The sequence below is a fragment of the Ruminococcus flavefaciens genome, assembly GCF_900143025.1.
Lineage (GTDB): Bacteria > Bacillota > Clostridia > Oscillospirales > Ruminococcaceae > Ruminococcus > Ruminococcus flavefaciens_I.
In genome coordinates, this window is the sequence record NZ_FRCT01000009.1 from 1 (window position 1) to 115,343 (window position 115,343).

101 protein-coding genes and 4 tRNA genes (1 of these 105 running past the window's edge) are annotated in these 115,343 nt (G+C 43.2%); 33 read left to right on the plus strand and 72 right to left on the minus strand.

All coding sequences use genetic code 11. The features are described 5' to 3' along the window. From BUB28_RS10175 to rsgA, 3 genes are all read left to right on the plus strand, one after another. Positions 1-609 (plus strand): phosphatase PAP2 family protein (locus BUB28_RS10175; RefSeq protein WP_242939937.1); only part of this gene is annotated, 609 nt, incomplete at its 5' end. A 17-nt stretch (positions 610-626) separates the two neighbouring features. After that, on the plus strand, positions 627-1,244 hold the full coding sequence (locus tag BUB28_RS10180) for a helix-turn-helix domain-containing protein (protein ID WP_072948255.1): 618 nt from the start codon (positions 627-629) through the stop codon (positions 1,242-1,244). Positions 1,245-1,261: 17 nt separating this feature from the next. Next, a complete protein-coding gene (gene rsgA, locus BUB28_RS10185; protein WP_072951175.1) occupies positions 1,262-2,299 on the plus strand; it encodes a ribosome small subunit-dependent GTPase A in 1,038 nt (345 codons plus the stop codon). 290 nt (positions 2,300-2,589) lie between these two features. Here rsgA and BUB28_RS10190 read toward each other — a convergent pair whose 3' ends face one another. The 4 genes from BUB28_RS10190 to BUB28_RS10205 all read right to left on the minus strand — a co-directional run bounded on the left by BUB28_RS10190 (position 2,590) and on the right by BUB28_RS10205 (position 7,401). Then, complete coding sequence (locus tag BUB28_RS10190) at positions 2,590-3,675, minus strand: site-specific integrase (RefSeq protein WP_175547840.1); 1,086 nt, start codon at positions 3,673-3,675, stop codon at positions 2,590-2,592. Between the two features lie 85 nt (positions 3,676-3,760). Next, positions 3,761-3,988, minus strand: coding sequence for a hypothetical protein (locus tag BUB28_RS10195; protein ID WP_072951179.1), 228 nt, complete (start codon positions 3,986-3,988; stop codon positions 3,761-3,763). Positions 3,989-4,012: 24 nt separating this feature from the next. After that, entirely contained in the window at positions 4,013-4,360 is a 348-nt protein-coding gene (locus BUB28_RS10200) for a hypothetical protein (RefSeq protein WP_072951180.1), read from the minus strand. Between the two features lie 65 nt (positions 4,361-4,425). Then, positions 4,426-7,401, minus strand: coding sequence for a type IV secretory system conjugative DNA transfer family protein (locus BUB28_RS10205; protein ID WP_175547841.1), 2,976 nt, complete (start codon positions 7,399-7,401; stop codon positions 4,426-4,428). Positions 7,402-7,734: 333 nt separating this feature from the next. On the opposite strand from BUB28_RS10205, the gene BUB28_RS10210 reads away from it, so the two are divergent. The 5 genes from BUB28_RS10210 to BUB28_RS10230 all read left to right on the plus strand — a co-directional run bounded on the left by BUB28_RS10210 (position 7,735) and on the right by BUB28_RS10230 (position 13,066). Continuing rightward, positions 7,735-9,378: a hypothetical protein gene (locus tag BUB28_RS10210; RefSeq protein ID WP_072951183.1), complete on the plus strand. Its 1,644-nt coding sequence runs from the start codon at positions 7,735-7,737 to the stop codon at positions 9,376-9,378. Between the two features lie 570 nt (positions 9,379-9,948). Next, positions 9,949-10,875, plus strand: a complete 927-nt coding sequence (locus BUB28_RS10215) for a DUF1848 domain-containing protein (RefSeq protein WP_072951185.1) — start codon at positions 9,949-9,951, stop codon at positions 10,873-10,875. 303 nt (positions 10,876-11,178) lie between these two features. Next, positions 11,179-11,463 carry a hypothetical protein gene (locus BUB28_RS16785; protein WP_072951187.1) on the plus strand — a complete coding sequence of 95 codons (285 nt, stop codon included), beginning with the start codon at positions 11,179-11,181 and terminating at the stop codon, positions 11,461-11,463. Continuing rightward, positions 11,433-12,056, plus strand: coding sequence for a relaxase/mobilization nuclease domain-containing protein (locus tag BUB28_RS10225; protein WP_072951188.1), 624 nt, complete (start codon positions 11,433-11,435; stop codon positions 12,054-12,056). The genes BUB28_RS16785 and BUB28_RS10225 overlap by 31 nt, the downstream gene beginning before the upstream one ends. A 233-nt stretch (positions 12,057-12,289) precedes the next feature. Then, positions 12,290-13,066: a PhzF family phenazine biosynthesis protein gene (locus BUB28_RS10230; protein ID WP_072951190.1), complete on the plus strand. Its 777-nt coding sequence runs from the start codon at positions 12,290-12,292 to the stop codon at positions 13,064-13,066. Between the two features lie 199 nt (positions 13,067-13,265). Here BUB28_RS10230 and BUB28_RS10235 read toward each other — a convergent pair whose 3' ends face one another. Continuing rightward, a complete protein-coding gene (locus BUB28_RS10235; RefSeq protein WP_072951191.1) occupies positions 13,266-15,434 on the minus strand; it encodes a glycoside hydrolase family 11 protein in 2,169 nt (722 codons plus the stop codon). 257 nt (positions 15,435-15,691) lie between these two features. Between BUB28_RS10235 and BUB28_RS10240 the strand changes: the two genes are divergently transcribed. Continuing rightward, entirely contained in the window at positions 15,692-15,946 is a 255-nt protein-coding gene (locus BUB28_RS10240; RefSeq protein WP_207647104.1) for a hypothetical protein, read from the plus strand. Positions 15,947-16,107: 161 nt separating this feature from the next. Here BUB28_RS10240 and BUB28_RS10245 read toward each other — a convergent pair whose 3' ends face one another. From BUB28_RS10245 to BUB28_RS10270, 6 genes are read right to left on the minus strand one after another with little or no spacing between them, the layout of a single operon-like run. After that, a complete protein-coding gene (locus BUB28_RS10245) occupies positions 16,108-17,313 on the minus strand; it encodes a hypothetical protein (protein WP_072951193.1) in 1,206 nt (401 codons plus the stop codon). Positions 17,314-17,335: 22 nt separating this feature from the next. Next, entirely contained in the window at positions 17,336-17,842 is a 507-nt protein-coding gene (locus BUB28_RS10250; RefSeq protein ID WP_072951195.1) for a hypothetical protein, read from the minus strand. Continuing rightward, on the minus strand, positions 17,839-18,099 hold the full coding sequence (locus BUB28_RS10255; protein WP_072951196.1) for an ECs_2282 family putative zinc-binding protein: 261 nt from the start codon (positions 18,097-18,099) through the stop codon (positions 17,839-17,841). The genes BUB28_RS10250 and BUB28_RS10255 overlap by 4 nt, the downstream gene beginning before the upstream one ends. An 11-nt stretch (positions 18,100-18,110) precedes the next feature. Next, on the minus strand, positions 18,111-19,568 hold the full coding sequence (locus tag BUB28_RS10260; RefSeq protein ID WP_072951198.1) for a restriction endonuclease subunit S: 1,458 nt from the start codon (positions 19,566-19,568) through the stop codon (positions 18,111-18,113). Beyond that, complete coding sequence (locus BUB28_RS10265) at positions 19,565-20,980, minus strand: type I restriction-modification system subunit M (RefSeq protein WP_072951199.1); 1,416 nt, start codon at positions 20,978-20,980, stop codon at positions 19,565-19,567. The genes BUB28_RS10260 and BUB28_RS10265 overlap by 4 nt, the downstream gene beginning before the upstream one ends. 3 nt (positions 20,981-20,983) lie before the next feature. Beyond that, positions 20,984-23,737, minus strand: coding sequence for a DEAD/DEAH box helicase family protein (locus tag BUB28_RS10270; protein WP_072951201.1), 2,754 nt, complete (start codon positions 23,735-23,737; stop codon positions 20,984-20,986). 247 nt (positions 23,738-23,984) lie between these two features. Between BUB28_RS10270 and BUB28_RS10275 the strand changes: the two genes are divergently transcribed. Then, entirely contained in the window at positions 23,985-24,665 is a 681-nt protein-coding gene (locus BUB28_RS10275; RefSeq protein ID WP_242939983.1) for an SOS response-associated peptidase, read from the plus strand. 261 nt (positions 24,666-24,926) lie between these two features. On the opposite strand, the gene BUB28_RS10280 is transcribed toward BUB28_RS10275, so the two are convergent. The 4 genes from BUB28_RS10280 to BUB28_RS10295 all read right to left on the minus strand — a co-directional run bounded on the left by BUB28_RS10280 (position 24,927) and on the right by BUB28_RS10295 (position 28,415). Further along, entirely contained in the window at positions 24,927-25,463 is a 537-nt protein-coding gene (locus BUB28_RS10280; RefSeq protein WP_072951204.1) for a 3'-5' exonuclease, read from the minus strand. Positions 25,464-25,606: 143 nt separating this feature from the next. After that, positions 25,607-26,080 (minus strand): pyridoxamine 5'-phosphate oxidase family protein, encoded by a 474-nt coding sequence (locus BUB28_RS10285; protein ID WP_072951206.1) that lies wholly within the window; start codon positions 26,078-26,080, stop codon positions 25,607-25,609. Beyond that, on the minus strand, positions 26,077-27,705 hold the full coding sequence (hcp, locus tag BUB28_RS10290; RefSeq protein WP_072951208.1) for a hydroxylamine reductase: 1,629 nt from the start codon (positions 27,703-27,705) through the stop codon (positions 26,077-26,079). The genes BUB28_RS10285 and hcp overlap by 4 nt, the downstream gene beginning before the upstream one ends. A gap of 14 nt (positions 27,706-27,719) precedes the next feature. Next, positions 27,720-28,415 (minus strand): ATP-binding protein, encoded by a 696-nt coding sequence (locus BUB28_RS10295; protein ID WP_072951209.1) that lies wholly within the window; start codon positions 28,413-28,415, stop codon positions 27,720-27,722. Positions 28,416-28,501: 86 nt separating this feature from the next. Here BUB28_RS10295 and BUB28_RS10300 point away from each other — a divergent pair, with 86 nt between their 5' ends. Beyond that, entirely contained in the window at positions 28,502-29,146 is a 645-nt protein-coding gene (locus BUB28_RS10300) for a Crp/Fnr family transcriptional regulator (RefSeq protein ID WP_072951211.1), read from the plus strand. Between the two features lie 243 nt (positions 29,147-29,389). Here the strand turns inward: BUB28_RS10300 and BUB28_RS10305 are convergent, their stop codons facing one another. Continuing rightward, positions 29,390-29,926, minus strand: coding sequence for a VanZ family protein (locus BUB28_RS10305; RefSeq protein WP_037324656.1), 537 nt, complete (start codon positions 29,924-29,926; stop codon positions 29,390-29,392). A 372-nt stretch (positions 29,927-30,298) separates the two neighbouring features. Between BUB28_RS10305 and BUB28_RS10310 the strand changes: the two genes are divergently transcribed. The 9 genes from BUB28_RS10310 (at position 30,299) to BUB28_RS10345 (ending at position 37,682) form a co-directional block, all read left to right on the plus strand. Then, positions 30,299-30,583, plus strand: a complete 285-nt coding sequence (locus BUB28_RS10310) for a DUF960 domain-containing protein (RefSeq protein ID WP_072951213.1) — start codon at positions 30,299-30,301, stop codon at positions 30,581-30,583. Positions 30,584-30,636: 53 nt separating this feature from the next. Continuing rightward, positions 30,637-31,740 carry an amidoligase family protein gene (locus tag BUB28_RS10315; RefSeq protein ID WP_072951215.1) on the plus strand — a complete coding sequence of 368 codons (1,104 nt, stop codon included), beginning with the start codon at positions 30,637-30,639 and terminating at the stop codon, positions 31,738-31,740. Position 31,741: 1 nt separating this feature from the next. Continuing rightward, on the plus strand, positions 31,742-31,894 hold the full coding sequence (locus tag BUB28_RS17070) for a hypothetical protein (RefSeq protein WP_175547842.1): 153 nt from the start codon (positions 31,742-31,744) through the stop codon (positions 31,892-31,894). 1 nt (position 31,895) lies between these two features. Beyond that, the gene (locus BUB28_RS10320; protein ID WP_072951217.1) at positions 31,896-32,873 is read left to right on the plus strand and encodes a class II glutamine amidotransferase; all 978 of its coding nucleotides are present in this window, start codon (positions 31,896-31,898) and stop codon (positions 32,871-32,873) included. After that, the gene (locus BUB28_RS10325) at positions 32,873-33,445 is read left to right on the plus strand and encodes a recombinase family protein (protein ID WP_072951219.1); all 573 of its coding nucleotides are present in this window, start codon (positions 32,873-32,875) and stop codon (positions 33,443-33,445) included. The genes BUB28_RS10320 and BUB28_RS10325 overlap by 1 nt, the downstream gene beginning before the upstream one ends. Before the next feature lie 247 nt (positions 33,446-33,692). Beyond that, the gene (locus BUB28_RS10330) at positions 33,693-35,036 is read left to right on the plus strand and encodes a TrkH family potassium uptake protein (protein WP_072951221.1); all 1,344 of its coding nucleotides are present in this window, start codon (positions 33,693-33,695) and stop codon (positions 35,034-35,036) included. A gap of 12 nt (positions 35,037-35,048) precedes the next feature. Beyond that, positions 35,049-35,693, plus strand: coding sequence for a potassium channel family protein (locus tag BUB28_RS10335; protein ID WP_072951222.1), 645 nt, complete (start codon positions 35,049-35,051; stop codon positions 35,691-35,693). Between the two features lie 188 nt (positions 35,694-35,881). Then, complete coding sequence (locus BUB28_RS10340) at positions 35,882-37,006, plus strand: sensor histidine kinase (protein ID WP_072951374.1); 1,125 nt, start codon at positions 35,882-35,884, stop codon at positions 37,004-37,006. Beyond that, positions 36,999-37,682, plus strand: a complete 684-nt coding sequence (locus BUB28_RS10345; RefSeq protein WP_072951224.1) for a response regulator — start codon at positions 36,999-37,001, stop codon at positions 37,680-37,682. Before BUB28_RS10340 ends, BUB28_RS10345 begins: the two co-directional genes overlap by 8 nt. Positions 37,683-38,165: 483 nt before the next feature. Here the strand turns inward: BUB28_RS10345 and BUB28_RS10350 are convergent. Continuing rightward, positions 38,166-38,254, minus strand: a tRNA-Ser gene (locus BUB28_RS10350). A gap of 6 nt (positions 38,255-38,260) precedes the next feature. After that, positions 38,261-38,345, minus strand: a tRNA-Leu gene (locus tag BUB28_RS10355). A 245-nt stretch (positions 38,346-38,590) separates the two neighbouring features. Here BUB28_RS10355 and spo0A point away from each other — a divergent pair. Beyond that, a complete protein-coding gene (spo0A, locus tag BUB28_RS10360) occupies positions 38,591-39,346 on the plus strand; it encodes a sporulation transcription factor Spo0A (RefSeq protein WP_072951225.1) in 756 nt (251 codons plus the stop codon). 42 nt (positions 39,347-39,388) lie between these two features. Here the strand turns inward: spo0A and BUB28_RS10365 are convergent, their stop codons facing one another. From BUB28_RS10365 to BUB28_RS10385, 5 genes are all read right to left on the minus strand, one after another. After that, positions 39,389-40,015, minus strand: coding sequence for a hypothetical protein (locus BUB28_RS10365; RefSeq protein WP_072951227.1), 627 nt, complete (start codon positions 40,013-40,015; stop codon positions 39,389-39,391). Next, positions 39,966-41,219 (minus strand): ABC transporter permease, encoded by a 1,254-nt coding sequence (locus BUB28_RS10370; protein WP_072951228.1) that lies wholly within the window; start codon positions 41,217-41,219, stop codon positions 39,966-39,968. Before BUB28_RS10370 ends, BUB28_RS10365 begins: the two co-directional genes overlap by 50 nt. Further along, positions 41,219-42,115, minus strand: coding sequence for an ABC transporter ATP-binding protein (locus tag BUB28_RS10375; protein ID WP_072951230.1), 897 nt, complete (start codon positions 42,113-42,115; stop codon positions 41,219-41,221). The genes BUB28_RS10370 and BUB28_RS10375 overlap by 1 nt, the downstream gene beginning before the upstream one ends. Before the next feature lie 75 nt (positions 42,116-42,190). Next, complete coding sequence (locus BUB28_RS10380) at positions 42,191-43,348, minus strand: HAMP domain-containing sensor histidine kinase (RefSeq protein WP_072951232.1); 1,158 nt, start codon at positions 43,346-43,348, stop codon at positions 42,191-42,193. Further along, the gene (locus BUB28_RS10385) at positions 43,336-44,007 is read right to left on the minus strand and encodes a response regulator transcription factor (RefSeq protein ID WP_072951234.1); all 672 of its coding nucleotides are present in this window, start codon (positions 44,005-44,007) and stop codon (positions 43,336-43,338) included. The genes BUB28_RS10380 and BUB28_RS10385 overlap by 13 nt, the downstream gene beginning before the upstream one ends. 211 nt (positions 44,008-44,218) lie before the next feature. On the opposite strand from BUB28_RS10385, the gene BUB28_RS10390 reads away from it, so the two are divergent. The 4 genes from BUB28_RS10390 to BUB28_RS10405 all read left to right on the plus strand — a co-directional run bounded on the left by BUB28_RS10390 (position 44,219) and on the right by BUB28_RS10405 (position 49,982). After that, complete coding sequence (locus tag BUB28_RS10390) at positions 44,219-45,088, plus strand: BREX-1 system adenine-specific DNA-methyltransferase PglX (protein WP_072951235.1); 870 nt, start codon at positions 44,219-44,221, stop codon at positions 45,086-45,088. A 98-nt stretch (positions 45,089-45,186) separates the two neighbouring features. Continuing rightward, complete coding sequence (locus tag BUB28_RS10395) at positions 45,187-47,508, plus strand: ABC transporter ATP-binding protein (RefSeq protein ID WP_072951237.1); 2,322 nt, start codon at positions 45,187-45,189, stop codon at positions 47,506-47,508. Next, positions 47,501-49,354 carry an ABC transporter ATP-binding protein gene (locus tag BUB28_RS10400; protein WP_072951239.1) on the plus strand — a complete coding sequence of 618 codons (1,854 nt, stop codon included), beginning with the start codon at positions 47,501-47,503 and terminating at the stop codon, positions 49,352-49,354. Before BUB28_RS10395 ends, BUB28_RS10400 begins: the two co-directional genes overlap by 8 nt. Positions 49,355-49,436: 82 nt before the next feature. Continuing rightward, positions 49,437-49,982: a DUF3877 family protein gene (locus BUB28_RS10405; protein WP_072951240.1), complete on the plus strand. Its 546-nt coding sequence runs from the start codon at positions 49,437-49,439 to the stop codon at positions 49,980-49,982. A 225-nt stretch (positions 49,983-50,207) separates the two neighbouring features. Here the strand turns inward: BUB28_RS10405 and BUB28_RS10410 are convergent, their stop codons facing one another. Genes BUB28_RS10410 through BUB28_RS10430 form a run of 5 tightly spaced genes read right to left on the minus strand, consistent with a single transcriptional unit; the run spans position 50,208 to position 55,690 of the window. Then, positions 50,208-51,188, minus strand: coding sequence for an ion transporter (locus BUB28_RS10410; protein WP_072951242.1), 981 nt, complete (start codon positions 51,186-51,188; stop codon positions 50,208-50,210). After that, positions 51,181-52,605, minus strand: coding sequence for a deoxyguanosinetriphosphate triphosphohydrolase (locus BUB28_RS10415; protein ID WP_072951244.1), 1,425 nt, complete (start codon positions 52,603-52,605; stop codon positions 51,181-51,183). Before BUB28_RS10415 ends, BUB28_RS10410 begins: the two co-directional genes overlap by 8 nt. A 1-nt stretch (position 52,606) precedes the next feature. Then, positions 52,607-53,308 (minus strand): DNA/RNA nuclease SfsA, encoded by a 702-nt coding sequence (gene sfsA, locus BUB28_RS10420; protein ID WP_072951246.1) that lies wholly within the window; start codon positions 53,306-53,308, stop codon positions 52,607-52,609. Beyond that, on the minus strand, positions 53,289-54,923 hold the full coding sequence (locus BUB28_RS10425; RefSeq protein WP_072951248.1) for a hypothetical protein: 1,635 nt from the start codon (positions 54,921-54,923) through the stop codon (positions 53,289-53,291). The genes sfsA and BUB28_RS10425 overlap by 20 nt, the downstream gene beginning before the upstream one ends. Before the next feature lie 14 nt (positions 54,924-54,937). Beyond that, on the minus strand, positions 54,938-55,690 hold the full coding sequence (locus tag BUB28_RS10430; RefSeq protein ID WP_072951249.1) for a helix-turn-helix domain-containing protein: 753 nt from the start codon (positions 55,688-55,690) through the stop codon (positions 54,938-54,940). A gap of 178 nt (positions 55,691-55,868) precedes the next feature. Here BUB28_RS10430 and BUB28_RS10435 point away from each other — a divergent pair, with 178 nt between their 5' ends. Continuing rightward, positions 55,869-57,233, plus strand: coding sequence for an MATE family efflux transporter (locus BUB28_RS10435; RefSeq protein WP_072951250.1), 1,365 nt, complete (start codon positions 55,869-55,871; stop codon positions 57,231-57,233). 179 nt (positions 57,234-57,412) lie between these two features. Here the strand turns inward: BUB28_RS10435 and BUB28_RS10445 are convergent, their stop codons facing one another. Beyond that, a complete protein-coding gene (locus BUB28_RS10445) occupies positions 57,413-58,957 on the minus strand; it encodes a hypothetical protein (RefSeq protein WP_072951253.1) in 1,545 nt (514 codons plus the stop codon). Continuing rightward, positions 58,954-59,547 carry an RNA polymerase sigma factor gene (locus BUB28_RS10450; RefSeq protein ID WP_072951254.1) on the minus strand — a complete coding sequence of 198 codons (594 nt, stop codon included), beginning with the start codon at positions 59,545-59,547 and terminating at the stop codon, positions 58,954-58,956. The genes BUB28_RS10445 and BUB28_RS10450 overlap by 4 nt, the downstream gene beginning before the upstream one ends. Positions 59,548-59,919: 372 nt before the next feature. On the opposite strand from BUB28_RS10450, the gene BUB28_RS10460 reads away from it, so the two are divergent. Beyond that, positions 59,920-62,274: a heavy metal translocating P-type ATPase gene (locus tag BUB28_RS10460; RefSeq protein WP_081373482.1), complete on the plus strand. Its 2,355-nt coding sequence runs from the start codon at positions 59,920-59,922 to the stop codon at positions 62,272-62,274. A gap of 186 nt (positions 62,275-62,460) precedes the next feature. On the opposite strand, the gene BUB28_RS10465 is transcribed toward BUB28_RS10460, so the two are convergent. From BUB28_RS10465 to BUB28_RS10515, 11 genes are all read right to left on the minus strand, one after another. Beyond that, positions 62,461-63,417, minus strand: a complete 957-nt coding sequence (locus BUB28_RS10465) for a TIGR03943 family putative permease subunit (RefSeq protein WP_072951256.1) — start codon at positions 63,415-63,417, stop codon at positions 62,461-62,463. 23 nt (positions 63,418-63,440) lie between these two features. Next, positions 63,441-64,604, minus strand: a complete 1,164-nt coding sequence (locus tag BUB28_RS10470) for a CobW family GTP-binding protein (protein WP_072951258.1) — start codon at positions 64,602-64,604, stop codon at positions 63,441-63,443. Between the two features lie 242 nt (positions 64,605-64,846). Further along, a complete protein-coding gene (gene fusA, locus BUB28_RS10475) occupies positions 64,847-66,931 on the minus strand; it encodes an elongation factor G (RefSeq protein ID WP_072951260.1) in 2,085 nt (694 codons plus the stop codon). A 108-nt stretch (positions 66,932-67,039) separates the two neighbouring features. Continuing rightward, positions 67,040-68,587, minus strand: coding sequence for an oligosaccharide flippase family protein (locus BUB28_RS10480; RefSeq protein WP_072951262.1), 1,548 nt, complete (start codon positions 68,585-68,587; stop codon positions 67,040-67,042). 204 nt (positions 68,588-68,791) lie between these two features. Next, positions 68,792-69,553 carry a zinc ribbon domain-containing protein gene (locus BUB28_RS10485; protein WP_072951264.1) on the minus strand — a complete coding sequence of 254 codons (762 nt, stop codon included), beginning with the start codon at positions 69,551-69,553 and terminating at the stop codon, positions 68,792-68,794. 235 nt (positions 69,554-69,788) lie between these two features. Then, entirely contained in the window at positions 69,789-70,532 is a 744-nt protein-coding gene (locus tag BUB28_RS10490; protein ID WP_072951265.1) for a type 1 glutamine amidotransferase, read from the minus strand. After that, positions 70,529-71,866 carry a Mur ligase family protein gene (locus BUB28_RS10495; RefSeq protein ID WP_072951267.1) on the minus strand — a complete coding sequence of 446 codons (1,338 nt, stop codon included), beginning with the start codon at positions 71,864-71,866 and terminating at the stop codon, positions 70,529-70,531. Before BUB28_RS10495 ends, BUB28_RS10490 begins: the two co-directional genes overlap by 4 nt. A gap of 17 nt (positions 71,867-71,883) precedes the next feature. Then, the gene (locus tag BUB28_RS10500) at positions 71,884-77,658 is read right to left on the minus strand and encodes a DUF4011 domain-containing protein (protein WP_072951269.1); all 5,775 of its coding nucleotides are present in this window, start codon (positions 77,656-77,658) and stop codon (positions 71,884-71,886) included. 227 nt (positions 77,659-77,885) lie between these two features. Further along, positions 77,886-78,335: an IS200/IS605 family transposase gene (gene tnpA / locus BUB28_RS10505; protein WP_072951271.1), complete on the minus strand. Its 450-nt coding sequence runs from the start codon at positions 78,333-78,335 to the stop codon at positions 77,886-77,888. Between the two features lie 167 nt (positions 78,336-78,502). Continuing rightward, positions 78,503-79,378 (minus strand): hypothetical protein, encoded by an 876-nt coding sequence (locus BUB28_RS10510; RefSeq protein WP_072951273.1) that lies wholly within the window; start codon positions 79,376-79,378, stop codon positions 78,503-78,505. 18 nt (positions 79,379-79,396) lie between these two features. Next, positions 79,397-80,062, minus strand: coding sequence for an acyltransferase (locus tag BUB28_RS10515; RefSeq protein ID WP_072951275.1), 666 nt, complete (start codon positions 80,060-80,062; stop codon positions 79,397-79,399). 218 nt (positions 80,063-80,280) lie between these two features. Between BUB28_RS10515 and BUB28_RS10520 the strand changes: the two genes are divergently transcribed. Beyond that, a complete protein-coding gene (locus BUB28_RS10520; protein WP_072951277.1) occupies positions 80,281-81,171 on the plus strand; it encodes an SGNH/GDSL hydrolase family protein in 891 nt (296 codons plus the stop codon). A 74-nt stretch (positions 81,172-81,245) separates the two neighbouring features. On the opposite strand, the gene hisE is transcribed toward BUB28_RS10520, so the two are convergent. The 25 genes from hisE to pyrH form a co-directional block, all read right to left on the minus strand. Beyond that, positions 81,246-81,584 (minus strand): phosphoribosyl-ATP diphosphatase, encoded by a 339-nt coding sequence (hisE, locus tag BUB28_RS10525; protein ID WP_028516514.1) that lies wholly within the window; start codon positions 81,582-81,584, stop codon positions 81,246-81,248. Continuing rightward, a complete protein-coding gene (gene hisI / locus BUB28_RS10530) occupies positions 81,584-81,934 on the minus strand; it encodes a phosphoribosyl-AMP cyclohydrolase (protein ID WP_072951279.1) in 351 nt (116 codons plus the stop codon). The genes hisE and hisI overlap by 1 nt, the downstream gene beginning before the upstream one ends. A 2-nt stretch (positions 81,935-81,936) precedes the next feature. Further along, the gene (locus BUB28_RS10535; RefSeq protein WP_072951281.1) at positions 81,937-82,674 is read right to left on the minus strand and encodes an AAA family ATPase; all 738 of its coding nucleotides are present in this window, start codon (positions 82,672-82,674) and stop codon (positions 81,937-81,939) included. Then, complete coding sequence (hisF, locus tag BUB28_RS10540; protein WP_072951283.1) at positions 82,674-83,429, minus strand: imidazole glycerol phosphate synthase subunit HisF; 756 nt, start codon at positions 83,427-83,429, stop codon at positions 82,674-82,676. Before hisF ends, BUB28_RS10535 begins: the two co-directional genes overlap by 1 nt. 4 nt (positions 83,430-83,433) lie before the next feature. Continuing rightward, positions 83,434-84,006 carry a hypothetical protein gene (locus BUB28_RS10545; RefSeq protein ID WP_072951285.1) on the minus strand — a complete coding sequence of 191 codons (573 nt, stop codon included), beginning with the start codon at positions 84,004-84,006 and terminating at the stop codon, positions 83,434-83,436. Continuing rightward, the gene (hisA, locus tag BUB28_RS10550) at positions 83,999-84,724 is read right to left on the minus strand and encodes a 1-(5-phosphoribosyl)-5-[(5-phosphoribosylamino)methylideneamino]imidazole-4-carboxamide isomerase (protein WP_072951286.1); all 726 of its coding nucleotides are present in this window, start codon (positions 84,722-84,724) and stop codon (positions 83,999-84,001) included. Before hisA ends, BUB28_RS10545 begins: the two co-directional genes overlap by 8 nt. 21 nt (positions 84,725-84,745) lie before the next feature. After that, positions 84,746-85,120, minus strand: a complete 375-nt coding sequence (locus BUB28_RS10555) for a hypothetical protein (RefSeq protein WP_139277548.1) — start codon at positions 85,118-85,120, stop codon at positions 84,746-84,748. A gap of 53 nt (positions 85,121-85,173) precedes the next feature. Then, complete coding sequence (locus BUB28_RS10560; protein ID WP_072951289.1) at positions 85,174-85,863, minus strand: tyrosine-protein phosphatase; 690 nt, start codon at positions 85,861-85,863, stop codon at positions 85,174-85,176. Positions 85,864-85,875: 12 nt separating this feature from the next. Further along, the gene (locus BUB28_RS10565) at positions 85,876-86,655 is read right to left on the minus strand and encodes a P-loop NTPase family protein (RefSeq protein WP_072951291.1); all 780 of its coding nucleotides are present in this window, start codon (positions 86,653-86,655) and stop codon (positions 85,876-85,878) included. Next, positions 86,652-87,257, minus strand: coding sequence for an imidazole glycerol phosphate synthase subunit HisH (gene hisH, locus BUB28_RS10570; protein ID WP_072951294.1), 606 nt, complete (start codon positions 87,255-87,257; stop codon positions 86,652-86,654). The genes BUB28_RS10565 and hisH overlap by 4 nt, the downstream gene beginning before the upstream one ends. Next, entirely contained in the window at positions 87,257-87,838 is a 582-nt protein-coding gene (gene hisB / locus BUB28_RS10575; RefSeq protein WP_072951296.1) for an imidazoleglycerol-phosphate dehydratase HisB, read from the minus strand. The genes hisH and hisB overlap by 1 nt, the downstream gene beginning before the upstream one ends. A gap of 11 nt (positions 87,839-87,849) precedes the next feature. Next, positions 87,850-88,908: a pyridoxal phosphate-dependent aminotransferase gene (locus BUB28_RS10580; RefSeq protein WP_072951298.1), complete on the minus strand. Its 1,059-nt coding sequence runs from the start codon at positions 88,906-88,908 to the stop codon at positions 87,850-87,852. Positions 88,909-88,973: 65 nt separating this feature from the next. After that, positions 88,974-90,263 carry a histidinol dehydrogenase gene (hisD, locus tag BUB28_RS10585; protein WP_072951300.1) on the minus strand — a complete coding sequence of 430 codons (1,290 nt, stop codon included), beginning with the start codon at positions 90,261-90,263 and terminating at the stop codon, positions 88,974-88,976. Then, the gene (gene hisG / locus BUB28_RS10590; RefSeq protein ID WP_028515676.1) at positions 90,260-90,889 is read right to left on the minus strand and encodes an ATP phosphoribosyltransferase; all 630 of its coding nucleotides are present in this window, start codon (positions 90,887-90,889) and stop codon (positions 90,260-90,262) included. Before hisG ends, hisD begins: the two co-directional genes overlap by 4 nt. Continuing rightward, complete coding sequence (gene hisZ, locus BUB28_RS10595) at positions 90,886-92,082, minus strand: ATP phosphoribosyltransferase regulatory subunit (RefSeq protein WP_072951302.1); 1,197 nt, start codon at positions 92,080-92,082, stop codon at positions 90,886-90,888. The genes hisG and hisZ overlap by 4 nt, the downstream gene beginning before the upstream one ends. A 74-nt stretch (positions 92,083-92,156) precedes the next feature. Next, positions 92,157-96,482, minus strand: a complete 4,326-nt coding sequence (locus tag BUB28_RS10600) for a PolC-type DNA polymerase III (RefSeq protein ID WP_072951304.1) — start codon at positions 96,480-96,482, stop codon at positions 92,157-92,159. 63 nt (positions 96,483-96,545) lie between these two features. Then, complete coding sequence (locus BUB28_RS10605; RefSeq protein WP_028516498.1) at positions 96,546-96,833, minus strand: hypothetical protein; 288 nt, start codon at positions 96,831-96,833, stop codon at positions 96,546-96,548. Between the two features lie 37 nt (positions 96,834-96,870). Continuing rightward, complete coding sequence (gene ispG, locus BUB28_RS10610; protein ID WP_072951306.1) at positions 96,871-97,908, minus strand: flavodoxin-dependent (E)-4-hydroxy-3-methylbut-2-enyl-diphosphate synthase; 1,038 nt, start codon at positions 97,906-97,908, stop codon at positions 96,871-96,873. 21 nt (positions 97,909-97,929) lie between these two features. Next, positions 97,930-98,844, minus strand: coding sequence for a ribonuclease Z (locus BUB28_RS10615; RefSeq protein ID WP_072951307.1), 915 nt, complete (start codon positions 98,842-98,844; stop codon positions 97,930-97,932). After that, on the minus strand, positions 98,837-99,907 hold the full coding sequence (locus BUB28_RS10620; protein WP_072951309.1) for a M50 family metallopeptidase: 1,071 nt from the start codon (positions 99,905-99,907) through the stop codon (positions 98,837-98,839). Before BUB28_RS10620 ends, BUB28_RS10615 begins: the two co-directional genes overlap by 8 nt. Before the next feature lie 14 nt (positions 99,908-99,921). Then, positions 99,922-101,085, minus strand: coding sequence for a 1-deoxy-D-xylulose-5-phosphate reductoisomerase (locus BUB28_RS10625; protein WP_072951311.1), 1,164 nt, complete (start codon positions 101,083-101,085; stop codon positions 99,922-99,924). Positions 101,086-101,189: 104 nt separating this feature from the next. Further along, positions 101,190-102,080, minus strand: coding sequence for a phosphatidate cytidylyltransferase (locus tag BUB28_RS10630; RefSeq protein WP_072951312.1), 891 nt, complete (start codon positions 102,078-102,080; stop codon positions 101,190-101,192). Next, the gene (gene uppS / locus BUB28_RS10635) at positions 102,080-102,820 is read right to left on the minus strand and encodes a polyprenyl diphosphate synthase (protein WP_072951314.1); all 741 of its coding nucleotides are present in this window, start codon (positions 102,818-102,820) and stop codon (positions 102,080-102,082) included. The genes BUB28_RS10630 and uppS overlap by 1 nt, the downstream gene beginning before the upstream one ends. Before the next feature lie 10 nt (positions 102,821-102,830). Then, positions 102,831-103,385 carry a ribosome recycling factor gene (gene frr / locus BUB28_RS10640; protein ID WP_072951316.1) on the minus strand — a complete coding sequence of 185 codons (555 nt, stop codon included), beginning with the start codon at positions 103,383-103,385 and terminating at the stop codon, positions 102,831-102,833. A 36-nt stretch (positions 103,386-103,421) separates the two neighbouring features. Then, a complete protein-coding gene (gene pyrH, locus BUB28_RS10645; RefSeq protein WP_072951318.1) occupies positions 103,422-104,132 on the minus strand; it encodes a UMP kinase in 711 nt (236 codons plus the stop codon). Positions 104,133-104,410: 278 nt separating this feature from the next. On the opposite strand from pyrH, the gene BUB28_RS10650 reads away from it, so the two are divergent. The 3 genes from BUB28_RS10650 (at position 104,411) to BUB28_RS10660 (ending at position 105,818) form a co-directional block, all read left to right on the plus strand. Further along, positions 104,411-104,499, plus strand: a tRNA-Ser gene (locus BUB28_RS10650). Between the two features lie 35 nt (positions 104,500-104,534). Then, positions 104,535-104,624, plus strand: a tRNA-Ser gene (locus BUB28_RS10655). Positions 104,625-104,864: 240 nt separating this feature from the next. Then, the gene (locus BUB28_RS10660; protein WP_072951320.1) at positions 104,865-105,818 is read left to right on the plus strand and encodes a glycoside hydrolase family 5 protein; all 954 of its coding nucleotides are present in this window, start codon (positions 104,865-104,867) and stop codon (positions 105,816-105,818) included. A gap of 38 nt (positions 105,819-105,856) precedes the next feature. Here BUB28_RS10660 and BUB28_RS10665 read toward each other — a convergent pair whose 3' ends face one another. Both BUB28_RS10665 and BUB28_RS10670 read right to left on the minus strand, forming a co-directional pair. Then, a complete protein-coding gene (locus BUB28_RS10665; protein WP_072951322.1) occupies positions 105,857-107,818 on the minus strand; it encodes a hypothetical protein in 1,962 nt (653 codons plus the stop codon). Between the two features lie 11 nt (positions 107,819-107,829). Next, complete coding sequence (locus BUB28_RS10670) at positions 107,830-108,390, minus strand: RNA polymerase sigma factor (protein ID WP_072951323.1); 561 nt, start codon at positions 108,388-108,390, stop codon at positions 107,830-107,832. A 234-nt stretch (positions 108,391-108,624) separates the two neighbouring features. On the opposite strand from BUB28_RS10670, the gene BUB28_RS10675 reads away from it, so the two are divergent. Both BUB28_RS10675 and BUB28_RS10680 read left to right on the plus strand, forming a co-directional pair. Then, positions 108,625-109,260, plus strand: a complete 636-nt coding sequence (locus BUB28_RS10675) for a glycerol-3-phosphate acyltransferase (protein WP_072951325.1) — start codon at positions 108,625-108,627, stop codon at positions 109,258-109,260. Between the two features lie 71 nt (positions 109,261-109,331). Then, positions 109,332-110,693 (plus strand): MATE family efflux transporter, encoded by a 1,362-nt coding sequence (locus BUB28_RS10680; protein ID WP_072951327.1) that lies wholly within the window; start codon positions 109,332-109,334, stop codon positions 110,691-110,693. 72 nt (positions 110,694-110,765) lie between these two features. Here BUB28_RS10680 and BUB28_RS10685 read toward each other — a convergent pair whose 3' ends face one another. The 4 genes from BUB28_RS10685 to BUB28_RS10700 all read right to left on the minus strand — a co-directional run. Next, entirely contained in the window at positions 110,766-111,383 is a 618-nt protein-coding gene (locus BUB28_RS10685) for a rubrerythrin family protein (RefSeq protein WP_072951328.1), read from the minus strand. Positions 111,384-111,469: 86 nt separating this feature from the next. Then, complete coding sequence (locus tag BUB28_RS10690; RefSeq protein ID WP_072951330.1) at positions 111,470-111,691, minus strand: hypothetical protein; 222 nt, start codon at positions 111,689-111,691, stop codon at positions 111,470-111,472. A gap of 117 nt (positions 111,692-111,808) precedes the next feature. Next, positions 111,809-113,557 carry an NADH-dependent [FeFe] hydrogenase, group A6 gene (locus tag BUB28_RS10695; RefSeq protein ID WP_072951332.1) on the minus strand — a complete coding sequence of 583 codons (1,749 nt, stop codon included), beginning with the start codon at positions 113,555-113,557 and terminating at the stop codon, positions 111,809-111,811. A 14-nt stretch (positions 113,558-113,571) separates the two neighbouring features. After that, on the minus strand, positions 113,572-115,343 hold the 3' portion of the coding sequence (locus BUB28_RS10700) for an NADH-quinone oxidoreductase subunit NuoF (RefSeq protein WP_072951378.1). The gene runs 88 nt beyond the window's last position; 1,772 of the gene's 1,860 nt are visible here — the last part of the coding sequence; its start codon lies beyond the right edge, outside the window; it ends in the stop codon at positions 113,572-113,574.

The window sequence follows — 115,343 nt, forward strand, 5'->3', positions numbered from 1 at the left end:
ATACTGTTTGCAGTCTGGACTGTACTGATACAGACGGTTGATGTTCAGGCAGTGGGACAGAACGGAACCGACATCGGTTTTGCAGGTCTGAACGTGTGGTTCCATAAAATGACAGGCGTTCATATGTGGGTGTATACTGTCACCGACTGGCTTGGACTTGTGCCGATCTTTATCTGTATGATATTCGGAGTTGTCGGTCTTGTCCAGCTTATAAAGCGGAGAAGTCTTCTTAAAGTTGATAAGGATATTATCCTGCTTGGTATTTACTATATCCTTGTGATATTCGGTTATCTCATATTTGAGATGATACCTGTAAACTACCGACCGATACTTATAGAAGGACGTATGGAGGCTTCTTACCCGTCGTCAACAACGCTCCTTGTTATGAGCGTAATGCCTACGTTGGCTTTTCAGGTGCATCGCAGGATAAGGAATACTAAAGTCAGATACGGTATTTATGCGTTTACGGTCTTATTCACGGCGTTTATGGTGGTGGGACGAACTGTTGCAGGAGTACACTGGCTGACGGATATAGCAGGCTCTGTTTTGCTGAGCTTGGGACTTTATCTCATATATCAAGGTGCTGTCCGACTCACTGACAAAAAATAACTAACGGAGAAATGAAAATGGAATTTCACGAGAAATTGCAGGAATTAAGAAAGAAAAAAGGCTTAACTCAGGAGGAGCTTGCAATGGAGCTCTATGTTTCACGTACAGCTATATCGAAATGGGAATCGGGAAAGGGTTATCCGAATATTGATTCGCTGAAAGAGATATCAAAGTTCTTTTCTGTGACCATAGATGAGCTTCTGTCATCGGAGGAACTCCTTACCGCAGCAAAAGACGAGAACCGCTCAAATATCGGGAAAATGATAGATCTGCTGATAGGCATAGTAGATATAATGAGCATTATGCTTATTCTCCTGCCGCTTTATCCGAAAAAGACAGGAGAGACAGTCTCGGCAGTTGCCCTGTTTGATTACACGAATATTTCCTTCGGGATAAGCTGTGTCTGCTGGGGACTGTTTGCCGCTCTTATCATCATTGGTGCAGTGAAGCTGTTTATGAATTACAGAAACATAGAAAATGGTAGAAGTACTGTTACAGTGGCATCGCTTGTACTTAGCATTATCGCGGTTTTATTCCTGACCATGGCAAGAATACCCTATGCGGCAACAGTAGCGTTTCTGCTGCTTATAGTTAAGGGGATAATGCTTTTCAAAGTTCCGAAAAGCGAGCACTGAACAGATAGGAGATAAAAATGAAATTAGAGAGCTTACCGCCTGTATATGAGGCATACAGTGCAGAATATCCTGATCTTACAGTGTGCCGTATAGTTTTGCAGGAAAAAGAGCTTTACCATGTCATACATAAAGACGGGATGATGCAGGCACAGGTATCGGGCAAATTCAGATACGACGTCAAAACTGTATCTGATTTCCCTGCCGTAGGCGATTATGTTATGGCTGATATAACTGGCGGAGACAGAGCAGTGATACACAATGTTCTTCCGAGAACAAGCGTATTTATCCGTAAAGCTGCAGGAAAATCAAATACTGAACAGGTCGTTGCTGCAAATATAGATACAGTATTCCTGTGTATGTCCCTCAACAATGATTTCAATATCAGGCGTATCGAAAGATATCTGACTGCTGCATGGGACAGCGGTGCTGTTCCTGTTGTTCTTTTGACGAAAACTGACCTTTGTGATGAAGTCACCGCAAAGATTGCTCAGATAGAAAGTGTTGCAGTCGGAGTTGATATCATTACGACATCAGTCGCTGAACCTGACGGTTACAGTCAGATCACGCCGTATCTGAAAGCTGGAAAGACTCTTGCTTTTGTAGGCTCGTCAGGTGTAGGCAAATCGACGCTTATCAATCACCTTCTGGGAGATGACAGGCTTGATACGAATGGACTACGTAACGATGACAAGGGCAGACATACCACTACTCACCGTGAACTGATTATGCTTCCAGGCGGCGCTATGGTCATTGATACGCCCGGTATGCGTGAAATGGGAATGTGGGACAGCAGCGAAGGACTTTCGGCTGCATTTGAAGATATCGAGGAACTTTCAGCAAAGTGTCGCTTCAAGAACTGTACTCACAAATCTGAACCTGGATGTGCAGTACAGGCTGCTATCAAAAATGGTGAACTTTCAGAGGAGCGGCTGTCATCTTATGAAAAGCTGAAAATTGAAAATGCTTATTCTGAAGATGCTGAAGGATATCTGGCAGCAAAAGAGGAAAAATTCAAAAAGATAGCCAAGTACAATAAAGCTAACCATAAAAAGTAAGATGAACGCTATATAAGAACAACAGCTCCCATTACGGGAGCTGGCTTCATTTGTAACATTATATCGCCTTTTCTTCGTGTGAATTTCGTGTGAATTCGTGTGAATTATGCCTGTTTTTTCTTCACACGCAACTGCAAATTTTCATTTAAAACTGTTTTCTACAGGCTTCTTTAAAAGAGCGGACAGAGAGGGATTCGAAGCATCTGCATATCCGCATGATTTTCGCCTATATTTCGGGGAATTTTCATACACTGAAAGTAGCCGTGTGCCGCTTGTGTGCATTTGTAGTTTTATGCTGCGCCATCAGTTTTCTCAGTGCGTGTATCTCGTATCACGCCGTACATGAAGTCATCAAAGATTTTGAGGCTGTCTCTTACTCTCTGCTTCGGAGTTCTTATGTAGACAGCATCAAGAACCTTAGAATTAGCCCAGCCTCCAAGCTTCTCAAGTACTTCTTTTTGAACACCAAGCCCGTTCATTGTAGTTGCGAATTGTGCTCTCAAGTCATGGAAGGTCATCTTCATCCCATGTTTCTTCAACAGTCTATCATAACGAGCCTTGATATTACCATAGTTCTCATTAATGATAAAATCATCATCATTCTTGTGTGACACCTTTGAAATAAGATTGTAGATATAGTCCGGAAGCGGAACATCTCTTGTAGAAAGCTCAGTCTTGTTCCTGTTTTCTATGACATCATGTCCGTTGATACAAACTCTCGCACGTCTAACCCTTATGTATCTGCCGCCGTCGTCCTCATAGATGTCGCCGAACTGAAGACCACGAACTTCTGAGATACGCATTCCACCGCACCATACCGCAAGTAAACAAGGCAGTTCCACACTGGAACCTATTATTACTCTAAGTACCTTATCAAGATCAGGAAGCTCTGCCTTAACATTCTTTGGCGGGAATCTAAGTTTACGGGCAGAAGGCAGTTCAACTTCAAATATCGATGCAGCGCTTCTGATGAGGTCATAAGCTGACTTTATCGACTTATAACCAAGACCACGCTCAGCATCAATATTGACTGCTCTTTGTATATCTATTACCTTTAAATCTGTAATAAAGTATCCCTGTATTGACTGAAGTCTGTTCTTCGCTGCGACCTCATAACCGTAGAGTGTAGAAGCAGCGATTACATTACGTTTCGAGTCGATATATGCCTCCACTGCTTCCTTTACAGTTATCTTCGACGGATTAACATCAACATTGAGTCTTTTAAACTCTTCAGCAGCAATAATTACCTCAAGCTCCGTATCACCTACAATGGACTTCCTCATGGGTTTACCGTTCGCTTTTTTACCATAGGTAACCTGTTTACGGAACTTGCCATTAGACAATTGCTGTACCTTCATTGTTATATTCGATTTCATTTTCATCAGCCTTTCCATAGTTAGAAAGGCAGTATAATGATGTTATCATTATACCACCTTTCTCTGAAAATGTAAAGAGGGTTAATTACAAAGCCATGAGATCGTTTAGTTCCATGCCCGTTACGTACAGGAGATTATCAACCCTGCCGAGAGTAACGTTGGCAGCGGATTTGTCGTATTCATGAAGAGTGCGCTCCCCTACCTGCAAGTATGATGCGAGTTCTGCATCGCTAATATCCTTCAGGTTCTGCCAGTAGCGTATACGCGCCCATATGTGCTTATAAAGCGTGATTCTCTGTGCCTTCTTTGCCATTTTACTCACCTCCTCGTTAGTTTATTATCTTACACCAGCAGCTGCCATTATGCTATCTAAGGTACTGCCGGTGGCCGTTTGTGGGTATGTTGCCTGTGGATTAATATATGATTGGACGTTGCTTGGGTTAGATATGTAACTCAAATATTGGTTAAATGCATAAACTAACGGTTCCTCGCCATAAGTTGAGGCGAGGTTGTCGAGTTTTTCGAGGGTCAAGCCGTGCGCCGAAATATCGTACGATTTAAGCGTCCTGACGTTAACCTTCAAGCAGGCTGCAAGGGTTTCATCGGACATTCCAACTAACTTCTGCCATGCTCTAATTGCTAACCATAAATTCTTGGACAACGGTGGATGTTTGATATAGTTCATTATTCTTACCTCCATAATTATTATATATGAGAGCGGCGCTAGGCCGCCCCCCTTGTTTAATTATTTTAATCGTATGAATCCACACAAGGCGGGCGATATGTCATACCGACAATAGCGTTCCTAACAGGAATATTTTTGCCCATATGCTCGCTGTAGATTGAGCCCACAACGGCGCATTTTCCTTGCTCGAAAGACAGTAGCTCATCAACGCTTAAGTGTGTCGTTGTTGCCGCGTTTTTCACACATGAATCCATGGGCTGGAAGAATATCTTTGTACCGCAGTATTCCTCGATGCGGGGTAAGTTTCCTTTGCCAAGAACATATCTCTGGGTTGCAATATAGACAGAGATATTCAGTTTTCGACCCGTGCTGAGTATAACGTCAATTGGAGCTTCCTCAGCAATATTCATGCGCTGAACCTCATCGAGGATAAGGGTGACATTCTTGTCCCGGTGTTTATCCTTGAAAGCAAAGTATGAGTCGAGCACCATATCTAGCGGATTCGCATCTGGTTTAACAACTGCGTTTCCTGCTGAGAAAACAATTATTTTTCTTCGCATAGCAACGAGTTCCTCCCAATCGTAAGGCGTTCTAATATTCCTTGCAACTGAACTGAACATTGTCACGAGACGTTGTCTGACTTCGCCCTCCTTGCCAGTCTTTTTTAAACTAAGCTCGATTGCTCTTTTTATGTCATTATTTCCATCTTCATAACTGGAAATAATACTTTCAACTACTTTTTGAAGAACGCTAAACTGATTCGGTCCCGTTAAGTGGGCGCCTGACTTCAGCAAGCTTGAAAGTCGTTGAACCTTTTGCACATGACCCTCGCATCCACTAAAATCTAGCAGATCAATTGGCAATCCCATTGTACTAAGATCCCAGAAAATAATGTTGTCTATAATTTCTTGAGGCACCATATGTGCCGCCCACTCAAATCTGCAAAAGGCGTTCGTTTGATCATAGATGAATACAGTATCACCTGAATCAGCCCTAAGAATAGCTTGCATCATCAAAAAGTCACTTTTACCTAGGCCTGGAGATCCTGTAACAAGCACAAACGGGTTTATAGCGCTATATGATCCTATCAGTTGTCCAGCAAGCAAATCAAATTTTGTATGTTTAATTAACGGATTAAACTGCTTCGGACAATTCTTGTATTCGACAAAAGTATCCGCAATCAAAGTTTTCTCAACGACCTGTCTAGCCTCAACGCTAAACAGTTCTGGGGAAAGCGAGATAAATTCTCTCTTAATAGCACCGCCACCTTCACACTTTACAGTCAAAGTACGGGTATGTTCACCTGTCCGTGTAGGACAACTCAAACCTTTCGCCTCAAGAGCCTGACAGGACTTGTTAAAGCTGTCAGTACCCTTCATCTTTGAAGTTACTTTTTGCTCCAACAACTCACGTGTCCAGTTGTAAGTGCCATCAGCTGCAACGAATATCTTACTTTCGTTCCATGGTGGATACTGTCCATCCCCCCGTGACGGTGTAATCTCTCCGCTGCAGATACTCTCACTGCCTATTGCTCCGATTTCATTACATAAAGCTTCACTTGCAGAGCTTATTGTCGGAGCGTTGGATGTTAGCCACAGGAGCATATCATTGTATTCTGCATCAGTGACAATACCTAAGCGCTTCAACATCCAAGCTGTGGCAAGAGACATTTCTGCCGATTTTGAAGGATAGTCAATGTTTTTTTCTTTTCCGTATAGACGCAAATGCTTTAAAGTATCACCAACAAGTGAATTCGTAGCATATTGATTCGTATAGAAGAAGGATATCAACGAATAGTCAAACGCGCCTGAAGTCCTTTGAAGTTCCTTGTAATCGCCCCAGGTTATATTCTCATCCATCGTAAGATAGACCGCTGGAAAATCGCTCGGTATTCTTGCTGGAGTTTCCGTCAGAAGAATTATGTTCTTGCGTGTCGGATTCTCTATTCCGTTCTCTCCTTTAAGATCCAATAAGATGTCGGTGAACTGCTGAGAACAGGTACGCCTGCTTTCTACAGTGAGTGAAAATGTAAACACAGCTGTTACATCATTCGTCGCAGCCAGTTCTTTTTTTACATCAACATTCTTATCCATTAAAGATTTTACGATAGTCGACTCGTAGTTACTTCTCTTAGCAAGAGCGATGCATCCCAGTTTATCCTCTTCATGCCTATAAATAACAACAGAAATACGATCATCATTGAGGCCATAGTTCTTGAACCATGGTAGCAAAATGCTCTTTACACGTTCAACGATCATATACTTTGCCTTCCAACACTGAGGAAGAAAGGGTTTATAGTTATTCACGGCAAGTGTGAGATCAGGCTCGCCATGTATAAGAAAGTGATTTTTAACCTCATTCGGGAACAACGCCTCTGTTCCCGGATATACGTTAAATGACGATACATAAACAAATTTTCCATCACGCAACATATTACCACCTGCATGTTGAGGTATATCCAAGAACGAGATATCATCACAGTCACGGAGGGATGCGCGGAAAGCTGCTGCTACCCAATTCCTTTTTTCAGGGGCAGTATCTTCCAGTTGCAGTGCATTAATGATCCGAGTATCACTCAAGTTACCTCCTGCAAAAACAATCGGCTTATCCCTACCGCGTAGAAAGATAACCAAAGCATCACAGATACCAGGACCTGATGCATTAACAATCAAGCATGTAGCTACGTTTACCGAGGATATAAAGCGAGGACCTTTCGTATTATATGTTAACTCCCAATCCCCTCCGTAGGGGTTCTTTCTCAATTCTTTATCATAACTACGAGAATACTTACCTACATTCGGTATTACATAATCACGACCATCATATGTTTGGTCTACGAAAGAAACCGTATCATGTATTAACGGCTTAATACACCTAAGATTAGGCTTTACCTTCTTCTTGTTGTCCTCTTCCGCCTCACGCTGCAACTTGAGTTTGAGTTCTTCTTCCTGCTCGCATAATGCCTTTTTCTTGGCATCATCAACCTTTTCCAAAACTCCTTTTTCTATCTCGGCTTTAACATAGCGATTAAACTTTTCCATTACATCAAAATATGTAGGATTGCCATAACTATAAGCCTTCCACAATTCATCATCGAATGTACTAATTTTGACCAACTCCTTACAGAATATTTGATGTCGAGAGATCACACAGAAAATTGTGTACTATCAACACTTGCAAAATCCAGGGACATCCGCTATAATATCAATAGACATTAATCGGAATAGAACCTACAAGATCTGTACTCTGTCTGTATCCCGACATTTAGTGCTCATGCATTTACTTTGAGCCTATTCAATTATAGCAAATGCATCAGGTGAATTGTAGTAGAAAAATTTCGACATCTTATCGAAAAAATTTCGAAAGGAAATGCTATGAAGGAATTCAAAAGAAAGGCTACGATACAAAATCTAATTGAAGCTATTTTTGGCTTTAAATCGGTTAGTTATAATGATGAGACATACGAACGTGGAATTGATGGCGAAGTCATAATTGGGTCATCAGATACATTTGACAACTTTGGTTATACTTACCACTATCGGAACAAATTTGATATTTTATTTGATATTACATTCAACACTTCAGAATGGAAATTTTCACAGTCTAGTGCCAATGTCACAAATGATTTTACTAGGGACAATGCAATAGCTAACGCCATAAAATACTTTAAAGGATTTGACATTTGTGTGCCAGAATACTTTGAGAACGAATATGACAAACAATTGTTTTCTAAGTTAATCTATAAGCTGATATCCACTGAACTACTCCCAGTTATCTTCAACACTGATGAAAATAGGATGAAGTTGTCGAAAAAAGAGTTGGCAAATGAAGATATTACACCGGATTTCGTTATTGCAATGAACAACGTGAAAGCAGTCCTTGAGTCAAAGGACATAGAATCTATCATTTACAGGAATGCTAAAATGAGTGATATTGAAACCTTAAATGAAGATAAGAATAGCAATAACAAATCAGAAGACAGATACGTGATGTGCCTACACACTGAAGATATTGTTGATTTTGTAATCCATAAATGGGATCTAGCTCCGTATATCGAAGTCTTCTTTCAAAAGTCTTTGCCTCAATGTGAGAACAAGGGATATAACGCGTTTATTGAAGACTTAAAGCAAAAGGCTATCTTTTTACCCAAAGAAAAGGATGGTGCATTTGATTTTTCTTATGATTTTTCAATTAAGCCAACAACACCAGATAGTATGACTATTGCTCTACTTGGAAATCACAATGCCTTTAATTTTTTACCGAGATACTTCTACTATACTCTCAACCTTAATGAACACGGAGTCGACACGCTAAAAAGAGATATCGGTCAATGTCTTTCTCTTCCAAAAATTTTAGATACTGTTAAGAAAAATGCTTCTAAAGCTCTAGAATCGAAGTATCGAAAACAAATCAAAGAATACTATAAGAGCATTCTTCAAAATATTGTCAGCTATATTGATAAGCTAACTTCTGTTAATTACAATTGTCTCATGAGCAGAGAGGACTGTGGAGCTGACGATATAACAAAAGCGCTTGGAGCTATACATCTTGATGTAAACAGGCTTTATGATCTTCTTTCTGATAGAAAGAACGATGAATCACATGTCAAAGCATTGATACTATGGCTAATTAAGTACTCAACAAATTTGTTCTGTGATGCATTGTTCGGTATAATTGCACCAACAAGGATAGGTAATGCCGGAGAAGCACACAAACAAAAGTCAAAAATAATCGATAATCTAAAAGACTACTATAGTCAAAATGACATCTCTGAATTCGTAAAATCTATTGAAACCCAATATGATATCCTTATTCAAATCGAGGAGATGTATAATAGGTTTGACACTAAGCTTAAGGCCAAGATTGATGAGATTGATCACTATGTAAGCATTGGTGTTAAAACAGACTTTACCGAAACAAATAAGAAACTGCGAGAAGTGGAGTGTGATAAGGAAGTTTTCAAGAGACTATGTAACTGCCTTTATCAACTCACTTCTAAACTTCAGGAGAAAAAATAAGCCCCTACTTAATATCGACACTGCTTATTGAGTAATTGTGATAGACCTTGTAGCATAGTAAATTCATGTTCTTTTTCGTACAATTCTCAATCAACTTGATTGAGCACCTATCATGCCCGTTATTCAATCACCTACCACATCGATTACGGATTTCGTACATATGCACCATTAAAAAGTATCAAAAGCCCCCCTATTTCAATACTTTTGATTCTGGCTATCTTCCAAAATCCGTAATTGCTCTATATGCGTATTACATTTAACAATCATAACAACAAGAGTCCCCGCATATTGCGGGGACTTCGTTTGGGTAATTTCATGTCGTGAGGCAATGGCTCATTAAAAGCAGGCAACCTCCTTTGTCGTATAAATTGAAGCAACTATGGAACCGCCCTTACGGGCGGCAACCAATCACTTCTCAAGATGTTTCATGTAGCTTCTGTTTAAGATTTGTAGGAGTGTCTATTGAAAGAATATACCTTTTATGATATAATCGTTCTTATAGAGCGGCACGTCAAAATTTAACTAAAGGACGGCAAATATACATTTGATGCCAGAAGGTTAGGATGAATTATGATATTAAACACAGGAATGAGAACAGATATCCCTGCATTTTACTCTGAATGGTTTATGAACAGGATACGCGAAGGCTTTGTACTTGTACGAAATCCGTATCGTCAGGACTGGATAACCCGATATGAGCTTAATCCTGAGGTTGTGGACTGTATATCTTTCTGCACTAAGAATCCTGCTCCGATGCTTAAATACATTGACGAGCTTAAGTGCTTTAATCAATACTGGTTTGTGACTATAACTCCCTACGGAAAGGACATCGAGCCTAACGTTCCGCCTAAAGAAAAGGTCATGGAGGACTTTATAACATTGTCTAAGGCAGTCGGAACCAAATGCGTGGGCTGGAGGTATGATCCGATATTTGTTGACGGCGCATATACCATCGAGCGTCACATATCCAACTTTGAGGAGATGTGCAGATCTCTTTCTGGTTATACTACAGTATGCGTTATCAGCTTCATTGATCTCTACGAAAAGGTTCTCCGCAACTTTCCACAAGTCAGAACTGTGACTCCGCAGGAACGGGTAGCTATCGGTAAAGCTTTTGCTGAGATTGGGCAGCGTTACGGTATAACGATTAAAGCTTGTGCTGAGGGAAACGACCTTGCGCCATACGGTGTTGACTGTAACGGCTGCATGACTCAAGAGACATTTGAGACTGCTGTAGGTTGTTCGCTGAATATCCCCAAAAAGAAATCCATACGTTCGGAATGCAGCTGCATCCTTGGCACGGATATCGGAGTGTATGATACTTGTGCTCACTTCTGTCGCTACTGTTATGCCAATTCCAACAGAGAAAATGTCAGACGCAACATGGCTCTACACGATCCTGCTTCCCCATTTCTTGTTGGTAATCTCCAGTCAGGAGAAATAATTCATCAGGCGAAGCAAGTCAGTTGGATTGATAATCAGTTATCGTTTTTCTAAATATGCAAATATCCTCTCGATGATTCGGGAGGATATTTTTTTGTATTACAAACTTACTACTTAGTAAGAATGTATGACAAACGTGCTTATATACCTGTATTATTAGAATACTAGTATACTAGATAGAAATACTAGTATGTATTATCTAGTATATAGTAAAATGATTATAATGGGAAATGAAGAGGTATGGCATCATGTATCTAGTTATCATGAGCATGATCTCAATTCATCATATCATCATTCACATGTATACACACAATATGTCATCATTCTTGAATCTAAATTAACTGGAGGTTAAAACAAATGAACAAAGGTACAACCCCGAAAACGTTTAGAATTCCTAACAAAACAATTGCGGATATCGAGAAAACTGCAAAGGAAAACAATACCACATTCTCGAAAGAAGCAATTAGCAGGTTAAGCAACAAGGGGAAAGAAAACAAGAATATACCGGTAATTCTGGCAAAGACACAAACCATAATCAACTTATGCATGGAAGGCGTAAAAAAAGGAACCATAGAACCAATACAGAAAGCTCAGGAGGTCGAAAAAAAGTTATGGGCAAAGACTATGATATCCTCAAAGTAATCACTCACGCTGACGGTGGCGAGGAGTATTCAAAAAATGCAACCGAATATCCATCCAAAGGAGAAGACTGTGTCGGGTTGAGAGGATATGGCGTAGATCCAAACAATCCCGAAACAGCAAAGATGCAGTTCGATACCGTGGCTGAATATTTCGGTAACGAAGGAAAGAACGAGTATATTCAATTTGTGATGTCATATCTGAAGGAGACTGCTCCAGATGCTGAAACTTCTATGGAGATAACCGACCAGGTATTGGATCCGCTTAAAGAATCTCATCTGATCTTGATAGGAAATCACAAAAAGCCTCGTGAAAAATCTAATTTTCACGGACATGGTTTCGTTGGGACAACGGATATGGAAACTGGCAAGTTGCTTTATCCCAATAACAAACTGAACTTCACTATGGCTCAGAGAATGGCTGATATCATACAGAAGCCGGTTGAACTCGTAATCGAAAAGAAGAAGGTTCCTTCAACAATTAATGCTCAGAATATTGAGAACTCTGGAGCTGAAAGTGATCAGAATACAGTAACCAACGAAAATAACAAAGACTTCACTAGAGTCTTCTATCCTCACAATTACCCGAAATATTGAACATAAATCGTTTACATTCCCAATCATAACCCCTTTCCGACCTATTCCCTAAAAAGAACAGCTTTGCATATCATGCTTAACTCCCGGCCTTTGTGCCGGGAGAGCTGTTCTCTAACTATGCAATAATACAATCTGGAAACATGTACTTGACACTTCAGCTTCGATATGATATTATACTCGTAAGTAACTAACGTATAATTAACCAAATGAAGTTTACGAGACAGGAGGAGCGAATGAAACAATACATCGTAGACGCATTCACTGACAAGGTATTCTCTGGGAATCCTGCTGCTGTATGCGTTCTTGACAACTTTCCAAGTGAAGATATCATGCAAAGTATCGCTACTGAGAATAACCTATCCGAGACGGCGTTTGTTGTAAAAGAGAATGAACGCTATCATATACGCTGGTTTACTCCCAAAAGTGAAATTGATTTCTGTGGTCATGCTACTCTGGCAACAGCGTTTGTGCTCTTCAATTACTATGCTCCTGATACTGATACTCTCAACCTTTATGGTCAGATCGGTAAATTCATTGTTCATAGCAGAGATGATCTGATAAGGATGAAATTCCCTGCGTATAAGCTGGAACATATCGAGATAACTGACATGATGATCGAAGCTCTCGGAACTATTCCTCTGGCAGCATACAAAGACCGGGATATACTGTTCGTTCTGCGTGATGAAGATGAAGTTCGTGACTTGCAACCGGATATGGAACTTATCTCAAAACTGGACGGAGCGTGTGTTGCTGTTACTGCCAAAGGTCGAGACTATGACTGCGTTTCACGGGTATTTGCTCCAAGATACGGTATGAATGAGGATCCGGTTACTGGTTCAACACACTGTATGATTGCTCCCTATTGGAGCAGGAGGCTAAACAAACCGGACATAACTGCATTCCAAGCGTCTAAGCGTACCGGTATCCTTTACTGTGAATGCATTGGAGATAAGGTAATTATCTCCGGTAAAGCTATACTTTTCTCAATAAATGACATTGTTTCTTTGTGATATACCTGCGCCGCCTTCGGGCGGTGCTTCTGTTTTTATCGTTCTTTTATTCAAGTTAATGTATCTACCTGTTATGGGGAGACTGGCTGTTTGATACTATGAAAGAATACACTGTAACTGATGAAGATGATATATGTATCCTCAGTATAGATATAAAGAAATCCGCCCGTCATGGGCGGAATTTCACAATTTTTGTACGTTATTTTGCGAAGCTCAGCTCCTTGAAATCAGCATAGCCGTTTGAATTATATGACTCAACATACATTCCTATTTTCGTTACACAGGCGATTTCTTCGTTATATATTGAACATTTCTCAAGGAAATCACTTAGATTGTATTTGTTTTCAATACAATATGAATCGCTGTTTTTTATGGGATCGTCCTTGCGATAGAAGTATAAGTTGCTTATCTTTCCTGCTCTATACTCCTTGTTCATATAGTACTCAACGCCGTTTACAGTGACTGTTTCGTACTTTCCGCTGTCTATTGCTTCGCTGATGTAACTCTTAGCATAGCTGTTCCACTTAAAGCATTCGTGTATCTCAAAGCCTATCCATTGGTTATCTTCCCGGACAGATCCGCCGAGAAAAACATCTATATCATTCGTTGAGCTTATATCAGCATAATAATTAATATCGAAGTCCTTGCAGTAATTGGAAGCGTATTCATCATATTCAGTGTAACTTCCGCAGGTATAATCGGCTATTCTGTTCCATTCAGCTGTAAATGTGCCGTCCCTACGAACTATAGTGCTGACAGTATCATCGTTTTGTCTGAGGGCTGAAATCTCCAGCGTACGATCAATGTCTGTGTTGCGGAATATATTGTCGCCTGTCAGTAAAACTGCTTCATTCTCGGTAAGAGGTATCTCATCCGAGACTCCAAGGACATACTTTGTCAAAAGAACAAGATCACTTACGTTTGTCCTGAAATCGCCGTTTACATCGCCGCCGTCCTCTATAAGGCTATTACCTGTAGATGTCAGTAAAGCCTTGCGGCATATCACGAGATCGAAGCTGTTTATAGTACCGTCGTCGTTGAGGTCACCGCGTTTCTCAGCTTCAAACGTCTGTATTGACGTATCATCTGCAGAACCGGCAGAGCTTATGAAGAAATCGTCTATATAGAAATCAACGTTTGAATCAGCTTCGAATACAATACTGTATTTTCGGAAATTATCATGCTGGAAATCAAAGAACAGACCTCGTATGTTTGTCCATTGACCGGCTTTACATATCCTTTTTCCAATATGATACGTTTTGTTCTGCGGTAAAATCTCTTCATCATTGTATTCGTACAAATACACTTTAAAGGAAGTATCCTTATCTGCGTATATCCTCGCTCCTGTCTGGAAGCGGGCAGCATTACCGTCTGTGGATGTTGGAAGGTCATAAGGATCCAGTTCATAATAGAAAGCTGATGATCCTTTTTTGCCACAGCATATGTTCAATGACTGCTCACCGCTGAAGAAGGCATCTTTGGTGAGTTTGGCTGTACTTTCACTGTTGCAGCCAACTTTATCATTTTCTGTCTCAAAATCCAACATTATTATCTGTCCGTCATTGCCTACAGGAAGAGGATCATGCCGTTCATAGGTTTCATGGACCTTGTATTTTTCAAATAACTCCTCTGTAGCCATGTCCATATGTGTGTCCATTGAAATAAGTTTAGCGGAGCCGTTGGACTTATACGCATCAATTCCGAATTTTATATCATAAAGATATCCCAAATCAAGTCCTGCTGAAGCCCATGCTCTTAAATGCTCGTCCACATCTATAGTTCCCTCAAGATGGTTGGTAGTATTGAGTTCGAGTTGGTCTCTGCGTGCAACGCTCCAATACATAGGATAATTGTAGCCACTACCGTCAAAAGTCTGTCCAACGTGGATACTCCAGGAAAGATCGTAAGTAGTGTCGCCAATGATCACGCTGCCCAGTTTTTCAGCATTTTCTCCGGGCGGCTGCCATGATGCCCAGGCTTCAACAATATGAAATTTTGCCAATGCATTTGACATCCAGCCCTGAACCCCAACATATGCGATCCCGTCGGTATTTATATCAAGAGAGTAGTCGATAGAGTAATCCTTCACCTGATCAGCTTGTACCGTGTTTTTTTCAAAGCCCTTGCCCTTCAGTGCCGTTGAATTGTGTATGTCGTTCCAACTGAAAGAAAAGCCGTTGTTGTCTGTGTTTTCATATTCAACATCGCCCTCGTAAAAAGCATTCCAAATCTCGTAAACGTAGTCATCAATTATACCCTTTATCAGCTGATCAGCAGCATTTGCAGTGAACAAGTTAAAGGCTGACACAACACAAAAACATACGACTGCTGTGAGTACAGATAACATTTTTGTCAGTGTTTTTTTCATATGTTTTCCCCCCCTGAGATGTTATTTTATGCCATTATTATACAAGGCCGAGAGGCAGAAATCAAGTCGTTTATTGCCGAATATACAGCTGTTTTGAAATTGTTCCTGTTATAAGCTATAAAGAAATCCGCCCGTTAAAGGGCGGTGCTCCTTTTGTATGTTTGTCAAAACAAAATATTTACATTTTTGCATAGAAATTAGCCACTGCTATGTGGTATAATGCAATTAACGATTACAAAACAGGAAGGAGCGATTACATGCCGTTTCAAATCATCAGAAACGATATCACCAAGGTTGAGGCTGATATTATTGTCAATACAGCAAGCGAACCTCATGAGGTATCAGGAATGTTGCTTTATGCAAGAACAGATGAGAGTGTGCAACCCAACAACATTTATCAAATGAGCGGTAACAAGATAAGCGTGAGAACTTTAGACCTAAACTGCGATTTTGCTCAGATAGCAACACAGCTGAATCAAATAGTTGAAGAACACTTTGGAATTACTGTTTAAAATGCTTCTATATTCAATTAATAAGCCTCCCCATAATGGGGCGGCAACTGTTTGATGCTGTTTGCAGACAATGGAAATGCCAATATTCTGAAAGAAACTGCTACTGTGACTAATTGGTTGAGAAAAGCAAAAGGACGCGCTTCCCAGTGTGAAAACGTGTCCTATTTATCGTACGAATCTAATAAAGATACAAGGTCTTGATTAAGGATTTCGCTAATTTTCCATCTTTTATCAAATGCATCAAAAGCTTTTTCAATATAATCTACCGTAGGAGCTACCAAACATACTGGCTCATAACTCCAATTATCATCTTTGCATTTGCGCCAACTCACGATATATGAAAATAAAATCTCAAGTGTTCTCTCAACATCCAAATCCAATACCACAGGCTCTTTTTTCGCATAATAGTAATAGACCATTCTTAGTGCGCTGTATATGAACTTCAACTTGTATTCCGGACGCATTGTGCTCATTGTAGGAAATGCTTGAAAAGTTATTTCTTCACCATGTTCTTCATGCTTCATTTCCATGCTATAGTCATTAACAAAGGCCAAATCTTTGGGAAGATACAAATCGGCACCACAGTAATGGTATATAGGGATATGCTGCTTTTTAAGAGAACCACGAATATCTTTGGCATTGATAGTAACTGTTTGTGTACTGGTATCAAGCGTATCTCCAAATGTCAGAACATAATAGTCCACTCTTTTGTCTGCTTTTTCAAGGAGTTGAATGAACTCGTCAAGAACAAGTAATACAGGTGTATTTTCGTAATGCACCTTCCCATTGTGATGAAAGAAAAGGTTCTGAAATGCTGAATGCACTTCTATGAGAATAATAAGCCTATTATCAGCATTTCTCTTGTCAGCTTCAACCTTGATAGCTCTCTTATATTCGCCTATGCTTGCCATATGGGTATCTAAAGCAGATTTGAAGCTATAATAGAAAGTCTTGATGGTAGCATAAGCAGAATTATTGAAGTGGGCGCTTAATGTATCGCAAAGGCCGGTTATCGCTTCATCAGGAATATGCTCTGAGTTAAGCACCTTCTCTTGCCATTTATTAAAGTATGAGAGTGTGTTGCTCTGATGAATTCGTCCCATAGACTGATACTTTGTTTTCTTTTTACTCAGCTTTTCCTTGGAGAGGTGGTCAACCATGAAATGCTCGATACCTACTACTATACCTCTATCGTTCTTATTGGCAGGAGCTACATAGCGTATGAAGTCAGGACGTTCGTCGGATTTCCGTTCAACATCAGCGCCAGACATAAGCTCGCCGATACGTTTGCTGTCACCCTTTTGAGAGAGACAGTTTTCAATAGCGGTATTCAGGCATTTTAATTCTCTCTCTTTTTTTGTTACCATATTAAGGCCTCATAATCTATTCTCAATATTTTAAATCACCCATTTGTGATTTTTGATGCTTAACACCGTTGATATCTTCCCATTCAGTAATGATTTTGAACTTGGTTGTTGAGCCGTCATATGTCACTACAACAAGCTCATAATTTTTTCCTGGCTCTAATTCTTCAAATGGTTGCTTTTCTCTGTCCATTATGATGATTCCAACGTCACCTTCAAATCTTGCAGAGACATTGTGAACAGTAATGTTTCCAGAATTCCATACTTTCATACGATGTTTCCCTTTACCTATCGTAACAACCCTTGCTTCAACACAGGAAGAATTAGCTTCTTCCTTTTCTTTTTCCATTTTTTCTTGTTCATACTGCTTGAGCTTAAGCTCAATCTCGTTTATCTTATTCTGCAACTTATTTGCTTTAGAAGCCTTAAAATAGGCGATAATTGATATTGGTATTGTAAGTAGTGTAATTACTATTTCTATTACGTCTTTCCAGTTTTTCAAAAAGTCAACAATAGTATTTATTACATTCATATTCCGAGAGCCTTCTTTAGTTGTTCGTCAAAATCTTTCATTACTTCTTCAACCATTTCATCCTTAGCATTTTCAATTATTAAAGAATTAGCTTCAATTATCTCGTCCTTGGTATATATAGACTTACAGTCAGCACACTGCATTTTTGTTGTACCGGGTGCATTCAAAAGATCTTCAACTTCTTCTCCTACAGAACAGAACCCGTCATTACCACATAAAGGGCAAATAAGTTTAACGCTTCTATCGTAATCTTTCATAATAAACCTCCTTAAACCTTATCCAACGCCCCCAGTGCCTCCTCCAGCACATCAGCAATGCGTTTCTGCTCGGCGAGGGGTGGGAGTGGGACTACAAGTTCATGGACACGCTTAGAAGAAAAACCTTGTAAGCCTATTCCTCTGCCGTCAATCATTCCTTTATCCTTATATAGCCACATGAGATAGTAATAATATTTCTGACAAATATCAGGAATATAGCCACGCAGTCTATGCAGATGATTCTGTATTCTCATTTCAAAATCAAAGTTCCAAATAGCGGAACGCCCTATATCTCCGCCTTCGCATATAAGCAAATCACCCTTAGTAACTGTGCATTTTTCAATTTCACTTTCAGTGAAATGCATCTGCTTTAAGCTGTCAAGTTCAAACCTGTCCCAATAGACGTTTGATGTTGTTATGTATTCAAGCAACTGTTCGTCAGTATTAGCGGAATTAAGTGCTTTACCAGTATTATGCTGAAATATCTCACCAAGATGAACCCACATCCAATTCTCCGGTATCTCGAAAGGCACTTCCTCAGGTGAGACAGGCGGCAGGGGCTTTTCCTTTTTGAGCTTGCCTTCTTTTATGAGCTTTTGTTTCTCCGCCTGTATCTGCTGATAGAGTTCCTCGGCGGTACCGTCTGTGTCGAGCTGCTGCGTGAGCTTGCCCTGAATGCCTGCGGTAATGAGTTTGGCTTTGAGTATCTGCGAATCTGCGGAGTATTTCTCCTGTGCCTCGTCAATGGTATCGAGTAAACGGAATATCTCCTCAACTCGCTCAACTATACGCTTTTGCTCAGCGAGGGGTGGGAGGGGGACGATAAATGGTTCTATTTGCCGTAATACAATACGAGTTATTCCTGTTCCTGTCATCTGAGCACGTATTGTTTTATAAAACAATGATGAACGTAGTACGTATGCAATATACCACGGTTCAATTAATCTATGAACAGGCTTAATGAGTGCAACGCTTGATAATAGTGAAAACGGCTCATCAATATTGTTAACCGTAACAACACCTGTCGTTGCTCCATCTTTTATAAGAAGAACGTCATTTAATTCAGGATTACATCTCGCATAGATTTCATCATGTACCTCTTTTGTCACATAAGTAATATTTGATAAATCTACACCCTTGTCCTTTATATTCTTTGCGGTGACATACATATAGTCTCCGCTCTCAGTATTAATCGGAGAATGATGTGTGCCATCTGTAATTTTAAGGGATATTTCACTCATTCTCACACACATCCAATTATCCGGAATCTCGAAAGGCACTTCCTCAGGTGAGACAGGCGGCAGGGGCTTTTCTTTTTTTAACTTACCTTCTTTTATCCGCTTCTGCTTTTCAGCCTGTATCTGCTGATATAATTCCTCCGCAGTACCGTCGCTCGGAAGCTGCTCTGTCAGCTTTCCCTGTATGGCAAGGTCAAGGATACGGCTTCTCAGTGCTTTTGTATCTATCACAGGCTTATCCCTCCAAGTATCTCCTTCAGAGAAGCCAGAGCGTTATTGATAACGTCAGCCTGCGCCTGCATATCGCCGATTATCTCGTCAACAGAGCGCTCGTCCTCCTCGGTAAAGTCTATCCACTTGAAGTTCAGGTCCTCACGCTGACTTACTTCCTCAGCGCTGAAACATCTCCACCTGCCGTTGGGATTCTCCTCAGTGCAGGTAGTTTTTCTGTCCTGCATATGACCTGCACAGTAGCACTCCACAAATTCATCAAGGTGAGCCCTTGTCATAGGCTTTGTAGCCATAGTGTGCTTGACATCGGTGCGGTAGTCGTATACCCATATATCCTGCGTAGGCTTGCCCTTTTCAAAGAACAGCACGTTTGTCTTTACGCCGTTTGCGTAGAATATGCCTGTGGGAAGTCTCAGGATAGTATGCAGGTTGTAATTCTTCATCAGCTTGTCACGGACCTTCTTTGTAGCGCCTCCGTCCGTGAGAACGCTGTCAGGCAGAACAACGCCAACACGTCCGCCTGTCTTTACGATAGACATGATGTGCTGTAAGAAGTTTACCTGATTATCTGAAGTCTCTATGAATCCGCGTCCGTCGAAGTCAATGGCAACACTGCCCTGAGGACGGGTTCCGAAAGGCGGATTTGTGATGATAACGTCATAAAGCTTGTCCGATGTATCAAGCAGGGAGTCCTGATATACTATCGGACTTTTCTTTGTGCCTATATCGTGCAGATACAGGTTCATCGAAGCAAGTGTCACAACAAGAGAGGTATTATCCGCACCGAAAAGAGCGTCATTCTTGAGGAACTTCTGCTTTTCGGAGTCCTTGCTCTGCTTCTTCATATGGTCATAAGCAGCCAGTAGGAATCCGCCAGTACCGCAGCAGGGATCGGCAACTGTCTCGGTTATCTTAGGATCAACAACGTCCACGATAGCGGAGATAAGAGCTCTCGGCGTGAAATACTGACCTGCTCCGCTCTTCTTGTCCTGTCCGTTCTTTTCAAGTATACCCTCATAGATAGCGCCCTTGAAGTCGCCGTCCATAAGGTACCAGTTCTCCTCAGATACCATATCAAGCACCTTTTTGAGCATAACGGGACGGTCTATCTTGTTTGTAGCTCTTGTGAAGATAGTACCAATAAGACCTTTTTCGTCTGAAAGAGTTTTCAGTATTTCCTCATACTTCTTAACGAGGTCATCACCGTTCTCCTTGATAAGAGCCTTCCACTTGCAGTCCTCGGGAATAGAACTTCCGAGACCGAATTCTTCCTTTTCATCGTCCATTTTCAGAAACAGGATATATGTGAGCTGGGTTATGTAGTCGGTAAATCCGACACCTGCCGAGGACATAACGTTTGCAATGTCCCATACCTTTTTGAGCAGTGCCGATTCTGTTTTCTGGTTTGCCATATATTAAGCCGCCTTTAGTAATATTCTTGATAATGCCGTAATTTCCTCGCCGAACAGCTGAGGCTTTCCGAATACACGGATGCCCTGTCGCCAGAGGTCGGCGTCTATGTCATTGAGCTCTGCCGCAGTGATAGCACCGTCATTGACGATGAATTCAGCTATCTGCCGCATAACGTCAATCTGATCGGTAGTAAGATCACGCTGAGTCTGACCGCAGTACAGGTTGAATCGCTGCACAAAGCCGTTCATAAGGCTGGTCAGCTTGGGATTCTTCTTGTATGCGTAACGCACAAGCTGTATCAGGTTCGTGAGAGCCTTAGCATTAGCCCTGACATCAAGCTCATCAACACTTGACGGATCAAGCGTCCTGTAATACTTCCACAGCTGCGGAGCACTGAAATGACTGCTCTCAGACAGGAGCCTGTCACGCAAATCTGCAAGCATGGAATGTGTTATCAGTGTATCTTCCGAGTTATATATGATACGGAGAGCTTCAATGCTGTCCTTGTTGTCATTGATGTATTTCTCGAAGTTCTCAGTATAAGTCTTGGCAGTCTCCTTGGAGAAACCTGCACTTATGAGCGTATCGGGATCTTCGTCGGTAGTCAGTATGTAGCCCTGACGCAGTTCAAGCAGCTTCTTCCTTGCAGGGATATTGCTGATAAGCCTGTCTATAAGCGCCATACGGATATGGTTGTCATCGGAAGGACTATTGAACGGCGGAAGCTGTCCGCTGTCAAATGCCTCCTGTATTGATACAGCAAGATCTTTAGGTGAATAGCCGAAGTTGTCGATGAAGTATTGCAGGTGATGCCCGAAGTAGATGTTATTCTCATAGCGCCGATTTATCATAGCGCAGATGTTGCGAAGCGTGAGCAGGTTCTCATCACTCAGCTCGTTATGAGACAGCCTTTCGAGAAGCTGTTCCAGTGTGATTTTTCTGATAAAAGGACCGGGTCCGGGGCCTGGCCCCGGAATATTCTTATCATGTTCTGTTACGCCGATAGCATCGACGATGTAGTAGCATTCCTTCGTATCTGCGTTGGGAGTGACTTCACGCAGCTTATCATCTGTAATGACACGGCATCCGCGTCCCTTCATCTGCGTATACAGTACCTCAGACATAACGTCCTTCATGAACAGGACTACTTCAAGAGGCTTTACGTCTGTACCGGTAGCTACAAGAGTTACGGTAACAGCTATACGGAAATCCTTCTCATTCCGCAGGTCACGGATCAGACCGTTGGAATCTTCAGAGGAGTAAGTTATCTTCTGAACGAAATGCTCAGGTACTTCATTATTGGGAAATTCGCCCTTGAATACGTCCTTTACCGCTTCAACTATCTCTGTAGCATGGTTATCGTTCTTGGCGAAGATAAGCGTCTTGGGTACGTATTCCCAGGACTTTTCACGCTCAGGATAGAGGTCGGTGTAGATAGCATTTTTGAATGTTTCAAGGACTTGCCTGATCTGCTGACGGTTGGTGATAGACCTGTCCAGCAGATTGTTTTCATATTCTTTATTATTATCAACTTTATATGTTGTGTCAGCGCCTGTTTTTCGAGCTTTTTCAGTAACAGTTGTACCTTCTCCAAGAGAACCGCCATGTTCAGTTACCTCTGTCACTATGCGGTATACACGGGCAGGTACATTAACGCCGTCAACAACCGAGTGCTCGTATGTATAGTTCTCTACAATATTTTTATCAAAATATGCATATGCCTCTTCTGTTGGAGTTGCAGTAAGTCCAAGGATATTAGCACCCTTGAAATAGTCAAGGACAGCTCTCCATTTACCATATATTGAGCGATGACACTCGTCTACAATTATAAGCTGGAAATAGTCCGGAGGGATGGTAAGGTCATCGCCAAGCTGAATAACAGTATCGTCTTTCTTTTCAGCAGCCTCAGCGAGACGTTCATCCTCTGCATCTTCATCATCATCACTTACTGCCTGTCCGGTCATGATAGCGAACAGCTTCTGAATAGTAGAAATGACGATATCTCCCTTTATATCGCCCTCATGTCTGAGCCTTTTGATGTCGTAAAGAGCGTTCATCTCTTTTTTATTCTCAGTCATATTGAACTGACTGAACTCGCTCTCAGTCTGCCTTGCAAGATTATTTCTGTCTACAAGGAACAGTATGCGCTTTGTTGATGTATAGTTGAGCAGACGATAGCTTGCGAGACAGGCAAGGTAGGTCTTGCCACTGCCGGTTGCGAGCACTGCCAAATTCTTTTTCTTTCCAGTCTTTATGGACTTCTCAAAGTTGAGTTCTGCGTTATACTGGCAATCTCTGAGAGATTGTTTCTCCAGTTTAGGCAGAGCACCGTATTCAGAGGAGCGCTTTATAATGCGAAGCATTTCTTTGGGGGTGTGAATAGTATCGATCTCAGTGTATTCTTCCTCACCTGATAACAGATTCTTGAATAATATCTTCTCTCCGTTTGACATATATACAAGCGGAATGAAGTTATCTTCCCACAATCCATACCATGAAAGTGGCGTGCGAGCATAATTCTCAGCCTGAGATTCAACATCTTCTCCGAGGGGATTATCAGCTCTTTTAGCTTCCAGAACAGCTATTGCCTTGTTATCTATGAAAAGCAGATAGTCGCTCTCCTTATTGCCCTGAGTCAGGGCTTCTCTGATAGCAGAAGTTGTCTGCGGAACATACTCGTCCCTGTCAACGACATACCAGCCGGCTCTATTGAGCTTTTCATCGATTTTTACACGAGCTTTCTCTTCTGGGAGCATAGTCATACCACCTTTCGGAAGATAATATACCTATATACATTATATCAATAATTGCTCAATTAGTCAATCAGCAGACTAAAAAGTTTAAACAATCTTTACGAATTGAATATATGAAAGCCGGGGCATTAAGCCCCGACAGTTATTTGCTTTTTATGCAATTCATATCTTGACGAGACATGACATATGTGATATAATAAAATCAGAACATATATTCTGCTTGCAATGTCGGGAGGTGAGCTTCATGTGTATGTCTCTGAGAATAGAACCAAGAGAAATGGCGGAGGTTCTCATAAAGATAAGAAAAATGTCCTTTGCTCAGGAAATGTCGATAAAACTTGGTAAAAGCCTGATTATGTCAGGTGATTTATTCCCGTCAGATATAGCTCCGGTTCTTGCACCGAATAAGTATGGGAATATGGCTATATTTCCAATGGCATGGGGATTTACGTATAAAGCTACGCCTAAGCCTCTTGCCAACTGCCGCGTCGAGACCGCTGACAGTAAACCTTTGTGGCGGGATTCATGGTACAGGAGAAGGTGTGTTATTCCTGCATCATGGTATTATGAATGGGGATATCCAGTATATGAGGACGATTGCCGTAGCATGATCGAGCATCGCAATACTAAGAAGGTCAAATTCGCCATACAGACCGAGGGTTCAGACAGAACATATATAGCAGGACTTTATAGATATGAAGAGCATAGTGGTATGCAGACACCTATGTTTTCTATACTAACGCGAGAAGCAGCAGGTACTGTCAAAGATATTCATGATCGTATGCCACTTATACTGGATAAGGAAAACGTAAAGGAATGGATACGCCCTAACGGAGATCCCAGTACTATAGTTGAGAAGGCACTGTCCAATATGGTATTCGAGAGAGCAGTTGATTATCCTCGGTTTCCACCTGAGACCATTACAGCATGAGGAGTCGGCAATGCCGACTCCGTTTCATTTCAAAAGGGTGTCGTTCATATTTGCAATAGCGTGAGAACTGATTATAGATAATGGTGGGGCGTTTGCCCCCACCTAAACTATTATTATATCAAATCAGAACGCCAAACTTTCACTTCTGCTCAGAAAACCAAAATTTTATTATATCATAACAGATATTCAAAAATTCATTTCTGCATCGTTTCAAAAAGAAAAAGAGCCATTGCTATGTCAGCAACAGCTCTGTATACTTGTTTATGGTGACAGAACGAACTTCTTTACATACCCACTCACATCGACACCGCTTTCCATGTACCTGAGCAGAATCTCCGCACAAGCGTGAGCATCGCTGTCCGCCTTGTGATGGTCGAGGGCGATGCCGTAGTGATCGCACATCACATTGAGGTTATGCTTCATATCGGGAAGGATGCGCCTGCCGATCTGGACTGTACAAAGGTATTCCGCACTCGGTTTCCATGTAATACCGTAGTTCCGCAGGCAGGAGCGCAGGACACTCATATCAAAGACAGCGTTATGGGCAACGAGGATACCCTTGCTCATAATTGGCTCTATCTTCTTCCAAAGCTCCGCAAAGTTCGGAGCACCTTTGACCTTATCAGCATCTATACCCGTGAGCTGTGTATTGAAGCTATCGAAATGCGTTTCGGGATCAACAAGCGAAAAGTAGTTCGCAACGATCTTGTTATCCTTTATCGCTGTTATTCCTATCGCACTCATACGGTCGTTCGCATGATTAGGTGTTTCAACGTCAAACACGATATAGACTGCCATTTCACATCACTCCTCTTGCAGTGGCTCTCAGGATAATTATACCATACCACGGGCGAAAGGTCAATCGGCAGGAAAAGAAAAAGCCCTCATTGCTGAGAGCTTTTCTATCATCTACTTTGAACCCATTGGATTCAAAGTCAGAATTATTTTACAGGCTTTCTTTTACCTGTTATGCTTTCGACCTCAAGGGCATATACAAGCGTTCTCGGTATCGCCGCCGTGCTGAACGGCATATCTTTTCCGTCATGATAATGTGCCATGAGCAGTTTCAGCGCAGGCAGTTTTTCTTCTTCCGACAGGATACGGAAATGCCCTCTGCCGATCACACTTTCGTATGCCATCGTGCAGTAGCCCTTATCCTCAAAGTATTGCAGCTCATGCTTGCAGTCCATTTCAAATGATGCTCTATTATCCTTCCGGATAAGCCCGACCTTGTAGCCCTCCAAAGCACTATGAAAATAGAGCGTGATCTTATCTCCGTTCACCGCCATACCGAAATTCAGCGGCAGAATGTACGGAAAGCCGTCATCATTCAGAGCCAGTCTGCATACATCGCAGTTTTTCATGATCTCTATGATCTCGCTGAGATCGGTCACTTCACGGTCTTTTCTTCTCATAAGCCGAAAATCCTCATATCCTCGTCAACGGTTGTAATTCCTGCAATGCCGAAGCTGTCTACAAGAACCTTTGCCACATTCTGAGACAGGAACGCAGGCAGTGTCGGTCCAAGGTGAATATTCTTCACTCCGAGATACAGCAGCGCAAGGAGAACGATGACTGCTTTCTGCTCATACCAAGCGATATTATAAACAATAGGCAGATCATTTACATCATCAAGCCCGAATACCTCTTTCAGCTTCAGAGCAATCAACGCCAGAGAATAAGAATCATTACACTGTCCTGCATCGAGAACTCTCGGAATACCGCCGATGTCGCCTAAGTCGAGCTTGTTATACTTGTACTTCGCACAGCCTGCGGTGAGAATAACTGTATCTTTTGGCAGCTTCTCAGCAAATTCCTGATAGTAGCTTCTGGACTTCGCTCTGCCGTCACAGCCTGCCATGACTACGAATTTGCGGATAGCCCCCGATTTTACAGCTTCTACAACTGTATCGGCAAGTGCAAATACCTGTTCATGGGCAAAGCCGCCGATAATAGAGCCGGTTTCGATCTCGGTAGGCGGAGGACATTTCTTAGCCTGTTCGATGATTGGCGAGAAATCCTTTACTTCGCCGTAGGGTGCGTCAATATGCTTACAGCCCGGATATCCTGCGGCACCTGTTGTCCAAAGTCTGTCCTTGTAGCTGTCCTTCGGCGGAACGATGCAGTTTGTGGTCATCAGCACCGGACCGTTAAAGCTCTCAAATTCCTCTTTCTGCTTCCACCACGCATTGCCGTAGTTTCCTGCGAAATGCGGATACTTTTTGAAGAACGGATAATAATGCGCAGGTAGCATTTCCGAGTGAGTATAAACATCAACTCCCGTATCCTTTGTCTGCTCAAGGAGCATTTCAAGGTCTTTCAGATCGTGACCTGAGATCAGTATTGCAGGATTTTGGCGGACACCGATATCAACTGTCGTGATCTCAGGATTGCCGTATGATGTAGTATTTGCAGCATCAAGGTCAGCCATACCCTGAACGCCGTACTTGCCGACTTCCAGCGTGAGAGCCACAAGGTCATCGACCGACAGACTGTCATCAAGTGTTTTAGCAAGAGCCGACTGTAAGAAAGCATCAAGCTCCTCATCATCATTCAGCAGAGCGTTTGCGTGTTTTGTATATGCCGCAAGTCCTTTCAGACCGTAGGTTATCAGCTCACGCAGAGAGCGTATATCCTCATTCTCTGTTGCAAGTACGCCGACAGTCTTTGCTTTCTCGGCATAGTCCGAACCGTTCCAAAGAGCTGCTTCGGGGAGGGATTCTTTATTCTGCACCTGTCCGAGCAATTCTTCTTTGACTGCAAGTGTTTCAGTAACCTTAGTGGTAATGCTGTCAAGATCGAAATTGGCATTGGTGATCGTGATAAACAGGTTCACGCTGATAAGATGATTAACAGTCTTATCGACAGTCTTTCCCTCTGCACGGAGCTGAGTTGTCAACGCAGACAGCCCCTTTGTAACGTACACAAGCAAGTCCTGCATTGCTGCGACTTCAGGCTGTTTACCGCAGACACCGCAAGCGGTACAACCCTTACAGCCTGCTGTTTCCTGACACTGATAGCAAAACATTTTCTGTTCCATGATATATTCCTCCATTATTTTCTTATCTCAACAATACTGCCGTCCGGCGAAATGACTGCAACTTCAAGCGGAATATCCTTACCGCTTGCTTCTATCGCACGTTTTATCGCATACTCCATACCTCCACAGCATGGTACGGTCATTCTTGTGAGAGTGATGCTCTTTATATCGTTATTACGGAATATCTCTGTCAGCTTTTCGGAGTAATCAACAGCATCGAGCTTCGGACAGCCGATGAGCGTAATCTTCCCACGGATAAAATCATGGTGGAAGTTCCCGTAGGCGTAAGCTGTGCAATCGGCAGCGATAAGCAGATCAGCACCGTTGAAGTATGGTGCATTTGTAGGCAGGAGCTTTATCTGTATCGGGAATTGTCTCAGACAGCTTGGAACACTAACATTGCTGTCAGTTTCTTTCGGTGTGAAGCTCTGCAAAGCCGAGCCCGGACATGTGAAACCGCTGCAGGCAGACTTTTTCTGCTTGTTTTCTTTCACCGCCTTTTCATCATAAGCCGCCGCTTCACGCTCGGTAAAGTGAATAGCGTCCATAGGACAGGCTGGGAGACAGTCCCCGAAGCCGTCACAGAAATCGTCACGCATGAGCTTTGCCTTGCCGTTCACGATAGCAATCGCACCCTCATGACAAGCCTTTGCACACAGACCGCAGCCGTTGCATTTTTCTTCGTTTATCTCAATTATTTTCCGTATCATAGCCATACCTCCTTGACTTTCTGTATCCATTATAGTATAATCAAAGGAGAAAGTATGTTGTAATTACAACATTTTGGGAGAAAAATATGGATATTTCAGTTTTGCATAATTCGATACTGTTCAAGGGCTTTGATGATACCGAAATATCTGAGCTTCTGAAAGCCCTTAATGCAGCCGAAAAGAAATATAAGAAAGGTACGATGATCTTTTCTTCGGGAGAGATCACCGATAAACTATGCTTTGTGACCGCAGGCAGCGTTACCGTGGAGAGCAACGATATGTTGGGAAACCGCACGATTCTCAACCTTGTGGGCGAGGGGCAGTTCTTTGCGGAGAGCTATGCACTCCTGTCTGATGTGCCTATGCTGGTCGATGTCTGCGCCGCTGAGGATTGCACTGTTGTTTTTCTGAGCATGAAGTCGCTCGCTGACCTCAACGATACGATAAGGGCGAGACTTCTTGCAAATCTTCTCACTATCACCACAAGAAAAAATCTGCACCTATCGAGCCGGAGCTTTCATACTGCTCCGAGACAGGTGCGTGGACGTATTATGGCGTATCTTAATACCGTATCGGTTCAGAAGCATTCCCGTGAGTTTGATATACCCTTTGACCGTCAGCAGCTTGCGGACTACCTCAATGTGGAACGCTCTGTGCTATCAAATGAATTGAGCAAGATGCAGAGGGACGGACTGATACGATGCAGTAAGAACCATTTTGAGATCATATAACAGAAGCGCAGATGACCAATTTTAGCCATCTGCGCTTTTTTATGCTCCTGTTTTTTCAAAGCCTTTCAAGACCTGTTTATCCGAGAACGAGGACAGCTTCCCGTCCGACCATTCTATGAAAACATTGTACATTTCGTCTATGTAAATAATCGTTGCCGTAGAGCCGATCTCCGATGGAGTTCATTACAATGTAAGGTAAATAGAGGGCCGCCCTTCATCAGGGCGGCATTCAGATATTTTACACTAAGGCACATCATTACGACTTTTTCGTATAGCAAATAAAATACACGCTCCGATCAAAACACCGCTTGTATTTAGTATCACGTCATCAATATCTGTATGCCTTTCTGTACATAACAACTGGGAAAGCTCAATAAAGATAATAAAAAAAATACCGGCAAACACAGTTTTTTTGATACTATCAAGCTTTCTAAAACAGATAGGCCATACTATTCCTACTGGTATAAACATTGCTATGTTCCCTATAATATTGATAAGCCATCCATCATATCTGTCAAAGAGAAAAAAGAACGGGATTAAACTTATCATGTCAGACAATGTAGTTGAAAATTCAATCGTTAGAGTACCTATTTTCCCGTCAACAAAATGTAACGGGAAGTATACAAATCTTGCAATAACTACAAGGCATATGTATACAAGAAGCATCTGAAGTTCGCGTTTTACTGAAAACTTCTTGAATCTGATCGCAATTATGAATCGCACAAGTATCCAAATGAGAGTTATAAAAATAAACATCTGTAGATAGGAAATCTCGATCATAGTCACTACCGCATCCTTCCTTTAGCAGATAGCTGATAAATCCCATGTTTATCATATTAACCTGCTTACTATCCATATTATACACTGCACAGTAGCCCAAAGTCAAGGAAGCAAGTGTTTTCAAACATCTTTGGAATAACACTAGGTACTATAGGCAAATTAGCTCTCACAACAATCCCTTGATGCTCCACAAATTCCTATTATTTTGAAATCTGATATATATATAATTACTATAAGTAATTCATTTTTTTCAAAAAAGGCCTTTAGACGTATCTGAAGGCCTTTCCTCCTATTATTTTGATTTTTCATATATACATTATTACTATGAGTATGCTTGCGTGTACTCGCAATAATGCGAAAGGAGGATCAAAAATGTTTGACAACAGCCGATATCTCACCTGTGGTGTAGACAGCACTATCCCATTGGAACTGCAGTTGTTTCTATGGGAATGCGTAGAGCATATGCCTGCTCCGAAAGACTATCTACAGGTCTTTGAGCTTAGTCCAGCAGGTTCTATGCAGTCGATTGTCCATAGCTCGGAAGAGCCTGAATATCGCAAAGTGTATCTTATACCGTCAGATGCACCTATTACTGAAAAGCTGTATATCATTGATGACGGTGATCACAGTACCATGCTGCTTGCAAGTGAATATTAAAACTAATGCCGCTCCTTCGGGAGCGGCTTAACTATTTTACGGAGGTTTTATCAATGGAAGAAAACAAAGAAAATGTGCTATATTGCTCCCACTGTGGAGCAATCATAAGTGAAGACTATGAAACTGTCGACGGCGATATAGTATGTATAGACTGTGTTGAACAGCATACCACGACATGTGATCGCTGCGGTGCTATAATTTGGACCAGCGAAAGCTATGGCGATGATTATACCACTCTCTGCAGCCACTGCTATCACAATCACTATACCCGCTGTTCATGCTGTGACACTCTGCTCCACGAGGACGATGCATACCACCTCGACGGTTACGATTATTGCAGTGACTGCTACCACGATGAAGTTGACAAAAGCCGCTCTATCCATGACTATGGCTACAAACCTGAACCCATATTTTACGGTGACAACCAGCGCTACTTCGGCGTAGAACTGGAGATCGACGGAGCAGGTAAAGACAGTGATAACGCGGACGAGATACTTGCTATAGCTAATAAGGATGAAGAACATATCTACATCAAAGGCGATGGTTCACTTGATGACGGCATGGAGATAGTAACACACCCAATGAGCCTTGAGTACCATAAGAACTACTGCTGGGACGAGATTATGAAGAAGGCTATCTATTTAGGATATCGCTCACATCAGACTTCTACCTGCGGACTTCATGTTCATATAAACAGAAACTGCTTCGGAGAAAATCGTGATACACAGGACGAAGTTATCAGTCGTATACTATACTTCATTGAACACCATTGGAACGAGATGCTGAAGTTCAGTCGTCGAACTGAGTACAGTATGAACCGATGGGCTGCAAGATATGGCTTTGAAAAGACAGGGCGTGAGATACTGGATAAGGCTAAGAAAGGCAACCTGGGCAGATATGCCGCCGTCAATCTTATGAATTACATGACCATCGAATTCCGTCTGTTCAGAGGCACGCTTAAATACAATACCTTTATCGCTGCACTGGAGCTTGTTGACGCTATCTGCGACCTCGCTATTAATCTGACTGATGAAGGTATAGCAAAGATGTCTTGGTCCGAGTTTGTAGACACTATAAAAGAACCTGAACTTATCCAATACCTGAAGGAACGAAGATTGTATATCAACGAAGAAATCGAAACACAGGAGGATATGTAAAATGGGCTTATTATCAGATTTATTCGGTATGGATGAAGATACTGAGCAGGACATTAAAGATGTGCTAAAGACTGTTGGTGTTATCGCTACAATACTTTTCGCAGGCGGCGCTATTGATGGTATCAGCTGCGACAATGATAAGGAGGATAATTGATATGTGCGCACTATTTGGATGGCTCGATTATAAAGGAATTGTTCCGTATAGGGTACTCAAGAAGCTTACCCAGGCTCTGGCAAATGCTGCGGAAGAGAGAGGCACGGATGCAGCAGGTATAAGTTATATTCACGACGGTAAGGTCACTATATTCAAAAGACCTAAGCCAGCTCATAAGCTGCACTTCAACGCTCCAGCAGAAACAAAGGCAATTATGGGACATACGCGGTTAGCTACCCAGGGCGATAAGAAGCAGAATTACAACAATCATCCGTTCGCTGGTCATGCTGATAAGGAGTTTGCCTTTGCACATAATGGCGTACTCTGGAACGACAGAGATTTACGCAAGGACGGGGTAATCCCCAATACATATATCGATACCGACAGCTATATCGGCGTACAGCTGATAGAGAAACAGGGAAAGCTCGACTTTGACAGTCTTCAGTACATGGCGGAGACGGTCGAGGGGAACTTTACGTTCACCATACTCGATCAGACCAACAGCTTATATATTATAAAAGGCTCAAATCCGATGTACCTGCTTCATTTCGAGACAATAGGCTTATACGTATATGCCAGTACAGAGACAATCATGAAGAAGGCGTTGAAACAGCTGGGCTTACATAAGTTCGAGAGTAAACGTGTAGATACTGAGGAAGGTGATATTCTTCGTATCGACCGAAACGGAAAGATCACAAGGTCACAGTTTGAGCCTAAGATATATCGTTCGAAATACATGAGCTGGTATGATGATGACGTATCTTCTTATTATAATATGCACGAGGAAATACTGCTGGCATACTGCGGCTGCTATGGCGTAGATTCATCTGATGTGGAGCTTCTACTTGACTATGGTTATACCTGTGATGAAGTTGAGGAAATGCTTGTAGATCATAGCCTGCTCCGTGAAGCTCTTAAAGATGTTAAATACATTTTGGGTGAAGATGTGTACGAGAATTGCTATGGAGGAGCATTCTAATGTGTAAGATCGGATACATCCGTGTCTCAACCGAACATCAAGAGACAGCTAGGCAGGAAGCTCTAATGAAGCAATTTCAGGTCGAGCGTATCTTTGCTGAGAAGATGTCCGGTAAGAATGCTAACCGACCTGAGCTGAAAGCAATGCTCGAATACGTCCGTGAGGGAGACACGCTTTACATTGAGAGCATAAGCAGGCTCGGAAGATCCACAAGAGATCTGCTTAACATTATCGATGTGCTTCAGCAGAAAAAAGTAACAATCGTGAGCAGTAAAGAAAACATAGACACCAATACTCCGCAAGGAAGATTCGTTCTGTCTATATTTGCAGCACTCTCTGAGCTTGAACGAGAACAAACTTTACAGCGTCAGCGTGAAGGAATCGCTATTGCAAAATCTCAAGGAAAATACAAAGGAAGACAACCTTTACCTATCGACTGGATAAAGTTCGGTGAGCTGTACGAGCAGTGGAAGTCGGGCGCTATTACGGCAGTATGGTTTCAGAAAGAAATGGGCCTCCAAGCTAATACCTTCTATCGCAGGCTCAAAGAATACGAAAGAAAGTTTACATAAATGAGACGGAGCCGGTAATAACCGGCTCCAATCATCTTTCAATAAGGTGGCTGTTTTTATTGCAATATTTCAAAAGCCAATATACCACTTATGTGAAACATTTTTTTACTGTTTCAATAGACCACGGTCAAGCAGCACACATCAATATTGTGCCTTAACGAAATCTTAACACCGTAACCGTAATCTTAACAGCACCTTAACCGCTCATGTGATATAATAAAGCTATCATTTGGACGAGAGGTGTACGATGTTACATAAAAATAGAGTAAAAAACAGAAATCATATAACTTCATTTCAGGTCATCATTATCAGCTTTTTTTGCCTGATACTGGTAGGTACGCTGCTTCTGATGCTGCCGGTCTCATCAAGGCAGCGGTGTGTGACGAGATTTGATGATGCGATGTTCACCGCTGTTTCCGCAACCTGTGTGACAGGACTTGTTGTAAAAGATACTGCCACCTACTGGTCATTGTTCGGGCAGGCGGTCATTCTGATGCTGATACAGATCGGCGGCATGGGCGTTATCACCATAGGTTTAGCTATTATCAGAGCATCAGGCAGGAAGATAGGTCTATGGCAGCGCAGTACGATGCAGGAATCCATCTCAGCACCGCAGGTAGGCGGTATTGTGAAGCTGACAGGCTTTATACTCAAAACCTCGCTCATCATAGAGCTGATCGGTGCTGCTTTGCTCGCACCTGTTTTCTGCAATGATTTTGGTATTGCAAAGGGACTATGGTATTCTTTATTTCACAGCATATCCGCTTTTTGTAACGCAGGATTTGATCTGTTCGGAGTCAGGGAACCTTTCTCCTCTCTGACATCTTACCATAGCAATATCTATCTTAATATTATCATTATGCTGCTGATCATCACAGGCGGCATCGGCTTTCTCGTGTGGGGCGATATCGGAACACACAAGCACAGATTCAGGCGTTTTTCATTGCAAAGCAAGGTCGTACTGATGACATCTGCTGTCCTGATAATACTTCCTGCGCTGTATTTCTTCTTTTATGAATATGACCGTGAGAGTATCCACAACAGGACGATTCATGCCCTGTTTCAGTCTGTCACTACCCGAACTGCCGGCTTTAACACAACTGATCTCGCTGCTATGGACGAATCGGGTACAGCCATTATGATCATTCTTATGCTTATAGGCGGCTCACCGGGTTCCACCGCAGGCGGTATGAAAACAGCTACTATTGCAGTTCTGTTCCTTTCTGCGATCACAGTATTCAGCCGCAGAAATGATGTGCAGTGCTTCAAAAGAAGAATATCAGATGAAGCGGTCCGCAGTGCTGGTGCAATTCTTTTCATGTATCTTGTATTGTTCTTTACAAGCGGTATCATTATCAGCAGAGTAGAAGATATTCCGCTGCTGACCTGTCTGTTTGAAACAGGCTCAGCTGTCGGTACAGTAGGACTGACACTTGGCATTACAAGCGGTCTGTCTGGTGTATCCCGTGTGATACTGATGATACTGATGTTTTTCGGGAGAGTCGGCGGATTAACAATGATCTATGCGGCACTTCCTTCTGCCGAAAACAGAAATTCACGTCTGCCGCTTGAAAAAATAACAGTAGGATAAAGGAGAATGAATATGAAATCAGTTTTGATAATTGGAGTTGGACAATTCGGAACTCACATTGCAAAGCGCATGGAGGAACTGCGCTGCGAGGTAATGGCTGTTGATATCAATGAAGAATGTATTAACGAAATAATGCCGTATGTGACTGATGCAATGATCGGTGACGGTACTAACGAAGAATTCCTTCGTTCTTTGGGAATAGGAAATTTTGATGTATGTATCGTTGCACTTGGCGGTTTGTTCCAGACATCTCTCGAAACAACTTCTCTGCTCAAGGAACTCGGAGCAAAAAAGGTCATATCACGTGCAACCAATGATGTACAGATGAAGTTCCTGCTGAGGAACGGCGCAGATGAAGTAGTTTACCCCGAAAAACAGATGGCTCTGCGTGTTGCTACTAAATACGCCTCAGACAGCATCCTTGATTTCATTCAGCTGGATAATAATTACTCTATCTATGAACTCAAAATCCCAAGAAACTGGTACGGAGAAACACTTTCAGACATAGATATCCGCAAGAAATACAAGGTCAATATCCTGACAATCAAACGTGGCAACGATGTATTTATCCCATCTTCTGATACTGTTTTAGGTGAGGATGATATAGCATTTGTTATCGGTGAGATGCGTGATATACAGAAATGTTTCAGAATATAGGAGATGATAGTGTGAGAAGTATTCTGCTTGCACTTTCTGTCACTATATTTTTTCTGTATGGCTTTCGTGCCATGAAAAAAGCGGATATCCTGATGGCGGAAATACGAAAAAACAGAAGACATCATTATGATTAAACAACTTCTGTATCATGTTGACGAAGAAAACGGTTGTATGTTATAATGTTCAGGGTGATTGATTTGTCTGATAAAAAGAAAAAAAAGAACGCATACATTTCTGTACTGAAAGATTTCGGGATAAGTCTGATCATACTTGCAGCAGCAACTATAGCAGGATATTTATTCAAACTCGGAGGTCTGACAGACAGCAACATAATTATGCTGTATATCATAGCAGTTCTTGTGATATCTATCCTGACATCAAAGATATACTATTGCCTAGGTTCGTCTATTGTAGGAGTATTGGTATTCAATTACTTATTTACATATCCGGAATTTTCGTTCTCGGCTCATGATGCAGGATATCCGGTGACTTTTCTTACCATGTTCATAACAGCACTTATTGCAGGAACGCTTGCCAATAAGCTGAAACGCAATACTCTTATAGCCGAACAGAATGCCCGAGAAAAAGAAGAAGCAGCTTTACTTGCACAGAATGAACAGCTTAGAGCAAATATGCTCCGCACAATTTCCCATGACCTCAGAACACCGCTTACTTCCATATCGGGAAACGCAAGTACACTTATTTCCGGCGGAACTGCACTTGACGAAACAGCAAGACAGCAGATCTATACGGATATCTTTTCCGAGTCTATGTGGCTGATCGAAATGGTGGAAAACCTTTTATATGCCACACGAATAGAAGACGGACGAATGCAGCTCAATATCTCGGTAGAGATACTTGATGACATTGTGCAGGAGGCTGTCAGACACACCGAACGCACTCACCCAAAGAGAAATATCATCGTTGATATGTATGACGAGATAATCCCCGTCATGGCAGATGCAAACCTTATCGTACAGGTCATTGTCAATCTTATGGATAATGCAGTCAAGTACAGTGATGAGGATTCTGATGTTACTGTCAGTGTACACCTTGAAAATGAGTATGCTGTTATATCCGTTTCCGATCACGGCACAGGTATTTCCGATGAAGAAAAGGAAAAGGTTTTTGATATGTTCTACACGGGCGGCAGCCGTTCCTCAGACAGCAGAAGAAGTCTGGGACTGGGACTTGCACTGTGCAGGTCTATTATCACTTCACACAGCGGATCTGTCTATGTCAGTGACAACATACCAAACGGTACAATTGTAAGTTTTACTCTGCCTATAGGAGAGGTCGATCTGAATGAATGAATTTCTTGTTCTGGTAGTCGAAGACGACAAGCCCATCAGAAATCTGATAACCACAACCCTGAAAATGAATGACTATCGCTTTATCACCGCTGTCAAGGGAAATGAAGCTATTATGCTCAGTGCTTCTCACAAGCCTGATATCATCATACTTGACCTTGGACTGCCCGACATTGACGGCGTTGAGGTCATAGAGCATATACGCACTTGGAGCGATGTTCCTATCATCATAGTCAGTGCAAGGAGCGAGGACAGGGATAAGATAACAGCACTTGACAAAGGTGCAGATGATTACCTGACAAAACCTTTCTCTGTCGATGAGCTTCTCGCAAGGCTCAGGGTGATACAAAGGCGGCTTATGAAGTCCGAAAATATCTCGGTCACGGAGTTTGTCAACGGCAGATTGCGGATAGACTATGTTTCGGGCTGTGTTCACCTTGATGATGAAGAACTTCACCTGACACCGATAGAATACAGGCTGCTTTGCCTGCTTGCCAAGAATGTCGGCAAGGTGCTGACACATAAGTACATTATCCAAAGTTTATGGGGAACTCCTGCGGATAACAGCGAAGCCTCCCTGCGTGTATTTATGGCTACCCTGCGAAAAAAGCTGAGTGACAGCAGTCAGGCGCTGATACAAACACATATCGGTATTGGGTATCGTATGATGAAATTATAGCTTTAGGGAGCAGTACAAAGCAGACACTTTATTTGATGATATGTATTGCCTTCAATGGCTACAAAAACAATTGAACTTATTTTTTCTAAAGGAAATAAGGGCAACGCCTTCCACTCACGGAGGACATTGCCCTTTTCCTTATGCTGTGATTATATCAGTCCTGAATCTCCTGCATCATAGTTCCCTTTAGTGAAATGGCTGTTAATTCAATAAAGAAAATATCTGAATGTAATTATTGTCATAATCACTGCAGCGTTGATTAATGAATAAATTATATAGAATCAGCTCCCTCACGGGAGCTGGCTTCTTTTATTATCGTTATACTGCCTTTCAGTCGTGTGCATTCCGTGTGCATTTCGTGTGCATTACACCTGTTTTTTGTGCACACGGGGCTGCAAATTTTCATTTAAAACTGTTTTCTACAGGCATGAGAAAAGCCTGTATTTCGGTGTTTTCCTCGAAATACAGGCTTCTTTAAAAGAGCGGACAGAGAGGGATTCGAACCCTCGATACGCTATTAACGTATACACGAGTTCCAGTCGTGCGCCTTAGACCAGCTCAGCCATCTGTCCATACTATGGTGCGAGTAATGGGACTTGAACCCATACGTCTTTCGACACACGCCCCTCAAACGTGCCTGTCTGCCTATTCCAGCACACTCGCAAAGTACTTAAATATTATACAGCAAAAAAGGTCTGATGTCAATAGGCGTAAAAATATATTTTTATTATTACTATTATTAGCATATAATATAACAAATCAAGCATATACGACTGATAAACACATAAGCATCAAGAAAATCATAAAAAATCCTAAAATTCGACATTTTACGCTAAAAACACCTATTGAAATTTCTCTTTAACGGGTGTAGAATAATAAACATAGTAACAAAGAAAAGGAGTCCTAACATGGAAAATGAAAGAATCAAAGTATTGATCGGTGACGATTCAGCATCAAACGGAGTAAGAGTAGCAGCAAAGCTTAGGGAAAACGGCATAACAGCCTACACCCGAAGGAAAAATAGCAGAGCGATACTTGATTCAATTCTCAATGACAGACCGGATGTCGTTCTGGTGGATCTATCCTTACCGGACGCAGATGCCCTGATGGTTATGAAGCAAGTCAAGGAAGCCTTTGTCTCTCCTCCTGCATTCATAGTTGTATCTGATGTAAAGAACAATTTTATTGAACGTCAGGTAATGGAGAACGGTGCTTCATATTTCCTATCAACGCCATACGATCTTGAATCCATCAGCTATATCGTCAAATCGGTATGTCGAAGACCTATATCTGTAAATTGTGCTGACACTGAGATAATGGTAACAGATGTCATACAAAAGCTTGGTATTCCTGCGCATATAAAAGGTTATCACTACCTTCGCACAGCAATTCTGAGTGCAATTGAGGACCGGCATCTAATGGAATGTATAACCAAACAGCTTTATCCCTGCGTGGCAAAGAAATATGATACAACCTCGTCACGTGTGGAAAGAGCGATACGTCACGCCATTGAGATAGCATGGGACCGCGGAAACACCGAGATAATAAACAGCTTTTTCGGATACACTATAGACAGTTACCGCGGACGCCCGACAAACTCAGAATTTATCGCACTTGTTACTGACAAGATAAGACTGAAGCTAAAAAATGCATCAATAAACTAAACAGCTGTATAAGCAAAAAGCCCGTATCTCTACGGGCTTTTTTTATCTTTCCTTTATGAGCTTGCGCAATGGAAACACGACAATCATCATAACTGCCGAAAGAAGCAGGATAATCTTCTTTTCGTCAAAGCTGTTATACATCATTGAAAAAAGATAAATGTCACCGAGCTTTTTTCCGAGAGAGAAATTCATAACATAATATATAACAGAAGCCATATAGCCTATTATAACATTACCGCTCACTCCCGCAAATGCAAAGCCTACAGTTCCCAAAGCAACAGCCGACACCACTGAACCGAAAAAGTGCCTTAACGTTACCTGAGAATTGCAATGCTTCATACACAGCACATATACACCTATCATAACTATAATCATTATCAAAGAGCACATCAATCTCATAAAGCATACGATATTATGACTTATCTTTTTAGACCTGACAACATCATATATGCTTTCATTCTGTTCAGGAAGAAATACGGGAGTCATCAGGACTATGCCTATAAGCGGAACATAAGCTTCAAGCGGCTGAGCAGCAAGTCTGCTGTCAAGCTCCGATAAACTGAAAAAAATCGGTGAAGCAAGGAGAATTACAAGTGCAAGGAGATAATGCAGAAAAAAATTATGCTTTACGTCTGAATATACTATCCTTGCCAAACAGCCTGATACCATTGAAGTCCCCTCCCCTCTTCAGTTCATAGACCAGTACAGTAATCACAGCCGCTGCTATCGAAGCTGCCATATAAAATACACGGTTGAAAACAAACTTGTCCCAATTCATAAGAAATGCATCTCTGTAGTCTAATGAATTATGTCTGCATATGAATGTGAACCTGCTTATTTTCCCCACTAATCCGGCTGCTCCCGCTGTCATCAGCCCCATGAACCACCATATAAACTGAACAAGAATAGCCGCTCCTCCCGAAAACACCTCAGTGACAAGCATTCCTACAGCAGAAGCCGTCATTATATTTGGAAGAAGCCAGAATGAAGGCAATGTGAACATCGCGGACATATCCATATCCTTAGTTCCATACAAAGCGATGAGCTGTATAAATGCTGCTATCATACATATAAATACAGGTATGAACATCGTAGTTACAAGTGCTGCAAAGCGCGTAAAAACCATTCGGAACGATGATAACTTTCTCGAATAAACAAGCTCACTCATTCTGTGCCGCCTGTCCGCTGCCGCAAGTGCAGCTGCTACGAATACGGGCATTATAGCAAGTACAAAGCCTGCATAATCGCTGAACAATCTTGCATATGCTCCTGATATCCTGTCATCTTCAATCATCACGTTATATTTCTCGACTGCCTGCTCGTATGTCATAGGCATACGGGAGAAATTAAAGACCAGATCATCGGCAGCATAACTTGAACCTCCGCCAAGTATATCGTCAACATCAGCCATTATCTCAGTAAAGCGCTCGTATGTCATGGTATCACTTACAGGCATATCTTTAATTTCATACTCGCTGTAATCATGAGTCCCGTCAGTATAATTACAGATCTGAGTACTATTCTTTTTTTCTTCAATACCTTCGCGATCAAGACCTGTTATCTCGCAGACATACTTCTCTATCCTTGCCTGCTTCTTATCATTGAGGTGAACAGCTTTGTAGAAGCCGAAGGGATAGCAGACATATCTGTTTGCAAGAAAATCTCTTGTCAGAGCATCTCCTGCTTTTGACATAATAAGGTCATGATCCTCGACTATTGTTTCACCGTAATCATATTCTCCCTGAACAGGACGATATACCTTTTCAGCGCAGTCTGAGAAATACTGAGTTGTAAGCATCAGGAACACGATAATACAATATATAATATAAGTAAGAGAATGAAAAATCTTTCTGCACTCTTTGCGAAACAGCATCACTCCTCACCTCCAGAAACATCACAGCCTCTGCTGTGGAGACAATATACATATGCTCCTTCAAGATCAGGCTCGGTCAGAACAGTATTCGGCAGATCGGGTTCGGTATCCGAAACTATCCTCACAGTAACATAATCAGACTGTGCAAGCATACCTGTTACAATATATTCCTTTTTTATCTGCAGAAGAAATCGCTTCTCAACATTTGCCGTATAGATATGTCCCCTTGCATTTTCCAGTATTTCCTGCACCGTTCCCTTCCAGAGTATCCTGCCCGAATCCATTATAGCTATATTTTCGCAGGTAGCCTCAATATCCCCGACTATATGCGTCGAAAGTATAACGATACGCTCCTGAGCAACCTCACAGAGCAGATTTCTGAAACGTATACGTTCCTCGGGGTCAAGTCCTGCTGTAGGCTCGTCAACTATAAGCACCTTCGGGTCATGGATAAGAGCCTGTGCGATGCCGAGCCTACGCTTCATGCCGCCCGAAAGCTCCTTCACCTTCTTATGACGGTGTTCAACAAGGTTTACCCTGCGAAGAAGAGAAGTTACACGCTTTCGGCACTCCGCCTTTGGTATCCCCGAAAGATAGCCCAAATATTCAAGAGCCTCATCACACTTCATATTTGGATACATTGAAAAATCCTGCGGCAGATAGCCTGTAATGGCGCGTATTTCCTTTGCTCTTTCAACAGGTATCCCGCATATGGTGATATCTCCGCTTTTCTTTTTATGGAGCACAGCAAGCGTTTTCATAAGTGTGGTCTTTCCTGCACCGTTTCGTCCAAGGAGTCCGAACATACCCTTTTCAATAGTAAGATCAATGTCAAAAAGCGCTTGTTTTTTTCCGTAGAACTTATTGACATTTTTAATCACGATTTTTTCTTCCATTTTCTCGCCTCCAAAAATAATGACATGATAAGTTTTCCTATCATGTCATTATAATAATCTATGAATTTCAACTTTTTATCTACTTTCTGATTTTTTTACAGAAAATTCTGCTGTTACCTTTCCTCCGCCGTTTTCAGCATTTGAAATATAAAGCTCGCCGCCGCATTTTCTGCAAAGCAGCCGGCAGATGTACAGCCCAAGACCGAAATGCTCAGCTTCATTCTCGTTTTCATCACGATAGAACGGCTGCCAAGCCTTTCGCAAGGCTTCCTCGGAAAAGCCGTTTCCGTCATCGGTCACGGTTACTCTGAGACTGTCATCTTCAATTTCGGCAATGCATTTTACAACACTTTTTCTATAACGTTCCGCATTGGATACCATATTTTCAAAGACCTGCATTATAAGCTCCCTGTCATTACAGATAACAGCTCCCGAAGCTTCTTTTGCAGACATAGAGAAAAACTCATCTCCGCATACCAGCTTTCCTACCTCATCAAAACTGCCGCAAAGCTCCTCATATGCAACAGCCTCCTCCTCAGGGATAATATCCTCAAGCTTATGAACGGAACTCATCTTTTCGGTATAATGCTCCAGACGCTCCACCTGTATGCTCATTTTGCTCAGGATATCTGCCTGCTTTTCGGGACTTATCCTGCCGTCGAATTTTTTCACCAGCTCAGTATAGCCTTTAAGTACCGTAATAGGAGTGCGAAGATCATGTGAAAAGGCTGAATTCAGGCGTTTGCGCTCTTCAAGAGATTTCCAGAGCTCGTAATTGCTGGCATAAAGGTTTTTACGCATATTCTCAAAAGAAACGCAAAGCCTGCCTATTTCGTTTTTGCACTCAGTGCAGATCTCAAAATCCAGATCATCATGCAGTATCCTGTCAGATGCAGCCATTAGCGTATCTATAGGCTTTTTCACCTCTGCCGCATAGAATTTTTTGACTGTGAACCATATGCAAAATATAGACCAAAGCGAAACCGTGATGTACCTTCCGTAGCGCAGAACATCATATAACCACATATCATCAGGGATACTCTCCCATAACCGAATATCATCGAGGGAAAAGAAATCGGGTATCGGCAAAACAATATACCTCGATACATACCATTTCTGTAAATAATCAAACACACCGTATATCAGCCAGTTTCCTATTACGCAGACCACAAAGCATACAAAAAGATACTTCAAAAATGAACCCTTGATACCGTCTTTTTTTACTTTATCCATTTATATCCCATTCCCCATACAGTTCCTATATGCTTATCCTGTCCGTATTTACCGAGCTTTGCTCTTATACGCCTTATATGTTCGGCAATGACCGAGCTGTCACCCTCTGCATCATAGCCCCATATCTTCTCGTAGATACGCTCCTTGTCGAAAACCTGTCCTGTATTCAGTGAAAGCAGCTCTATTATACGGAATTCCTTGTTTGCAAGATCAATGATGTTTTCTCCTGCCGATACTGTTTTTTCGGTATAATCAATGACAAGATCACCGTAAAATCGCACATTCTTAGCAGCATTTGCACGTCTGTCCCTGCGTATATGAGCAGCTACACGAGCTCCCAGCTCATCAAGGGAGAAGGGCTTGATTATATAATCATCGCCTCCTGCCGCAAAACCTTTTATCTTGTCCTCGTCCTCCACCTTTGCAGTAAGGAAAAGAATAGGACAGCTTACGTGGTCTCTGATTTTCTCACATACCTCAAAGCCGTTTCCGTCAGGCATATTCACATCAAGAAGTATGATATCAGGAGTTTTCGACACCGCTTCAACTGCCTGCGCACCGCTATAGGCTGTATATACACAGTATCCCTCAAGCTCAAAATAATCCTTCAGTAAGCAGACAACGTCCTTTTCATCATCTGCGATAAGTATACTGTACATAAATCCCACTCCTTTCCTTATAATAATAAAAGCCAAAAATCAACTTTTTATCAACTGTTTAATTATAACTCCTATTACCTTTATTGTCAATTGCAAACATTTTGAACTTTATTTTGCAATATATTTTTTTACACCTGTTCACTCTGTAAACATTGATTTATTAGGGTCAGTATGTTATAATTATAACATACTAATTTCAGGAGAAATTACAATGTCAAAACTGATATCAGATAAATTCAAGGAATGGGAAAAGCTCTGCGACGAACGTTTCAACAGGCTGAAGGCAAATGAAGAAAAACTCAATAAATTCTTCATCTCAGCATACGGGCTTGAACAAGAACTTACTCCCGAGGTAAGCGATGAGGAAATAACTGTGCGTCGTGCAGACCTGCAAAGGGAGATAAAAAGTCTCATAAGCTACGCTGTAGGCTGTATCTTCGGACGCTATTCCCTTGACAAAGAGGGCCTTTGCTATGCAGGCGGACAATGGGACGACTCCGCATATTCTACCATTATCCCATGTGAGGATAATATTATGACCATAAACAGCGCTGAAAGCGGTCTTACGGCTGCGGTCATAAGCTTTGTTGAAAAAGTCTACGGCAGCGATACCCTTGAGGAAAATCTTTCATTCATAGCACAGGTACTCGGCGGAAGCGGCGATAACCGTGAAATATTACAAAGCTATCTAAGGAAAAGCTTTTTCAAAGATCATTCAAAAATATACCGAAACCGCCCTATATACTGGCAGTTCACCTCCGGCAGCAAGAAGGCTTTCAAAGCGATAATGTACATTCACCGCTATACTCCGGAAACACTTTCCATACTGAGAGAAAAATACGCTGTTCCCTATTTTGAACAGCTGAAAATTCTTCTTTCGGAGCAAAATTCGGAATACCGCAGTGCAGACAGCAGTAAAAAAGCTGCGATAAGAAGAAATATAAGCCGCACTCAGACACTAATACTTGAAATGGAGGGATTTTTACAAAGACTTAATATCCTCGCAGGTGAAAAAATCGTCCTCGACCTTGATGACGGTGTAAAAAACAATTACGAAAAGCTTAAAGATATACTCGAATAAATCCTGTATTTCTCATCACCGATGAGTTGTTATTTCACTTTACTTTTTATGTTTTATGATCTATAATAAACACTGATATATCGACCAAGGAGGATAAAATGAAGAGAATAATACTGAATATGGCACCATACTGGCATATCGTGCTTATCATACTCATGTTTCTCGGAATACAGGCGTACTGTGACCTTTCACTGCCTCAGTACACCTCGGACATGATAGATATAGGCATACAAAACCACGGTGTCGAGTATATTCTTCCCGAAAAATTGACATCGGAGGATATGCTGTACTCTACCCTGTTCATGACTGACAGCGAAAAGCAGAAATGGGAGAGCCTTTATACTCAAAACGGGGATATCTACAAAAGAAAGGCTTCCGATAAGGAGCTTGAAAGCTCAAACGCAGATTTCCTTATCCCTATAGCCCTGACACATCAGACAGGAAATATGAGCGAGGAGCAATTCAAAAACACTCTTAAAGAGTCTATGGCAAAAGCACCTCATCAGTCTCCGGAGGAGCTTGATATCGACAGCCTTACTCTCGATGAGATAAGCGAAAATATGCACATGGAGTTGAAAACACATGAGACTAAGAACGAAAAAGGCGTTCTTACGACTTATGTTGATATGCGCCCGATAATGCTGGGACTTATAAGCAACGGTCAGCTTGATGCAGAGCAGATAACCACACTCCGCAGTCAGCTTGAAGAAACCGTTTCAAAGGTAGGAAGCAATACCATGAAGTCAATGGGTATAGCTTATGCCATATCAGCAGACAAATCCGCAGGAGTTGATGTTGACAGCATACAAAAGAAGTACCTTTGGATACAGGGACTGAAAATGCTTTGCATGGCTTTCCTCATGCTTGCCGCTTCCATCGGTGCAGGCTATTTCGCAGCACGTACAGGTGCAGGCATAGGCCGTGACCTGCGTGAAAAGATATTCAAGAAGGTCATAGGTTATTCAAATACCGAAATAGATAAGTTTTCGACCGCTTCACTCATTACACGAAGCACAAATGATGTTCAGCAGATACAGAACGTGACCGCCGTGCTGCTGAGAGTCCTCATGTATGCCCCTATACTCGGTATCGGAGGCGTCATAAAGGTACTCAATACAGGCGCACATATGGGCTGGATAATCATTGCAGCTGTAGCTATTATACTCATGTTCATACTTGTACTTCTGATAATAGCTATGCCTAAATTCAAGATAATGCAGAAGCTTGTTGACGGTCTCAACCTTATATCACGAGAGATACTGACAGGTCTCAGCGTTATAAGAGCCTTCGGACGAGAAAAGGAAGAGGAAAAACGCTTCGACAAGGCTAATACGGAGCTTATGAAAACTCAGCTCTTCACAAACAGAGTCATGACCTTCATGCTTCCGGGTATGACACTGGTCATGTACGGAGTTTCGCTTACTATCGTATGGGTATCAGCTCACAGGATAGATACGGGCGACTTACAGGTCGGCGCAATGACAGCATTTATAAGCTACTCCATACAGATAGTAATGTCATTCCTTATGCTTACAGTAATGTCAGTTGTACTTCCACGTGCAGGTGTTGCTGCCGACAGAATAGATGAAGTGCTCAAAACAGACACTACTGTTCTTGAACCCAAAGAGCCAAAGACTATAACTGCTCCCACTGGTACAGTATGCTTTGACAACGTTTCATTCAAATATCCAAATGCCGATGACAATGCTGTAAGCAATATAAGCTTTACTGCAAGCTCAGGAAAGACTACTGCTATCATAGGCAGTACAGGCTGCGGAAAGACCACTCTCATCAATCTTATACCGCGATTTTACGATGTTACAGAGGGAAGCATAACCGTTGACGGCATAGATGTCCGCGAGCTAAGCAAATCCGACCTCAGAAGCAGAATAGGTCTTGTTCCTCAGAAAGGCGTGCTTTTCTCGGGTACTATAAGCTCTAACCTTAAATTCGGAAAGCCCGATGCTGACGAAGACGAACTGGAAAAGGCTGCCGAAATCGCTCAGGCTATGGAATTCATCTCCGCTGACGAAAACGGCTTTGAAAGAGCTATATCTCAGGGAGGAAGCAATGTTTCGGGCGGACAGAAGCAGCGTCTTGCTATTGCAAGAGCTATCGTCAAAAAGCCTGAGATATACATTTTCGATGACAGCTTCTCGGCTCTTGATATGAAAACAGATGCTGCTCTCAGAAAAGGACTTGAAAAATACGTCAGAAATTCAGCTGTTATCATAGTTGCACAGCGTATAAGCACTATTATGAACGCCGACCAGATAATCGTACTCGATGACGGCAGGATAGTCGGCAAGGGTACTCACAGAGAGCTTATGAAGTCCTGTGATACCTACAAGCAGATAGCAGGCTCTCAGCTCTCTGAGGAAGAACTGAAAAAGAGCATGGGAGGTGAGGATAATGAGTGAAAACAATAACAGCAATATGACTCCCGCCCGTCAGCGTGGACGAATAGGCAGCGGCGGCAGATTTGCTCCCGGTGAAAAGCCAAAGAACTTCAAAGGCTCGATGAAAAAGCTCATATCCTACCTGGGCGCTTATAAGATAGCTATTTTCATAGTTATGATACTTGCCGCAGTTGCTACTGTATTCTCCGTTGTTGGTCCTAAGATAATGGCAAAAGCCACAAATGCCCTTTTTGACGGACTTATGAGCAAGATAGCAGGTACAGGCGGTATCGACTTCGGCTATATCGGAAAGATACTCCTCTTTACACTCAGCCTTTATATTTTCAGCTCAGTGGTAAGCTTTGCGCAGGGCTGGATAATGACAGGCATCTCACAGAAGATATCCTACAAACTAAGAAAGGATATATCAGAAAAGATCGGACGTATGCCTATGGGCTACTTTGAGAGCCGAACCTATGGCGAGGTGCTGTCGCGTATCACAAACGACGTTGATACTCTCGGCACAACTCTCAATCAGAGCATCACCCAGATAATAACATCTGTGGCTACTCTTGTGGGTACGCTTGTAATGATGCTTTCGATCTCACCGCTGATGACACTTATATCAATCGTCATACTTCCGATATCAGCCATACTTCTGTCCCTTGTCATAAAGAAATCACAGAAGCATTTCCGTACTCAGCAGGAATATCTCGGACATATAAACGGTCTCGTTGAAGAGACCTACAGCGGTCATACAGTTGTTCAGGCTTTCAACAAGGAAGAAGAAACTTTGAAGGATTTCTGCAATACAAACGATGTTCTGTATAAATCCGCATGGAAATCACAGTTCATATCGGGTATTATGATGCCTATTATGCAGTTCGTAGGTAATCTTGGTTATGCAGGCGTAGCTATCTCAGGCGGACTCCTTGCTATAAAGGGAGTTATCGGCATCGGCGATATACAGGCGTTTATCCAGTATGTCAAGCAGTTTACCCAGCCTATCCAGCAGATAGCTCAGGTCATAAATCAGGTACAGTCAATGACAGCGGCTGCTGAGAGAGTTTTTGAATTCCTTGAAGAAGAGGAAGAGGAACAGGTGCCTGATAATGCGGTTATCCCTGAAAATGTAGTCGGCGATGTAAGCTTTGACCATGTTTCCTTTGGATATAACAAGGATAAGATAATCATTGGTGATTTCAGTGCCGACATAAAGGCTGGACAGAAGATTGCAATAGTTGGTCCTACGGGCGCAGGAAAAACCACAATGGTAAAGCTGCTCATGCGCTTCTACGATGTTAACGGCGGTACTATCTCCCTTGACGGAACTGATATCCGCAGGATACCGCGCGGTGAGCTCAGAAAGAGCTTCGGCATGGTCTTGCAGGACACATGGCTTTTCAACGGCACTATTATGGAGAATATCCGCTACGGCAGACTTGACGCCACAGATGAAGAGGTCATTGCAGCTGCAAAAGCCGCTCACGCTCATCATTTCATAAAGTCGCTGCCGAACGGCTACGATATGGTGCTCAACGAGGACGCAAGCAACGTTTCACAGGGACAAAAGCAGCTCCTTACTATTGCAAGAGCTATCCTTTCAGACTCTAAGGTAATGATACTCGACGAAGCTACTTCTTCTGTCGATACACGCACGGAGGTGCTCATACAGGACGCTATGGATCGCCTTATGAGCGGCAGAACAAGCTTTATAATCGCTCACCGCCTTTCAACTATAAAGAATGCTGATATCATACTCGTTATGAAGGACGGCGATATCATAGAACAGGGCAATCACCAGGAACTTCTTGAAAAGAACGGCTTCTACGCTCAGCTTTATAATTCACAGTTTGAAAGTGCATAAACGAAAAACGGTCTCACAAGAGACCGTTTTTTATTGATTTGTATTGAATAATATGCTATACTTATCTTCGGAGGTAATATCTATGACTTTTGAAAGACTTGAAAAGAATATAAGCGATAACATATACGAGGCTCAGCTCAAACTCGGCTACGATAACCGTCCTATGAGCCTTAACTATACAAATGCCACTCTTTGTCATCTCATCGGTAAGGACTACACAACAGATGAAATGGCTGAAATACTTGAAAAATTCGCCGAGGAAATGACGAAAAAGCTTGGAAAAATAGCTTTTCACAGTATAAAAGACGGCTTCTGCATCACTATACCAGCCGAAGGAACAGCCTATGTTCACACACAAAGCCGTGAACATGAATTTATGGCAAAGCTTGTGGAAACAGTCAGATGCCATGCGGACACCGAAAAAGTACTTGCTGTATTTAAAGAAGCATCGGAAAATACTTCCATAACCGAGCTTAATAACGAAGAATTCCGCTATCTTATATATTTCCCGGATAAAAAGCCTGATGAATATTATTACTGCGTATCCGAGGAAGAAGAAATAGACGGAAGTATCCACGCATCATACCACAGGTTCATTCGTGAGGATTATGAGGAACTTGGGTTCTGAAATGGACAAAAGCTGTATTCGCCTATGAACACAGCTTTTCTGATCTGTCCGTTACAAAGAAATTGCCTCAGCCGATAATGTGCAGATATATCAACCGCGGCATCGCTCAAATAACAACCCAATTATTCTCGCAATTTAATTATAGCATTTATATCTAACCATGTCAATATGAAAGAGCGTTATTTGTCTAAAGCAACAAATAACGCTCTGTTTTTTTTATTTATCTTATTTCTTTGATTTTACTATCTTTTCGCTTTTAACAATAAGGATATCATTTATTTTTACCTTGACATTTTCCGTGGGAACTATAGTAAGCTCGCCTCTCAGCACAACAAGAATGACTATATTGTATTTTTCACGTATGTCAGATACATTCATTCCCATAAAACAGCTTTCACGGTCAACAAATATCTCTCCGACCTCTTTAATATCGCAGAATTTAGTATCAGAATGCTGATTTTTCGTGTACTGTTCAACAAATCCCGCACTTATGATACCTGTGGGGATAGCAACCACTCCAACTCCGAGAAAAGCTATACATATAGCCATAAGCTTGCCTATAACAGTTATGGGATAAATATCACCATAGCCTACAGTAAGAAGGGTCGATACGCTCCACCATATGCCCGAAAATGCGTTCCTGAAAGTTTCAGGCTGAGCCTCATGCTCAACGCTGTATATTCCCAGCGATGATGCGAGCATAAGAACGATGATAATGAAAACGGATGAAATAATCTGGTTTTTCTTTTCTGTCAGGACTGTTGTGATAACGTGAAAGGAGTCATAATGTGCATTGACTCTGAAAAGGTGAAATATCCTTACCACTCTCAACATTCTGAATACGATGAAACCGTCAAGGAAGAAAAACGGCAGTATGGTAAGCAGGTCAACTATGCCGTCAAAGGAGATGAGAAATCTCATTCTCGCCGTGAATTTTCCTAACTTTGGATAAAGATAATCCGCTGTCCATATCCTGAGTATATATTCAATGCAGAATACCGACATAGTTGAAAGCTCTATAACAGTAAAAAAACTGCTGAATCTTTCAAGCTGGTCAAAGGTGGAAAGGAAAACAGTAAGTATATTCAGAATAATTACAGTTACTATAAGATAATCAAAAAATCTGCTTGGGAAATCATATTTGTTTCCGATCTGAATAATATCAAAAATACGCTTCCTAAGCTTATTTTTCTTTACTTCACTCAATTCCGCTCAGCTCCCTGTAAAGTTTTTGTGCATAGCCGTCTGTCATGCCGCAAATGAAGTCAGTTACCAGCATAAGCCTTAGGTAAAGCTTTTCATTCTCCTGCTTTCCCTTTGAATTTATCCTGTAGGCACGTATATAGTTCTCGGAAACAAGCTTCATTATGCGCTGTTCTATGGCGGAGCTTTCATGCTCTGTGTCGTAAATTATCGCTGCATTGACAAGCTTGCTCAGCAGGAATTCGTATATCTCACCTGCTGCTATCTCAAGCCTGCATATCTCCTTGGACTGAAAAACATATCGGAATGCTATATCTCCCAGGGCATAAGCAAGAGCATTTCCGTGTGAAGCTGCAAGAAGCTCCTTAGGGAAGCTGCCTTCCATTATCTCCTTGTAATTATTTGTAAAACCGAAAGCCGCACATTTCAGCAATACACCCTGTACATAGATAGTCCAGCGCTGAACAGAATTCTGCTCAGGTGAGGATATACCATTTTCACACGCCTGACGGTAATAGTCCTCAAGCTTATTGACAGCCTTTCCGTATTCCTCTCTCTCGGCTTCATCTGCGCATTTATCCATATACTTATTTTTCAGGTCTGACAATAGCCGTTCATAACTTACAAAGCCTTTTTTTACAGCGTCCTCGATATCTGCTGTCTTATAAGCGATATCGTCAGCAGATTCAAGTATGAAAGCAAGAGGGTGACGGCAGTCAACAGCTCCCGTACTGTTTACTATATCCTCAAAAATATCCTTATCGGCATAGTAATAGCCCATTTTCTTATCCTTGATGTTACCGCTCTTTTTATTTATAGCTGTTGACGGAACAGGATACTTTATGATAGTATTCAGCAGAGTATAGGTGAGGTTCATTCCGTTTTCATCAACAAGGAAATGAAGCTTCGTAAGCAGCCTGAGTGCCTGCGCATTGCCCTCAAAGTGATAAAGGTCGCCAAGCATCTGCGGAGTAAGCAATTCATCTATCTTTCTGCCGTCAAATTCAAGCTTATGCAAATTTTTCCTGAACCAGTCACGGACATAGTCCTCACCGAAATGACCGAATGGAGGATTGCCGATATCATGGATAAGTCCCGCACATTCAAGAACACTGCATATCTTGCCGATATCCTCATAGGTCAGGTCAGCGTCCTTGTTGTATTGCAGTATATTGCGGAATATCATCTGACCGAGGGATTTTGCAAATGAAGATACTTCAAGAGAATGAGTAAGACGGGTCCTTACAAAGTCTCCCCTGTCGAGAGGAAAAACCTGTGTCTTGTCCTGCAAGCGGCGGAATGACGCACTGCCGATTATCCTGTGATAATCACGCTGAAACTCATTTCTTGTATCTGTACTTACAGAAGTAGTCGAATAGCTCCTTCTGCGCTTTTCGCATAATAATTTTTTCCAGTTCATATTACAGCTCCGTTCTTACCATAATTGGCTTGTCGATAACTATACTATCGGGAGTAACGATGCAGTCATACGCAAGTATATGGACTCCTGCCTGCTGTGCTGCTCTGAGAGCATCACCAAACTCCCTGTGCATCTCGTCATTGGGACGAAATTCCTTTATTTCCTTCATCTGTATAACAAAGAGCAGATATGCTCCGTATCCCTCACCTGCTGCGCGTACAAGCTCATTTATATGCTTAACTCCCCGTTCGGTTGGAGCGTCGGGAAAGCTTGCTATACCGCAGTTTTCAAGAGTAACGCCTTTTACTTCGAGAAAAGATATCTTTCCCTTATCCTCTATACTGAAATCGAATCGTGAAGCTCCGTATGTAAACTCGCGGCGTATAACAGCCTGCTCCGAGAATAAATTACCGCCTTTCAGCCACTCATCAGCCGCCGCATTAGGTATCTGTGAATCCATATTCACGAGCAGAGGCGGAAGTCCGTCACGCAGCTTTTCAACTACAACAAGGTCATATCTTGTCTTTCTTTCGGGATTAGACGAGCGCTCGAGATATACCGCAGCGCCCTCACGAAGAAGCTCCCTGCACCGTCCCGTATTCTTTACATGGACACGCTCTTTTCTGCCCTCTATAAGCACATCTGCGATGAACCTGTTGGGACGTTCAAGAAACACAGCTTTTTCAATATGTTGATACTTCATATTCCTTACCGTATATCTCCTTGTATGCATCCCTTGTGCACATTACATATACATTGTAAGTATCGCATTTATCCTTGAATATCCTTCTGCCCTTTCCTACATATGCCACAGCGAGATAATCATCCTGCAATCCCAGTTCATCACATATAAATCCTGTTTCCTGAGGTCCGTCGCAGACCATTATGTAAGGTGCGCCTTCTGATCTCCACTTTTCAAGCACCTCTGCCTTTTCAGCTTCATCAGCCACTTTATGCGATATAAATGCCAGATCATAATTGAGATTATAGAAAATACTTCTGTCAAAATACGCATTTGCAGCTACGCTTGAAGCATTTACCATATAAATATCGCTCTTAGACCATGTTGTTAATATCTTCTTTTCTTCAAGTCCCTTATCCTTTATCCACTCTGCAATTGCAGGAGCAGGATCATAGGGCAGCTTTATTTCACGGTAAAAGCTAAGACTGTCCCAATATATATTTATTACCGAAAAGGCTGCTGCTGCGCCTATAATTATTTTCTTTGCAAAAGATGCAGACATTCCTGCTTTCTCCGCAAGTTCAGTGAATTCACTTATTTTTATCTGTTCTTTATCCGATGCAGTCCACAGTATGAACAGCATATACATAAAGAAGATACCGAAATGATGCGGCATGATATGCAAAGATGTAAGAACGGCTATGAAAGCATACGGTATGAAAAGCTCTGCGACCATGCGTCTTTTCTTGCAGATGACGAATAACGCCGCCCATATAAGCAATGATATTGCTCCTGCTGCAATGACCTCACCAATGGGATTTACTTCCTGTCTCATGTACATAAGCTCAGAGGAGAATGAAGTAAACAGGTTTTCAGACGGTATAAGCAGCCAGCTGAACAGATAACATACAGGAAGACTGTGATAATTCGGGTTTACGGTCTGCTTTGCGGCAAATGTATCCGAATGAGGCATAATATCAGCTATCATAGTCATTGCAGCTGCAAAAAGCATCACATAGCATACAAGCAGCTTTTTATTTGATATTATACCTGTACACATCTTCTTAATGCTGCGTTCTCTTATAGCCTCTCCCACCATATCTGCAACAACGATACCGCCTGCAAATGCAATGCTATATGAATGAACTACGCACATGAATATCAGTGCCAGACAGTATCTCAGTGGCTTCTCATGCCTTTCCTTATAGCACATCGCTGCCAGCAAGCACGAACAGGTCAGCATCATATACGGTCGGGATATCACGCTGTACTGATACAGCAGGAAAAAACTGAAAGGTATGACTGCTTTTGCCGCCCTGCTGAACGGCGAACGGAACTGTATCAGCAGCACAACAGCTTCAACAAATATGAAATTCACCGACTTTATGGCTGCTTCAAACGACAGTCCCAGAGATGCGGCACATTTTAACAGTATATGCCACATAGGAGGGTGACCTTCATAGTGTGTCCAGTACATCAGCACATCATGCCATGATGAGTCTCTTGCAAGCAGATAAGCCTGCGCTTCGTCGAACCACGGCTCGTGGCAGTACAGTCCGATTATCGTCAAAGCAGACACAACAACTGTGATAATGACCGATATCATGATATCGGTCTTTTTATTCTTTGAAACCATTTATTCGCACCTCGTTATTTATTCTGTTCCATTACGTCCAGATAATGAAGCTCTCTGAACTTTTTCGGAGTAATGCCGTTTATCTTCTTGAATACGCTTATGAATGCACTCTGTGATGAAAAACCAAGAGCAAGCGAGATCTCAAGGCATGAAAAATCAGAATATCTCAGCAGATTTTCAGCTGTCGATACCTTTGCCTGTATTATGAAGCTTTTTATGCTCATTCCCTTTTCCTTTGAAAAGAGCTTTGAAAGATACGACGGATTAAGCCCCACATGAGCCGCAAGCAGCGTAAGTGTCAGTTCCTCGTGGAGATGCTCATATATATAATCTATACACTTCCTGACATGGATAGATATTACATTTTCCTTTTTTAGTGTACGCATACGCTCGGTAAAATCAAGCTGCATCTCTCCGAGCAGGTCGATTATCCTGTCCACATCATTCAGCTTATCCGCACGCTGTATAAATATATCGCTGAGGGTATAGGCTGTATTATGGTCCATACCGCCCTCGATGCAAAATCTTGCTACAAGTGCGACTGCGGTAACAAAATGATACATTACATTTCTGACAGGGTCGTTTGAAAGCGTACCCTTTCCCTCAAAAAAATTCCTGCGTATGATCTCGAACCTCTTTTTTATACCTTCAATATCTCCTGCCTGAACCATTCTGTAGGCGCTCAGCTCTCTCTCAAAGGGACTTCGCATAAAGCCATCGTTTTTTTGTATATAAAGCCTGTAATTCAGATCGCGGTCAGTTTTCATAAGCTTTCCCCCAATGCAAAAATTGCTGCCATTTTCCATTATTTGCTGTAATTCTATTATATCCTATTTTTGATACAAATGCAATATTTCTGATATAATTTATTTTTCTGTTCGACTATAATAAACACAATGAATAACAAACACAAACAACGTGATATTACTGTAAAGGAGGAGTTTTATGGCTAAAGCGAATGATCTTACCCAGGGCAGGGTAACAGGACTTATACTTAAATTCTATTTTCCTATGCTGCTCACAAATATGCTTCAGCAGCTTTACACTATAGCTGATACAGCTATAGTCGGAAAAGGACTTGGTGACAACGCACTTGCAGCAGTCGGTAATATGTCCTCCCTTACATTTCTTATATTCGGCTTTTCAATGGGACTTGCCAACGGATTTTCAGTCATTATCGCCCAGAGCTTCGGCGCAAAGGACTATTCCAAGCTCAGACGCTCTGTCGCTTCATCGGCAATGCTGTGCTTTATGATAGGAATTGCTCTTACGGCAGTAAGCACCTCCTTCCTCAGGCCAATACTCCACCTTCTGAGAACTGACGAAGCCATAATGCATGACGGTCTTGTATACGGCTACTTTATATTCGGCGGACTTATAGCGACTATAACCTATAATCTCTGTTCATGCATACTCCGCGCTCTCGGCGACAGCAAGACTCCGTTCATTGCTATAATAATATCCAGCATAGTCAATATCTTCCTTGACAGCTTCTTTATCTTCGTCCTGAAAACAGGTGTTGAGGGAGCAGCTATAGCTACAATATTCTCGCAGATTATGTCAGCCTTCATATGCTGGCTGAGGATACGCAAAATAGAGGAGCTCAACATTTCAAAAGAAGATTTCCGCGGCAACCGCAAGCTTTACGGCGAGCTTTTCAAAAACGGTCTCCCAATGGCATTCATGAATTCTATCACAGCAATTGGCTGTATGGTAATACAGTATTTCGTAAACGGTCTCGGAGTTGCTTATACCACAGCTTACTCCGCTTGCAGCAAATTTCTCAATCTCTTTATGCAGCCCGCCTGCACAGCAGGATTTACAATGTCATCATTCACCAGCCAGAATTACGGTGCAAGGAAATTTGACCGTATCCGTGAAGGGCTCCATGTATGCCTCACTATCACAACTATCTCCTATGTTGTGCTTGGCTCGGTAATGGTATTCTTCCCCGAAGCACTTGCAAGACTCATGGTAAACGGCACAGAGCCTGTTGCTATCGCAAAGACATATCTCCCTGTATGCGGAATATTCCTCTTTGCAGTTGATTACCTCTTTGTATTCAGAAACGGCTGTCAGGGCTTCGGAAAACCTTTCGTCCCCATGATATCGGGTATACTCGAAATGGCACTGAGAATAGCAGTCATCGCGCTCTTTATCTCAACATTGGGCTTCAGAGCTACGGCATATGCCGAGGCTTCCGCATGGATAGGAGCAATGATACTTAATATGACTGCATTTGAGCATACTCTCAGGAAAAATCTCGCAAAACCTGTTTTACACAGGAAAGAGATGAAAACAGTTGCATGATCCCAGACTGGTTTATCAGTCGAACATATACACCCAATCACTTCCTCACTCAGCTGTCTGCACCTCATCTTGCAGACAGCACTTTTTTTGCAAAAAACAGCCCCTCGTTTTCACGAAGGGCTGTATCCGAACTTTCTTTTGCAATTCAGCTTAAACGTCAGCGAGTTTCCGCAAGCTGATCATTGATCTTTTTCTTTTATTTTTGGTGCTTCATATATTCTCCCAGCTTTTTCTGCCTGACTCTCTATCTCACGCATTATTTCTTCATTAATTTTATCATTGTCAGCAGCTTTTTCCTGTTCGGACGCTGTTTTCTCCACATACTCCGTATTATAGCCTATGTCGGTTCTGCGTATCTTTATAATATCGTCTGAGTCATTTATTTTGATATTAATAGTCGGATCACTGAATGATGAATACGTGAGGAAATTTAATGCAGAAATATATATTCTCAGGCTTTTCTTTGCATCAACATCGGCAGGAGCATAGATATCATAATTGCTGATATGAATTGTATCATCATCGTATGACTTAAATTCACTGTAATCAGAAGTATCTAACGTAAAAGCTTCATTACTATCAATAGTATCAAAGGTATCGATCTGATAATCACCATTTGGCTTATAATCTATTTCCAGATGATCTGTACCGTCCTTTAATAAGCTTTCACCTGCATGATAATATGGCATATAATAGCTTGGCGGAATGGCTTCTGATTTCGCATTATCAGCTGAGAAATAATCCTTACATCTAAACAGCGAGTGACTTTCCTCGGGCATTGCCGATGAACAATCAAAACTAAGAGATCTCTTCCAGAGCTTTTCAGACCCGGGAACAGAAACTGCTTCACCATCACCATTGCTGTAACGATAGCCCCTGATGTCATAATAATATACTCCGCTGTTATCATTAGCCAATTTGTTATAAATAACATCGGCAGTAAGCTTCATTACATCATCATTGAGCTTGAAGACCTCTTTTATGCTGTAAGATGCTAAAAACACTGCTTTTCCGTCATTATCCATTACAGCGTCTGCTTTGCTGCTTGTAAACCAACTGCTTATAGCCGATCGTGTATCATTGTCCGAATCATAAAATCCGCTCTCAAAGTCGATGCTGCTCACTTCTTCATCGCTGAACTTCGCCTTTGAATCAGCAGCTGCAAGGATATTTCCCGAATTATAATCGCCTTTATATTCCACAGCATATATCTGATTGGTTGGATAGTCATGTATCATTCTGACATAAACACGTACATTGATACCGTCCTTATCCATTTCGTCAAAGGGACAATTATAAAAAGGTGTAACAAGAACGTCCTTTTCAATATAATCCTTCAGCGTCATATCATATATCTTATATGTGTGTTCATTTGTTTCCGTTGATATTTCCGCCAATATGGATCTGTACTGGTTATTGTTATCACCGCCGATATTAGAAAGAAATTCCTGTACAAAAGCCGTTTTTGGAAGTATCCCCACAAACAGCACTATTGCAGCCGCAGCAGCTGTCCATTTAAGCACAGGCACTGTTTTTCGTCTGCCTGTAACGTTTTCAAGGTCACTTACGGTAAACTCGCTGTCGGAAAAATCCGAATCTTTCTCAGGAAAAGCTCTTGCAGAGATCTTGTCGAAGCAGTCTACAGAGGACGAAAGCTCGTTCATCCTGTCCTTCAGAAGCTGTTCAAATTCCTGATCTCCAACTATATCATTTTTCTTTTTCACTGATCTTCACCTGCCTTTTCCTGTAAAATGGATATTGCTTTTTTGTACCTTGATTTTGCCGTAGTTTCGGGACATTTCATTACCTGTGCTATCTGCTTGAAGGTAAGCTCCGCACAGCATTTCAGGATAACGGTCTCTCTTTGCTTATCATTTAAATACTTCAGAAGCTGATTTATATAAATACTGTCCTCGACAGTTTTTTCTGCCTCGCCGTAGCTTTGAATAATAAAATTCGTTATCTCTTTTTTATACCTTCGGCGAAGTTCAAATGCAACGTTGCGAGCTATTGTGATTATAAAACCCTTGCCGTCCCCTTTTCTTGCAGAAAAACGTTTTACCTGCGTAAGCCTGACAAAAGTTTCGGTAACGCAGTCCTCAGCAAGATGATAGTCAGAGGTTATACCGAATGCAACGGCAAATACCATATCCTTGAACATGACGTAAAGCTTGCTTAGGCTATCCTTCGATGTCCTGCAGCTCATTATAAGTTCATTTACAGTATTATCCGCTTCGGGCGATGTTTTTTTCTTAGTAAAAGAAGTAAGAATTGTTCCGTCACCTCCGCTGAAATAATTCGTATCGGCATTCATTATATCACTCCTTTCGGTTTCAGAGGCAGGGGCATTCTCCCCGACTTGCAAGCTCCTCTGAAGCTCCTATGAAAGCTTTCACCTATAAGTGATTTCAGATGCCAAAAAAGACGAAAAAAGCTGAAAAAAATTTTTTATATGTTAGTATTCTGAAACTATAAAGGAATTTGCCTGTTTTACGTGATTTTTCGATATAAAAACAGGCTTTTTCCGTTAACCGCAGTTAACAATATAGTATCCATGATACAGAAATTATATCACCTATCGAAAAAAATTGCAATAAAAACTGCTCAGACTATTGACAAATACGTTTTTTTATGATATATTAAACATATGAACAAGTATTCATATGTTTGAAAGGACGGTGACCATATGGAGAAGGTATTTTCCATATCAAATCTTGATTGCGCCCATTGCGGTGCAAAGATTGAGGAAGCTATCAACAAGCTTGAGGGTATTGAGTCCGCTGTTTTAAACTTCCCCATGAAAAAGTTCAAAATAAAGGGTGAACTTACCGATGAACTTATCACTGAAATAAACAGAATCGCATCTTCAATAGAAGCAGGTGTAATCATCTCCCCTATTGAAAAAGGAAAAAAATCACATTCACATCATCACCATGAGCACGAGCATCATCATCACCACGATGAGGAGTGCGGCTGCGGTCACGACCATGAACACGAGCATCATCATCACCACGATGAGGAGTGCGGCTGCGGTCACGACCATGAGCATGAACATCATCACCACGACGAGGAGTGCGGCTGCGGTCACGACCATGAACACGAACATCACCACCACCACGATGAGGAATGCGGCTGCGGTCACGAACACGAGCACGAACATCACCACGAACATTCTCATGAGCATACTCACGAAAGCGGTGAAATGTCACATGAAATAATATCTCTTATAATAGGTGTAGTTCTTTTTGCAGCAGCTGTTATCAGCGGAAAGCTCATTGATATAAAGCCGCTGACTATCGGTCTTTATGTGGCAGCTTATCTCATACTTGGATTCAATGTGCTGAAAGCCACCTTCAAAAACCTTAAAAACAAGAATTTTTTTGATGAAAACTTCCTTATGACAATTGCCACTATCGGCGCATTTGCACTTGGTGAATACGCAGAGGCTGTCGGAGTTGTACTATTCTTCCGTATAGGCGAGCTTTTTGAGGATTATGCAGTATCACGCAGCCGCAAGGCAATAACAGATGTTGCAGCATTTAAGGTCAAGGAAGCTGATGTGCTCATAGACGGTGAATTCAGACGAGTTGATGCAGATGACATAAATGTTGGCGATATCCTCCGCATAAAGCCAGGAGAAAGAATAGCTGCTGACGGTATCGTTGAATCAGGCGAATCAAGAATAGATACCTCCGCAGTAAACGGAGAGCCTGTACCGCTGACGGTCCGCATCGGTGATAAAATACACTCAGGCTGCATAAACCTTTCAGAAACGATCACGCTGAAGGCTACAGCCGCTGCCGATGACTCTATGATAGCTAAAATCGCTCAGGCTGTTGAGGACGCATCTGCAACAAAGCCACATATAGACCGTTTTATCACACGCTTTGCAAAGGTATATACACCTATTGTTATCGCAATAGCACTTCTTACGGCGATAGTCCCCTCTCTTATCACAGGCGACTGGAGCAAATGGGTATATTCCGCACTGACATTCCTTGTAATCAGCTGTCCCTGCGCACTTGTCCTCAGCGTACCACTTGCATATTTCTCAGGCATAGGTGCAGCTTCAAAGCTCGGTATACTTTTCAAGGGCGGAAACGCTATAGAAGCACTTGGCAAGGTAAAGGCTATTGCCTTTGACAAAACAGGTACACTCACAAACGGAAACTTTACCGTAACAGAAATAAAAACATACGGCAGCATGGATCACGATCAGCTTCTTTCCGTATGCGGAAGCTGCGAACAATACTCCACTCACCCTGTTGCAGAGAGTATCGTTGAATACTGCCGCCGCAATGGTGCAGAGCTTAAAGAAGCAGAACGCTCCGGAGAGATCGCAGGCCGCGGAGTTTCTGCAGTGATAAGCGGCAAAAACGTACTTTGCGGAAATGAAAAGCTTATGTCCGAGAACAATATCGCAATCAATGATAAAGATGATCCTCTCGGAAGCGTAGTTTATATCGCAATAGACGGCAGTATCGAAGGCAGGATAATCGTTTCGGATACCGTAAAGAAAACATCAGCTGAAGCGATCAGTAAGCTCAACGCTATGGGAGTCAGAACAGCGATGCTCACAGGCGATAAGTCCGAAAATGCCGCTGCAATTGCAAAACAGCTTGGTATCGGCTACGGAAAGGGCGACCTTCTCCCCGACGGCAAACTCAGAGAGATCGAAACTATCCGCAAAGAATACGGTGCAGTTATGTTCGTAGGCGACGGCTTCAACGACGGTCCTGTACTTGCAGGCGCAGATGTAGGCGGAGCAATGCACAGCGGCTCCGATCTTGCACTTGAAGCTTCCGACGCAATATTTATGAATTCCGAGCCCGACGCAGTAGTCAAGGCAAAGAGAATATCCGACAAGACTATGCGCATCTCTATGGAAAACATCATCTTTGCTCTTGCTGTAAAGGCTGCTGTCCTCATACTCGGACTTATCGGACACCCTAATATGTGGCTGGCAGTATTTGCAGATTCAGGCACAGCAATGCTGCTTATCCTTAATTCTATCAGAGTTCTTAAAACAAAAAATTACTGATGCTATAACATTCAGAACCTACGAATTCAGTGAACTCATAGTAAAAGATCAACAGTATTTTGTTCAAAGAAAGACAAAATAAGCATTTTAGATATAATCTTTCAAGTTATTGACACATATTTCAACACTATGTTGAAAGTGCAGTTAAAAAGTAATGCTCCCTTTTAAAGGGAGCATTTTTATTTATCAATAGAATGTAGCAACAGGCTGTTCTGGAGCTTCTGCTTTCTCTATGCTCTCAACATAGAGCACAGGACCTTTTCCGCGGTAAAGCTTATGCTTCTGAACACTTATCTTGCCTGAAATGGTTATCCATTCCTTATTTGGCGGTTCATTGCCGCTGTCGTCCTGAGCCACCAGCCAGCAGTACTGAATATCCTCAACACAGCAGGTCATTATATGACGGCCCACAGCATAGGTATTCTCGGGAAATTTGTTATTCTTGGCAGTAAGAGCCTTGAATGTCATCTTCTTGCCGTCGTACTTCATAGGCTCGTCCATGATATCACGATACCAGAGTGCAAAATCCTTGTCCTCGATAGTTATTTCGTCAGCCTCAACATCAAAAGGCAGCGGATCCTCGATATCATCGTAAGCAACTCTGCCGTCTGTATACTCATAAACTATCTCGGCTCTTCTGCTTACTCCCCTGACTATTTTATGGAACTCATTCGGGTCGAATTTCTCCTCAAAGCGGTTGAAGCACACCATTTCGGTATTATTGAACTTATCAACAACAAGACTTCTCATGTTTGCGTTGTAGTTCATAAAAGTAGAAGCGTCAACAAAGCACATTACCTGTGCGATAGTAGTCTCATCAGGCATAGCCTTGAAGAACTCGTCCATAGTCCACATACCGTTGTACTCAACAACAATACGCTCTGCACCGCTCTCCCTGAGGTACTTTGTGAAGTTTTCCTCAGTAAAATCAGACTTATCCTCTATGACCTTTATAGTGATATTCTTCTTGGGCATCTTTGAGATATCAAACTCCTCGATACCCTCCTCGCAAACAAGAAGCAGAGTTTTTTCGCCCTTGTTGAAGCGTTTGTCCTCAAGAGTTTCCTGTATGAACTTTGTTTTTCCCGACTCCAAAAAGCCGAGGAAAAGATATATCGGTATTAATTCGTCCTGATTAGGCACGTTTTACAGCTCCTTTCGGTTTATCAGGCTTTGAAAAGCTCTGCAATAGCTTCCTCGTTTATCTTAGAACCGATAACACAGAGTCTGCCGATAGTGCTTGCACTTCCTGTACGAACATCGGGCACACCCGGAACATAGTCATAGTGTATCCACTTGCCGTCAGCTCCTGCAACGATACCCTTTGCACGGAGTATCATGCCGTACTTTTCTTCATTGCCGAGAGCTTCAAGTGCGGACTGTATCTCCTCGGCAGTGTATGTCCTTGTAGTTTCTCTGCCCCAGCTTGTGAACACTTCATCGGCATGGTGGTGGTGATGATGCTCATGATCGTGGTCATGGTCATGGCAGCCGCAGGTGCAGTCAGGACCGTGATCGTGGTGATGCTCGTGTTCATCGTGATCGTGGTGGTGATGTTCATGCTCATCGTGATCGTGGTGATGATGCTCATGCTCGTCATGGTCGTGATCGTGACAACCACAGGTACAGTCTTCATCGTGATCGTGGTGGTGATGCTCATGCTCATCATGGTCATGGTGGTGATGATCGTGATGTGCAGCCTCTTCAAGAAGCTCCTTCAGCTCGTCGTCAAGTGTGTTCTTCTGAGTCATAGCATCAACAAGCTGCTTTCCTGTGAGCTCGTCCCACTCTGTAGTAACGATAGGAGCAGCAGGATTTTTCTCACGGAGGCTCTTTACGCACTCGTCAAGCTTATCCTGTGAAAGTCCGCTTGTATGGCTGAGAATGAGACAGCTTGCATATGTTATCTGATTATCAAAGAATTCACCGAAATTCTTCATATACATCTTATACTTCTTGGCATCAACAACAGTTGTAAATCCGTCAAGCTCTAAGTCATGAGCATTGATGTTCTGAACTGCGCGGATAACGTCGCTGAGCTTGCCAACGCCAGAAGGCTCGATAAGGATACGGTCGGGAGCATAGTCTGCAAGCACCTTTTCAAGAGCCTTGCCGAAGTCGCCAACAAGACTACAGCAGATACAGCCCGAGTTCATTTCGGTTATCTCAACGCCTGCGTCCTGCAAAAAGCCGCCGTCAATACCGATCTGACCGAACTCGTTCTCGATCAGGACAAGCTTTTCGCCCTTATAGCCCTCCTGTATGAGCTTCTTTATAAGAGTGGTCTTTCCTGCACCAAGAAAGCCTGAGAAAATAGTGATCTTTGTCATGTGAACAACACTTCTTTCATAAAAATAGTTCAAGCTATATTATATCACATTGACAAAAATAAATCAAGACCTGAATAGACATAAAAAGCGCATCTCACAGGACATAATTATCCTGCGAAACACGCTGTTTTATCATATGGCGGCAGGATTGTCAATACAAAATCTCCTGCCAATGAAAAATTAATATATTATTAAAATTTAGGGAGACTCTTTTCAAAGAGTCTCCCTGTTGATATTGCTTTTTAAGCTTCATCAGCACCAACTGCCGAAATGACCTCTGTAAGAAGGTTTGCAGGGAGCTGCTCATATCTTACGAAATCAAGAGTAAAGCTTCCGAGACCTCTTGTTGTCTGACGGAGATACATTGCGAAATCGTGCATCTCACGCATCGGCACCTCTGCCTGTATCATGGTATTTCCGTTGCCAACAGGCTCCATACCGAGAACTCTGCCTCTGCGCTTGTTGAGCTCGCCCATGATATCTCCTGTATTTTCATCGGGAGCAACGACTTTAAGCTCGCCGATAGGCTCCAGCATTACAGGATCAGCCTGTCTCAGACCTTCCTTGTATGCGATAGAAGCGGCAGTCTTGAACGCCATTTCCGAAGAGTCTACAGGATGGTAAGAACCGTCAACCAGTATAGCCTTCAGACCAACTACAGGGCAGCCTGCAAGAACGCCCTTCTTGACTGACTCCTCAAGTCCCTTCTGAACTGCGGGGAAGTAATTCTTAGGTACAGCACCGCCGAATATCTTCTCCTCGAATATGAGAGTATCGCTTACGCATGGCTCAAACTCTATCCAAACGTCACCGAACTGACCGTGACCGCCTGACTGCTTCTTGTGTCGTCCCTGAACCTTTACCTTCTTGCGGATAGTCTCCTTGTAAGCTATCTTAGGAACTGTAAGGTTGACCTCAACGCCGAACTTGGATTTGAGCTTAGCAGCAGCAACTTCGATATGCTGCTCGCCGAGACCGCTGAGAATCTGCTCCTTTGTGGTCTCGTCCTGCTCATATGTGAGGGTAGGATCCTCCTCGATAAGACGCTGCATACTTGATGAGATCTTAGCCTCATCGCCCTGAGCCTTAGCCTTTACAGCCATTGAGTAGCATGGTCTCGGGAATTCCATATTTGCGAATTCAACAACTCTTGAAGAGTCTGAAAGTGTATCGCCTGTATTTGCGGAGATCTTTGAAGCAACAACTATATCGCCTGCATATGCAGTCTGTACCTCTGTCTGTTTCTTTCCGCAGAGATTATAGAGCTTGCCTATCTTTTCTGCGCCGCCTGTTGTAGAGTTGATGACCTCACAGTTAGCGGAAAGCTTGCCTGACATAACTCTTATAAATGACATCTTGCCTACGAACGGGTCTGCAACTGTCTTGAAAACGAAAGCTGAGAGCGGATCACTTACCTCACACTTTACCTCGGTAACGTCCTTTGTAGCTGTGTAAGCCTCAGCAGCATATACCTCATTAGGTGACGGGAGCAGCAGCTCTATCTCCTTGAGAAGCATATCTATACCTGCAAGATCAACAGCAGATGTGCACACAACAGGAGTGATGACACCTCTGTTCATACCGTCGTGGATACCGTCGATAAGCTCCTTCTGAGTGAAAGCCTCGCCCTCGAAGAACTTCTCCATAAGCTCCTCTGAGGTCTCTGCAACAGCCTCTGAAACAGCAGCAACAAGTCCGTCAACACGGTACTCAAACTTTTCAGATATCTCGGCTGTAGGCATATCTGTCTCGATAGCATTGCCCTTAGCGTCGTATTTATAGCACTTCATCTCAATGAGATTTACGTACTCAACGATCTGACCGTTGCTGATAACGGGAACAACTACAGGGCAAACTGTTGGACCGAAAACAGTTTTCAGCTCAGTGAGAACGTTGAAGAAATTAGCGTCCTTATCGTCTATCTTAGTAACGACGAACATCTTTGACTTACCCTGCTTTACAGCCTCCTCATAAGCCTTTCTCGCACCGACCTTAACGCCTGATTTAGCAGAAACGGTTATCATTACTGTATCGGAAGCTCTGATACCTTCGATCATTTCGGCTGCGAAGTCGAATAATCCAGGTGTATCAAGCAGATTTACTTTAAGATCATTATATTCAAAAGAAGCAAGAGCAGTACCTATTGAGATCTTTCTCTTGATCTCCTCCGGATCATAATCGCAAACTGTTGTGCCGTCAGCAGTCTTACCAAGACGGTCGGAAGCTCCTGCCTTGTAAAGGATCGCCTCTGCAAGAGAAGTTTTTCCTGAGCCGTTGTGGCCTGCAAATGCTATGTTTTTCACCTTGTTTACATCATATTCTTTCATGGTAAAGTTTCTCCTCTTAAATGGTTTATCCGCTTTTGATGTACGGCATATCAATATTATAATTCATTAATAAAAAAATTGCAATACTAACAGAAAATTTTCTACATTTTACAATACAGACTTATCCATACGTTGTGCAGTATCTACAAAAACTTCTTCTGCTGTTTCATCAAATAGGCGAACTTTTCCCAATGAGCAGAAAATTGCGAAATAAGCAGCTCCCCAAAGCAGAGTGAAAACTGTAATTGAAAAAACGCTTTTAACTGCTATTTTACAGATATCAAGGCATATTCCCACTGCCCACATCGTAACAGCCGCAAGTATAACAGGAAACAGAAATGTTCCACAAAGTTTCCGTTCCGCACCTGTTATACTTGTTATCCTGATGAAACGGGCACAGTTCCCGAAAATATTGCTTGCATAGTAAGAAATAACGATCCCGTAAAACCCGATACGCGGTATAAGTATCAAAACAGCCGCTATCCTTATTATATATTCTATTAGGTAATTCATAGACGAAAAGCTTTGCATTCCCATACCCTTTATAAGAGCTTCAAGGACTATCTCCATATAAATAAACGGCACAACAGGAGCAATAACGGTTATCATTTTACCAGCAAGCTCACCGCCTCCGAGAAGCTCCCCTATCCTACCGCCGAAGTGCATGAGCACAGCCGCCGAAAATACCGAAAACATAAGTGTCCATGAACTGAGCTTTTCGGTAAGTGCCTTTATCCTTGCTTTATTGCTTGCAGCTTTAGCTCTTGCTGCTTCGCTGACGATTATCCCCGACATAGAGCACAGCACCACAGACGGAAAAAAAAGCGTAGGTATGACTATTGCTTCAAAAACTCCGAATTTGCTGAACGCATCACCTGCCGAGTCGCCAAACTGCCGCAGACATATAGGTATAAGCGCGTCATTTGTGCTGCTCAATACCGCAGTAAGTACGCTTCCACCCATAATAGGCATAGAAAAAGCCATATACTGCCGAAAAGAAAGACTGCATCTGCCCTGTCGCCTTTCATGCAGCTTAACATATGCCCCACCGAAAAAAATAAGCGAAATTCCGTTCCCTGCTATTATTCCCCATATCATTATCCTGCATACCTGATCCTCTGTGGAAGCCCCTGAAATAAGCGTCATAAAAACTATCACCGCGCATTTTGTCAGGAACTCCGCAATATCACCCACAGCCGTTACAGAAGCCCTGCGGCAGGCGTTGAAATAGCCCTTCAGACAAGCCGAAACAGCACCTGTAACAAGTGCAGCAGGCATAAGCCGCAGAGTTGCTGTCAGGTGTGCGCCGCTGAAAAAGCGCAGGCTTATTGTCTCGGCAAATATCACAACTGCCGCCGAAACAGTAAAGCTCAGCAAAATACACAGCCTAATACCATATGTAAGTATTTTATTTGGATCACCGTTTTTTCTGCCCAATTCCTCGGAAACAAGACGGCTGGTGCACAGAAAAGCATTGCCGTTTGAAAGGATGCCTGCCAGACCTAAAAACGAACCTATCAGACTGAGTATACCCATTGCAGATGTACCCAGCTGTCTTGTTATAAAAACATTCAGCAGCAAAGCTGCCATATCAAGAAAAAGCTGCATCAAAGTCAGCAGAAACGTATCACGCAATATCTTACTTCTGAATATCATAACGCCCTCCAATATGTACTTCTACATTTTATGGGACATTATTACTTAAAATGACAAAACGGACAACAAAAGCTGTCCGTTATCAATATCAAACAAATTTTTACATTCTGATTTATGCAGATATACAAAGTTCAGAAAAACTTTTCTGATAATCAATGGTTTCCCGTTGTTTTTTGCCATTTTTTTGCCCTATTACAGAAGGCGTTATCTTTTCCTGTAAGCAATAAGCTCAGGAGCTTCTCCGTCCTTCCCATAAGTACAAACAAGCAAAAAATCCTTATTTGCAAGTATACCAAAGCAGCGTTCACTGCCCTCACATTCCAGCTGATTACCGAGGTAGGTAGCATTATCATCAAGGAATTTCACAGTACTTCCATTGGGCAGCTTATAAGCAAGATTTACATAGCCTCCCACAAGAGCATTGAGCTTCTCAACTTTCGGCATACCCTTGATGTTCAAAGCATTGAATTCATCAATAAGCTGCTTTTTGAACTCCTCGAACTTGCCGCCGTCTTCGAGTTCCTTATGCTGCTTCCAGTAATCAAGTTTAGGGAGCATATCCTTCATATGTATACGTGCCTGTTCCTCAGAAAAGCCATTGGCAGCCATATGCTTTACGCAGACATTGATAAGGTCGTCCATATCGTGATAGGTATAATTTCCGTCGGCATAGCACCATTTGCAATAGCTCTCATTGAAAGAACCGTCGGTCTCCTTGCTGATAAGCGAGTCCTCCAGCGGCATACCGCAGCACTGACAGATAAGCTTTCTCGGAGAACCTAAAATTGTATTTATAGACACTCCGAAAATTCCAGACAGCAGCTTGAGAGTCTCGGTGTTTGGCAGTGTTTCTCCTGTTTCCCAGCGTGATACAGCCTGACGGGTAACAAATACCTTTTCGGCGAGCTCCTCCTGTGACAATCCGTGACTGTTTCTGAGTTCAAGTATTATGTTTTTGGTTTCCATGTTTATCACCTCTGATGTTATTATAACATAATCTCAGAAAAAAACAAGCAACTGTCTGTTGCTTGTCTTACGTTGCAAATAGAATTATCGTGTGTAGGGGCTGCCTTTGGGAGTCCGTTGTTCACGTTGCAAATAAAATCAGCGAATTGTAGGGAACACCGCCCTCGGCGTTCCGCAATTACAGCGTAAAAAACAGCTAACTGCTAAGGGCGCACACTGTGCGCCCCTACACTACTTACTTTTTAAGAAGTCTGTCCAGCATAACCTGTCTGCACTGCTTTTCAAGTTCATCATCAAGAGCTTCAAGAGCGATATGCTCATTCTCTCCCCTGTTTATGCAGTACTCTATCATATAGTCTGATATCTCGGGATTTTTTGACAGACAAGGACCGTGTAGATAAGTTGCGATAACGTTTTTCTCGCAGTACCCCTCAGCCTCGCTCTTTGAGCAGTTTCCGTTTCCATAAAGAACCTTACCGAATGGAGTTTTTACCCCCTGAGTCTGACCGCCGTGATTTTCAAATCCAACTACCTTCACAGGCTTGCCTGTAAGCTTTGTTTCAATAACAATATTTCCGATACAGCGTTTTCTGCGGCTGTTCGGAGCAACTGTGAAGTAATCGAACAGTCCCAGACCCTTTATATCGTTGCCGTCAGCATCACGGTAGTACTTACCCATAAGCTGATAGCCTCCGCAAATGAGAAAAAGAAATGTTCCGTTTTTGTAAGCCTTTACGATACCGTCCCTGCATTTTAACAGGTCTGCGGAGATATGCTGCTGTTCAAGGTCAGCACCTCCGCCTATGTAAATAAGGTCATATGCGCTGAAATCAGGCATTTCCGAGTCGATAGAATACTTATCTATCTGACACTCTATACCGCGCTTTTTACAGCGGAAAGCCATGACCTCCATGTTTCCGCTGTCGCCGTAAAGGTCAAGCATATCGGCGTACATATGAAGAATTCTTATAGTTTTCATTTGTTACCTCCATGCTTAGCGATATAGCGTTTAAGGGCAGCCCTTGTAGGCTGAACGGCTGTATAGTTTGCGATAATGAACTTTCGGCTCTCAGTTGACGCAAGCTCCTCAACAGCCTTGTCAAGGTCGGGACGCACAACTATTTTCGCAGGGTCATAGCCTGCTGTCTTGATACGTACAGCTATATCATAGGCTCTTGTACCCGATGTAACAACTCTTGTTACACGCTCGAAGATGCTGAAATTGATATCATAAATCCATGATACATCAAGACCGTCCGCAATATTGTCGTTGAGCACGAAAAGAAGCTCCTTTTCGCCCTGCATCTCGTTCATTACACGCAGAGTCATATTAGCACCGACAGGGTTTTTGGCAAGATTAAGAGTAGCCTTGCTCTTACCCAGCATAAAGTTTTCCATACGTCCGTTTTTAACGGTATAGCTGTTGATGACTCCGTCTGTTATCTTCTGCTCGATATTATAAAGCTTAGCCGCAGCTGCAACAGCCGTCATATTATAAACATTATAGATGCTGTTGAGCTTTGGCGAATAGGTATGACCGTCCGCTGTGAATACAGGCTTTTCAAGGTCGATATCCTTAGCCGTTATATAGGGCTCGTAATCGCCGAAGCTGCACTTCTTACAAATGAACTTACCGATGTGGGAATACTGATAGTATTCATACTCCAGAGGCTCACCGCAGAACGGGCAGAAACGCCCCTCAGAGGCTTCAAATATCTTCTTTGTTGCAAAGGCATATGGCTCTGCATGGAAGTATTTCACGTTCTTATTCTTTGGATTTGCTCTGCCAAGTCTGGCTGTATTCGGGTCGTCACCGTTGAGGATAAGATTACCCTCAAAGGTCTTGCAGAAGCCGTTTATCTTCTGGATAAGTGTTTCCATTTCGCCGTTTCTGTCAAGCTGGTCACGGAAGAAATTCAGCACGACCAGCGTATCAAGTTTGAGCTGTGAATATACCACAGGTACGTGAGACTCGTCCGTTTCCAGTATAAGGTAATCAGCCTTGACTTTTCCCGACATATCGCAGTATTTCAAAAGCATAGAACATATGCCCGTATCAAGGTTGTTGCCCTCCTTGTTTATGATTATCTTCTTGCCGCTCCTTTCAAAAAGCTGTGCGATACAGTTTGTAACGGATGTCTTTCCGTTAGTACCTGTAATCGCGATTATAGGGCAATCCACCTTAAACATGGAAACCGCCTTGTGCCGTGACAGATGCCACAGCACGATACCCGGCAGATTTCCTGCGTTACGGTGAAGAAGCTTCAGAAGCTTTACAATAATTTTTCCGATGATTATGAGAAGTCGTTTCAATTTCGTCCTCCATAGTTTTAATTTCCAGTGTAGGAGACTCTGCCGTCATCGGTAAAGCCTACCCAGCCGCGGTTCTTAGCCGCCTTTATGCCAAGAGATACAGATGTTTCCAGCGAGGGTGTTATCCTTGTAAATCCGAAGAGATGCGCCACCTCACGCAGCAAGTCCTCACGAGCCATAGCCACCTGACGGGACATTATCTCCCTTATGCCAACAGCTATCTCCTCAGGAGCTACCTCGTCGATATCGCGCTTTTCATCGCCGCTGTATACTGTTCTGCACTTGTCATAGTTCTCGGGCTCCTGCTCCTTCAGCCATACATACTCGTTTTCTCCTGCTGTTGTTACCTTAGCCTCCGATTTTTCAAAAGCACTGTCGAAAAGTGCCTTCATATTTGAGCCGGGACGGGATATTCCCCAGCATGAGAATGTCTTTTTTGCAAGAGTTTTCTTGTTCATAGGAGCTTCGGCAGCAAGGATATCGTTAATGCACTTTGTTATCTTTGCAATACTGCCTTCGCTGAAGTTTTCGGAAGTACCCAGAGCCTTTATCTTGAATGTCTCGAATTTATCGAAGCTCTCAGCAAAGCTGCTGACCTGTTCGGTCTCGAATACGAGCTCCTGTTTCTTCTTTTCCTCTGCCTTCGGAGCAGCCGCAGGGTTGCGGTAACGCTCTATGGCATTATCTATCTCAGCCTTTATCTTGCCGAGGACTTTTTCCTTATTGTCCAGCCAGTCGATGATATAAACGCTCATCACGTTCCAGCCCAGTCCCTTGAGTACACTTGGCTGTGAAAGGCTTCTGTCGCTTGCTGTACCATTATGGAAATAGGACTCGTTTCCGCAGTTTATACCCATGATATAGGTATCTGGCTTATCAGGATTAACAACTGCTACATCTACCTTATAGTCAGAGCAGCCTACACTGCATTTACATTCATAGCCCATTTTCCTTATCTCGTCCGCAACTACAGTCTCAAAGCCATCTGAGCCGCTCTTTGAACCTGCTCTTACAGGAAGTGCGCTCCTGCCCTTTGCAGCAAATTCAAGGAAACCCTTGAGTCCCTCGACACCGTCCGAACGTGTACGTGAAAGGTCGATCATATCGGGAGTGATGACCGAGAATACTATCATCTTGCACTTTGAACGTGATATTGCGACATTGAGTCTTCTCCAGCCGCCGTCGCGGTTAAGCGGACCGAAGTTCATTGATACCTTGCCGTCCTTGTCAGGACCATAACCGATAGAGAACATGATAACATCACGCTCATCACCCTGTACATTTTCAAGGTTCTTGATGAGGATAGGCTCATACATCTCGTTTGCGTATTCTTCAAGCTTTGGATCATCGCGGTATGCGTCAATTAGCAGGTCGTCGATAAGGTTCTGCTGTGGCTGGCTGAATGTAACAACACCTATGCTGAACTTTCTCAGCTCAGGGTCTCTCAGTCTGCGGCATATCTCCTCCACAACTGCCTGTGCTTCGGCTTTATTTGTACGTGTGGAGCTCTTGTCATAGTATCCCTCAACGTGTACCCAGCTTACCTCCGATATCTGATCGTCAGGCGACGGGAAGGTGTAAAGCTTGTTCTCGTAATACTTTGAGTTGCTGTACGCAATAAGGCTCTCATGGCGCGAACGATAGTGCCAGAGCAGATGCTTCTGCGGCATAGAAAGTGCAAGACAGTCATCAAGTACGCTTTCAAGGTCTTCCTTTTCGTAGTTCTCCTCGTCCACCTGATTTGACGCAAAGAAGCTTGTAGGCGGAAGCTGTTTCGGGTCACCGACTACGATAACATTCTCGCCTCTTGCGATAGCTCCGACAGCCTCGCAGGTCGGGAGCTGTGAAGCCTCGTCGAATATAACAAGGTCAAACTTAGGGTAAGACGGGTCTATATACTGAGCCACGGAAATAGGGCTCATAAGCATTACAGGACACATTCTGCGCAGCAGATTTGGTATGCTGTCGAAAAGCTTTCGTATAGACATCATTCTTCCGTTTGACTTGATAGCCTTTTGCAGTATGCCTATCTCAGAGCTGTTTGCGGAGCTGCCAGGTGCAGGTATCTTAGCTGAAAGCTCGGCAGCAAGCTCCTTGATGGAAAGTGTTGAGAAATCGTCAAGGACTTCGCCGAATTTTCTGATAGTTTCCTCAAAGAGAGTTCCCTGAAAACGCGAAAGCACACTGTTTCGGGAAATAGTACTTGTGACCATAGCCTTGCTTATATCGCAGTCAAATGCACCTAAAAGCTGCTCTGTCGGCACATCGCCGTTCATGTACGCGTCGGCAACATTACCTATGCCAAGCTCGCGGAGCTTATTGCATATCGTAACGATTCCCGTCCATTCCTTGAGCTGCGGAAGTGCTTCAATAACGGCATCTGCCTTCTGCTGAGCATCGCTGCCCAAGTTTTCGCCTGTTATGAGCTTGTCCGTATTTATACCGAAATCACTTCTGAGCTGTGATGATATATTTTCAAGTGCGGCATAATCTGCGGATATCTTCGATGTATCGCTGTTTACTCCGTTTTTAAGGCTGTCACAGAGCTTCTGCTTTATATCAGGAGCAAAGGCAGATGCAGCCATTCTTTCTCCAAGCTCGGAGGAACGGCTTACACACTTCTCAATGCTGCTCCAGTCTGCATTTTCATCAAGCTTCACAGTGCCGAAATACTTCAAAAGTTCGGGCTGTGCGGAAGTGACCTGTGTTTTAAGAGCATTGAACTGATTTATCTTGTCGTAATACTGTGTGATATTGGACTTTGTTACAGTTGAAGCAGACTTAGCATGAGCTGCAAGCTCCTTCACAAGCTTCTTGCTTCCCAATGCCTTTCCGATGAACCATTTGCCCTGTGCAGTTTTCCACCTTACCAGAGCATCTGACGCATTATAGCCCAGAACAGAAGGTTCAAACTTCGAGAGCAGCTCGTCCTTAGCCTGTGAAAGCTCCTTACCTGTATTTATAAGCCCCTGTGCAGCCTCCTTTGAGCCGTTCCAGCGGCTGTCTCCGATAATATCGGCAAGGAGCTGTTCTCCGCCCGAGGCTGCTGTAAGTATCTCAGCTGCAAGCTTGCACTGCTCAAAGGTCATCTCGCTGCTGCCCGTAAACTGCACAAGCTGCTGTGTATCGCCCTGAGCGACTGTAAGAGCTGTTTTCAGCTCGCGGAGCTTTGTCTCCATAGCTCCTCTTGTTTCGGGAGTGCATGAGGTAAGCTCGCATACTCCCAGAGCTGTCGTAGTAACATCACCGAATTCGCGTCCTGCCGCAGCAAGGCTTTCAAGAGTCTCATGCCATACCGAGTAAGAGGTATCGCTCATAGCGTCAAGCTGCTCATTTGTAAATGTGAATTTACCGCCGAATTTACTGTTCTTTTCGTATCTTACGGCAGCATCATACATGGAGCAGCCGAAATTGCGCTTCTTGTGTATCTCCTCCATAGTGCCGTTAAGCTCTTTTCGCATCTCGGCTATCTTGTCAGCCTGTGCCTTGTACTCCGCAGGCTTCTTGATGCGTCCGACATTGAGAGTCTCTTCAAGCTGTTTGAGTACAGCACGTTTCTGAGCCTTATTTGAATGGAGCTCTATACAGAATGGCCCGAGACCTACCTTGTTAAGACGCTTTTCAACGACTGAAAGCGCAGCCATTTTCTCGGCTACGAAAAGTACGGATTTTCCCTGATACAGCGCACTTGCTATCATGTTGGTGATAGTCTGCGACTTACCGCTTCCGGGAGGTCCGTGAAGGACGAAGCTCTTGCCCTGTGAAGCCGCATAAACTGCCGCAAGCTGTGATGAATCGGCACTCAGCGGCACAACAAGATCGGAAGGAGCTACCTTATTATCAAGATCAAGAGGAGATATGTACAGATCATCGCCTGCCCATTCTGTTTTTCCTGAGATAAGACTTGCTACTACCTTGTTTTTTTCAAGCTCGTCAGCACGGTTTCGGATATCGTTCCACATGATGAAACGATTGAAGGAGAACTGTCCTATAAAAGCATAGTCAACGATATCCCAGCGTGGCTGCGACATTATGCCCTGACGGATAGTATTGAATATTATTTGCAGATTTACGCCGTTTTCGTCCTCGGGTACAGGGTCAATTCCTTTTATATCAATGCCGAAGAACTGTCTCAGCATCTCCAGCATGGTGATATTTACCTGTGTATCCTCATCGCGCATACGGATAAGATATGTCTTTTCCTGTACCTTGCGGATTATATCTACAGGCACAAGCACAAGCGGTGCATAACGTGCCTTGTCGCTCTTTTCGGTCTCATACCAGCGCAGGAAGCCAAGTGCAAGATATATCGTATTTACACCGTTTTCCTCGATGCTCACCTTAGCCTGTCTGTGGAGCTTCTTCATTACCTTTTCAAGGTCGGTATCCTTCATAAAAGTCCTCAGACGGCGGCTCTTGAACTCTGACTCCGAGATAGTAGTTATAAGATCGCGGTCATTTTCTATCTCATATATCTTGCTGTCGGAAATCTGTAATGTGGTATCATTTGGCATGGGCATGACCTTGAAGTCCTCGCCCTTTGATATCTCGTCCTCAAGCACTCCGAGGTCGCTTATCATAAGCTGAACGCTCATTGCCGAGGGGCGGAAATTCAGAAGGCTGTTCCTGAGACTAAGGTCAAGGAGCTTTCTCTCCCATATTACCTGCTTTGTTACCTCCTTAGCCTCTCCGTCGGCTACAGTCTGTCCGATTATGTCTATTTCATTCGGAGCTGATGTTATCTCCGATTTTTTACGCTCGCCGTAGTCCACTGCCTTGAATGTTCCGTTTTCATACACTCTTGCAGGTACGGGACGAATACCGCTTGAACGGGTACGGCTTATATCTATTGCAAATATGAATTTCGCTGCATCGTCAAGATGACCTGCGGCGTGCTTCTCGGCATCGTCAAAATCTATATTCTTTCCTGCCACAAGGTCAGTACACTCGACTGCGCATATTGCGTCTATACCATGAGCTATGCGCTTTGTAATAGCTGACATATCATATTGCAGGCAGTCTGAAAAAGTCTCATTATCGAGCCAGCAGGCTGCAAAGGCATGGTCCTGTACAAGAATTAGCATAGGGTTAAGTCCTGCCGCTTCAAGGCATGAACAGTAAAGCACGGAAAGGTCGATACAGGTGCCCTGCTTCAGTTCAAGAACCGTATCGGGCATACGTATACGCTGAGCTTCCTCAAAGCTTGCAGGCGGCATTGCGTAGGCAATGTTCTGCTCCTGTAAAGCAGCATATATCGCGCCCATTTGCATTTTTACAATATTGGGATTTCTGGTCTGATAGCCTGTGAAAGCAGGATCATCACACCATTTTTTCAGGTATGCACCTGCCGCAGACATTATCTCCTGTACCTTCGAGTGATTCGGACTCACAAAGGCTGCGGCAGTCTCGGGCATGAAGTTTATACCCGACCACTGATCGTAGGCAAGAAGCTCGATGCTGCGGTTTTCGGAAGCTATGACTTCTTCGCCCTGAAGTGCTTCTATTGTAACACTTCCTACAAGCTTTTCGGTAAGGCTGAAAAGATAATCGGAAAGCATGATTATATTTATTGGAGCTATCTCTACAGGCTGTGCAGGTAAGAGATCAATGGGAGCTGATTCAAAGATCTTTGCAAACTCAGGCTCAAATCTTATCCTCAGTCTTACATTTTTCACTTCCTCGTCGGAATTATTGGTCATAACGATATTTCTGAATACAGGAACATAATTCTGCTGCATCGCAAAATTGATCTGAGCGGTCATATTGCCGCTGAAAGTGATTTTATTCTCCATACAGTCCTCCATTCTGCCGTTAGCGGTGCGAAAGATACTATTTCTATGATACCACATTTTGTTGTATTTTACAATATTTACAGCAAAAAAAATCAAATAAGCATCCCCCGGCAAAGCCGGGGGTTTTCCCTTAAACGCCCCATAGGGGCTCAGAATACAAGCTACGCCTAAAAAGGCGTAACAACACGGACGCACGCGGCTACGTTCTTCTGCGTATTTCTTACTTCTTATTCGCTATACGGATTTGAATTGTCCAGCGTTAATTGACCTGCTATTCTGTCGTCTTCCAGTTGCTTTCTGATATAATCTGCTATTGCAGCTGTATTCTTCCCTGCTGTATCAACATAATATCCTCGACACCAAAACGACCTGTTTCGATACTTATACTTCATATTCCCCCATTTGTTGTATATCATTATACTGCTTTTTCCTTTGAGGTATCCCATAAATGATGATACTGCATTTTTAGGTGGTATCTCCACCAACATATGTATATGATCCGGACACGCTTCCGCTTCAAGCAAATTTGCTCCGTACCAGTTACATAATTGCCTTATTATCTGCCCTATTTCATATCTCTTTTCTCCGTAAAATACTTTCCTTCGATATTTTGGCGCAAATACTATATGATACTTGCAATTCCATTTTGTATGTGATAAACTATACTTGTCATTCACTTTGCAATGACCTCCTTTTGATTATCTTTGCAGTTGGTAGCCGCAAATTTATTATAATCAAAAGGAGTTTTTTCTTCAAGACTTATAGCTGTAAGCTTTTTTGACCCCCCGGCCTAGCCGGGGGTTTTCAGATTACAACAAAAAAGCTGCCCGAAGGCAGCTTTATGTTATCTGTCAGCATAAACTCTTATATTTCGTCCGCCGTTTTCCGTGAATTCAAGTCCGTCTGCTGAGAAAACGCCATCAAAATCCACAAATTTCTTGTCATCGGCTTCCTCTATCCACTTATCACCCTTAAATGACACAGTTACCTTGCCGTCGGGAGCGATATTAGTTACCTGTCCGATAGTGATAAAGCTGGACTTTTTGCCCATCTGCGGCTCATACTCAAATACTGCTTTCAGATCACCGTGATCTCCCACATCTTCAACTGTGAGCTTTATCGTATTATCACCCGTATCAGGCGAATAAATGCCGTCATATTCATTTATGAGGTAGGTAAGGTCTGCACCTGCGGACTTTTTCAGATCTATTTCATAATCGTCTGACTTCAGTGTACCTTCCTTTAAGTCAAAAACGCCGTTGAATTCAATGATATGATATGTTTCGGGCTTCTTTTCCCAGTCTGTACCTCTGAAATGTACAGTTATCGCGTCCTTTTTTTCCTCTACAACAGTACCCTCCATAAGGTAACTTCCTGTAGGTACTCCCGGATTTGCAGGATCTTCATGGAACGAGAAAAGTGCCTGTATGTCGCCGTCCTCAGCTGTTCCGAAAACCGAGAAATCAAGACCTGTAATACCCTGTGTAGCAACATATTTGCCTGAATACGTGTTTACAAGCTCCTTGTATTCCTTCTTTGCCTCGGTAGTAGCTTCGGTAGTCGCCTCTGTAGTAGTGTTGGTAGTCTCTGTAGCAGTTGTAGTTTCGGTTGTTGCCTGTTCAATAAGATAATCATCTGTGTTATTATCAGAGCAGGCAGCAGTTATTGTAAGTGCAAAAGCCGCTGTCATAAGAACAGAAGCAAGTATCTTTCTTTTCAACTCAGTTTCCTCCGACTATCAGTCTTTATGTACGATGACTCCGCCTGTCTTGTAAATGCTGTCAGCAGGGATAACTCCTCTTACACAGCTTGTAGGATAGATGTTTGAATTGCGTCCGATAACAGTACCGGGATTGAGGACGCTGTTACAGCCTACTTCAACGAAATCGCCAAGCATAGCACCTATCTTCTTGATGCCTGTTTCTATCTTCTCATCGTCTGACTTGATGACTACATTTGTCTTGTCAGACTTTACGTTTGAGGTTATTGAGCCTGCACCCATATGGGACTTGTATCCGAGGATACTGTCTCCAACGTAGTTGTAATGAGGTGTCTGTACATTATCGAAAAGGATAACATTTTTCAGCTCTACAGAATTTCCTACTACACAGTTCTCGCCAACAAGTGCGCTGCCTCTGATAAATGCACCGTGACGCACCTCTGTACCTGCACCGATTATACATGGTGCTCCGAGATAGGCTGTGGGAAATACCTTTGCTGTCTTGTGTACCCATACATTTTCAGACGGGTTATCATATTCATCAGGACTCAGAGTTGCTCCGAGCTCGATTATAAAGCTGCTTATCCCTTTAAGGGCTTCCCAAGGGTATGTAAAGCGGCTGAGGTAATCCTTTGCGGCTGTATGTGTAAGGTCATACAGTTCAGATATTTTTACATTTTCCATTTGTATCAGCTCCTGAAAAGTTCATAAATATTGCAAATATTATTATACTATCCATTCTGCCCAATGTCAAGGCAAAATGACAAAAACAAACCTTTCCTTCCACTACTTTACAATTTCGTAAAAATATGGTAAAATATAATCTGCACTTTTATAGTGCTGCGTGTTCTGCATAGTGTCTGTGCAGACATTTTTGATGCTTTACACAGGAAGTGTATTTAATGAAAAACAAGCTTTTATTTCTTCTGAAATATCCTATAGAAGTACTTCTGGTATTACTGCTGATATTGCTCTCCTTCTGCTTTACGGCTTCACTTGGACAAGAAGAAAACATATCCGATGACCGCAGCGTTTTCCTTACGGCTGCTGTTGATGCTGCGGCTGAGATAATAAATAATGACGTTACTTGTACGACAACTACCGTCACTACTACCTCAACGACCACAACTATAGTGACTACTACTTCACTGTATGAGATATGTGAGCCGACACGCACAGCAGGGCAGTCTCCAAACAGTCTGTTCTATCAGGAAAGGCTTGCCGTTACAGGCGACTCTCTCGCCCTCGGCTTCAATGTCTACGGCTTTATCCCTGATATGCATAATATCGCAGGCGAATCCGTGTCAATGTGGAATCTGGATTACTTCACATTTGATCTGGGCGGCGGCGAAATGGGTATGGTAGACGCTGTTGATTATGTTCACCCGAGACTGCTGTATATGTCTGTGGGTATGAACGATGTTAATCTCAATTATCCCGAACCGTATGTTAAACGTTACCGCGAAGTAATCGAGGAGCTTATAAAGCGTATGCCTGATATCAATATCGTAGTTGCCGCAATTACTCCTGTATGCTCCTACTGCAATGTCGTGAAAAATGAGATCATACGCGATTATAATGCCGCACTAAAGGAAATGGTGAAGGATATGGATTTGCCGCAGGTAGTCTTTTTTGATGCGTATTCTGTGATCTGCGACAACGAGCTTAACCTGAAAGACGACTATTCTTCGGGTGACGGAATGCACCTGTATATCCCATGCTACAATGATATACTTACAGCACTGTTCGATTTTCTCGATACCACTGATTTCAAAAAGCGGTTAGGAGGATAAAGTACATTAAATGGGCTGTCGAGGACGCCAGCCCCTACATAAAAAAGGCGTGATATGATATCACGCTTTTTTTATCATGTATTTTTATCAACTTCGTGGAACTTCTTGAGATTTCCGATCTTTTCGTTTCTCTCGTCAAGAACACGCTCAACGTCTGACCAGTCAAGTCCCTGATTTGCACAGAGTACCATTACATGGTAGAGAAGATCGTTGATCTCGTTCATAAGCTCGTCGTTGTCACCGTTCTTTGCTGCGATAACTGTCTCGGTAGCCTCTTCGCCTACCTTCTTGCAGATCTTGTCTACGCCCTTTTCAAAAAGGTAGCAGGTGTAGGAATTCTCGGCAGCTGTACCGTTCTCGAACTGCTTTTTCCTTTCCTTGATAACTTCAAAAATTTCCTGATATACTGTCATTATTCATTCTCCTCGTTATTATATATTTCGTTGAAAAAGCAGCTGTAGCTTCCTGTATGACAGGCAACTCCCGTCTGCTCAACATTTACAAGCAGTGTATCGTTGTCGCAGTCGCCGTATATTGATACGACCTTCTGCAAGTGTCCACTCGTTGCGCCCTTGTTCCAGTACTCCTGACGGGAACGGCTCCAGAACCATGTATAGCCTGTTTCGAGAGTCTTTTTAAGGCTCTCCTTGTTCATATACGCAAGCATAAGAACTGTTTTTGTATTGACCTCATAGCATATCGCAGGGATAAGCTCTCCCTTTACGAAGAATTTGTCAAGATCATTCAAGTCTATCTTTATCATATTTACTCCTTTTCGGTTTCATCGAATAAACGGTCTAACATACGCCTCGGGCTATCCATAAAGGCTTTCATTACGCTGTAAGTCTCCGTATCCTCATAGGAGCTTTCTGCAATGCCTTTTTGTGTAAGCTCGTATATGACAGCGTCGGGATATGCAAGGATAACAGGCGAATGAGTAGCTATTATGAACTGGCTCCCCTGCTTTACAAGCTCGTTTATCCTTATAAGCAGTGACATCTGCCTTGAAGGTGAAAGCGCAGCCTCCGGCTCGTCAAGTATATACAGTCCGTGGGCGGTAAAGCGGTTCATCACCAGTGAAAAGAAACTCTCGCCGTGAGACTGCTCATGCAGCGACTTTCCGCCGTAGGCTTGCAGTATTTCGTATCCCAGTGTATCAACATAGGAAGCGGCATTATAAAAGCTCTCAGCCCGCAGAAAAAAGCCTGTTTTCGGTCGTTCTATACCTCTTGTAAGCTTGATCGCATTATGCAGCGGAGAATGAGTTTCCTTTGTGGAAAATGAAAAATTCAGTGAGCCGCCCTCTGCATTGAAGCCGTATTTTACGGCTATAGCTTCAAGAAGCGTGGATTTTCCCGTACCGTTTTCGCCAACAAGATAGGTCACGGAAGCACTAAGCTCCAGCTCCTCCATTGCCGAAAGGCTCCTTACAGCAGGGAGCTCCGCAGTATAGCCAAGCTCCTCTGTCAGCTTTTCAAGCCTGACGCTTCTTATATAGCTCATCAGCGAACAATAACGCCCTTGCCGCGGCAGTAGTCCTTTACCTCGCCGACAGTAAGCTCCTTAAAGTGGAAAAGTGAAGCCGCAAGAGCTGCTGTAGCTCCTGTTTTCTCGAATACCTCATAGAAATCGTTTATCTTGCCTGCTCCGCCGCTGGCGATAACAGGTATGGAGCAGTTGTCACATACTGCTTTCAGCATGTGGATATCAAATCCTTCCTTTGTACCGTCGGCATCTATGGAATTAAGGCATATCTCGCCTGCTCCAAGCTTTTCGATAGTGTGTACCCAGTCTATAAGGTCTATGCCCATGTCTTTGCGTCCGCCGTTTATATAGACAGTCCATTTGTTATCGGCTATCTTCTTTGCGTCGATGCCTACGCAGATGCACTGGCTGCCGAATATATCAGCTCCGTCCTTGATGAGCTGCGGATTTTGTACAGCCTGTGAGTTTACCGAGACCTTGTCCGCACCTGCTCTCAGTGCCTCGCGGATATCGTCAACATTCTTTATGCCGCCGCCTACTGTAAGGGGTACGAATACCTTTTTCGCTGTATCTCTAACTACATCGAGGAATACTCCTCTGCCCTCAAATGAGGCTGTTATATCGTAGAATACTATCTCGTCCGCACCCTGCTTGTTGTACTCCTCAGCACACTCTACAGGATCGCCTACATCACGTACTCCCTCAAAATTTACGCCCTTAACTACCTTTCCGTTTCTAACGTCAAGGCAAGGGATTATTCTCTTTGCAAGCATTATATCACTTCCTTAAATTGTTACTTATTATCAAAATGAACACCATAACAGAAATAAAAACAAGTTCTGCTATGATAATATAGCGTTTTGACTTTTTCAGCCGTATTCTGCTATCAGCTGCCAATGCTGCTGCGCCGATGGGAATTACCGGTAAAACCTGAAAAACCCTGATCGGTATGCCGAAAGTAAACATTCTCGTCTGATGTATGACGCAATGCGCCCAAATAGTATAGAATACAGCCCAGAAAAGCTTCATTGCGTCAAAAGCAGTAAGTACGGTTCTTCTGACGAATATATCTTCCTCTACACCAAGCTTTTTGCTTATTCTCTTGGCTTTATTTATGGCAAAACCTCCGAGAGTAAATGCTATAACAAGTCCGAAGCCTGCTATAAACGGGAAAAATGCATAGGCTCTTGAAGCGTAAACATCAAATTCGTTGTCATCACCGTAATGAATACCTATCTTTTCTGGGAAATCCTTATACACCATGAGCATATACACAAGATACGCCCCCAGCATACCGAATGACAGGATATTAACTGTTGTATGCAGCCTTTTTATTGTTTTTTCATGCATTTGAATACTCAATGGCTTCCTTCAGGTTCAAAGTCCCTTTGTATATGGACTTTCCGCAGATAGTTCCATAGAGTCCCATTTTCTTGCAGGCGATGATGTCGTCCATAGTGTGGACTCCGCCGCTTGCTACGATATTTGCTCTGCCCTCTGTTGCGTCTGCAAGCTTTTTGAGCTGCTCACGGTTTACGCCTGAGAGAGTTCCGTCCTTGGAAATATCGGTGAAGATGAAGTACTTCACTCCCGACTCTATCATCTTGTTTGCAAGGTCGATATAGTGTACGTCCGAGCTTTCGAGCCAACCCTCTGTAGCTACCATTTCGTTCATTGCATCTATCCCTACAACTATCTTTTCACTGCCGAATTTCTCAACAGCTTCGCATACAAGCTTAGGATTTTTAAGTGCTACCGAGCCCAGTATAACTCTTGTAATACCCATGTCAAGATACTCCTGAATGGTCTGTATGCTGCGGATACCGCCGCCAAGCTCTACCTTTAGGTTGGTTTTTTCGGCAACATCGGTATATATCTTTGTGTTGACAGGTCTGCCCTCTTTTGCGCCGTCAAGGTCTACCATGTGTATCCACTGTGCTCCAGCCGCCTCAAAGCTCTTTGCAGTTTCGAGATAGTCGGAAGCCACCTTTTCAACTGTGGAAAAATCGCCCTTGAAAAGGCGGACACAGTTACCGTCCTTAATATCTATTGCGGGAAAAATTATCATATTAGTCCTCCTATTTGATCTTTAGCGGTAAATGGTCTTGTCCTTTACCTGATCGTCACACTTTATCTCAACCGTTCCTTTAGCGTGTTTAAACTTCATTTTTACAATATATCTACCTGTTTTATCAGCTGTAAAATAAGTATCGGCATCTTTGATATTACTTATGACCTCGCCTTTTTTTTCGCCCTTGCAGATAAATGAGACCTCTGCCTTACCTTTCTCAATATGAGCGTCAAGGTGAAGCTTTTCGCCTGTTTCAAGCTGAAATTCGATTACTTCTTTTCCGTTGAAGGTATAAAAATCAGAATAGTATCTTCCTTCAATAAAATTTCTGCACTTACCTTTGAAAGTATATACATTGTCCCATATCAAAAATCCTGCCAGACCGGCTGCCAAAATCGCTCCTGAAATTTTTTTTAATGTTTTTTTCTTCATATTTATCTCCCGTATCATTTTATAAGTCTGCTGCGTATCCTTTCAATATGATCAATCGACAATCCTATTGCTTCAAAATAGTTTTCTACAGTACCGAAGCGTTCTGTAAAAAGGTCTATAAAGCCATTCATGCTCTTTTCATTCGCAAGGACGATATTCCTGTCCACCTCGGGGTGAGCCTCAAGAAAGGCTGCAAGCCTTTTGTGGTTGTACTCGCGGCTTACGACATAGTCGTTGACTATATCCTCGCGGTATGCTCCGCAAGTCATGAGTATTATTGCGCTTACAACGCCTGTTCTGTCCTTACCTGCCGTACAATGGAAAAGAACACCCTCAGATGCTTCTGCAATGGTTCTCATCACCTTTGGCATATTCTCAGCCGTTGCAATTTCCATATAGGAAAGCGGTACAGCTTCAAGGCTTTCGGGAACTCCGCTTCCCTCGGTTATAGGAAAATGTAGATATTCAAAGCCTGCTGTTTCAGAAAGCATATCGGGATTTTTTTCGACTTCCCACTGTGTACGCATATCAATTATAGTAGTGATATGAGCAGAAAGAAGCTTTTCAATATCCCCGGCAGCAGGCTGTGAAGGAACATCGCTGCGCCAGTATACGTTATTTTTCGTAATACTGCCGTCAGCTGTTTTAAAACCGCCAAGCTCACGGGTATTATATGAGCTTGAAAGTATACTCTTATATACCATGATAACGTTCCCTCACTTTAACTCTGCAAGTATATCGGAATACGTCTTGTCCCAGTCTTTCTGCGGATCATCAAGGACAATGCTGCTGATATCAAGTCCGCTGAGAATTTCAAGCTCTCGCTGCTGTCTTTCTTCAAGTGCATATATATATCCATCAAAACCTGTCAGACCGATACTTTTGCCATACTCACCATTACAGTGGTAGTCGATGACTGCATTGAGCCACTCATCTCCCCGTTCAACAGAAGCTTTCTTTACACTTTCGTAAACTTCGCTGTTTTTGAGATATACTACAAGCGGCGAAAACGGCTTTATTATTTCGCATATTTCAGCAATATATCCAGCTGAAACCAACTTGTCAAAGCCAAAACGCATCATAGTCTCGCACATAGGATTCTGCAAAAGCACACAGTTGAAAACATATCTGCTGCCGTCGTTTTTATCTGCAAATTCACGCCATTTATCCAGCATTACAGGACGTTCGGTCTCCCACGGAAGAAAATCATATATCTTGTATTGCAGGAGCTTGTTGAAAAGCTCTCCGCTGAATGCTCCGAGATTTACGATATTACCGCCAGACTTTTTTACAGTATGCCGAGCTATCTGTTCAAGCTCGTCTGATGTGAAATTTTCAAGCCGGTTATCCGTCAAAACTGCATGAAACTCATAGTCCGCAGGATGATCGCCTGTGCCTTCGTCAATGAAAGTCATATCAAGCTGCTGTGCAATAAATCTTGCAGTTGTACTCTTTCCCGAGCACGGAAGTCCCTCGACTATGATGAGCTTGTTCATTTAATAAGTCCTCCGAAGCTGCGGAGAATTTTAAGTCCTGTTTCACCGCTCTTTTCAGGGTGGAACTGTGCGCCGTATACGTATTTTCCATCGTAAACAAGTGCAGGCACTCTTCCGCCGTATTCTACATACGCGGCAATATTCTTATCCTCGCAGTGTGCCTTGTAGGAATGAACGAAGTAAACATACTCATTATCTCCTACATTTTCAAGAAGCGGACAATCGTTGAGCTTTTCAAGCTTGTTCCAACCCATATGCGGGATTATAAGCTCGGGCTCTTCCATTTTTCTTACGCTTCCGCCTATAAGTCCGAGGCCGTCACACTCCTCAAATTCATAGCCCTTTTCAAATATGAGCTGCATACCAAGACATATACCGAGAAAGGGCTTTCTTGCAGCCTCCTCCTTGATAGTGTCAACAAGTCCTGTAGCTTCAAGCTTTTTCATGGCAGCAGGAAATGCTCCTACTCCCGGGAGTATAACAGCATCGGCTGCCTTTACGGACTCCTTGTCGCTGACAAGCTTGCTTTCAAGTCCGAGATAATCAAGTGCATTCTTTACACTGAAAATATTGCCTGCGCCGTAGTCGATTATAGCTATCATCAGAGAACTCCTTTCGTTGAGAGAGTTGAACCGTCTGAATTTTCTGTCACAGCTGTTTTAAGTGCATGAGCTACTGCCTTATATACAGCCTCTGCCTTGTGGTGGTCATTGCTGCCGTAAAGAAGGTTTATATGCAGTGTCATGCCCGAATTGAATGCAAATGCGCGGAAAAATTCCTCTGTCATGCAAAGGTCATAGTCTCCGCAGCTCTGATTTGTAAAGTCACAGTTGAAAACAAGGAACGGACGATTGCTAAGGTCAAGGCTTGCCATTGCAAGAGACTCGTCCATTGGAATATAAGCTGTACCGTAGCGGACAATGCCTGCCTTTGTGCCGAGAGCCTGTCCGAGAGCTGCTCCGAGAGCTATGCCTGTATCCTCGATAGTGTGGTGACAGTCAACGTGCAGGTCACCCTTTACCTTTACAGTCATGCTTATGCCGCTGTGTACCGAAAGAGCTGTAAGCATATGGTCGAAGAAACCGATGCCTGTATCTATATCAGCTCTGCCCTTTCCGTCAAGAACAACGTTTATCTTTATCTGAGTCTCTTTTGTTTCACGCTCGATAGTTCCTGTACGCATACTGACCTCCATTACTTTTTGAAGTAGCTGTCAAGGACGCTTATAAAACGTGCATTTTCAGCTTCTGTGCCTGCTGTTACACGGATATAGCCCTTGAACTTTCTTATGGCGATAGAGTTTTCCAGCATAAAGCTGTATATCTTCTCAAATTCATCTGTTCTTACGAATACGAAATTGGTGCATGGCTCATATATCTTCTCAAAGCGACCGTACTTCTTGTCAATTTCAAGGATATCGCTGTAGAGCTTCTTTGTATTTGCAACTATAATGTTACGGCACTCCGCAAGGTAGTCCTTTTCGCTGAGTATATCCGCAACTATAGTCTGTGCAACTGTATCGTTGTTGTATGGCGACTTTGCTGCACGGATAGCATTGGTTATGGTCTTGTTTGCGACTGCAAAGCCAAATCTTACTGCTGCAAGTCCGATAGCCTTTGAACAGGTCTTGAGTATTATAAGGTTGTCATACTTGTCAACATCTGAAAGAATGGACTGATCCCAGAAGTCCATATAAGCCTCATCAAGGATAACAAGACAGCCGTCAAGAGACTCTATTATCTTCTTTACTGCTGCTCTGTCAAGTCCGAGAGATGTAGGATTGCAGGGATTTGAAAAGATAAGACCCTTTGCACCCTTTTCCTTGCAGAAGGCTATGAGCTTGTCCGGGTTTATCGTCAGGTCTGCTTCCTTCTGATATGTTTCTACGTTTACCTCGTAGAGCTGAGCATAGAACTCATACATTGAAAAGTCGTGTGATACATTGACTATAGTATCCCCTGCCTCAAAAAAGCAGCCTTCGATAATGCTTATAAGCTCATCGGAGCCGTTTCCTGCACTTATAAGCTCCTCGGGAATATTGTAAAGCTCAGAAAAAGCCTTTGTGGGAGCTTTTGCAAGGCAGTCGGGATAGCGGTTGAAGTCTATCTGCGAAATGCTCTTTGCTATCTTCGCTTTTAAGCTGTCGTTAAGATTGAAGCAGCTCTCATTTGCGTCAAGTCTGATATCATAGTGACCTGTTATCGGGTCATAGGGCACTAAATTTACCAGCTTTTTATTAAGTTTGTAACTCATAATTTATCCTTTCCGAAAAAACACCTATAGGGCGACAGTATCAAAGAGCCGCCCCATTGCGTGATTTAGTCTTCAAATCTTACCTTGATAGCATTAGCGTGAGCGGTAAGTCCCTCGCGCTCTGCGATAAGTACGATGTCGTCCTTAGCCTGTCTGAGTGCCTCCTCAGTGTAGTAGGTGTAAGCTGTACGCTTTGTAAAGCTTGCTACGCCAAGAGGCGAGAAGAAACGTGCAGTACCGCTTGTAGGAAGAACGTGGTTAGGTCCTGCATAGTAGTCGCCGAGAGGCTCGGAAGCATAGTGACCGAGGAATATGGAGCCTGCGTTGTCAAGGCTTCCGAGAAGCTCGAATGGATTTTCCATAAGGACTTCAAGGTGCTCGGGAGCTATCTCGTTGGCAAGCTCTACGCACTTTTCACGGCTGTCTGCAATAATAATCGCACCGTAGTCTTCAAGCGACTTTTCGATGATATTCTTTCTTGAAAGATATTCCTTCTGACGCTCTATCTCCTTGATAGTGCCGTCAGCAAGCTTTTCGCTTGTAGTTACCATTATTGCAGATGCAAGCATATCGTGCTCTGCCTGTGACATAAGGTCGGCAGCTGCGAACTTAGGATTTGCTGTATCGTCAGCTATAACAAGTATCTCACTTGGTCCTGCTATCATGTCTATATCAACAACACCGTAAAGGAGCTTCTTTGCTGTAGCTACGTAGATGTTACCGGGTCCTACTATCTTGTCGCACTTAGGTATCTCCTCTGTGCCGTAAGCAAGTGCAGCAATTGCCTGTGCGCCGCCTGAGAGGAATACTCTGTCAACACCGCATATAGCAGCAGCAACAAGGATATCCTTGTTAGGTGTGCCGTCCTTCAGCGGAGGAGTTACCATGATTATCTCCTCAACGCCTGCTATCTTAGCAGGGATAGCGTTCATAAGAACACTTGAAGGATATGCGGCCGTACCGCCCGGAACATAGAGTCCTACTCTGTGCAGTCCGCGCACACGCTGACCCATTATTACGCCGTTTTTCTTGGGAGAGATAAAGCTCTGCTCAACCTGTCTCTGGTGGAAATCAGCTATATTCTCCTGAGCGTTGAGGAGTGCGTCAACGAACTCTTGATCTGCCTCTGTGAGAGCATCGTTGATGACCTCACGGGGGACTTCATAATACTGCGGAAGATTTCCGTCAAATTTAAGTGTGTAATCCTTAACAGCCTTGTCGCCGTTATTCTTTACATTCTCGATTATCTCCGATACGACCTCTGTGACCTTTTTATTGGTCTCGCCGCTTCTCTTTTTCAGATCGTTGAGAAAAGCAACTTCGTCTGTACCGTTAGCGAATATTTTCTTCATCAAAGATTCTCCTCTATAAGTGTGATAAGTCTGTCAATTTCAGCGTGTCTCATTTTGAGACTTACGGTGTTTGCAATAAGTCTTGCCGAGATAGGAGCAACGTCCTCAATGACCTCAAGTCCGTTCTCTCTGAGAGTAGTACCTGTCTCAACTATATCAACAATACCGTCTGCAAGTTCAAGAAGAGGAGCAAGCTCAACAGAACCCTCTATTTTGATTATCTCTGTATCCATGCCCTTCTTCTCAAAGAAGCTTCTTGCAACGTTAGGATACTTTGTAGCGATAGTCTTTATACCGTAGCCGCTGTAGAAATCATAGCCCTTCTTTGTAGCAAGTGCGAACTTACACTTGCCGAAGCCGAGGTCAACAAGCTCGTAGAACTTGCCCTTCATTTCCATGATAGTATCCTTGCCAACAACACCCATGTCACATACACCATGCTCAACATAAGTGATAACATCGTTTGCCTTTGCAAGAACTACTTCAAGGTTTGCATCGGGTACAGGAAGTATGAGCTTTCTGCCCTTTTCACGTACAGCTGTGCAGTCGAAGCCCAGCTTTTCAAGGAGACCTACTGTGTCCTTTTCAAGTCTGCCCTTTGTAAGAGCCATTCTGATAGGCTTATTCATATATTGACCTCCTTGCTTTCGCCGTCTATTACAAGTACCTTGGCGATCTTCTTCTCCATTGCGTACTCACGTACACTGTCAAGGTCGTCAAAGAGTGCGTTTTCAACTACCATTCCCTGCTCGCGGAGCTCCTTTGCGGCTTTAAGTGCAGCCACCTCGCAGCCCTCCTCGGCATATACGATAACATCAGGTCTTGGCTCGGCAGGAAGTACATCGCTCTTTTCCATAAGCTTTGCAACTGCGTTGATGTTTACAGCAAAACCAATAGCAGGAACGTCATAACCAAACTCGGAGATGAGCTTGTCATAGCGTCCGCCTGAAAGCACTTCTTCGCCGTGTCCCTGTAAATATCCCTTTATAATAAGACCTGTATAGTAATCGGTCTTGTTTACGAGTCCGAGATCAACAGTGATAGAGCCCTCACCGCTGCAAAGCTCGGAAGCATCTGAATATACTTCTCTGAGCTCATCGAGGATACGCTTGATATTGTCATCAGGCATAAGCTCCTCTGCCTTCTCAAATACCTCCTCGCCGCCAAAGAGTGCGGGAAGCTTTTTGAGAGCATCTGTAACAGGTGAATTTCCGAAGCTGTCAAGCATATCGTTGAGTGCAGGGAAATTCTTGTTCTCAATGAGCTTTCTTATATTTTCCTTGTCCTTATCGGAAGCATCGAGCTTGCCTACAAGCTCCTTGAATATGCCGATATGACCAAGTTCAAGTGAAAACTCCATACCGAAGGAGCTGAGTGAATCAACTGCTGTTGATATTACCTCAAGATCAGCCATTTTGAGCTGTGAGCCTATAAGCTCTATACCAGCCTGTACTACCTCATCGCTTCTGCCCTTTAATGAAGGCTCTGTAGTATATACAGCCTGTGCGTAGCAAAGCTTCAGCGGAAGCTCTGCGTCTCTCAGTCTTGTTGCAACTATTCTTGCGATAGGCATAGTTGTATCAGGACGCATTACAAGGAGTCTGCCCTTGCTGTCTGTGAGCTTATAGAGATTTTCCTGCGGAAAATATCTTGAATTGAGATTGAATACATCATAGAATTCAAGTCCCGGAGTAATTGTCTCATTATATCCGCGGCTCTTGAAAAGTCCCATAAGGGTACTTTCTATATTTCTTCTTACGATACACTCTCCGAAGAGCAGGTCTTTCGTACCCTCGGGAGTTATAAGGTCATAGTTTTTCATGTGAACCTCCTCGTTAAGTCACTTTAGTCTGCTAACATGATAATATGATAACATATTACTAAAAGAAAGTCAAGTCAAAAGAACGACATTTGTGTGGATTCGGGTAAATCACCAAACGCGCCTATGGTTTTCAACATATCTATTGTTGTTTTTGACGCTCCGCTCTCGGACTGGAACTCCTCAATGGACATAAATCCGCCCTTCTGAACAGCCTCATAAATACCCTTCGCAGCGTTGTCACCGACACCGCTCATTGCAGAAAACGGTATTCTAAGCTTGCCGTCCTCAACAAGATAATCCGTCGCGTGTGATTTGAAAAGATCAATGGGCAGGAACTCATATCCTCTCGACATCATCTCATTTGTAATGAGCAGGATATCGTACAGAGCACTGTCTTTGTTGGTCTTGTCGTTTCCGAGAGCCTTTATCTCCTCGATCTTTGCACGTACAGCTGCCTTGCCCTTTATGGCAAGCTCTGCATCGAAGTCCTCACCGCGGACCGAGAAGTATGTGGCATAGTATTCCAGCGGCATATGCAGCTTGAACCAGCCCAGCTTTATCGCCGCGATAACGTAAGCCGCAGCATGAGCCTTCGGGAACATATACTTTATCTTCAGACAGCTTTCGATGTACCATTCGGGTACGTTGTGGTCGCGGAGCATCTGTATTATCTCAGGTGTAAACTGCTTGGGAGCTTTTCCCTTACGTGTCCACTCCATTATCTGGAAAGCCATTTTCGGCTCTACCCCTTTATACAAAAGGTATGTCATAATAGAGTCACGCGTACCGATAACGTCTGAAATGGTACATACGCCGTTGTCGATAAGGTCCTTAGCATTTCCCAGCCAAACGTCGGTACCGTGGGAAAGTCCCGAGATCTGTAAAAAGTCGCTGAACTTGGTGGGCTTTGCGTCCAGAAGCATCTGTATTGTAAAGCCTGTACCCATTTCAGGTATGCCGAGGCTTCCTGTCTTGCAGTATATCTCCTCGGGAGTTACACCCAGCACATCGCAGTTGGTACACATACGAATAACATCGGGGTCAGATGTGGGAACATCCTTTATCTTTATGCCCGTAAGGTCTTCAAGATGCTTGTAGAGAGTAGGTACAACGTGTCCCAGCTCGTCAAGCTTCAATATGGTATCATGGAGGGAGTTGAATGTAAAGTGAGTCGTTATGATCTCGGAGTCGGCAGTATCGGCAGGGTGCTGAACGGGAGTGAAGTCGTAAACATCATAATCAGACGGTACAACAACCATTCCGCCCGGGTGCTGACCCGTTGTCCTCTTGATGCCTGTACAGCCGATAGCAAGACGGCTCATTTCGGCATTATTAAGAGTTATGCCGTTCTCCTCGCAGTATTTCTTTACGTAGCCGTAGGCAGTCTTTTCCGCAACTACGGATATAGTACCTGCCTTGAAAACGTTTGATTTTCCGAAAAGCTTCTCCGTATAGCGATGAGCCCAGAACTGGTATTCATCGGAAAAGTTAAGGTCGATATCAGGAGCTTTATCACCGTCGAAGCCCAGGAAAGTCTCGAAGGGGATATCGTGTCCGTCACGGTTCATGTCCTTTCCGCAGTCGGGACACTTCTTAGGCGGCAGGTCGAAGCCTGAGCCGTATACACCGTCCAGCAGGAACTCGCTGTGCTTGCAGTTAGGGCAGACATAATGGGGCGGAAGCGGATTAACCTCCGAGATTCCGGCCATTGATGCCACAAAGGACGAACCAACAGAACCTCTCGAACCAACAAGATAGCCGTTATCAACTGAGTTCCAAACAAGCTTCTGAGCGATAATGTAAAGCACCGAGAAACCATGCTTGATAATTGATGAAAGCTCACGGTCAAGTCTCTTATCAACAAGCTCGGGAAGCGGATCGCCGTATATCTCATGCGCCTTGTCATGGGTTATCTTAACGAGCTCCTCCTCCGCTCCTTCGATAGTCGGAGTGAACGTGCCCTTTGGTATAGGTCTGACTACCTCTATCTGGTCGGCAATGGCATTGGTATTTGTGATGACTACTTCCTTTGCCTTATCCTCACCGAGATATTCAAATTCCGCCATCATCTCCTCGGTAGTCCTGAGATACAGCGGAGCCTGCTCCTCTGCGTCCTTGAAGCCCATGCTGGCAAGAATTATCTTACGGTAGATAGCGTCCTTTGGGTCGATGAAATGAACATCGCAGGTAGCACAGGTAGGAAGTCCGAGTCTGTCGCCCATATCAACGATGTATTTATTGAACTCACGAAGCTCATCATCGTCCTTTGCAACACCGTCACGTACCATGAAAGCATTGTTGCCTATTGGCTGTATTTCAAGATAATCGTAAAACCTTGCAAGGTTGTCGATATAGTCCTGATCGCGTATATCCAACATCGCCTGGAATATCTCGCCTGCCTCGCAGGCACTTCCGTAGATAAGTCCTTCACGATGCTCTATGAGCCTTGATTTGGGTATGAGCGGCTTTTTATAGAAGAACTCAAGGTTACTGAGCGAAACGAGCCTGTAGAGATTTTTAAGTCCTGCCTGATTGCGGACAAGGATTATAAAATGATAGCTTTTCAGCTTCTTTGTCTCTATTTCGTCAACAAGTATATTAAGCTGCTGTATAGACTTAAAGCTTCTTTCGCTTTTAAGTCTGCCGATAAGCTCGATATATATTTTGGCAAGCATCAGCGCATCGTCGGAGGCTCTGTGATGATCGAACTTTCCTAATTTCAGCTGCTTAGCCACAAGATTGAGCTTATGTCGTCCCATTTCCGGAAGCATAGACTGGCACATAACAAGGGTATCCACCCATGTATACGGAAAGTCTATGTTCTGACGTTTCTTCACCTGATTTATCATGTTGGTATCATAACGGGCGTTATGAGCAACAAGTACGGGATTATCTCCGCAGAACTCCATGAACATACGGAGTGCCTCTGCTTCATCGGGAGCATTTGCCACATCAGCATCACTTATGCCTGTAAGCTCTGTTATCCTCTCCGGAATATGAAATCCCGGATTTACTTTAGTATTGAAGCTGTCAACGACCTGAAGATTTTTCAGCTTTACAGCACCTATCTCGGTCAGTCTGTCATTGCGGAAGCTGAGACCTGTAGTCTCAACATCGAATATTATTATCTCATCATCAAAGGAACGGTCATCATCACCGTAAACCACCATGTCGCGCTCGATATCGTTTACAACATAGGCTTCCATGCCATATATTACCTTGAAGTTCTTAGGCATATTATACATACAGTCAGGGAAAGCCTGCACGTTGCCGTGGTCGGTTATCGCCATAGCCTGATGTCCCCAGCTTGCGGCTCTGTTTATAAGAGTAACAGGGTCGGTAACTGCGTCCATAGCGGACATATTGCTGTGGCAGTGTAGTTCGACACGTTTTTCGGGATAGTTGTCCATTTTTGGTATGCGCTTTACCTTGATGAGGGAATTTGCGGATATAACGATATCCCTTGCGTAGGAATCGTAATCCAGCTTACCCGAAACAAGCAGAGTCGCACCGCTTTTTATAGAGCCCAGCTTCAGCTCCTCTACCTCTTCATTCTTGGCAAATATCTTTACCTTGAGAGAGCCGCTGTAATCGGTGATATCGTATGTAACTACAGTCTTTTCGTTGCGCACCTCTTTGAGCTCGGAGGCAAATACATCGCCGACTACTACAACTCTTTCGCCGAGCTGCTGTACCGCATCACATATGGGAACAGGCTTTTCGCGTATAGCCTTGCCCTTGACTATCTCTGCAGACTCTGCATCGAAATCCTTGTCAAGTGCGGTAACGTCAAGGGTCATAGTCGGAATGACCGACTTCATCTCCTCAGCCCTTATCTCGTCGGGAGTCTTATCGGGAATGAGCTGACTGCTGTAATCGGGCATATCAGCTTCGATACGCTCTATCATCTCATCGAACTGCTGTGCGCTGACGTTGCTCTCACCGTCAAGAACTACCTTTACCCTCACGCCGAACTGATTATATATCATTCGTGAAAAACTAAGGCAGAAGTTATATCTTTCAAGGATATCCCTGCCGCCGTGTACTATCTTTATTCGGAGCTCTCCGTTGCCGAGAGTGACCTCCGCATCATCGAGAAAGCCGTTTACTACAGGGATATCGCGTTTCAGGAGCTTCAACAGCTCGCCGTAGCAATCCATACCGAATTTCTCAGACGGATAACGAGGAGCAAGTCTCACCTGCTCCACCTTTATAGCTGTTTCCACAGCCTTTTCAAACCCGAAGATATCATCACCGGGCACAATTTCTCCGAAATGCGCATGAAAACGTATTCTTTCGAGATTTTCGCTGTAAGTCAGCTTGAATATCTCGCCGCCGAGTATACTTTCAGGCAATTCAATTTCATAGTCCTTGAGAAATTCGGATATCTTTATCTGCATTGGTCAACGTCCTTTTTTTAAATTCAACAGGGGGCGGATATCATCTGCCCCATAGTTATTACGTTACTCACTTTTGTTGAAAGCCTTTTTTAAACCTATAGCGATCACATTAACTACAGTGATCCCAACAACTAAAATGAAAATTTCAGCTGTATATCTAAGTAATTTATTACCAATAAGTTCTTCCAATCCTATGATATCTGTTACTATAAATCCTAAAACAAGTCCTAAAAAAGATAAAAAAGAGTCTTTCCAATCAAACTTATGGGGCTTTTTTATCTCTTCCTTCATGGTCTCATTTATCAGCTTTTTATTGTAGTATTCCTGTTCTTTTTCCTTTGTGTATTCCATGACTACTCCTCCGTTTAGCTGAGCAATTAAAAACTTATCAGAGCTTGTCTATCTCTGCAAGAAGCTCGGGAACTATATCCTCTTCACTTATCTTACGCTGAGTACCGTCCTTTTTGAATATGATAGCACAGCCGTCACCGCCTGCTATTCCCACATCGGCTTCACGGGCTTCTCCGGGACCGTTTACGATACAGCCCATAACTGCAACTGTTATATCCTTGTCCATATCCTTAACGGCTTCCTCCACCATTTTAGCTGCCTTGACAAGGTCGATACGGGTCCTTCCACAAGTAGGACATGAAACTATCCTTACTCCACCGCGCTTGCCGATACTTTTGAGGATATCCTTAGCGGCTGCTATCTCACGGATAGGATCATCGGTAAGGGATACACGGATAGTCTCACCTATGCCGTCGCAGAGGAGCGAACCTATACCGATAGCAGACTTGATAAGCCCCATGCGCTCCGTGCCTGCCTCCGTAACTCCGAGGTGGAGAGGATAGCTGCACGTCTGAGCAGCAAGCCTGTAGGAAGCTATCATCTTATTTACGTCTGAAGACTTTATGGAAATAACGATATCGTTAAAGTCGAAATGCTCCAGCATAGCTGCGTGCGTCATTGCGCTCTCAACAAGTGCCTCTGGAGTAGGAGAACCGTATTTCGCAAGTATCTCCTTTTCAAGTGAACCTGAGTTTACGCCTATGCGTATTGGGATATTTCTGCTGCGGCAGGCTTCTACTACAGCCTTTACCCTGTCCATTCCGCCGATATTTCCCGGATTTATACGTATCTTGTCAACACCTGCGGCTGCGGATTCAAGTGCAAGCTTGTAATCAAAATGTATATCAGCTACAAGAGGTATGCGCACAGCCTCCTTGATAGCAGGTATAAGCTTTACAGCCTCCATATTCGGAATGGCTGCACGAATTATCTCACAGCCTGCCTTTTCAAGCTCAACAGCCTGCTTTACACTGCCCTCGATATCGTCCGAGCGCATATTCAGCATTGACTGTATATATATATGTTTTCCGTCGAGGACGCAGTCCCCTACCTTTACAGGTCTGACATTTCTCATAGTATTCCTCCATAAGATAATTTACAATGTGATCTTTTCACCGTCAGCAGATATGACGGTATCAGGAAATATTTGTTCAAGCTCATCAGCATACAAGGAAGGCTCTTTTTCGGCAGGGCTATAATGTGTGAGCCATAGCCGCTTTACTCCTGCCTTTTTAGCTATATTGCAGGCGTCCTGCATGAGCATATGACGCTTTTCGTTCATGGACTCCTTCTTTTCGGAAAGTCCGTACATACCCTCACATACAAAAAGGTCTGAACCCTCTGCAAATCCGACTATCCCGTCTATGGGCAGTGTATCAGTAGTATATGTTATTTTCAGCGGCGGCTTCTTCTCACCTGTTACAACCTCGGGAGAAACATTTCTTCCGTCACTTAAAGTAACGCTTTCACCGCTGTGAAGCCTTTTCCAATACTCAATGGGAATATCGAGTTCCTTTGCCTTGTCGGGGAGAAATACAGGCTTTTTGTCCAGTATCAAACTATAGCCCATACAGCTTACTCTGTGAGAAAGTGGCAAAGTCCTTACCGTCAGCATAGGATCTATCATATCAGCAGTAAACTCATACGGTCTGTCCTCGGGAATACCGTGCAGACGCACCTCATAGGGCAGTCCGCCGCATATGCTAACAAGCTTTTCAAGTACGCCGATACAACTTATGGGAGCCGCAATATCAAGAGGGGCTGTACGTGAACAGTTGCCGACAGACAAAAGAAGTCCCGTAAGTCCCATAACATGATCCGCATGACAGTGAGTAAAGAGAATAAGCTCTATCTTGCTCATTTTCAAGCCGTGCTTCGCAACAGCTACCTGTGTGCCCTCGCCGCAGTCTATAAGCACAGCTTTTCCGTTATATTCAACATAAAGGCTGGTAAGAAAACGATCCTTCAACGGCAGCATTCCTCCTGTACCGAGAAGGCATACGTCAGCCATTTTTACCTCCCTTTATAAGGGTAACTATGTCGTTATATGTTGCAAATATCATAATACCGAAAAGGAGCACCATTCCTGCAAGGTGAACATATCCTTCGTGCTCGGGCTTGATAGGCTTGCGGCGTACAAGCTCGATGAAGCAGAAGAGAAGTCTGCCGCCGTCAAGTCCAGGGATAGGCAGAAGGTTGAAAATACCAACATTTATGGAGATCAGGGACATCATATAGAGAAGATTCATTATTCCGTCCTTTACGTTTTCAGACTCCTTTGCAGTCTTGTTGATAGTTGAAACTACGCCTACAGGTCCCGAGACCTCTTCCTTCTCAACTTCGCCAGAAACCAGCTGCTTCAGGGAAAGACCGATAATATGGGTCATGGACATAAATTGTCCGCCTGTGCCCTGAAGAACTGTAAGAGGATTTTTATTCTTGTATATTATCGCAAAATCCACGAATTTTCTATTGGCGTCCTTAACGCCGAATGATACATCATCAAGCTTTATTTTTTCGCCGTTTCGCTTTACTATTACTTCATGTCCTTCATGCTCATGCATATTGTAAAAAACATAGTTGAAGTCAAGAAAGCTGTATATATTCGTACCGTCGATAGAAACGATCTTATCGCCCTTTTCCAGACCTGTATCATAGCTTTCGGCATAATAGGTAGTGACGCCGTTTTCCTCTGTCCTTGAAAAATCCTTTACAGTTGTTGTAGGAACGCCGTCCATCATGCAAACATAGATCATGATAGCAACAAAACCCAGAACAAAGTTCATTCCGGCACCTGCAACAAGGACTACCATTCTTTTCCAGAGCTTTGCATTTCGGAAGCTTCGCGGATCGCTGTTGGTAGCGTCCTCACCCTCCATAGCACAGTAACCGCCCAGCGGAAGAAGTCTCAGGGAGTACTTTGTCTCGCCCTTCTGCTTCTGAAGCAGCTTAGGTCCCATACCCACCGAGAATTCCAGTACCTTTATACCGCTGAGCTTGGCACAAATAAAGTGTCCGAACTCATGCACGGTAACTATCAAGCCGAAAATAATAATTGCAATTACAATACCCATAGTATGTTCCTTTCTCAAACGAGAGCATTTTCAGCTGTAATACGCTCTCTTACAAATGCTCTTGCAGCCTTGTCTGCTGCCATGACATCTTCATAGCTTCTGATATCTGATATTGGGAAATTGTCAAGCACCGACGATACTATCTCGCCTATGTCTATGAATTTTATCTCATCATTGAGGAAAGCCCTTACAGCCTCCTCGTTTGCGGAATTTACAAGGCAGGGATAAGCTCCGCCTCTTTTTATTGCTTCAATCGCAGCCGAAAGACACTTGAAGGTGTCATAATCAGGCTTTTCAAAGGTGAGCTTTCCGTAATCTGTGAGTGAAAGCCTTCCTGTAGGGCAGGACATTCTGTCGGGATAAAGGAGAGCATACTGTATCGGTATTTTCATATCAGGGACGCCAAGCTGTGCAATAACGGAATAATCGTTGTACTCCACCGCAGAATGAACAACGCTCTGACGGTGAACAACTATCTCTATCTGCTCAGGAGTAAGGTCAAAAAGCCATTTTGCCTCGATGAATTCCAGTCCCTTGTTCATAAGTGTAGCAGAGTCGATAGTTATTTTATTGCCCATGTCCCAGTTAGGGTGATGAAGCGCCTGTGCCTTTGTGACCTTTTTCAGCTCGTCATAGCTTCTTCCAAAAAACGGTCCGCCTGAGGCTGTAAGTATTATCTTGCTCAGCTGTGAACGCTTATTTCCCTGTAGACACTGGAATATAGCGGAATGTTCACTGTCCACGGGATATATCCTAACTCCTCTGTCGGCAGCTGCCTTCATTACCAGCTCACCGCCTGCAACAAGGGTCTCCTTGTTGGCAAGAGCAAGGTCTTTTCCCGCATCTATAGCCGTAAGCGTAGGAAGAAGTCCGACCATGCCCACAACAGAATTGAGGACGATATCAGCCTCTTTCAGTGAAGCAAGTGTGCAAAGTCCTTCCATTCCCGAATACAGCTTTACGTCCATATCGGAAATACGGCTTTTAAGGTCGCTGTACTTAGCATCGTTATATATGCAGGCATACTGAGGGCGGAATTTCCTTATCTGCTGCTCAAGAGCCTCGATGCTGCTGTGAGCTGCAAGCGCTGCCACCTTTATGCCATGCTTTTCGCAGACCTCAAGGGACTGCGTACCTATGGAACCTGTAGAGCCAAGTATCGACACAGTTTTTTCCATTGTCTATTCCCCTTTTCACGGAAATATCTTCCCGTAAGATTTTATGATAAAATTCACTATAAAATGCGAAAGGGACTATTCGTGAATAGTCCGTTTCAGCAATATCACTGTACACCAAATAAGGTGATGAATACGTAAAATGTAGGCAGCACGAAAAGAACGCTGTCAAAGCGATCCATAAGTCCGCCGTGTCCAGGCATTATCTTGCCGTAGTCCTTAAAGCCTATCTGACGCTTTACCATTGATGCAGAAAGGTCTCCTACAGTACCTATAACAGCACATACCGCACCTGTTATGAAGGCAACTGCGGCTCTCTTTCCGGTAAAGCCGTAATAACAGGAAAATGCAACTGCATAAGCTATAGCAGTTGTAAGGATACCGCCCACAAGTCCCTCGATAGTTTTCTTTGGGCTTATCTCGGGGCAGAGCTTATGCTTGCCTATGGCAACACCTGTAAAGTATGCTCCCGTATCTGCTATCCATGCACCGCAGAGTCCCATAATGAGCAGGAAAAGTCCACTCTGTGAGTCATAACGCTCGATGCGGACCATAGTGCTCATAGCCTGTGGTACAAGTATCATTACCGCAAGTACGAAGAACACCTGCTCATAACGTATCTCCTTGTGCTTTTTCAGCCAAGTGATAAAAATAACAAAAGCCGCAGCAAGAACTATAACGAACTGAAATATGCGGTTCACTTCAGATACCGATGCAGAATAAAATTCAGCATCGCCCTGTATACCCGCAACAGTATAATCGTATATCACCTTATCTATACTTGTGAGATAATATATAAGCGGCACTGATACTCCTGCTGCTTCCGCTGCAAGAAGTATCGGCATACACTTGTGGAGCTTTACTGCACGCAGAAGCTCGAAGAGCATTACTGCGATAATTGCAGCAACTGCTATGGGCAGCACAATAGTATCATGAAAGAAAAGCACGATACCGATAAGAACAACGCCTACAGCTCCCGAAATTATACGTGTAAGCATCACACACCTCCGAAACGGCGGTGTCTGTTCCCGAATTCTATGAGAGCCTTGTCAAGCTCGGCAGGAGTAAAATCAGGCCAGAGAATGTCTGTGAAATAATACTCCGCATAGGCGCACTGCCAGATAAGATAATTTGAAAGTCTGTACTCGCCGCTGGGACGTATAACAAGGTCTACATCGGGTATTCCCTTTGTGTAAAGCTCATTTGCTACAGACTGCTCGCTGATATCCTCGGGACGTATCTCGCCGTTTACAGCCTTCTGTGCAAGTATCCTTGCAGCGTGAGCTATCTCGTCGCGTCCGCCGTAATTTACTGCCATCATCAGAGTCATCTCGTCATAATGAGCAGTATCCTCCTCCAGTTTTATCATCTTCTCCTGCAAGTCCTCGTCAAAGGCACTCTTGTCACCGAGAAAGACCATTCGTGTATTTTCGCTGAGGAAGTTTCTTACATCAACGATATAATCACGAAAAAGCTCCATGATAGTATTTACTTCATCGGAAGGACGCTGCCAGTTCTCTGTCGAAAAAGCATAGAAGCTGATGTTCTTCAGTCCGATGTCCTTGCAGTAGCGGACTATCTTCTTGAAGTTCTTCGCACCCTCACGATGACCGAAGGAACGGGGCAGACCACGCTTCTTAGCCCATCTGCCGTTTCCGTCCATGATAAAGCCTACGTGCTCGGGAAGCTTCTCGGGCAGCGTAAGCTCGGGTTTATCTTTTTTTCCGAATAATGCCATATTTCACCAATTAAACTGTCATGATCTCTTTTTCTTTGTCAGCGACCATTTTATCTACGTCAGCACACATCTTGTCTGTAAGATCCTGTACCTTCTTCTCGCAGTCCTTGAGATCGTCCTCAGTAATCTCTGAATTCTTCTTCATAGCCTTGTACTTTTCCATAGTATCACGTCTGATAGAGCGTACTGTTACCTTACACTCCTCACCGTACTTCTTGATGCTCTTGCAGAGCTCCTTACGGCGATCCTCAGTGAGCTGAGGGAAAGCAAGACGGATAACGTTGCCGTCGTTTACAGGCTGGATACCGATATCAGATGCCTGTATAGCCTTTTCGATAAGCTTCAGTGTTGACTTGTCCCATGGCTGGATAACGAGTATTCTTGCCTCTGATACAGATACTGCTGCCATCTGGTTTACAGGTGTAGCTGCTCCGTAGTAATCTACCATTACCTTATCGAGAACTCCCGGATTTGCTCTTCCTGCACGGATAGCTGCAAATTCATTTCCGAGAGCATTAAGGCTCTTGTTCATCTTTTCCTTAGCGAGATTAAGCTGTTCTTTCATTGTATAACATTCCTTTCAGTAATAAGTTGTCTTTAATCAGTTTTCGGATACAACTGTACCTATATTCTTGCCCATAACGGCATCATATATATTATCGGGACGGCTAAGATCAAATACCAGCATCTTCATATTGTAATCACGGCAGAGAGCAGCTGATGTACTGTCCATTACACCAAGCTCTTCTCCTATCACCTGTGAGAAAGTAAGGGTATCATATTTCTTTGCATCATCATACTTGTGAGGATCCTTATCATATACGCCGTCAACAAGTGTTGCCTTGAGAAGTATATCAGCCTCTATCTCAACAGAACGGAGAGCAGCTGCTGTATCGGTCGAGAAGAAGGGGTTGCCTGTTCCGCAGCCGAATATAACTATTCTGCCCTTATCAAGATGTCTTACAGCTCTGTTGCGGATATAGGGCTCTGCAATAGCTGCCATCTGGAGAGCTGTCTGTACTCTTACAACACAGCCGAGAGATTCCAGTACATCTGCAAGTGCAAGTGCATTCATAGTTGTTGCAAGCATTCCGATATGGTCTGCACGAGTCCTGTCCATAGCTCCGCTTGAACGTCCTCTCCAGAAATTACCGCCGCCTACTACAACTGCTACCTGAGCGCCTGCATCGCTGCACTTCTTGATGCTCTTACATATATCAGTAACTACATCATAATTAAGACCAGTCTTGTTGTCGCCTGCGAGAGCTTCGCCGCTGACCTTTAATAATACTCTTTTATACTTTGGTTCCATATAAGCACCTCACAAAAAATTATCTATAGTTTATTTTACACTAATTTCAATAATATGTAAAGTACATTTTCCGAAAAACCCGAAAAAATTACTATGAAATTGTAAAAAACACGGTTTTTATGCAGTAAAAACCGCAGCCAATATATGTCATTGTTAAATATCAACAAAAATGTCGAGAATTTATTGTAGCAACTTTTTGAGATTTTTTCTTGACAACTTCCCCTCATCGTGATATAATATAAAAGCTGGTTCAAGCGGCAACAACAAAACACAAAAATGGAGAGGTATCGAAGCGGTCATAACGAGGCGGTCTTGAAAACCGTTTGACTTAACGGTCACGTGGGTTCGAATCCCACCCTCTCCGCCAATTTTTTTATCAGCGATTTTCTCGCTCATCGGTTTGCGGATTTACCCAAGTGGTGAAGGGGCTCCCCTGCTAAGGGAGTAGGTCGGGAAACCGGCGCGAGAGTTCAAATCTCTCAATCCGCGCCACGCCTGCATTCTTTGAATGCAGGTTTTTTTATTTTTCCATTATATATTCTAATACATAAATATTTTTCACTGAAGCGATAATCTGTAAATCCCAACAAGATCGCTACAATATCCGCTATTCTCTTTGTTTGGTTATTACAAAAATCGCTGTATACATCATAAATTTATCATTTTTCACATAAAACAAGTATATTTTTCATACTCAATGTGCTATACTTGTTATACAGGAGGCGATGAGAGATGAAAAATATAAACGGCTTTTACAAAGGTATCAATTTCGGCGGCTGGCTTTCACAGTGCAGCTATGAGAAAAAACACCTCGACACCTTCATCAAGGAAAATGACTTCAATGTGATCGCAGCATGGGGAGCTGACCATGTACGCGTTCCTTTTGACTATAATATAATCGAAAACAACGACGGCACATACAGCGACGAGGGCTTCGGCTATCTCGATAAGGCTGTTGAATTCGCTAAAAAATACGATCTTAACATAATTCTTGATCTTCATAAGACCGCAGGTTTTTCATTTGATTACTACGGCGAGAACGAAAGCGGATTTTTTGACAACCCGGAATATCAGGAGCGTTTCTACCGTCTCTGGGAAGAGGTGGCAAGACGTTACGGCTCACTGAGTTCTTATGTTGCATTTGAGCTTCTCAACGAGGTAACAGATGCAAGCTTCATTGATAAATGGAACAGGATAGTCAAGGAATGTATCGGCAGGATAAGAAAGATCACTCCAGATACCCTTATCCTTGTAGGAAGCTATCACAACAACAGCGCAGATACAGTTCAGTTCCTTGACGCACCTTACGACGACAAGATCGTCTACAATATGCACTGCTACGAGCCTCTTAAATTCACTCATCAGGGTGCTTACTGGACCGATGCTATTGTTAAGGAAGAGCGTATGTCTTTTGAGGAAAGCGTGACCTCCGAGGAGTACTTCGAGCAGCTTTTCTCCACTGCTATCGCCAAGGCTGAGGAATTTGGCGCAGGTCTTTACTGCGGCGAATACGGCTGTATTGATGTGGTTTCTCCTGAGGATACCATAAAATGGTACAAAACTATCAATGCAGTATTTGAAAAGCACGGCATCGGCAGAGCTGCCTGGAATTACAAGGCTATGGACTTCGGTCTTGCAGATGCAAGACTTGACAGTGTAAGAAACGAACTTCTAAAATATATATAAAAGAGTTATCCCCTTTGCATAATGCAAAGGGGATTTTTTTAATCTTCTACCATTTCATTTTGATAGTTTTCATTTGAAGTATCTGTATAACCTGTTATATCATACTCTCTTTTCTGAATTGGTTCATTGAGCTTTAATTCTGTTATCTCAAATTCATCTACTGCACCGTCACTGTCTTCATATATTTCCTTGCCCTTTAATAATATTCCCGTTCTTATATCGAGCCATAACTCTGTATTTGTGCTTCCCAATTCACACTTCTTGAAAATGTGTACGCAGTCACGGTCAAGTATTTTTTCAATACCGTCAATTTCCCATTCATCAAAATTAGCAAGAAGAGTATATGAAAACTGATGTGAACACAATATTGCAGACGAATCTACGAATTCCAGAGCAGGCGTTGTATAACCATCTTCATAATCATCACTAAAAATTACTCTGTAATTATCGGGTAAATAGGAATCCATCATCAATAATTCTTCATCAGTAAGTTCACGCTTGAAATACCTCTTATACTGCTGTGATATACTTACATAATCCTTATTATCATAGATTTCCAATCTTTCAGAATAATGGTCATGATAATATCCGCTTTCTTCTAAATATGAATAGTAATTCCTGTTATCAACAACAGTTTCGCCCTCATAGCGATTTTCAGGATAATTAACCAGATAAACATATTTAGTCTCTGCTGTATCAAAGTATCTGCTGCTGTTAATCATGATATGATACAGAAAGCTCTTGTTTTCAAGTGTATTGAGTTCATCGCTGTTCTTAGCCGCAAGTATCTGATCCACGTACTTATCAACATCAACCTTTTTGAATTTATAAACGCCTTCTTTCTTTGCGTTGTTGATTTTATCGTAGTATTCATCAAGCTCTTTGTCAGAATGAAGTACTATCATTTCATGAAGCTGAAGCTCTGCAAACTCGCTGTCATCATCAGCTTCCTTAATAAGCTTTGGATCGAATGTGTTCGGGGATACCTGTCTTGCACACACTGTACCCTCGCTGTCCTTTTCACATATATCCCAGCTGCCTATTTTCCATGCTGCGCCGTTTTCGTCATCTTCTTTTACAAAATCAAGGTTTATCTGAATTAATCTGTCATCGCTCTTTTTGTATACGCGCTCGCACTTGATAACATCATTGCCGTAACCGAACACGCTCGTTCTCTCGCCTTCCTCATTCTCGTCATAAAACTCAGAGCTTATAAGCTCATACCTGCTGAATTCAGTCAGACAGAAGCTATGCTCCTCCGATGCTATATCGCGGCTGTAGAATTTATCATTGTACATAATGAAGTACGCGCCAATATGTCTGCTGAATTCTGAATTTTCCTCATCAGCGTCTGCACCCATAAAATCATCAATAATTCTTTCGGAATACAGTTCACCGACAAGAAAGCTCTTACAGAAAGCCCTCATTTCTTCAACACTGTCCAGTTCTTCATCTGTTACCCTGCAATAATTCAAATCAATTTTTTCCCTTGACTGATCACTGTCTAAACCTTCCGCTATTACCATAGAACCTTTAAAGTTATCAGCTGTATCGACTCCTCTGCCATAATGGAAGCCTTCAAGCCTCTCAAGCTTACTGAGCATTTCATCTGCCATAGCGTTCAGCTCGTCTATAAGTCCCTGCGGCACTCCCGGCTCTATCTCAGTAGTTTCAGTCGAACCTGCTCCGAACTCGGCTGAATTTCTGTTTTTCATAAATGCATATCCGCCGACTCCGCCTGCAACGATAACAAGTGCAGCAGCCGCACTGAGTATACGGTAAAGCTTAGGACGCTTATATACCTCAACACCCTCAGCCTGCTTTATATAGCCGTCCTTCTCAGACTCTTCAACACCCTTTGACTTTTCTTTATTATACTTTCTTTTGCATATGTCATATATCTTTTCTTTTTCTTGCTGTCCTGCCGCAGGATAATTCTCTACAATTTCCTCGATATCACTTTCATCTCTGCTGAACAGGATATCCAATTCGTCTTTCATTGGCTCTCCTCCTATCTGCTTACGCCTGCTTTTTCAAGCAAGCCGCGAAGCTTCTTCATTGCCCTGCTGCACCTTGCCCGCACTACATCTGCCGAAATCGCTACTATTTCCGATATTTCCCTTGAGTTTCTGCCATAATAGTATTTCTGAATGATTATAGTGCTGTCAGGCTCGCCAAGCTCCTTGACCTTGCTGTAAAGTATCTGCCTGAGCTCTGACATTTCAGATACAGCGACAACATCATCATCGGAGCGAAGCTCCTCTTCACATTCTTCTATGGAAATATTTCCGCTGTGCCTTACAAGTCTCCTGTATGTATCTACAGCCTTGCACCGCGCAATTGATGCTGCAAAGGCTTTCATATTGCCTTCTATAGTTTCCTGTTTATCAAAATACAGAAAACACTCTGCAAACACATCACCCACACATTCGTCTATATCCTCTATGCTTCCGCAGTTTTTCAGATACGAAAAGACGATAGTATATATATAGTTGAAGTATTTGTCATAGAAAGCTCTCTGTCCCCTGTCGGGGTCTGACTTCAGCAACTGCCGCAGTTCGTTTTCATTCATTATTATCATCTCTTTTCTCAATGCGCATTGTTTATTTCCCCTTTCATATACTCTAATCGTATATTTTCTTCAAACCGAAACAACTTTTTCATATTTTTTTATGCATAACTCAAATTTCTTTAAGGGTATTTACTTTTTCGTGAAAATATGGTAATATTATATTGAATAAGGAATGTTAGATATTTTTTTAACAAGGGATTTTTATACTACAGCATTCAATTGGGGGGATCATTTATGCAGGTAATGCTCTGCGCTCTGATCGGTTACTTTGTCGGTAACATCAATCCCGCATTCATTCTTTCAAAGCTTAAGGGCTTTGACATTCGTCAAAGAGGCTCGGGAAATGCGGGGGCATCAAATACTGTTATCACCATAGGTAAAAAAGCAGGTCTGTTTGTGGCTCTTTTCGATATCGCAAAGGCTGTGGCAGCTTCTCTTATCGCCTATTATCTCTTTCCCGAGATAAAGTTCGCTAAGATACTGTCAGGCTCATGCTGTATCCTCGGACACATTTTCCCGATTTTAATGAAGTTCCACGGCGGAAAGGGCTTGGCTTCACTGGGAGGAACTATCCTTGCCTTCAATCCTATCCTGTTTATCACCATGCTGATGTTCGAGATATTTCTCGGCTTCTCACTGGACTATGTATGCGTAGTCCCAATAACAGGCTCTGTCATCTTTACTCTTGCCTATGCTCTTATGACGGGCGATCCAATAGGTACTTCGATACTGTCAGTCGTATCACTTATCATACTATTCAAGCACATTGAAAACTTCAAAAGGATCCAGAACGGTACGGAAGCACATATAAGCTTTCTGTGGAAAAAAGATCAGGAGATCGCAAGAATAAGAAAGAACACCAATGATTAAAAAGTCCCTTCGGGGGCTTTTTTGCGCCGTTTTTTCAAATCGCCGCTGTCTGCGGCAGTTAGGAGTTTTTTATGAAAAGCAAATCCTCTGATATGTGTGAGGGTCCTCTGATAAGCAGGGTAATACTTTACACTATCCCAATAATACTGACAGGTATACTACAGCTTTTATTCAACGCAGCCGATCTCGTTGTGGTAGGACGCTGCTGCGGAAGCAACTCTGTAGGTGCGGTAGGTGCTACGGGTGCTATGATAAACCTTATGGTAAACCTGTTCATAGGTCTTTCCGTAGGCGCAGGCGTAACAGTTGCCCACGGTATAGGCTCGGGCAGAAGCGAAGATGTCCGCAGGACTGTACATACTGCCGTCCCCACTGCCATTATAAGCGGAGCTATACTTACCGTCATAGGCGTACTTTTTTCCGAGACATTCCTCCGCATGATGAATACTCCGCCCGAACAGCTTCACCTTGCTGCTTCATATATGAGGATATATTTCTGCGGAACCACAGCAAGTATGCTTTATAATTTCGGTTCTGCAATCCTCAGAGCCGCAGGAGATACAAAAAGTCCGCTTTATTTTCTTACAGCCGCAGGAGTCCTCAATGTAATCCTTAACCTTATATTCGTTATTGCTTTCAGAATGGACGTTGCAGGCGTAGCTCTTGCAACCACCGTCTCACAGGTGGTTTCTGCCGCACTTATAATACGCGCACTTATGAAGCGTGACGATGCCTGCAAGCTTGAACTAAAAAAAATACACATATACGGAAGGCAGCTGAAAAGAATACTTCAGATAGGCTTCCCTGCCGGAATACAGTCCTCACTTTTTGCAATATCCAATGTTATCATACAGTCCTCGATAAATTCTTTCGGCTCTGTTGTTACTTCGGGAAATGCTGCTGCACAGAATATAGAGGGCTTCGTATACACCTCAATGAACTCCTACAGCCAGACTGCTCTTAACTTTACGGGACAGAATTACGGGGCAGGAAAGCTTGACAGGATTCGCAAGATAATGTGGGTATGCCTTATCTCCGTTTTCGTTACAGGTCTTGCACTGGGGCTCACAGCCCTCTTCTTCGGAAGGTCGCTTCTTTCAATATATATTACCGACTCTGAAAAAGCAATAGATTACGGTATTATACGTATGACTTATATAATGATACCCTATTTCCTTTGCGGACTTATGGACGTTGCCACAGGTCTTATAAGAGGTCTTGGACGTTCTGTGCTCCCTATGCTCATAACGATCGCAGGCGTTGTTGGAATGCGTCTTGGCTGGATATATATAGTTTTCAGGATACCCGAGTATCACACACTGAAAAGCCTGTATCTATCATACCTCATATCATGGGCAATGACCTTTGCCGCAGAGATCATAGTGTTCATCGTAATTATGCGAAAAATAAAAAAACAGCGCATGAAACAGTAATATAATAATACAGCCCGAAAGCAATGTGTATGAACTGCTTTCGGGCTTAATTTTTTGTACGGTTTACAAAAATTATTTGCCTGAGATATCACATGACGTAAAAGCCGCTTCCGTTTCACGTATGAAATACCCCTGCTGTACATTGCACACAGGACAATCCTTAGGCGGCTCTGTACCTGTGTGGATATGTCCGCAATTAAGGCATATCCACCGCTGCTGTGTATCATCGCTGCGGAAAAGCCTGTCCTCACGGTAAAGCCTTGCATAGTAAGCAAAACGCGCTCTGTGGCTGTCCTCGATATCGGCGATCATTCTGAACTTAGATGCTGCATCGGTAAAGCCCTCATCTGCGGCAATACGCGCAAAATCAGGATATACTACCGAAAACTCCTTTTCCTCCTCTTTGCCTGATGCATCAAGGAGCTGCTGCACCTCATCGAAAACATCTGCGGGAAAGCCTGCATTGATATCAATGCTCTGCCCTGCTGCTTCCTTCATAAGCTTCCAGAACACCATTGCATGGCGTTCCTCCTGCTCGGCAGTAAAGCGGAACATTCTTTCAAGGCCCACAAGCTTCTGCTGCTGAGCCTTCAATGCCGCCTGATAATACCTCTGTCGGGACTGACACTCGCCTGCAAAGGCTCGCATAAGATTTACCCTGGTCTGACTGTCGTTAAAATTCGTCTGCATTACAATTACCTCCTTTTGGAAGTATTATGCTCATGCAGCAGCAATTTTATGCACAAGGCAGAAAAATATGCTATGTATCAGCCTTTTCAGTCACCGAGGATAGTATAACGGTATTTCATAATATTCTCAGGATCCTTCAGACGAAGGTTCTGAATGTGTCCGCACTGCGGACAAGCATCACAGATCACCTGGCTTCTTTTGGGCTTCAATTTTTTCTCCTCGCCCTCAGGATAAAACTGAACAGCGTATGGAGTAGTCAATATTCCTGTTACCACTTTAGCGGCACAGTATTCACACACCTTATCCATGTACTTCCCCCCATTTATTTAGTATACCTAATTATAACACTTTATTCGATTTATGTCAATAAAACGGCGATAAAAAGAGCGGACATAAAGTCCGCTCTCAATGAATTCAGCTATTCATTATATTTCGTTAACTTTTCTCTTTACATATGATGTATGGAGAACCTCATGTGCCTTGTGGCTGCCCGGCTTCTCGAAGAATTCTTCATAAACCTTCTTGATAGCAGGGTTCTCATGAGACTGACGGAGAGGCATTGACTTGTCAAGGTTGTAGAGAACCTTAGCTCTCTCTTCTCTGATGTCAACAAAGTTTCTAACGCCCATAGGAACCTGTGGCTGACCGCCGCCGTTTACACAACCGCCGGGACATGCCATGATCTCGATGAACTGAGCCTTGCAGCTGCCGTCTCTGATGCTGTCAAGTACCTTTCTTGCATTAGCAAGACCGCTTGTAACGATAACGTTTACATCTGTACCTGCAACGTTGTATGTTGCTTCCTTGATATCCTTAGTACCACGAACCTCAGGGAGATCTGTTACGTTCTCGCCTGTAAGCTTGTATACAGCTGTTCTGAGAGCAGCCTCCATAACACCGCCTGTAGCACCGAAGATAACAGCAGCACCTGTTGAGATACCGAGCGGATCATCGAACTTCTCCTCAGGAAGTGAGTTGAAGAGGATACCTGCACGCTCGATCATTCTGCCGAGCTCACGGGTTGTAAGAGCATAGTCAACATCAGGAACGCCTGCTGCGCTCTGATCTGGTCTGCCGATCTCGAACTTCTTAGCAGTACATGGCATGATAGATACCATAACGATATTCTTAGGATCAATACCCATCTTCTGAGCCCAGTATGTCTTAGCAGTTGCACCGAACATCTGCTGTGGTGACTTACAGGTTGAAAGGTGATCGAGAAGATCAGGATAGTAGTGCTCACAGAACTTGATCCAGCCTGGTGAGCATGATGTGATAAGAGGAAGTGTTCCGCCGTTTGAGAAACGATCGAGGAACTCGTTAGCTTCTTCCATGATAGTAAGGTCAGCAGAGAAGTCTGTATCGAATACCTTATCGAAACCGAGTCTTCTGAGAGCTGCCACCATCTTGCCCTCTACGTTTGTGCCGATAGCATTGCCGAAGCACTCACCGAGACCGGCACGTACAGCAGGAGCTGTCTGAACGAGAACTGTCTTCTCAGGATCAGCGATAGCTGCCATAACTTCCTTAGTGTAGTCCTTTTCTGAGAGTGCGCCAACAGGACATACTGCGATACACTGACCACATGATACACAGCTTGTTTCGCCGAGACCCATGTCGAATGCAGAACCGATATATGTCTTGAATCCACGCTCGTTTGCGCCGATAACGCCGATGCCCTGTGTCTTTGCACATACAGCTACGCAGCGGCGGCAAAGGATACATTTATTGTTATCACGGTACATATGAGGAGCAGAATTGTCTACCTCGTACTCGTTCTTAACTCCGTCGTAAACTGTAGCGTCCTCAACGCCGTAATCCTTGGCAAGCTTCTGAAGCTCGCAGTTACCGCTTCTTACGCATGAGAGACACTTTCTGTCATGTGTTGAAAGGATAAGCTCAAGAGTTTTCTTTCTTGCAGCGATAACCTTTGGTGAGCTTGTGAGTATCTCCATATTGTTTGAACATGGATATACGCAGCCTGCTACAAGACGGAAGCCTCTGCCCTCGTTAACCTCTGTAACGCAGATACGGCAGGCACCGATCTCGTTGATCTCCTTCATATAGCAAAGTGTAGGAATTTCAAATCCAGCCATGTGAGCAGCTTCAAGAACAGTAGTGCCCTTGGGGACTTCTAATTCAACACCGTTGATTTTAACTGTAATATTTTCCATTACTAATCCTCCGCTTACTTCTTGATGATTGCCTTGAACTTACATGTAGCGATACAAGCTCCGCACTTTACGCACTTAGTCTTGTCGATCTCCATTGCAGCAAGCTTCTTGCCCGGTGCGATGTAATCTGTTCTTGTGATAGCGGAAGCAGGACACTGCTTAGCACACATACCACAGCCGATACACTTGTCCTTTTCGATCTCAAAGCTGAGGAGGTCCTTACATACGCCTGCAGGACACTTCTTGTCAACAACGTGAGCGATATACTCGTCACGGAAGCATCTGAGTGTAGAGAGAACAGGGTTAGGAGCTGTCTGACCGAGTCCGCAGAGAGAGTTAGCCTTGATGTGGTAAGCGAGCTCTTCGAGCTTGTCGAGATCCTCAAGAGTTCCCTTGCCCTTTGTGATCTTGTCAAGGATCTCCCACATTCTCTTAGTACCGATACGGCATGGTGTACACTTACCGCAAGACTCATCAACAGTGAATTCGAGGAAGAACTTAGCGATATCAACCATACAGTTATCCTCGTCCATAACGATAAGTCCGCCTGAACCCATCATTGAACCGATACCGATGAGGTTATCGTAGTCGATCGGGATATCGAAGTTTGAAGGATCGATACATCCGCCTGAAGGACCACCTGTCTGAGCAGCCTTGAACTTCTTGCCGTTCGGGATACCGCCGCCGATCTCTTCGATTACTTCACGGAGAGTTGTTCCCATAGGAACCTCAACGAGACCTGTGTTCTTGATCTTACCGCCGAGGGCGAATACCTTAGTACCCTTTGACTTCTCTGTACCCATTGATGCGAACCAGTCTGCACCATTGAGAATGATCTGTGGGATATTAGCATATGTCTCAACATTGTTGAGGATAGTTGGCTTCTGGAAAAGACCTTTTTCTGCTGGGAAAGGAGGTCTTGGACGAGGCTCACCGCGGTTACCTTCGATAGATGTCATAAGAGCAGTTTCCTCACCGCAAACGAACGCACCTGCACCAAGACGGAGGTCGATGTCGAAGCAGAAATCTGTACCGAAGATGTTCTTGCCGAGCATACCTGCTTCACGAGCCTGCTTGATAGCGATGTTAAGACGCTCAACAGCGATAGGATACTCTGCACGAACGTAGATGTAACCCTGTGAAGCACCGATAGCATAACCTGCGATAGTCATAGCTTCGAGAACAACGTGTGGGTCACCCTCGAGAACTGAACGGTCCATGAATGCACCCGGGTCGCCCTCGTAGGCGTTACAGCAAACGTACTTCTGATCTGCGTTAGGAACGATATTTCTTGCCAGCTTCCACTTCATACCTGTTGGGAATCCGCCGCCTCCGCGTCCACGGAGACCGGAATCGAGGATAGTCTGGATAACGTCCTCAGGAGTCATAGTTGTGAGGACCTTACCGAGAGCCTCATAACCGTCACGTCCTATGTATTCGTTGATATTCTCAGGATTGATAACACCGCAGTTTCTGAGAGCTACACGGTGCTGCTTTTTATAGAATGATGTATCGTCAAGTGACTTGATCTCGTCGCCTGCAACTGTTTCCTCATAGAGGAATTCCTTAACAGGGTTGCCGCCGATGAGGTGCTCATCAACGATACGTGAGATCTCCTCTACCTTAACGCGTGAGTAGAATGATCCCTCAGGATATACGATCATGATAGGACCGCGCTCACAAAGACCGAAGCATCCTGTCTTAACGATCTGTACTTTATCTGTAAGTCCCTTGTCTGCAAACTGCTTCTCAAGCTCCTCAATGATCTTTGGTGAGCCTGAAGATG

What these genes read in the sequence shown, in the direction of transcription:
- hisA (WP_072951286.1), bottom strand. Translation starts at nt 84,724, where the DNA reads ATGATAATTTTTCCCGCAATAGATATTAAGGACGGTAACTGTGTCCGC.
- BUB28_RS10675 (WP_072951325.1), top strand. Translation starts at nt 108,625, where the DNA reads ATGCAGGTAATGCTCTGCGCTCTGATCGGTTACTTTGTCGGTAACATC.
- BUB28_RS10435 (WP_072951250.1), top strand. Translation starts at nt 55,869, where the DNA reads ATGGCTAAAGCGAATGATCTTACCCAGGGCAGGGTAACAGGACTTATA.
- BUB28_RS10380 (WP_072951232.1), bottom strand. Translation starts at nt 43,348, where the DNA reads ATGGATAAAGTAAAAAAAGACGGTATCAAGGGTTCATTTTTGAAGTAT.
- hisE (WP_028516514.1), bottom strand. Translation starts at nt 81,584, where the DNA reads ATGACAGTATATCAGGAAATTTTTGAAGTTATCAAGGAAAGGAAAAAG.
- fusA (WP_072951260.1), bottom strand. Translation starts at nt 66,931, where the DNA reads ATGAAAGAATATGATGTAAACAAGGTGAAAAACATAGCATTTGCAGGC.
- BUB28_RS10235 (WP_072951191.1), bottom strand. Translation starts at nt 15,434, where the DNA reads ATGAAAAAAACACTGACAAAAATGTTATCTGTACTCACAGCAGTCGTA.
- BUB28_RS10320 (WP_072951217.1), top strand. Translation starts at nt 31,896, where the DNA reads ATGTGCGCACTATTTGGATGGCTCGATTATAAAGGAATTGTTCCGTAT.
- BUB28_RS10385 (WP_072951234.1), bottom strand. Translation starts at nt 44,007, where the DNA reads ATGTACAGTATACTTATCGCAGATGATGAAAAGGACGTTGTCTGCTTA.
- BUB28_RS10605 (WP_028516498.1), bottom strand. Translation starts at nt 96,833, where the DNA reads ATGGAATACACAAAGGAAAAAGAACAGGAATACTACAATAAAAAGCTG.
- BUB28_RS10450 (WP_072951254.1), bottom strand. Translation starts at nt 59,547, where the DNA reads ATGAATGCCGATACGAATTATTTCAGCGGAGGTGACGGAACAATTCTT.
- BUB28_RS10395 (WP_072951237.1), top strand. Translation starts at nt 45,187, where the DNA reads ATGAAGAGAATAATACTGAATATGGCACCATACTGGCATATCGTGCTT.
- BUB28_RS10460 (WP_081373482.1), top strand. Translation starts at nt 59,920, where the DNA reads ATGGAGAAGGTATTTTCCATATCAAATCTTGATTGCGCCCATTGCGGT.
- BUB28_RS10425 (WP_072951248.1), bottom strand. Translation starts at nt 54,923, where the DNA reads ATGGTTTCAAAGAATAAAAAGACCGATATCATGATATCGGTCATTATC.
- BUB28_RS10695 (WP_072951332.1), bottom strand. Translation starts at nt 113,557, where the DNA reads ATGGAAAATATTACAGTTAAAATCAACGGTGTTGAATTAGAAGTCCCC.
- BUB28_RS10270 (WP_072951201.1), bottom strand. Translation starts at nt 23,737, where the DNA reads ATGCTCCCAGAAGAGAAAGCTCGTGTAAAAATCGATGAAAAGCTCAAT.
- BUB28_RS10520 (WP_072951277.1), top strand. Translation starts at nt 80,281, where the DNA reads ATGAAAAACAAGCTTTTATTTCTTCTGAAATATCCTATAGAAGTACTT.
- BUB28_RS10580 (WP_072951298.1), bottom strand. Translation starts at nt 88,908, where the DNA reads ATGAGTTACAAACTTAATAAAAAGCTGGTAAATTTAGTGCCCTATGAC.
- BUB28_RS10620 (WP_072951309.1), bottom strand. Translation starts at nt 99,907, where the DNA reads ATGGGTATTGTAATTGCAATTATTATTTTCGGCTTGATAGTTACCGTG.
- BUB28_RS10240 (WP_207647104.1), top strand. Translation starts at nt 15,692, where the DNA reads ATGCCGTTTCAAATCATCAGAAACGATATCACCAAGGTTGAGGCTGAT.
- BUB28_RS10225 (WP_072951188.1), top strand. Translation starts at nt 11,433, where the DNA reads ATGGGCAAAGACTATGATATCCTCAAAGTAATCACTCACGCTGACGGT.
- hisB (WP_072951296.1), bottom strand. Translation starts at nt 87,838, where the DNA reads ATGCGTACAGGAACTATCGAGCGTGAAACAAAAGAGACTCAGATAAAG.
- hisI (WP_072951279.1), bottom strand. Translation starts at nt 81,934, where the DNA reads ATGATAAAGATAGACTTGAATGATCTTGACAAATTCTTCGTAAAGGGA.
- rsgA (WP_072951175.1), top strand. Translation starts at nt 1,262, where the DNA reads ATGAAATTAGAGAGCTTACCGCCTGTATATGAGGCATACAGTGCAGAA.
- BUB28_RS10625 (WP_072951311.1), bottom strand. Translation starts at nt 101,085, where the DNA reads ATGGAAAAAACTGTGTCGATACTTGGCTCTACAGGTTCCATAGGTACG.
- BUB28_RS10500 (WP_072951269.1), bottom strand. Translation starts at nt 77,658, where the DNA reads ATGGAGAATAAAATCACTTTCAGCGGCAATATGACCGCTCAGATCAAT.
- BUB28_RS10315 (WP_072951215.1), top strand. Translation starts at nt 30,637, where the DNA reads ATGGAAGAAAACAAAGAAAATGTGCTATATTGCTCCCACTGTGGAGCA.
- BUB28_RS10405 (WP_072951240.1), top strand. Translation starts at nt 49,437, where the DNA reads ATGACTTTTGAAAGACTTGAAAAGAATATAAGCGATAACATATACGAG.
- BUB28_RS10515 (WP_072951275.1), bottom strand. Translation starts at nt 80,062, where the DNA reads ATGGAAAATGTAAAAATATCTGAACTGTATGACCTTACACATACAGCC.
- BUB28_RS10180 (WP_072948255.1), top strand. Translation starts at nt 627, where the DNA reads ATGGAATTTCACGAGAAATTGCAGGAATTAAGAAAGAAAAAAGGCTTA.
- BUB28_RS10210 (WP_072951183.1), top strand. Translation starts at nt 7,735, where the DNA reads ATGAAGGAATTCAAAAGAAAGGCTACGATACAAAATCTAATTGAAGCT.
- BUB28_RS10430 (WP_072951249.1), bottom strand. Translation starts at nt 55,690, where the DNA reads ATGAAAACTGACCGCGATCTGAATTACAGGCTTTATATACAAAAAAAC.
- BUB28_RS10665 (WP_072951322.1), bottom strand. Translation starts at nt 107,818, where the DNA reads ATGAAAGACGAATTGGATATCCTGTTCAGCAGAGATGAAAGTGATATC.
- BUB28_RS10330 (WP_072951221.1), top strand. Translation starts at nt 33,693, where the DNA reads ATGTTACATAAAAATAGAGTAAAAAACAGAAATCATATAACTTCATTT.
- BUB28_RS10615 (WP_072951307.1), bottom strand. Translation starts at nt 98,844, where the DNA reads ATGGCTGACGTATGCCTTCTCGGTACAGGAGGAATGCTGCCGTTGAAG.
- BUB28_RS10200 (WP_072951180.1), bottom strand. Translation starts at nt 4,360, where the DNA reads ATGAACTATATCAAACATCCACCGTTGTCCAAGAATTTATGGTTAGCA.
- ispG (WP_072951306.1), bottom strand. Translation starts at nt 97,908, where the DNA reads ATGAGAAATGTCAGACCTGTAAAGGTAGGGGACTGCGTCCTCGACGGA.
- BUB28_RS10300 (WP_072951211.1), top strand. Translation starts at nt 28,502, where the DNA reads ATGGATATTTCAGTTTTGCATAATTCGATACTGTTCAAGGGCTTTGAT.
- BUB28_RS10490 (WP_072951265.1), bottom strand. Translation starts at nt 70,532, where the DNA reads ATGAAAACTATAAGAATTCTTCATATGTACGCCGATATGCTTGACCTT.
- BUB28_RS10365 (WP_072951227.1), bottom strand. Translation starts at nt 40,015, where the DNA reads ATGGTATCAGGCTGTTTGGCAAGGATAGTATATTCAGACGTAAAGCAT.
- BUB28_RS10670 (WP_072951323.1), bottom strand. Translation starts at nt 108,390, where the DNA reads ATGAATGAAAACGAACTGCGGCAGTTGCTGAAGTCAGACCCCGACAGG.
- BUB28_RS17070 (WP_175547842.1), top strand. Translation starts at nt 31,742, where the DNA reads ATGGGCTTATTATCAGATTTATTCGGTATGGATGAAGATACTGAGCAG.
- BUB28_RS10545 (WP_072951285.1), bottom strand. Translation starts at nt 84,006, where the DNA reads ATGCATGAAAAAACAATAAAAAGGCTGCATACAACAGTTAATATCCTG.
- BUB28_RS10265 (WP_072951199.1), bottom strand. Translation starts at nt 20,980, where the DNA reads ATGGCAAACCAGAAAACAGAATCGGCACTGCTCAAAAAGGTATGGGAC.
- BUB28_RS10470 (WP_072951258.1), bottom strand. Translation starts at nt 64,604, where the DNA reads ATGACAAAGATCACTATTTTCTCAGGCTTTCTTGGTGCAGGAAAGACC.
- uppS (WP_072951314.1), bottom strand. Translation starts at nt 102,820, where the DNA reads ATGGCATTATTCGGAAAAAAAGATAAACCCGAGCTTACGCTGCCCGAG.
- BUB28_RS10415 (WP_072951244.1), bottom strand. Translation starts at nt 52,605, where the DNA reads ATGAACTGGAAAAAATTATTATGCGAAAAGCGCAGAAGGAGCTATTCG.
- BUB28_RS10325 (WP_072951219.1), top strand. Translation starts at nt 32,873, where the DNA reads ATGTGTAAGATCGGATACATCCGTGTCTCAACCGAACATCAAGAGACA.
- hisH (WP_072951294.1), bottom strand. Translation starts at nt 87,257, where the DNA reads ATGATAGCTATAATCGACTACGGCGCAGGCAATATTTTCAGTGTAAAG.
- frr (WP_072951316.1), bottom strand. Translation starts at nt 103,385, where the DNA reads ATGAAAGAACAGCTTAATCTCGCTAAGGAAAAGATGAACAAGAGCCTT.
- sfsA (WP_072951246.1), bottom strand. Translation starts at nt 53,308, where the DNA reads ATGAAGTATCAACATATTGAAAAAGCTGTGTTTCTTGAACGTCCCAAC.
- BUB28_RS10245 (WP_072951193.1), bottom strand. Translation starts at nt 17,313, where the DNA reads ATGGTAACAAAAAAAGAGAGAGAATTAAAATGCCTGAATACCGCTATT.
- hisF (WP_072951283.1), bottom strand. Translation starts at nt 83,429, where the DNA reads ATGCTTGCAAAGAGAATAATCCCTTGCCTTGACGTTAGAAACGGAAAG.
- BUB28_RS16785 (WP_072951187.1), top strand. Translation starts at nt 11,179, where the DNA reads ATGAACAAAGGTACAACCCCGAAAACGTTTAGAATTCCTAACAAAACA.
- BUB28_RS10215 (WP_072951185.1), top strand. Translation starts at nt 9,949, where the DNA reads ATGATATTAAACACAGGAATGAGAACAGATATCCCTGCATTTTACTCT.
- BUB28_RS10190 (WP_175547840.1), bottom strand. Translation starts at nt 3,675, where the DNA reads ATGAAATCGAATATAACAATGAAGGTACAGCAATTGTCTAATGGCAAG.
- BUB28_RS10485 (WP_072951264.1), bottom strand. Translation starts at nt 69,553, where the DNA reads ATGGAAACCAAAAACATAATACTTGAACTCAGAAACAGTCACGGATTG.
- BUB28_RS10295 (WP_072951209.1), bottom strand. Translation starts at nt 28,415, where the DNA reads ATGATACGGAAAATAATTGAGATAAACGAAGAAAAATGCAACGGCTGC.
- spo0A (WP_072951225.1), top strand. Translation starts at nt 38,591, where the DNA reads ATGGAAAATGAAAGAATCAAAGTATTGATCGGTGACGATTCAGCATCA.
- BUB28_RS10480 (WP_072951262.1), bottom strand. Translation starts at nt 68,587, where the DNA reads ATGATATTCAGAAGTAAGATATTGCGTGATACGTTTCTGCTGACTTTG.
- BUB28_RS10310 (WP_072951213.1), top strand. Translation starts at nt 30,299, where the DNA reads ATGTTTGACAACAGCCGATATCTCACCTGTGGTGTAGACAGCACTATC.
- BUB28_RS10230 (WP_072951190.1), top strand. Translation starts at nt 12,290, where the DNA reads ATGAAACAATACATCGTAGACGCATTCACTGACAAGGTATTCTCTGGG.
- BUB28_RS10600 (WP_072951304.1), bottom strand. Translation starts at nt 96,482, where the DNA reads ATGCAGATAAAGATATCCGAATTTCTCAAGGACTATGAAATTGAATTG.
- BUB28_RS10280 (WP_072951204.1), bottom strand. Translation starts at nt 25,463, where the DNA reads ATGGCAGTCTATATCGTGTTTGACGTTGAAACACCTAATCATGCGAAC.
- BUB28_RS10535 (WP_072951281.1), bottom strand. Translation starts at nt 82,674, where the DNA reads ATGAGCTATATAAGAAGCGTCAGGCTTGAAAAGCTGACAGAGGAGCTT.
- BUB28_RS10375 (WP_072951230.1), bottom strand. Translation starts at nt 42,115, where the DNA reads ATGGAAGAAAAAATCGTGATTAAAAATGTCAATAAGTTCTACGGAAAA.
- BUB28_RS10660 (WP_072951320.1), top strand. Translation starts at nt 104,865, where the DNA reads ATGAAAAATATAAACGGCTTTTACAAAGGTATCAATTTCGGCGGCTGG.
- BUB28_RS10345 (WP_072951224.1), top strand. Translation starts at nt 36,999, where the DNA reads ATGAATGAATTTCTTGTTCTGGTAGTCGAAGACGACAAGCCCATCAGA.
- BUB28_RS10250 (WP_072951195.1), bottom strand. Translation starts at nt 17,842, where the DNA reads ATGAATGTAATAAATACTATTGTTGACTTTTTGAAAAACTGGAAAGAC.
- BUB28_RS10195 (WP_072951179.1), bottom strand. Translation starts at nt 3,988, where the DNA reads ATGGCAAAGAAGGCACAGAGAATCACGCTTTATAAGCACATATGGGCG.
- BUB28_RS10685 (WP_072951328.1), bottom strand. Translation starts at nt 111,383, where the DNA reads ATGCAGACGAATTTTAACGACAGTCAGACCAGGGTAAATCTTATGCGA.
- BUB28_RS10285 (WP_072951206.1), bottom strand. Translation starts at nt 26,080, where the DNA reads ATGAGAAGAAAAGACCGTGAAGTGACCGATCTCAGCGAGATCATAGAG.
- hcp (WP_072951208.1), bottom strand. Translation starts at nt 27,705, where the DNA reads ATGGAACAGAAAATGTTTTGCTATCAGTGTCAGGAAACAGCAGGCTGT.
- BUB28_RS10400 (WP_072951239.1), top strand. Translation starts at nt 47,501, where the DNA reads ATGAGTGAAAACAATAACAGCAATATGACTCCCGCCCGTCAGCGTGGA.
- BUB28_RS10690 (WP_072951330.1), bottom strand. Translation starts at nt 111,691, where the DNA reads ATGGATAAGGTGTGTGAATACTGTGCCGCTAAAGTGGTAACAGGAATA.
- BUB28_RS10335 (WP_072951222.1), top strand. Translation starts at nt 35,049, where the DNA reads ATGAAATCAGTTTTGATAATTGGAGTTGGACAATTCGGAACTCACATT.
- BUB28_RS10370 (WP_072951228.1), bottom strand. Translation starts at nt 41,219, where the DNA reads ATGCTGTTTCGCAAAGAGTGCAGAAAGATTTTTCATTCTCTTACTTAT.
- BUB28_RS10390 (WP_072951235.1), top strand. Translation starts at nt 44,219, where the DNA reads ATGTCAAAACTGATATCAGATAAATTCAAGGAATGGGAAAAGCTCTGC.
- hisG (WP_028515676.1), bottom strand. Translation starts at nt 90,889, where the DNA reads ATGAATAAGCCTATCAGAATGGCTCTTACAAAGGGCAGACTTGAAAAG.
- BUB28_RS10680 (WP_072951327.1), top strand. Translation starts at nt 109,332, where the DNA reads ATGAAAAGCAAATCCTCTGATATGTGTGAGGGTCCTCTGATAAGCAGG.
- BUB28_RS10305 (WP_037324656.1), bottom strand. Translation starts at nt 29,926, where the DNA reads ATGATCGAGATTTCCTATCTACAGATGTTTATTTTTATAACTCTCATT.
- BUB28_RS10255 (WP_072951196.1), bottom strand. Translation starts at nt 18,099, where the DNA reads ATGAAAGATTACGATAGAAGCGTTAAACTTATTTGCCCTTTATGTGGT.
- BUB28_RS10565 (WP_072951291.1), bottom strand. Translation starts at nt 86,655, where the DNA reads ATGAACAAGCTCATCATAGTCGAGGGACTTCCGTGCTCGGGAAAGAGT.
- hisZ (WP_072951302.1), bottom strand. Translation starts at nt 92,082, where the DNA reads ATGAAAAACTATGACCTTATAACTCCCGAGGGTACGAAAGACCTGCTC.
- pyrH (WP_072951318.1), bottom strand. Translation starts at nt 104,132, where the DNA reads ATGGAACCAAAGTATAAAAGAGTATTATTAAAGGTCAGCGGCGAAGCT.
- BUB28_RS10275 (WP_242939983.1), top strand. Translation starts at nt 23,985, where the DNA reads ATGTCTCTGAGAATAGAACCAAGAGAAATGGCGGAGGTTCTCATAAAG.
- BUB28_RS10205 (WP_175547841.1), bottom strand. Translation starts at nt 7,401, where the DNA reads ATGGAAAAGTTTAATCGCTATGTTAAAGCCGAGATAGAAAAAGGAGTT.
- BUB28_RS10630 (WP_072951312.1), bottom strand. Translation starts at nt 102,080, where the DNA reads ATGCTTACACGTATAATTTCGGGAGCTGTAGGCGTTGTTCTTATCGGT.
- BUB28_RS10560 (WP_072951289.1), bottom strand. Translation starts at nt 85,863, where the DNA reads ATGGTATATAAGAGTATACTTTCAAGCTCATATAATACCCGTGAGCTT.